This is a genomic window from Ensifer sp. EB106-03-01-XG145, assembly GCF_058792075.1.
In genome coordinates, this window is sequence record NZ_JBYTEC010000005.1 from 1 (window position 1) to 111,266 (window position 111,266).

Sequence of the window (111,266 nt, forward strand, 5' to 3'; positions counted from 1 at the left end):
CTCTGCTTCTTCATTCGTCCGTCCTTTAATGGGCCGGACTCTAATCCAATCTGGAGGAAATTCGCAGTGGCAGGTCAGGCGCCATCAAAGCCGAACTCTCAAACCTGACGTTGACGCTCAATAGCGTAGAGAGCAACGCAGAGTCGAGCGCGATGTAGCGGCCTCTGCTCACGTCCGTCAATTTGCCGCCGATAACGCGCGATGAACGAGGAACTGATGGCAATTTCCGGCTGAACGACGAAGAACCAGGCCACGACCTACACGAAGAAAGCACACCGCAAACAGATGGCGACAGGCGCCATGCACAAGCTCGTGCCGGAACAAGAGTAGGTCGTATTTCGCCCCACACATTTCAAGGTTGGAAAATGCGGGACAAAAACAGAGAAAATCACAATAAAAACAGCATGGTATTCGTGATAGTGGTGCCCCATGCCGAAGCAAAGCAAACGAGCGGCATCAGTGGCTTACCAGTTTGTGAGACACATCAAGCGAGCGCCGTTTTATTATCTTTTCTCTCGCTCATGTCCCACCTAGAAAGGAAATGAACCATCTGGAGTGAAGTGGCAGAACAGCGCTCAAATTGCACTTCATTCTAGCTTTGCATCAGACTCATCTGACTACATGGTGAGGCCGTCAAGATAGGGGCGATTCATGAAGTGCATCTCTGAACTTTTGATGGGATTGGCGGGAGCGACATTGGTCGTCATTAGCGCAGTTCAACCGGCGGAAGCTAACAGTGACAATGGCCAAGACCAATCTTGTGAAATCGTCAACTTAGCATACGCGGCAACCATGAACGCTACCCGGTCGAGCGTGACGGTTTATGCCGAGCAGGACGATGGATCTTTAGTGTTTACCGCCGATTTGCGAACCCAGTCAGGTACTAATTATCTGAAAGATTCAACGCGAAAGCAATGGATCCGGTACCCACAGACAAAGTGGGTTCCAGCGGACCAATCTGGCCCGAAAATAACTGAGTGTGTATTTGAGGGTGATGAGAGTCACCTGGGTCTCGCAGCAAAGCACTATTCAGCTATCCGTCATGAGGTGCCGCAGGTCTCTAAAGTGGATTTTTGGATTACGCATGACGATGGACGAATTGTAAAAATGCGAATTGGGCCGTGGGGAGTCAAGCTTAAGTCCGGACTAGGACTAGTTGAAATCCGGAAGTTCGATGATGAGGCATTGACCCCTCCACTTTGATCCGCAGCCGCAGACTTGCGCTTCCATTCGGACGGTATGTCCGATGATTTTTCGAAACCCTGAACCGGAATTACATGCGCCTATCAGTTCCACACGACGCTGAAACAGCGCTCCAATCGCGCCGTCGTCCAGTTTCCGTGAAAACCTTAAACAACTGCGCCGGCACGTCTGCACTCGCACCGGTTGGCCGCCTAGGCTTCTTCTTGTTCTGTTTAGCGGGCGCTTCCACTGGACCCAGTGAGGAATTGTAAGCAGCGAGATTGTTCCGGGGTGCGAAAATGTGGGGCAAAAACAGCGAAAAAGAACAACAAAAACAATAGCTGTTAGGTGTAGGTGGTGCCCCATGCCGGGGTCGAACCAGCACTCCTTTCGGAACTCGATTTTGAGTCGAGCGCGTCTACCAATTCCGCCAATGGGGCTCAGGGAAGTGCGATATCAGCGGCTCGGATTTACACGAAGGTTTTCACTGCGGTCAACCATCATTTTCAGCATGCCCCGATGACAATCACGAAAGCGTGCGGACCTGTCGCGGCTACCGCGATTTACAGGGCGCGCGATCCTGCCTAAGAAGGCGCCATCCAGTTTGCACTGCGGCATGTGTCGGTTCCGAGCTGCCGCCCGCGAGGTATAGATGATCGACACCGCCACCCAATCCCGCCAGCACCTGCTGATCGCCATTGTCGTGACACTTGGCATGGCGGCAACTGTCGGCGGGGCGCTCGGCTTCGAGCATATCGGTGGCTACATCCCCTGCGCGCTCTGCCTGTTGCAGCGCGATCCCTACTATTGGGGCATCCCGGTCGGCATTCTCGCCATCATCACCAGCGCGCTGAAACTGCCGGTGTGGCTGACCCGCACGCTGCTCGCCATCGTCGGCATCCTGATGCTCGTCGGCGCCGGCATGGGCGTCTACCACTCGGGCGCGGAATGGCACTTCTGGGAAGGCCCCTCCACCTGCGCGACGACGGCACAGGGCGTGTCGTCGAATGTCGGCGATCTGCTTGGAGATCTCGATTCGAAGCACGGTCCGTCCTGCACGGAGGCCGCATTGCGGGTGCTCGGCCTTTCCTTCGCCGGGTGGAACGTGATCGCCAGCCTCATCCTCGCAGCGATCGCCCTGCGCGGCGCTGCAAAGGCGCGCTGATCTCCCTGGGCGGACTCAGGAATGCGGACACTTTCGCGCCGTAACCACCCGACACGGGTTGGCGAAGGCACGCACCTGTCCTGATCCCGCTCTGGGGCTTGATCCGGCAAGAAGGCACGAACAGCGTCAGGGCTGCAGTTCGACGTCCCAGTAGAGATAGTCCATCCAGCTTTCATGCAGATGGTTCGGCGGAAAGAGCCGACCGTTGTTGTGCAGGTCCTGTACCGTCGGCTGGAAGGGCCTCTGGTGCGGGAACATGCCGGCCTGCTTCGGCAGCTTGCTGCCCTTGCGCAGATTGCAGGGGGAGCAGGCTGCGACGACGTTGTCCCAGGTCGTCTGGCCGCCGTGAGCGCGGGGCACCACGTGATCGAAGGTGAGATCGTCGGGCGAACCGCAATACTGGCATTCGAATTTATCGCGCAGGAACACGTTGAACCGGGTGAAGGCCGGGTGGCGCGAGGGCTGCACGTAGCTCTTGAGGCAAACGACGCTCGGCAGTCGCATCGAGAAACTCGGAGACGACACCGAATGTTCGTACTCGGCAAGGATGTTTACACGGTCAAGGAAGACGGCCTTGATCGCGTCCTGCCAGGACCAAAGCGACAAGGGGTAGTAACTAAGCGGCCGATAGTCAGCGTTCAAGACGAGCGCTGGTAAGGCCTGAGGTGAGACTGCAATCGTCAAGCGTATTCTCCTGATCGATTCGGCATCTGCACCTTCTATATTAGGCCCGTTGCAACAGGATTGTGAAGCCGGAAACAAAAATGCATGCGCTGGATTCGCTTTTTCCTTCAAGGTGTCACAGGAACAGCATCTCGGCGCATTTCCTGTGCATAATAGGCCCAGAAGAGCCGCGCAGCGACACTGCGCCAGGGCGACCAGGAGGCGGCAAGCGAATCAATTTCGCGTGCGGTCGGGCGCAATTCGAGGCCCAGCCCGTGGCCGATCGCGTTCTGCAAGGCGACGTCGCCAGAGGGGAAGACATCCGGGTGGCCGGCGCAAAACAGCAGATAGACCTCCGCCGTCCAGCGTCCCACGCCCTTGACCGCCGTCAGGTCCCGGATCGCCTCGGTCGCTTCGACGTCGCAGATCGCATCGAGATCGATCTCGCCGCCCACCACCACATCGGCGACGCGACGCAACGCATCCGCCTTGGCGCGGGAGAGGCCGATGACGCGGCAGTCCTCATCGCTGAGCGAAATCACCCCTGATGCCGTCACCTCGCCGAGCCTCTCTTCCATCCGCCGCCAGATCGCCGCAGCGCTTGCCTTCGAGACCATCTGCGAGACGATGATGCTGGCGAGGCCTCGGTAACCGGGATTGGTTCGGCGGAGCGGCACGGGCCCGGCCCTGGCGACCACGTACTCCAGACGCGCATCGAGCATCACCAGACCGGAAAGCCCGGCTTCGATATCCTCATGTGTCCGGATGATCCGCATGACGCCTCCACAAAGCGGATGATTTTTATACGCCTTCCATGGCAAAGGGAAAGGATGCCAGACACGCCACCCGTTTTCCGCTTTGCCCCCAGCCCGAACGGCCTGCTTCACCTCGGCCATGCGCTTTCCGCGGTGCTGAACCACGACATGGCGAAGGCCGCGAACGGCCGTTTCCTGCTGCGCATCGAGGATATCGACCAGACCCGTTGCCGCCCGGAATTCGAGGCAGCGATCTCCAGGGATCTCGCCTGGCTCGGCTTGGACTGGGAGCGCCCCGTGCGCCGCCAGTCGGACCATTTCGGCGCCTATGCGTCGGCGCTTGAACGGTTGAATGAACTCGGCGTGGTCTACCCCTCGATCATGACCCGCGGCGAGATCAAGGCCGCCGTCGCAGAAGCCGAAGCCGGCGGCCGGACCTGGCCGCGCGATCCGGATGGCAGTCCGCTCTATCCCGGACGCGAGCGCACCTATTCGACCGGTGAGCGAACGGCCATGCTTGAGAGTGGCAGAGCCTATGCCTTGCGGCTCGACATGCAGAAAGCGATCAGCCTCTTCGGCAACGCCCGCCTCACCTGGAGCGAGAGCGGTGCCGGGCCGGCGGGCGAAGCCGGCATCATTGCTGCCAACCCCGCCGCCTGGGGCGACGTCATCCTGTCGCGTTCCGATGCACCGTCAAGCTACCATCTGTCCGTCGTGACAGATGATGCGCTGCAGGGCATTACCCACGTGGTGCGCGGCCGCGATCTCTATCACGCAACCTCCGTGCACCGGCTGCTGCAGCGGCTTCTCGACCTGCCGGAGCCGCTCTATCATCACCACCGGCTAATCCTTGGGCCGGATGGCCGCAAGCTCTCCAAGAGCAACCAGGATACCGGCATTGCGGCATTCCGTGCCGCCGGCCGCACCCCGGAAGAGGTCCGGGCCCTAGTCGTTTAGGTCCTCGTCTTCGCGGCCCGCATCGGTGCCGCTGCGGAACTGGAAGCTGCGCCGCACCATGCGTTTGACCCGGTATTTCAGGATTGCCGCGTTGATCTCGGCGCCGATGATGAAGATCGCCGCGATCATGTAGAGGAACACGAGCACGATCATGATCGACGCCAGGCCCGCATAGGTCGAGACATAGGTGGCGAAGGTCGCGAGATAGGAGGCGAAGGCATAGGCGCCGATCGTCCAGCAGACGAGCGTCAGCACGATGCCGGGGAGCACGTCGACCACCTTGCGGTGACCGTCCGGCAGCCAGAGATGCGACACGAGCAGCCCACCGGTCAACATGATCAGGGCGAGCGGCAGGCTCCAGTTGTCGACTGTCGCCAGCACACCGCCGAGCCACGGCCACCATTCCCCGGTGTAACGCACCGCCAGCGGCACCGCGACCAGCAGGATGCTGAGCGCCGCAAGGATCAGCACGCCGGCGAGCACGAAGCCGAGGCTCGCTAACCGGGTCATGTACCAGTAACGGCTCTCGCTGACGCGATAGGCGCGGTTCAGCGAGACGCGCAGCGCTTCCACGCCGTTGGAGGCAAAATAGGCCGCGGCAAGAACGGAAATGGTCAAAAGCCCGCCGCGCGGGATCGTCAGCACCCGCACGATCTCGTCGGCGACAGGCTTGGCGATCGATTCGGGCCAGGCGTCGAAGATCAGGTGTACGGCCGTTTCGGCAAATTGATCAGCGCCGAGAAAGCTGCCGAGTGCTGTGCCGAAGATTAGAAAGGGAAAGACGGCAAGCAGCGACGACAGAGCCACATGGCTCGCCATCGCCCAACCGTCATCGAGGCTGAAATGCCAGAGCGCATCGAATACGACTTTCCAGGTGATGCGTATGAATGCTGGCATTCCATTCCAATCCTACAGGGCTCCACGACCGCGTACTCCCGCGCTGTCGTCCCGGTGCCGTTTCCTTGGCTTCACACGATCCCAACGGCGACAACGCTGGCGGGTTCCGGCTTGCGCAATTCAATTGTATCCCGCCGATGAATATGGGAAACGGAGGCAGGATTTCTACAGGAATCGATCGGATGACTGATCGCCCCACAATCATTGTCACCGGATGTTCGTCCGGGATCGGCGCCTACTGTGCGCGCGCGCTTCATGCCGACGGCTGGCGTGTCTTTGCCACCGTGCGCCGGGAAGAAGACCGCCAGTCCCTTGAAGCTGAGGGCATCGAGACCTTCCTGATGGACTATACCAAGCCGGAAACCATCGCCGCCCTGGCAGACACGGTGCTGGCGCTTTCCAGCGGACGCATCGACGCGCTGTTCAACAACGGCGCCTATGGCCAGGCCGGTGCCGTCGAGGACCTGCCGACCGAAGCGCTTAGGCTTCAGCTCGAGACCAACGTCATCGGCTGGCATGACCTGACGCGGCGGGTGATTCCGTCGATGCGGGCGCGTGGCAGCGGCCGCATCGTGCAGTGCTCCTCCATCCTCGGCATCGTTCCCTATCGCTGGCGCGGCGCCTACAACGCATCCAAGTTTGCGATCGAGGGCCTGTCGCTCACGCTCAAGATGGAGCTTGCCGGCAGCGGCATCGAGGTGAGCCTCATTGAGCCCGGACCGATCGCGTCCAAGTTCACGACCAATGCCGTTGCCTATATCGAGCGTTTCATCGACCTGAAGAATTCGGTGCACCGTGTCGAATACGAACGACAGATGCGGCGCCTGAAGGGCGAAGGCAAACCCGCGCCCGGCAAGCTCGGCCCGGATGCGGTTTATGCGGTTTTGAAGCACGCGCTGACAGCAAAGAAACCAAAACCGCACTATATTGTAACAAGGCCCGCCAGGCAGGGCGCGCTTCTGAAAAAGCTCCTGCCGGCTGCATTGTTTTATCGCATCATCGGCCGACTTGGCTGAGTAGAAATGCAAGGAAGAATACGATGTCTAGTTTCTTCACCGGCCTGACCCTGTTCGTCATGGGCTTGGTCGCCATTGTTTTGCTCCGCGGCCTCTTGAACATGATGAGGGGCGGCAGCGCCAGCAAATCCAACAAGCTGATGCAGGCCCGCGTGCTGCTGCAAGCGATCGCGATCGTCCTGATCATGGTAACGCTGTGGGTCACCGGCGGCGGCCGCCCGACCTAGATGACGCAATTCCGGACGCAAAGCCGTTCCACACCTTTCCTGGAATTGCCCGACCTAGATGACGCAATTCCGGACGGAAAGCCGTTTCACACCTTTCCTGGAATTGCTCTAGAGGACCGTGACGACAGATGGTGAAGCTCAACAAGATCTACACCCGGACGGGTGACAACGGCACCACCGGGCTTGTTGCAGGTCCGCGCCGCCTCAAGAGCGACCTTCGGGTCGATGCCTATGGCGCGGTGGATGAATCCAACGCCTTCGTCGGCTTGGCGCGGCAGCACACGGCCGACATCCCGGCGCTCGACGACGCGCTGATGCGGATCCAGAACGATCTCTTCGATCTTGGCGCCGATCTCGCGACGCCCGACACCGGCGAACCGCCGCAATACGAACCGCTCCGGATCGTCACAGCGCAGGTAACCTGGCTGGAGACCGAAATCGACCGGCTGAATGCCGAGCTCGAACCCTTGCGCTCCTTCGTGCTTCCAGCCGGCAGTCCTGCCTCAGCGATGTTGCATGTCGCCCGCACCGTCGCGCGGCGGGCCGAGCGGCAGATGGTAGCGCTCGCCAATGTCGAAGGAGAGATCGTCAGCAAAGAGGCGATCGCCTATATCAACCGGCTCTCCGATTTCCTGTTTGTCGCGGCGCGTTCGGCAAATGACAAAGGTCAAGCCGACGTCCTTTGGATTCCCGGAAAAAACAGATAACGTCCGCTTCCGCATCGTTCCCAAGCCGGATTCGGATTGAGGAACCGTGGCATGGAACGACGCTTCGGGAGAGAGCATGTTCATACCGCTTCACGATACGAACACCCTGAAGCACATCAAGGTCCAGTACGTCACGATCAGCCTGATCGTCGTCAACATCGTCGTCTGGCTGATCACCGGGCCGATCGCCTCGGAAGAGTTCGCCAATGCCGCAATCCTCGGCTTCGGCTATATCCCGGCGCTCATCTTCGACTATGCCCAACTCGATCCGTCACTGATCATCGTTCCCGACGGCTTCACCTTCATCACCTATTCCTTCCTGCATGGCGACTTCATGCATCTGGCGATGAACATGCTGTTCCTCTGGGTGTTCGGCGACAATGTCGAAGACGCGCTCGGGCACTTCCGCTACCTCGCCTTCTATCTGCTCTGCGCCGCCGCGGGGGCGCTTGCACATGGGCTTCTCGATCCGGCCTCAGAGGCACCGCTGATCGGCGCATCCGGCGCGATCTCCGGCGTCGTTGCCGCCTACTTCCTGCTGCATCCGAAGGTGCGCGTCTGGGTTCTGGTGTTCTTCCGCATCCCGCTGCCGCTTCCCGCGGCCATTCCGCTGGCCCTCTGGATTGGCCAGCAATTCTTCATGCTGGTCGTCGATCCTGGCAGCGGCGTTTCCTGGAGCGCCCATGTCGGCGGCATCGTCGCCGGCCTCATCCTGGTGGTCATTTTGCGACGCCGCGACGTACCGCTTTTCGACCGCACCATCGTTACGCCGCGCGCCGTCCGCCACAAGGCGGAACCGGTCACGGCCGGGCAGCAGCCGGCTCCGGATGCGACAAAACCGCCGATGCCCTGGGGACGCCAGACCTGAGCGGAGCCCGGCCTTTTCCGCCCAATGAACGCGGATCGGGCGGTTTTTCAAGGACTTGCCTGCCCCCGGCCCCGCATTGACGACCTGTAAAAGACTGGCCTCGGAACCCGCTTGCCATCCGCTTATCTTACGTGTACGTAAACGTCATTCCAATTCTCGGGATTATATCGATTTAGCGCCATGCACAGCGATTGTAATTGGAGAAAAAACGCGTATCGATGTCGCCAACCGACAATCAGGCGGCTCCGTTAAGGCGCATTTTCCTGCGAAAGCTCTTGGAGGGAAGAATCCATGAAAATACTTGTGACGGTGAAGCGGGTGGTTGACTACAACGTCAAAATTCGCGTGAAGGCAGACGGTTCGGGCGTCGAGCTCGCGAACGTGAAGATGTCGATGAACCCCTTCGACGAAATCTCGGTCGAAGAAGCGCTGCGGCTGAAGGAAGCCGGCAAGGCGGAGGAAGTCGTCGTCGTTTCCGTTGGTCCGGCCAAGGCCGAAGAGACGCTACGCACGGCCCTTGCCATGGGCGCCGACCGCGCCATCCTGGTTGAGACCGAAGACCAGGTCGAGCCGCTCACTGTGGCCAAGATCGTCAAGGGCGTCGCCGAAGCCGAACAGCCGGGCCTGATCATCGTCGGCAAGCAGGCGATCGACGACGATTCGAACCAGACCGGCCAGATGCTGTCGGCTCTGCTCGGCTGGGCCCAGGGCACCTTTGCCTCCAAGGTCGAGATCGGCGATGGCAAGGCAACCGTGACCCGCGAAGTCGACGGCGGTCTGCAGACCATCGACATCAAGCTGCCGGCAGTTGTCACCACCGACCTGCGCCTCAACGAACCGCGCTACGCCTCGCTGCCGAACATCATGAAGGCGAAGAAGAAGCCGCTCGACAAGAAGACCCCTGCGGACTTCGGCGTCGACACCGCTGCCCGCCTCAAGGTGCTGAAGACCGAGGAGCCGTCGGGCCGCAAGGCCGGCATCAAGGTCAAGTCGGTCGCCGAGCTCGTCGAAAAGCTCAAGACCGAAGCCGGCGTGCTCTGATTTAAGGAAGGGAGATATCATCATGGCCATTCTTCTTCTGGCTGACCACGACAGCAACCACCTTTCCGACCAGACCGCCAAGGCGCTGACCGCCGCCTCCAAGATCGCCAGTGGGACTGGAGCCGATGTGCATGTGCTGGTCGCCGGTAGCGGCGCCAAGGCAGCGGCCGAACAGGCATCGAAGCTTGCCGGGGTATCCAAGGTGCTCGTCGCCGACGATGCCTCGCTTGCCAACAACCTCGCAGAGCCGCTGGCAGCCCTGATCGTTTCGCTCGCCGGCAACTACGACACCATCGTCGCAGCGGCGACCTCGGTCGGCAAGAACGTCATGCCGCGCGTCGCAGCGCTGCTCGACGTCGCCCAGGTCTCGGAAATCATCGAGGTCGTCTCTTCCGACACCTTCAAGCGCCCGATCTATGCCGGCAACGCCATCCAGACGGTGCAGACGACGGAAGCCAAGCGCGTCATCACCGTGCGCACCGCCTCCTTCGCCTCTGCCGCAGAAGGCGGTTCGGCTGCGATCGAAAGTGTCGCGGCTGCCGCCAACCCGGGTGTCTCCAGCTTCGTCGCCGACGCCCTGTCGTCGTCCGACCGTCCGGAGCTGACCTCGGCCAAGATCATCATCTCCGGTGGTCGTGCGCTCGGTTCCTCGGAGAAGTTCCAGGAAGTCATCCTGCCGGTTGCCGACAAGCTCGGTGCTGCCGTCGGCGCCTCGCGCGCCGCTGTCGATGCCGGCTACGCGCCGAACGACTGGCAGGTCGGTCAGACCGGCAAGGTGGTCGCACCTGATCTCTATATCGCCTGCGGCATCTCCGGTGCCATCCAGCACCTCGCCGGCATGAAGGACTCGAAGGTCATCGTCGCGATCAACAAGGACGAAGAGGCACCGATTTTCCAGGTCGCCGACTACGGCCTGGTTGCCGATCTCTTCGAAGCGCTGCCTGAGTTGCAGAAGGCCCTGTAACCGCGGCAAGAGCCGCCCGCCGCCACCCATGAAAAGGGCTGGCAAAAGCGTGGACTTGGCATTAACAATCTACCGGGCCGGCCAAACCGGCCCGGTTTGCGTGTCTGATGGCGGCCTCACCGCCAAACCTTTGAAGATGGATGTTCGCCGCGATGATCAAGACTGTCGGAATTATTGGTGCCGGGCAAATGGGCTGTGGCATCGCGCATGTTTCGGCAATCGCCGGATACAAGGTGCAGATCTACGATCTTGCCGCTGAACGGATCGAAGCGGGCCTTGCCACCATCAACGGCAACCTCGCCCGCCAGGTATCGTCCGGCAAGATGACCGACGAGGCCCGCAAAGCCGCCTTGGCCCTGATCAAGGGCTCATCCGACATCAACGACCTGTCGCAGGCCGACCTCGTCATCGAAGCCGTCACCGAAGACGAGACGATCAAGCGCAAGATTTACGGCCAGGTTTGTCCGATCCTGAAGCCGGAAGCGATCCTGGCGACCAACACCTCTTCTCTGTCGATCACGCGCCTGGCCTCGGCCACCGATCGTCCCGAGCATTTCATGGGCATCCACTTCATGAACCCGGTTCCGGTCATGAAGCTGGTCGAGCTCGTGCGTGGCATCGCCACTGACGAGCTGACCTTCAAGACCGCCAAGGAGTTCGTTGCGACGCTCGACAAGACCGTAACGGTCGCCGAAGATTTCCCGGCCTTCATCGTCAACCGCATCCTGCTGCCGATGATCAACGAGGCAATCTACACGCTTTACGAAGGCGTCGGCAGCGTCGAGGCCATCGACACGGCCATGAAGCTTGGCGCCAACCATCCGATGGGTCCGCTGCAGCTTGCCGACTTCATCGGCCTCGACACCTGCCTGTCGATCATGCAGGTGCTCTATGACGGCCTGGCGGACTCGAAGTATCGCCCCTGCCCGCTGCTGGTGAAATACGTCGAGGCAGGCTGGCTCGGCCGCAAATCCGGCCGCGGCTTCTACGACTACCGCGGCGAGATTCCGGTTCCGACCCGCTAACTTGTCGTCAAAGGCAAAGAAAAACCCGGCAATCCGCCGGGTTTTTGTTTTGTGCACCTACCGATCCCGCCTCAGCTACCGACTGCCGGGGCGACAGCGGCGCTGATCAACGCCTTGGCATCGTCGCTGTCCCAGGCGGCCGGGCCGTTCATCGAGCCGATGAGGCAGCCCTTGTCGTCGAGCAGCAAGGTCGCCGGCAGTCCGAAGGCAAGGCCTTCCTTCTTCATGTTGTTGAAGACGCCCATGGAGGCGTCGCGGTAGTAGCCAAGCTCATGCACGGCGGTCTCGTCGAGGAAAGCCTTCGGCTTTTCGTCGTCGCCGACGTCGATATTAATCGCCACCACCTCGAACTTGTCGCTGCCGAGCGACTTCTGCAGCGCGTTGAGCGCCGGCATTTCCTCGCGGCAGGGCACGCACCAGGTTGCCCAGAGGTTGACCAGCAGGGTCTTGCCGGCAAAGGCCGAAACATTGGTCGGCTTGCCGTCCGGACCGTTGAAGTCGAGCGCGATCGGCCGCGGCGACGAAGCCGGCGACATGGCGGCGACATGACCCTTCATGAACGGCGTCAGCGACGCGACCTTGGCTGATGTCAGCGGGCAGCTGGTGCTGGCCGTTTCAGTCGCCTCGCCATTGCCAGACCCCGTCTCCTTCACGTATACCGCTGCCGCACCGACGATCACGCCAAACAGGGCGGCGAGCGCGAACAGTTTCACGGCCGGGGGGGATTTCTTCTGGTCGGGCATTTCATTCTCCAAGGCGGGCATTCTTCATGGCTGACGGCAATTCCGAGACGAAATCCTCCAACCAAATGTGGGGCGGTCGCTTTGCCTCGGGTCCGGACGCGATCATGGAGGAGATAAATGCCTCGATCGGCTTCGACAAGAAGCTCTATGCCCAGGACATCCGCGGCTCAATAGCGCATGCGACGATGCTGGCGCATCAAGGCATCATTTCGACTGAAGACAAAGACAAAATCGTTCACGGCCTCAACACGATCCTGTCAGAGATCGAAAGCGGCCAGTTCGAGTTCTCGCGCCGCCTCGAAGACATCCACATGAACATCGAAGCGCGGCTTGCGACGCTGATCGGCCCCTCGGCCGGACGCCTGCACACCGCCCGCTCGCGCAACGACCAGGTGGCGCTCGACTTCCGCCTCTGGGTCAAGGAAGAGCTGCAGCGCACCGAGAAGGCGCTGACGGCGCTGATCGCCGCCTTCCTCGACCGTGCCGAGGAACATGCCGATACCGTCATGCCGGGCTTCACACACCTGCAGACCGCGCAGCCGGTCACCTTCGGCCACCATTGCATGGCCTACGTGGAAATGTTCGGCCGCGACCGTTCGCGCGTGCGCCATGCCATCGAGCATATGGACGAAAGCCCGATTGGTGCTGCCGCACTCGCCGGCACCGGTTTCCCGATCGACCGGCACATGACCGCCAAGGCGCTCGGCTTCGCCGGCCCGACCCGCAACTCGATCGACACCGTGTCCGACCGCGACTTCGCGCTCGAATTCCTGTCGATGGCATCGATCACGGCCACGCACCTGTCGCGCCTCGCCGAAGAGATCGTCATCTGGTCGACGCCGCAATTCGGCTTCATCCGCCTGTCGGATGCGTTTTCGACCGGCTCCTCGATCATGCCGCAGAAGAAGAACCCGGATGCTGCCGAACTGGTGCGCGCCAAGACCGGCCGCATCAACGGTTCGCTGGTCGCACTTCTGACGGTCATGAAGGGCCTGCCGCTCGCCTATTCCAAGGACATGCAGGAAGACAAGGAACAGGTCTTCGACGCCGCCGAGAGCCTCGAGCTGGCGATTGCCGCCATGACCGGCATGGTGCGCGACATGACTGTTCGCACCGACCGCATGAAGGCGGCCGCCGGCTCCGGCTATTCGACCGCGACCGATCTTGCCGATTGGCTGGTGCGCGAGGCGGGCCTGCCCTTCCGCGACGCCCACCACGTCACCGGCCGCGCCGTAGCACTTGCCGAACAGAAGGCCTGCGATCTGGCGGATCTCTCGCTTGCCGACCTGCAATCGATCCATGCCGACATCACCGAGAAGGTCTTCGACGTTCTGACGGTCGAGGCTTCGGTTGCCAGCCGCACCTCCTTCGGTGGCACTGCGCCCAACGAGGTTCGCAAACAGATCGCCTGGTGGCGCGCCCGAAACTAAGGGATGAGCGAAGGTGTGGGCGGCCTCCGCCCGCAAATTCAGGGTGCACAAGCGCCGGAAAAATCGATAAGACATCGCACCAGCATCAGTCCCGCGAAGGAAAATAACGATGACATTCACGAAGGCGGCCCGGCTTGCGCTCCTGCTGGCGATCCCCGGGCTGGTTCTTGTCGGTTGCGGACGCAAGGGCGATCTCGACCGCCCCGGTTCGACGGCGCCGATCAACACCAAGGCGCCCGCCGGAACCGTCGAGCAGAAGGAAAAACCGGACGACCGTCCTTTCCTGCTCGATCCCCTCCTCTAGATCCGCTCATCGTTTCCAACGAAGCATTGAATTGATCTAACTCTTTGAAATTACGCAATTCCGGACGAAAAACCGCTTCATACTCTCCTGGAATTGCGCAAAAGCCGAGCTGCAGCCCGTGAACCACTTCCAGTACCGCGACGGAATCCTCTACGCTGAAGACGTGCCGGTCACCGACATCGCGCGCGCCGTCGGCACGCCTTTCTATTGCTATTCGACCGCCACGCTCGAGCGCCACTACACGGTCTTTTCCAAGGCCTTCGCCGATGTGGACGCGATGGTCTGCTATGCGATGAAGGCCAACTCGAACCAGGCGGTGCTGAAGACGCTCGGTCGCCTGGGCGCCGGCGTCGACGTCGTCTCGGGCGGCGAACTGCGCCGCGCCCTTGCAGCCGGCATTCCCGCAAGCCGGATCATGTTCTCCGGCGTCGGCAAGACGCCGCAGGAAATGGACCTGGCGCTGGACGCCGGCATCTATTGCTTCAACGTCGAGTCCGAGCCGGAACTCGAAGTCTTGAATCAGCGCGCCGTGCGCGCCGGCAAGCGCGCCCATGTCTCCTTCCGCATCAACCCTGACGTCGACGCGAAGACCCACGCCAAGATTTCCACGGGCAAGAAGGAAAACAAGTTCGGCATTTCCTGGGAGCGCGCCCGCGCCGTCTATGCACATGCGGCCACGCTGCCCGGCATCCAGGTCACGGGCATCGATATGCATATCGGCAGCCAGATCACCGAACTGCAGCCCTTCGACGACGCCTTCAAGCTGCTGCGCGAGCTGGTCGACACGCTGCGCTCCGACGGCCACTCGATCGACCACGTCGATATCGGCGGCGGCTTGGGCATTCCCTACAAGGACGACAACAACCCGCCGCCGCTGCCGGATGCCTATGCGGAAATCGTCAAGAGCCAGCTGCAGTCGCTCGGCTGCAAGATCGTCACCGAACCGGGCCGGCTGATCGTCGGCAATGCCGGCATCCTCGTGACCGAAGTGATCTACGTGAAGGATGGTGGCGACAAGACCTTCGTCATCGTCGACGGCGCGATGAACGACCTCATCCGCCCGACGCTTTATGAGGCCTATCACGAGATCCGCCCTGTTCGCATCTCCGCCGCCAACGCGCCGCGCATCCGTGCCGACGTCGTCGGGCCCGTCTGCGAAACCGGCGACTACCTGGCGCTCGATCGCGAGATGGCGATGCCGAAGCCCGGCGATCTCTTCGCCATCAGCTCGGCAGGTGCCTATGGCGCCGTCCAGGCCAGCACCTACAATTCCCGTCTGCTGATCCCTGAAGTTCTGGTCAAGGGCGACCGCTTCCACGTCGTTCGTCCGCGTCAGGACTATGATGCCCTGATCGGCCTCGATTCGGTTCCGGACTGGCTCGCCTGAGGCGATCCGCACCAACGACGACAATATGTGGATCGGCCACCCGGGCGATCACGATTCTGTTTGCGCCCTCGTCTTCGCCACAAACGATGGTATCCTGAAGGCCAGCGGAATAAGCTAAGCTGCGCCGTCTCCGGCCGCATCTCGCTTTACGATATAGGGTCAGCCACGAGCGTAGACGGGCGACCGAAAGGAAACTTGGGCGGATGACGCAATTCCGGCAGGATGAAACGCCACAACCGAAGCCGTTTTCGAGAACCCTGGCACTGAAGAGATGGCTGGCGCGCTGGGTGCTGGTCGCCGAACAGCTTCTGCCGCGCACCCTCCTGCCCGGTTCTATCGTTCTTCTATTTCTCGCCTTCGCTTGGCTCGGCTTCTTCCGCGTGGCACCGTTCTGGCTGCATGCCGCAGCCCTCTTTGCCTTCGCCATCGGTTTTCTCGCATCGCTGTTTCCGCTGACGCGGATCCGTTTGCCCGGAAATGTCGACGCGGACCGCATGCTGGAAGAGCGCAACGCCCTGCCCCACCAGGCGATCCGCGTCCAGGACGATCGGCCGGCAACCGACAATCCACTGGGCGAAGCGCTGTGGCGCGAGCACCAGGCCCGCATGGCACGGATGATCGGCGCGCTCGAGACGGGGCTTCCGCGTCCTGATATCGCCCGACACGATCCTTTTGCCCTGCGTGCCGTACCGGTGCTTCTCGCCTGTGTCGCCTTCGCCTATTCCTACTCCAACCGCGCCGGCCTGCTCAGCGACGCGCTGCGCCTGCCGCAGGCTGCGGTCGAAACGGCCGATATCCGCATCGATGCCTGGGTGACGCCACCCGCCTATACCGGCCGTGCCCCGATTTTCCTCACCGGAAAGCCGGAGGCCGTATCGGCTGCGGAGGACACCGGGGCCATTACCATCCCGCAATTCAGCGACCTGACGGTCCGTGTCACCGGGGCCGGACCGGACCAGATCGTCCGCTATGCGGAAAGCGGCGCGGTCAAGGCAATCGCCATTCCGGCGGCCGGCGAGAAAGCCGGGGAAACGAAGCCCAAGCCGAAGGTGGGCGAAGCCGGGCCCAAGGTCGCCGAAATGGCTGCTTCAGAGCCTGCCCGCAACCCGAATGCCGTGCGCAACCATGTCTACAAGGTCGTCAAGGACGGCGAGCTCGTCGTCGGGGATCGGCGCTGGGCTTTCAAGATCATTCCGGATGGTGTGCCGCAGATCTCCTTCGACGGCATTCCTCGCCCAACCGTCAATGCGGCGCTGGAAATCACCTTCGCTGCAACGGATGATTACGGCATCGCCCAGGCTTGGGCCGAGATCCAGCCACTCGACGAAGCCGGAGAGGGGGCTCGCCCGCTCTATCCGCTGCCGGAATACCGGCTCGATCTGCCGCGCCGCAACGCGCGCGAAGCCAAGGGCACGACCAGCCGAAACCTCAGCGAACACCCGCTCGCCGGCAAGCGCGTGAAGGTCACCCTCGTCGCCCGCGACGCCGCAGGCCAGGAGGGCCGCAGCCCGCCGCATGAAATGATCCTGCCCGCCCGCCAGTTCATCCAGCCGCTCGCCGGCGCGGTCGCCGAGCAACGCCAGGTCTTCGCCCTCAATGCCAACGACCTGCCGCGCGCGCTCGACCTCAACGATGCCGTTGCTTCGCTTGCCGAGGACTGGATCCCCAACCTCACGCATTTCCTGCTGCTGAAATCGGCTCGCACGCGCATGGCCCTTGCCTACAACGAAGACATGCTGCGTGACGCCGCCGGATACCTATGGGAGATCGCGCTCGGCATCGAAGATGGCGACCTGTCACTCGCCGAGCGGCGCCTGCGCGACGCACAGCAGGCGCTCTCGGACGCGCTGGAGCGCAATGCGTCCGACCAGGAAATCGCCAAGCTGATGCAGGAGCTGCGCCAGGCCATGCAGGAGTACATGCAGGCCCTCGCCCAGCAGGCGGCGAAAGACCCGCGCATGGCCGGCAAGATGAACCCGAACAACATCCTGCGCCAGCAGGACCTCGAAAGGATGATGAACCAGATCGAGAACCTGGCGCGCTCCGGCGCGCGCGATCAGGCACGCCAGCTGCTGTCGGAACTGCAGCGGATGATGAACAATCTGCAGGCCGGCCGCGGCCAGCAGCAGATGGGCCAGCAGAACGATGCCATGAGTCAGCAGATCGAGAAGCTCGGCAAATTGCTGCAGGATCAACAAAAGCTCATGGACGAGACCTTCAAGCTCGACCAGGCGCAGCGCGACCGGATGCAGCGCGGCGACCCGTTGCAGGGCGAGGATAACGAGCTCTTCGGTCAGGAGATGCCGCAGGATCCGGAACAGCGCGGCGATCCGAATGGCCAGCCCAACCCGCTCGACGAGATGACCGCCGAACAGCTGAAGGATGCGCTCAAGCAGTTGAAGCAGCAGCAAGACGCGCTTGGCAAGCAGCTCGGAGAACTCAACAAGAGCCTCGAAAACATGGGCATCAAGCCGGGCAAGGGTTTCGGCGAAGCCCAGCGGGAAATGGACGGAGCCTCCGGCGCGCTTGGCAAGGGCCAGGGCGAACAGGCGGTGGGCAATCAAGGCCGTGCGCTACAGGCGCTGCGCCAAGGCGCCCAGGACATGATGAACCAGATGCAGAGCCAGGGTCAGGGCCCCGGCATGGGCGTCCCGCAATTCGGCCAGAACGGCCGCGACCCGCTTGGCAGGCCCCAGAACAACCGCGGTCCGGAATTTGGCGACCACGTGAAGGTGCCCGAGGAATTTGACACGCAACGCGCCCGTCAGATCCTCGAAGAGATCCGCCGCCGGCTCGGGGATAACCTGTCGCCGGAGGCCGAGCGGCAATATCTCGAGCGCCTGCTCGACATGCAATGAGCCCGTAGCTGGTTCGGGCCAGCCGATCCGATATTCCGGTGCTCCCGAGGCGCGGCGTTGCGGCGCGTAGCCTCAAGCCCACGACCTCGGCAGCAATCAGTTGTCGGATTGGGATTCGTCAGGCAGCCAGCGCGAGCGCAACGGCCTTGCGGATATCGGGAAGGGAAAACGGCTTGGAGATGACGTCGACGATCTTGTCGGCCAGATCGTCGGCCCGCTCGCGCTGTTCGGCATAGCCGGTCATCAGCAGGATCTTCATTGCCGGAAAGGCAGCCGACGCCTGATGCGTCAGCTCGATGCCGTCCATGACGGGCATGCGAATGTCGGAAAGCAGGAGATCGAAAGCCTCGCTCTGGAGGCAGGCAAGGCCGTCGGCACCGTCGCCCGCCTCGACCGTCTCATGGCCGTCGAGCTTCAGTGCCCGCGCGACGAAGGAACGCAACGCATCCTCGTCCTCGGTAATCAGGATTTTCGCCATCATGGCCTCCGCGTTTCCGAGGCGCGGCTTTCACGCCGACGCCCGCACCTGATCCAAAAGGTTACAGCGGGCGTCGGTCATCGACCGGACACGACGGCGCTGCAGCACCGCCAATCCGATAGGGAATCACCACGCGGTACATCCCCAACCAACCAGTTTTTCGTTTGTGTTCGGTAAACGCGCGGCGACCGGATTTCAGGGTCGGCGTGCCGTTTTGACACGCCTTACTCGGCATCGCCGGTGACGACACCTACAAAAGGCAGCTCGCGGAAGGCATAGGCGACATCCATGCCATAGCCGACAACGAAGTGATCGGGGCATTCGAAACCGACATAATCGGCTTCGAGCTCGACCTTCCGCTTGACGCGCTTGTCGAGCAGCACGGCGATCGTCACGTTGCGCGCGCCGCGCTCGTACATCAGCTCCTTGGCGAAACGCAGTGTCCGGCCGGATTCGAGAATGTCGTCGATCAAAAGCACGTCACGCCCATGCACGTCGCTGTCGATATCCTTGATGATCTTCACGCCCTGAGAGACCGTACCGAGCCCATAGCTCGACAGCGTGATGAACTCGACTTCCGGTGCAAGGCCGGTGTTGTGCATGGCGCGGATCAGGTCTGCAGCAAAGATGAACGATCCCTTGAGCACCGCGATCACCAGCAGATCCTTGTGCGGACCGTTGACGATCATCCCGGCCAACTCGCTGTTGCGCGCGGCAATCGTTTCGGCCGTGTAGAGAGGTTCGATATTCTTACCGCGAACAACGGGCATCAAGGCTTCTCCAGCGTTTCATCCGGAAGACCAAAGCCTTCCCATCCGCGCCGCTTAGCACAATCAGCGGGCTGAAACACCGTTTTCAGCGAAGGAAACCGTCACATCGGGCATTTTTCCACCTGCATAGGGCAGCCGCGTCCTGAAATGGCGGCTCTCGCCCGGCGCGATTGCCGCGCCTTCGGGCATCACGCGCGTGGTCGTAACCTGGCGCCCGTTGGCTGCCACCCCCACCACGACGAGCGGCAGGCGCTGTTCGACATCGGAGCGGTTGTCGATCGAGCCGTAGACGGAAAGCACCCGCATGCCGCCGGAATAGTCGAGCGAGCTCGTGACCCCTGATATCGCAAGCGGCTGGATATCGGCCTGCCCGTCGCCCGCGAAACCGACGATCACCAGAAAGGATGCGAGTGCGAAACCCGCGACCAGGCCGGCGAAGCGGCGCGCCGGCATGTCGCGCAGCCGCGCTTCGGCGAGGCTCAACAGTCGGCCGGCAAGCGATGTTTCGTCGGCCACGACCGTCAAGGTCGGCCGTTTCTGATTTCCCATCTTGGCGTTGTCGTTGAACACCGGATAGGGCGTTCGGCGCGACGAGGGAGCAATCACCTCGAACTCGGCATCGACATAGTCGACGCGTCGCGGCATCGCGGCTGCCTCACGACCGCCCCGTTCGGGCGGCAGGAAGTCCGCCGAAGCGCCGGCGGTTTTGGTCCGGAATGCATGCATGACCAGTTCCTCCTGTCCCACAGGGGCCCGGTGCGGCCACTCGACCTACCGCCTCGACTGCGAAACCATCGGGCAATGCACGAACCCTTGGCATGCAAGAATCTAGGCATTGCATCAAATCTTTCCGACACGTAAACCGGAATGGTTAATGTTTCGGAAAGACGTCGCGAAAGCGGCACCTTTTCATGAAAAATTAACCGCTGCTTAACCATGATTCCGCTGGCGGTTTTGCCTTTCGAGGCTGGTCGTCCTATGCGCGGAGGACCGGAACCGGCCGTCGGTTGCAGGGCCGTGAGAGAGACTGGGCTGCCGCTTGATTCACTTTGAGAACGTCGGACTGCGCTATGGCATGGGACCGGAAATCCTCCGGGACCTGACCTTCGATATTCCGCGCCGTTCGTTCCAGTTCCTGACCGGTCCGTCGGGCGCCGGCAAGACCACCCTTTTGAGACTGCTGTTCCTCTCGCTGCAGCCGACGCGCGGCCTGATCCGGATGTTCGACCGCAACATCTCGTCGATCCCGCGCGAGGAGTTCCCGATGCTGCGCCGGCGCGTCGGCATCGTCTTCCAGGATTTTCGCCTGCTCGACCATCTCACCACCTATGAGAACGTCGCTCTGCCGCTGCGCGTCCGCGGCAAGGAGGAATCGAGCTATCGCGCCGACGTGCTGGAACTGTTGAAATGGGTCGGCCTCGGCGAGCGCATCAATGTCCTGCCGCCGGTTCTTTCAGGCGGTGAGAAGCAACGCGCGGCGATCGCGCGGGCGCTGATCGACAGGCCGGAGATCCTGCTTGCCGACGAACCGACCGGCAACGTCGATCCGCCGATGGCCAGGCGCCTCCTCAATCTCTTCCTCGAGCTGAACCGGCTCGGCACCGCGGTGGTGATCGCCACCCACGATCTGTCGCTGATGGATCAGGTGGAGGCGCGACGCATGATCCTTTCGCAGGGGCGGCTCGACATCTATGAGTGACAGCCGCACGAAACGCCAGAAGGATGCGCCCGAGCAGGCGTCGGAGCCGCAACAACGCCGGACGGAAATGCGCGTGCGGCCGACCGGCCCGATCGTGCCTTCGACCAATGTCTCCGGGCATGCGCTGATGTGCGTGATCGCCATCATGTCGTTCCTTGCCTGCCTGACACTCGGCGGCGTCAGCATGGTCAGGGCAACGGCCCAGAGCTGGCAGTCGCAGATCTCCCGCGAGATCACCGTCCAGATCAAGCCGGACGATAGCCTCGACATGGAGAAGGCGCTCGCCGATGCCCGCGATCTGGCACTGACCTTCAGCGGCACGACCGATGGCAAGATCGTCGATCGCGCCGCCACCGCGCGCCTCCTGGAACCCTGGCTCGGCGAAGGCCTCGATCTCGACGAGTTACCGGTGCCGCGGCTGATCATCATCACCATCGACGAAAACAACCCGCCCGATTTCGCCGCTATGCGCAAGGCGCTGACCGAGACGATCCCGCAGGCCTTCCTCGACGATCACCGCACCTGGGTCGACCGGCTCGTCGCGATGGCCAATACCACGGCGATGATCGGCACCGGCGTGCTGGCCCTCGTGTTCTCCGCCATGGTGCTGACGGTGATCTTCGCCACCCGCGGCGCCCTTTCCGGCAACCGCCACATCGTCGAGGTGCTGCATTTCGTCGGTGCCGAGGCCGGTTTCGTCGCCTCCGAATTCCAGAAGCATTTTCTGAGAATCAGCCTCAAGGGTGCCGGCACCGGCGGCCTGCTTGCCGCGCTGTCCTTTGCGCTTGCCGGCTTCTGGCAGTCGCAGACATTGGCAACACCGCAGACCGATCAGGCGACCGCCCTCTTCGGAACCTTTACCATTGGCTATGGTGGCTATCTCGGTATCGCCGCCATCATCGTCGTCATCGCCATCCTGACGACCGTGACCGCGCGCCTCACGGTCATGCGCACCATCTACGAGATCGACCTCATCCGTTCGGACCCCGGCCGCACGGATCTCTACCAGAGCTGAACCGCCCGATGTTTCGCCGTGCCTCGATCTATTCCTTGCCGTAATCTGTGGCTATGTGAAGAGAATCATGATGGCGCGAGAATTACGCGGGAACGGGATGGCCGGAGGAGGCAAATGGCAGGGGAAAGCCGACGATGGCCGGCGGCCCCGCAGCCTCTTGCGCAAAATTCTCCGGCGAACCTTCTTCGTCCTCCTGTTACCGCTCGCGCTCCTGATCGGCGCCTTCCTCAATTTCGCCGACACCGTCGCATCGCTGCAGCCGCCCGTGCATCCCAAGGCGGATGCGATCGTCGTCCTGACCGGTGGTTTCCAGCGCATCGATCAGGCGGTCGATCTCTTGAAGGGCGGCGCCGGCAAGCGCCTGCTGATCTCCGGCGTCCACCCGACGACCACCGGCAGCCAGATCCGCCGCAACACCCAGAGCTCCGCCGATCTCTTCAAATGCTGCGTCGATATCGGTCATGAGGCGGTCGATACGATCGGCAACGCCACGGAGACCGCACAATGGATCCGTGATCGCGGCTATACGAGCGTGCTCGTCGTCACCAACAATTACCATATGCCGCGCAGTCTGCTGGAGCTTCGGCGCACCCGCCCGGAGACGGAGTTCATCCCCTACCCGGTGGTCAATTCCGATTTGAAGACGACGAACTGGCTGCGTAACCCGATGGTACTGAAATCGATCCTCCTGGAGTTCGGGAAGTATACGATCGCATCGGTTCGCGAATTCGCCGGCGCTCGGCCGACGAGCGGCCTGCGCACCGATTCCTCACGTGCCACGCCGGCGGAAGAATAGAGGCCTTCGAGAACGGCGCCGGCCTAAAGTGAGAGAGGGCAGTTTTCCTTCGGCACGGTTTCGTGTAGGCAGCGATCAATCGGCCTGACGCCGAGCCCCTTAAGAACTCGCCTACGAGAGCGTGCCTGATGATCGTCTTGCGTTCGATCCTTTTCAACATGGTGTTCTACGCCAATCTGATCGTGCAGATGATCGTGCTGACGCCGATCTATTTCCTGCTGCCGCGCAAGAAGGCCTGGTTCGTTCCCAAGAACTGGGTGCGCAGCAATCACTGGCTGCTCGACAAGGTGGTCGGGACGACCTTTGAGATCGAAGGCTTGGAGAACCTCCCGAAGGTCCCCTACATCTTCGCTCCCAAGCACCAGTCCTTCTGGGATGCCTATGCGCTGCTCCCCTGGCTCGACGATCCCTTCTACATTCTGAAGCGTGAGCTCACCTGGATCCCGCTGTTCGGTTGGTACATCCTCAAGCAGCGCATGGTTCCGGTAAACCGGGCCGCCCGCGGCAAGGCGATGACCAGCGTCATGGACCGTACCAAGCAGGAAATGGCAACGGGCCGCGAACTCATCATCTACCCGGAAGGCACGCGCCGCCCGCCGGGCGCTCCGCCGGAATACAAATACGGGATCGCCCGCCTCTACCGCGACCTCAACGTGCCGGTCGTGCCGGTCGCCATGCATCCCGGCCTCTTCTGGCCGCGCCGCAAGTTCCTGCGCTTTCCCGGCCACTTCAAGGTCCGCATCCTGCCGCCGGTCGAGGCGGGCATGGATCCGGATGCATTCCTTGCCAAGCTCATGGAAGTCACGGAGAAGGCCAGTGACGAACTGCTTGTCGAAACGGTGAAGGACAATCCGCACCTGCCGCTGCCGCCGACCGCCGAGCAAAGGCTGAAGGAACTGAAGGCCGCGGGCAGGGCCTAAGCGGTCAGGCCCGCGCACGCTGGCGTGTCTGCTCGAGCAGGCCCACCACCTCTTCCAGCCAGTGATCGCGGATGCCCATTTCCTTGAGATGGGCAAGCGTGTTGAACACATACTCGCTGTTCGGCCCGGATTTTCCGGTCGAAACGGCGACGATATCGGCCGCCTCACCGGTGCTGAGCGTTCCGGCATACTGGACGTGGTCGCGGTCGATGACATAGGCAAGCGCCGGCACGCGCCGTCCATCGGCAAGCAGCACCGGCATCGTGCGCTCCTTGTAGACATGCGTCACCAGCTCACGCTCGCGCAGATAATCGGTAACACTCTCCCGCTGCCCACGCTCGACGCGAAAAGCCGTGCCAATGCAGGAGCCACCTCGGTCGAGCCCAAGCACCAGTCCCGGCCGCTGTTCGGTGCCGCGGTGAACCCAGGAATGCACGCAGAGCGACCGGCGATAGCCGAATGCGCGTGCCGCCAGCCTCTCCTCGAAGGCAAAGCCCGGGTTCCACATCAGCGACCCGTAGCCAAAGACCCAAAATTCGTCCATATCCACTGTCATTCAACCCGCGCTGTCTGCTCTCACCACCGAATCATCATCGGCTTGTAGGAATGGTCAGCCATGTCGGTTTCTACGGCACAGCATCTCGGCACGAAAGAGACAAGCTCGTCCTCGTGCCCCCGAAGACAAGAATAGTTTTGCGGATCGACGGCGCCAACCGAAAGGCAGCCGCAGTCCAGTTTAGAGTGAGGTATCCGCGCCCATGTCGGCAACCGCAGTTTCCAATCCCTCGCCGGTCAGCCGGAAGTTCCGCTGGCTGACGGCAGGCATCGTGCTTGTCGCCGGCATCTATTCGGCCGGCTGGTTCCTCGCCGCCGATCAGATCGAGAAGCGTCTCACGGCCCGTCTTGCCGATGGACAGGCAGCCGGCCTCGGCGGCGAATGCACAAACATGGACGTGCGCGGCTTTCCGTTCCGCATCGGCCTCTTCTGCGACAAGGTCCACCTCGACGACACCCGCCATGGCACATCCGCCTCCTTCGGGGCGCTGCGCACAGCCGCCCAGGTCTACCAGCCCGGCCACGCCGTGATCGAGCTCGACGGCCCGGCCGAAATCCGGGCGTCGCCCGGCCTCAACGTCTTCGCCGACTGGACGCTGCTGCATGCGAGCGTGCGCGCGACCTTGTCGGGTGTCGACCGCACCTCGCTCACCTATGACAACCTCACCGGCCGGGTGCGCCTGCCGCTTGCGGGCGACGGTCTTGGCTTCGGCGCCAGCCACGGCGAACTGCACCTGCGCCAGAACGGCGCGGACCTTGATGCCGCTTTGAGTGTCGACAAGCTCGATCTTCGTCCGGAGGAAGGCCCGAGCTACGCGCCGCCGGCAACGGTGGCTGCGGACCTGACCTTCACCGACAAGGCCGGGTGGATGGCAACCACGCCGACGCCGGAGATGTTTCGCGGCAGCAAGGGCGAACTCAGACAGCTCACCCTCGATCTCGGCTCCGGCATGAACGCCAAGCTTTCCGGCCCCTTCTCGGTCAACGATCAGGGACTGATTTCCGGCGAGTTCTCGCTGACGATGACGAATATCGAGGCCTGGCGGGCCAATCTGGTCAAGCTGATTCCCGACGACGCCAACCTCGTCGACAACACCGCGAACATGCTGAAGGCGCTCGCCAACGGCAAGGACGAGGCGACCGTGAAGCTCAACGTGCGCGACGGCACGGCGTTTCTCGCCTTCATCCCGATCGGCGTCCTGCCGACGCTCTAGATCGTCGAACACCCGCTTCCGGACGGAAGACCGTTCCTCGGTCTTCCTCGACTTGCTCAGCTTATTTCTGATCCATGGCATGCCGGCCGAAGTCCGGCATCGCCGTATCCTGGCCCGCCTGGATGATCGAGCGGCGGATGGCGCGGGTGCGGGTGAAGAGGTCGAAGAGCTTCTCGCCGTCGCCCCAGCGGATCGCCCGCTGCAGATAGGCGAGATCCTCCGAAAACCGTGCCAGCATCTCCAGGATCGCGTCCTTGTTGTGCAGGCAGACGTCACGCCACATGGTGGGATCGGATGCCGCGAGACGGGTGAAGTCGCGGAAACCCGAGGCCGAATACTTGATGACTTCGGACTCGGTGACGGTCTCGAGATCATCGGCCGTTCCGACGATGTTGTAGGCGATGATGTGCGGCAGATGCGAAACGATCGCCAGCACCTTGTCGTGGTGCTCGGCGTCCATTTCCTCGACCATCGAGCCGAGCGTTTCCCAGAAACGCCGGAGCCGCGCGACCGCTTCCCCATCAGCGCCCTCCGGCGGCGTCAGGATGCACCAGCGGCCGCGGAAGAGGCCGACGAAGCCGGCATCCGGGCCCGAGTGCTCGGTACCGGCGATCGGATGCCCCGGCACGAAATGAACGGTCTCGGGCAGATGCGGCGCCATCTGCGCGATCACCGAGCCTTTGGTCGAGCCGACATCGGTGACGATCGCACCGGGCTTCAGATGCGCGGCAATCTCGGCCGCGACGGCACCGGACGCGCCGACCGGGACCGAGACGATCACGAGGTCGGCGTCGCGAACGGCGTCGGCCGCAGACAGTGTATAGCGATCGCCGAGCCCGAGCTCCTGCGTACGCTTCAGCGTCGCCTCGCTGCGCGTGGAGACGACGAGCGTACCGGCAAGCTGCTTCTCGCGGATATCGCGCGCGATCGACGAGCCGATGAGACCAATGCCGATGAGGGCGATCGTTTCAAACTGCTGAGCCATTATTTCCGTCCCATGAATTCGATCAGCGCCGCGATGACGCCTTCGTTGGCTTCTTCCGAGCCGATGGTCATGCGCAGCGCATTGGGGAAGCCGTAGCTGCGGACCGCCCGCAGGATATAGCCGCGGCTGGTCAGGAAATCATCGGCTTCCTCGGCCCGCTTGCCGTTTTCTTCCGGAAAGTGGATCAGCACGAAATTCGTGACCGAGGGCGTGATGCGCAGCCCGATCGCTTCGAGCGCTTCGCTGACACGCGCAAGCCAGGTGAGATTGTGATCGACTGCCGTTGCCACGAAAGCCTGATCACGGATCGCCGCAGCACCCGCCGCGATAGAGGGCGCACTGAGGTTGAAGGGCCCGCGGACACGGTCGACCGCGTCGATCACCTCCGGCGGTGCATACATCCAGCCGATGCGCAAACCCGCAAGGCCGTAGATCTTCGAGAAGGTGCGGGTCATCACCACATTGCGGCTGGCCGAGACGAGCTCCAGACCGGCGGCATAGTCGTTGCGGCGCACATATTCGGCATAGGCCGCATCGAGCACCAGCAGCACACCCTCGGGCAGCCCCGCATGCAGCCGGCGGACTTCATCGACGGGGATGTAGGTGCCGGTCGGATTGGCCGGGTTCGCCAGGAAGACGACCTTGGTGCGCTCGGTGACCGCCGCGAGAATGGCATCGACATCGACGCGCGCATCCTTCTCCTTGACGGTAATGGGCGTCGCGCCCGCCGCCAGGATCTGGATCTTGTAGACGAGGAAGCCATGCTCGGTGATGATGCCTTCGTCGCCGGGCCCGAGATAGGTGTGGCAGAGAAGCCCGAGCAGCTCGTCCGACCCATTGCCGCACATGATGTTTGCCGGGTTGAGGCCGTGCACAGCACCGATCGCCTCTCGCAGCGCCCGCGCCTGGCCATCCGGATAACGTTCGAGGTTGAAGGCAGCCGACTGGAAGGCCTCGATCGCCTTCGGGCTTGCGCCAAGCGGTGTCTCGTTGGACGAGAGCTTATGCACCTTGGCGACACCCGGCGCGTGCTCCTTGCCCGGCACATAAGCGGCAATATCCAGGATGCCGGAACGCGGCTCAGGGCTCTTCGAAGCAAGGCTCATCGGGTCAGCTTTCTTTGGCCATCAAAGTGCTGCAGCGACCGATACGTGCCTTGGGAGGCGCGCGGCGCTGCAGGCAGGAAAAGAGGTCAAGCCATTAGCGGCGCAAGCGGCTTTTGTCGAGGGTCCGCCGCGGTTCCCAGGCAGGTTAGCGGGTGGGACGCGGCCTCTCGCGCGTGCTCGGCACGCCCTGCGGCGCCAGCACCGGCACGAAGACGCGGCGCGATGCGCGTGCGGCGACCGGCAGCCCCTGGTAAAGCCGCTTCTGCGCCTCGACGACGATGACGCCGGAGAAGACCGGCCAGAGCGAACGGCCGAGCCGCTCGAAGCCCCGACGCAGCCGCAGGATCGCCCTGAGTTTCGACGGCGGGAAGAAGAGCGCATCCGCCGTGGCACCTGGCGTGAAGTTGGTCTCGCGCAGCAGCGCCGTCAGCTGCCCACGCGAATAGGGTCGCCCGGAACCGAAGGGCGTGTGTTCCATGCGCGCCCAGACGCCGCGCCGGTTGGGCACGACGATGATAAGGCGACCGCCTGGCGCCAGCACCCGCCAGATCTCCTTCATGGTCTCCCGCGGGCTTTCGGCGAATTCCAGCGAATGCACCATCAGCACCCGGTCGATCGAGGCGTCGGGCAGCGGCAACTCCTCATCGAACACCAGCGCCGTCGAGGAGAGCTCGGCAACCGGCCAGTTCACCGCCCCCTGCCCCGCCGGCATGAAGGCGAAGGTGCGCTCCGTGTCCTTGCGGAACCGTTCGAGATAGGGAACGGCATAGCCGAGGCCGACCAGCCGCTCGTCCGGGAGCCGCGCCCAGACGGACGAAAGCGCCATGGTGACGGATTGCTCCGCCATCCGGCCGAGCTCGGAGTGATAGAATTCTCGCAGGTCGACGATATCGGTGTGCATTCGCAACATGTTAGCTTCGAAGCGGTAGACTTCAAGGTAAGGCTCGCTACATTCGGCAGCATTCCCTCTCTTCTGACCGGAGGACGTGCCATGGCCGCGCTCGAACTCGACCTCTTCCTCTGCCGCACCGATAATTTCGGCGTGCTGATCCACGATCCCGAAAGCGGCCTGACCGCCTCTATCGACGCGCCGGAAGAGGCGCCCATCCTGGAAGCGCTGGAGCGGCGCGGCTGGAGGCTTACCCACATCCTGACGACCCATCATCACGGCGATCACGTGGCGGCAAATGACGCCCTGAAGGAACGCTTCGGCGTCACGATCATCGGGCCTTTCGGGGAAGCCTCGAAAATTCCGGGGCTCGACAAGGCCGTGCGCCATGGTGAGCGCTTCGATTTTGCTGGTCGTTCCGTCGAGGTGATCGAGACCCCGGGCCACACGGCCGGTCACATCTGCTTCCACTTCCCGCAGGACAGGCTGCTGTTTGCCGCCGACACCCTGTTTGCGCTGGGCTGCGGTCGTCTGTTCGAGGGGACGGCAGCGACCATGTGGCAGTCTCTCAGCCGGCTGATGGCGTTGCCGGATGACACGACGGTCTATTTCGGCCACGAATACACGCTGTCCAACGCCCGCTTCGCGGTCACGGTCGACCCCGAGAATGCCGAGCTCAAGGCGCGCGCCGCCGAGATCGAGGAGACGCGCTGCGACGGCGGCTTCACCGCACCGACGACGATCGGCCTGGAGAAGCGCACGAACCCGTTCCTGCGCGCCACCGACCCGGGCATCCGCGCCCATCTTGGAATGCAGAACGCCGACGATGCCACGGTCTTTGCCGAAATCCGCAAGCGGAAAGATAATTTCTAGTGGCTGAGACGCAATCGGCGGCGGAGATCATCAAGGCACTCGGTTTGGCGCGCCATCCGGAGGGCGGCTGGTACTTCGAGACCTTCCGCGATACGGCTGGTGGCCCACGCGGGCATTCGACGGCAATCTATTATCTGTTGGAGCGCGGCGAGCGCTCGCACTGGCACCGTGTCCGCGACGCGGTCGAGATTTGGCACTATCACGCCGGTGCGCCGCTCGAACTCAGCATCGCCGAAGATGGAAAATCCGCCGAGACGCTGCGGCTCGGGTCCGACATTCTGAGCGGAGAACGACCGCAGGGCGTGGTCCCGGCCGATTGGTGGCAGTCCGCCGCCTCGCTTGGCGAATGGACGCTGGTCGGCTGCACCGTCGCGCCAGCATTTGATTTCGCCGCCTTCGAAATGGCGGCCCCCGACTGGCAGCCGCCCAAGCGATAACAAGCCCGGTTATTCCGCCGGCTGGGCCACCGTCGCACGATTGCGGAAGATCATGTCCTTTGCAGCAAGCACTGCGCCGCCGGTCACGAACAGGCAGGCGAGCGCGATGCGCCAGGACGGCTCGGCAAAACCGAACAGGATCAGGATCAGCGTCGAAAGCACCGGCGCCGCATAACTCGCGACGCCGAGAAGCTGGATATTGCCGTTCTTCACCCCAAAGTCCCAGGCATAGAACGCCGCTCCGACCGGCAGCAGCCCGAGGCCGACGACCGCCAGCCACTCGAAGGTCGTCGCCGGCCAGACGGTCGTTTCGAGCGCCAGATGGCAGACGAAAGACAGGATCGAGGTCGCAAGACAAAATCCTGTCACGACATCCGTCGAGACCGCTTCGAAGCGGCGGGTGATGAGCGAATAGCCCGACCAAGTGAAGGCGCAGAGAAAGGCGGCGCCGTAGCCAAGCAGATAGGCATCGTCGAAGGCAACGCCATTGCGCGCCACGATCAGGATCGTGCCGACGAGGCCGGCGAGTGCGCCGGCGAGATGATACCAGCGCAAGCGCTCGCCCGGCAGCAGCGCCGAGCCGACGACGATCAGCAGCGGCCAGAGATAGGCGATCAACCCGGCTTCCACTGCCGGGGCGTTGCGCAGGGCCGTGAAATAGAGAAAATGATAGCCGAACAAACCGGCGATACCCGTGATCCAGACCTTGGCGGGTTGCTTGAGCAGCGCCAGGCGCTCAGGCCTCATCCCCAGCACCACCAGGCCGGGCAGGCTGCCGATCAGGAAGCAGATCGCCGAAAGCTGGAACGGAGGCATCTTGCCGGATGCTGCAGTGAACAGCGCGAGCAGCGACCACATCAGAATGGCGGAAAAACCGATCAGCGTTGCCTTGAATTTCATAGTCGTCCCCTCGCGCGATTTCTCTCACGGAAACCTGCGCCGATAAAATCTTCGTGCTTCGTGGTATTTAACCTTTTAGTTGCACACGACCGCGCGTCAACCACCAAATCGTGTCGCCGAGACCGTGACCGGTCCGAGCTTGGTGGGGATGCGGACATAGACGGGGGCGTAGACGTTCACGTTGGGCGCCTTGGCAAACCAGATTTCCATCGTCTGCAGACGACGCAGATACTCGACATCCTCGCGGCCCTTCTTGTAGCCGGCCTTCGGCACGAAACGGATACCGCAGACGATCACCTCCCCTTCGAAGCCCTTGGTCTTGAAAGGCTTGGTCCCCTTCGGTGAGAGCTTGATGTCGAGCCGCGACTCGCCGTCAAAGATCGGCAGCGTGTTGGGGCACACGCGCGCCTCGGCGGGAATGATGAGGCCCGAGAGCGGGTCGAGCACGTTGCGCATGTCGCGCGAGGTGACGGGCACCCAGTTCTTCGGCAACGGCGCGCGCTTGGGCGTCATGCTGGCTTGCACCACATTGCCGTTGCGATAGGTGACGTTGATCGCCCTGCTCTTCGATCCACTGCGATAGGACATCGAATAGTGCGAGGCGCGCAGGTAATCCCTGCCGATCACACCCGAAACCTGCGTCTGGCCCGAGGTGTGGCTGAGGATGTCGAGCAGCCCGGCGGATTTCAGCGTTCCGGATATCGTGTAGCGATTCTTCTGAAGCTCGGTATGGAAGGAGGCGCGCGCAACCGGCAGACCGGCGAGCGAGATGCTGTAATCCGTCAGATGTTCGACATCGGCGGCCGACGATGCTGTGGAAAACGAGACCGCGGACAGCAGCGCCGCCACGCGAAAGCCATTTCGCAACTTCATGCCCTGAAAAATCCATCGCTTGAATATCGCCGTAATACCCTGAAATGCAGGCTCTTTGCGGCTTTTCTACGCCCAGTACGCTGCAGCCGGCCGTCGGGCCGGCCCCGTGGCCGCCACCCGTCCTCATGCAAGAAATAACGCATAGCAAAACCGCTTGGAATGGGTCTCGCAAGGCATTATTCTTGCGAGAACTACGCCTCACATCTGAAGAACGGACGGGAAAAACCGCGGGTTTTCCGAGAATGCAAGAGGTTTGGCTTGACGGGCGGGCCGTCTCTGACTATAGAACCGCGACTTTCCAATAATGGCCTAGGAACGCGGCCTGGGCTCTGGGCCCGCTACCGCATTGTCCGGCGGCGATAAAGAGAATAGGTGTACCATGTCCCGTAGTTGCGAATTGACCGGCAAGGGCGTCCAGTCGGGCAACAATGTAAGCCACGCCAACAACAAGACCAAGCGCCGGTTCCTGCCGAACCTGTGCAACGTCACGCTGATTTCCGATGCTCTCGGCCAGCGCTACCGTCTGCGCGTTTCCGCTGCAGCTCTCCGCTCGGTTGAACACCGCGGCGGCCTCGACGCCTTCCTGCTGAAGTCGGACGAGAACGAGCTGAGCATGCGCGCTCGCCTGCTGCGCCGCCAGATCGTCAAGAAGGTTGCTGAAGCCGCCTAATCGGCGCCAGCGTCCTGTCTTTGACACGCGTTTAAAAGGCTTGCGGGTTCATCCAGCAAGCCTTTTTCTCGTGCGCGTGTTTCTGCCTTCATCGGCCGGATGCTCGATCCGGCTTTCATCCCTCTAGCTGGTGGCATCTCCCAGGATAAAAAAATGCTGATCAACCGCACTTTCTTCGTCTATATCGCGCTCATGACCCTCGTGGTCGTGGCTTCGAACATCCTCGTACAGTACCCGCTGCCGGGCTCGATTGCCGGCATGCAGCTTGGCGATCTTCTCACCTGGGGCGCCTTCAGCTATCCCTTCGCTTTCCTGGTGACGGATCTCACCAACCGACAGTTCGGGCCGCGCATCGCGCGCCGCGTGGTGGTCGCAGGCTTCATCGTCGCCATCCTGCTCTCCTTCGTCGCCGCCACGCCGCGGATCGCGATCGCCTCAGGTTCGGCCTTCCTGTTCGGCCAGCTTCTCGACATCTCCGTGTTCAACCGCCTGCGCCGTCAGAGCTGGTGGCATGCGCCGCTCGCAGGTTCGCTGATCGGCTCGGCACTCGACACCGCGATGTTCTTCTCGTTCGCCTTTGCCCCGTTCTTCGTGTTCTTCGGACCGAACGACAGCTTCGCGCTGGAAACCGCGCCCCTTCTCGGCGTGCTCACGGCCGAAGCACCGCGCTGGATCTCCTGGGCGATCGGCGACTTGAGTGTCAAGATCCTCTGCGGCCTCGTCATGCTGCTGCCCTATGGCGCGCTGATGAGCGTCGTCAAGCCGATGCCGGCAGCGGAAGCCAAGGCATCCGCCTAAGCAAGGTCTACCGAAAAGGATCGAGCCGATGATTGCGGTCAAAACGACCGCAATCATCGGCTCTGTCGTTTGAGAGTTTGGATCGCTCGCCCTTTGGGCGAAACAAGCATTGCCTACTGCGTCAACGCGGTCGTGAGGCGGAACTCGAGCATCAGATTGCGCTCGAGGATGGAGTGGTTGTCATCCGAAACGACGATCACCCGAACTTCGCCGTCCGGCCGTATGACGACGTCGAGCCCTTCCATATTGTCGATCTGGTGGCGCATGTCGGCTTCGAAGATGACTTCGCCATCGACCACGGCGCCGGGCTTGATCGTGTCGCCGGCAATACGCCGGATCTGCATGCCGAGACCCGATCCGAACGAGAAGCGCCGCTCCAGGAGCAGCAGGTCGCCGTTCGGCAGGAACGCGCCGTCGGTTACCGCATAGGGATCCTTGCGCACGACGGCAAACGCGCCGCGCTGCGGCCCGTCGAGAATGCCCGCCAGCAGATTATCCGCCTTATCGACGCTGCGCTCCGCAACGGCGATCGTCGCGCCAGCCAGAGGGCCGTCCTTTGGCGCCACTGCGATGGTCTCGATGCCGCCATTGTTGCGCAATTCCTTGATCGGGAACGGCAACGCCAGGCTCCCGATCGGCGTAGATGCAGCAAAGCCCGGGTCCGGGTAGATGTCGATGCGGTGTGCCTGCTCGTAGCTTACGACCACCTGCCCCGACCGCAGCGCCAATCCTTCGGAATCCACCTTCCACTTCGCCAGCCCGACGTCGCCGTTGCGGTCGGCCATCGGCGTGGCGGTAAGGTCCGTAAGACCGGAAAGCCGGCCGTCCGCATCACGGGTCACGGCGCCTTCGAGCCAGTGTCCGGTGTCCATGATCGCGATGAAGGAAGCACCATCCGGTCGAAAACGGATTGCCGACACGGCGCCGAACAGGGAATTCGCAGAGGTCATTTCCAGTCCGCCAACGAACTCCAGCGCGCCGAACCGGGTGGCGCTCGATCCAACCGCGAAACTGCTGATCTGACGACTGCGGATCGGCAGAGTTTCGCCGTTCGAGGCGGCCCATGCCGAGCCGGTCGACGCCAAAAGCAGGAGGGCTAGAAGTCCGCGACCGAGCATGGGGAAGTACCTTCAGGGGAAGAGCATCAGGAATGAAACGGAGTACGACGACGAGATACACCTGCCACGGCGCACTGAGATCATCGCTGCAGCTTGGTAGACTGTAAAATTTTGTCCGTAAATTGACTTCGGCTCAAGGCCGGAACGGGCTGTCGCCGATTGGCGTTCGGAAGCGGCAAACACCACCTCCGAACGAAACAAATTATCCGGCGCGACGAAGACGCGAGGAACCGCGGCGCTGGCTTTCATCCTCGAAGAGCGCGGCCAGCTGCTCGGTCATCGCACCGGCAAGCTCGTCGGCGTCGACAATGGTCACGGCACGACGGTAGTAGCGCGTCACGTCGTGACCGATACCGATCGCCAGAAGCTCGACAGGCGAGCGCGTTTCGATCTGCTCGATGACCGCGCGCAGATGCCGTTCCAGATAGTTTCCGGGATTGACCGACAGCGTCGAGTCGTCAACCGGCGCGCCGTCGGAGATCATCATCAGGATGCGGCGCTGTTCGCGCCGGGCCATCAGTCGCTCATGCGCCCACATCAGCGCTTCGCCGTCGATGTTTTCTTTCAGCAGGCCCTCGCGCATCATCAGGCCGAGATTGCGGCGCGCCCGGCGCCAGGGTGCATCGGCCGACTTGTAGATGATGTGGCGCAGATCGTTGAGCCGGCCCGGCGCCTGCGGCTTGCCGCCGGCGAGCCACTTTTCACGCGATTGCCCGCCCTTCCAGGCCTTGGTGGTGAAGCCGAGGATCTCGACCTTGACGCCGCAGCGCTCCAGCGTGCGCGCCAGAATGTCGGCGCAGGTCGCAGCAACGGTGATCGGACGGCCGCGCATCGAGCCGGAATTGTCGATCAGCAGCGTCACCACCGTGTCGCGGAAGTTGGTGTCCTTCTCGCGCTTGAAGGAAAGCGGCTGCATCGGGTCGATGATGATGCGCTGCAGGCGCGCCGTGTCGAGGTAGCCCTCTTCGAGATCGAACTCCCAGGAGCGGTTCTGCTGCGCCATCAGGCGGCGCTGCAGGCGGTTGGCAAGGCGACCCACAGCACCCTGGAGATGGGAAAGCTGCTTGTCGAGGAAGGCGCGCAACCGGTCGAGTTCGGCCTCGTCGCACAGCTCTTCCGAAGCGATCGTCTCGTCGAACTCGCGGGTGAAGACCGCGTAGTCGACCTTCTCGTTGAAGTCGGCAAAGGGCTGGTTCGGGCGCTTGACCTCGCCGGGCGTCTCGCTGTCCTCGTCGCCCTCGTCCTGGAGATCGTCGTCGGAGATCTCCGCGCCGTCCATCTCGCCTTCTTCCATCTGCTCTTCGGCAGCCTGGTTTTCATCGGCGGGGGCGGCGTCGTCGCCGGCTTCCTCGTCGCTGGCGTTTTCGTCCTGCTCCTGGCTGCGCGGCTGGTCCTCGTCGGTCTCGCTCTCCTGCTCGTCCGGCTCGATGTCGTCGTCGCCGTACTTCTCGGCGACCTCCATCGAGGTCAGCATGTCGCGCACGACCCGGGCAAAGGCCTGCTGGTCGTTGATCGTCGACGACAGGTTCTGGATATCGCCGGCGGCCTTGCCTTCGATGAACTCGCGCCAGAGGTCGAGCACCTTGCCGGCGGAGGCCGGTGGCTTCTCGCCGGTCAACTTCTCGCGCACCAGCAGCGCCACGGCTTCGCCGAGCGGCGCGTCGGCCTGCCGCTCGATCGTGGCAAAATTCGCCTTGGCGTATTTCTCCTCGAGCATGACGTTCAGGTTCTTGGCGACACCCGCCATGCTGAGCGCGCCGATCGCCTCGACGCGCGCCTGCTCGACCGCATCGAAGATCACGCGGGCGTCGGCCCCTTGCGGCGACATCGTCGCGTGGATGCGCGCGTCGTGACAGGCCTTGCGCAGCGCCATGCTGTCACCCAGCCCGCGGGTGACGCTGAGTTCCTGCAGCGTCGGGCGCTTGGAAAGCTCCGGCAGACGAATGCGCTCGCCGGTCATGCCCGGCCGCTCGTTGGCGAAGGCGACTTCCACCTCGGCATCGCCCGCGATCGATCGGATGCAGCCGGAAAGCGCCCGCTTGAACGGTTCGGCAGCATTCTCGCGCGTGGTTGGCTTTGCCTTCGAGTTCGAGCTCACGAGAGTTCCTTCTTCAGCCAGATGCGGTGAAATCCCGGCGGGAAATCATCGAGTTTGCCATAAACGTCATAACCCAGCTTCTGATAGAAGCCGTCGCCCTGGAAACTGAATGTGTCGACATAGATGTAACGGGCACCGCGGCTTGCGGCGACCGCTTCGACACGCGCAACGAGCTCACGCCCGCTGCCCGACCCTCTCAGCGCCTCGTCTACCCAGAGCAGTTCGATGAAGCACCAGTTCCACGCCGTGTAGGCGACGATGCCGCCTACGATCTCGTCGCCGTCGTTACGCACCGAAATGGCGAAGCGCTTGTATTTGGCGCTTCCCGCCTTTTCGAGGTTGAAGGCCTTGAGGCCCTTGAAGACCGCGTTGGCGGTCTTCGTGACGCTCTTCTCCTCAACGAAGCGAAGCGCCTGTGCGCCCTCCGCCTCCGCCATGGCTCAGGCGGTGGCTTCCAACACGATGTTGGCAGCGCTTTCCTTGAGCTCGATCCCGAAGGCGCGCTGGTAGTGCTCGGCGACCAGCGCCCGCTCCAGTTCGTCGCACTTGTTGAGGAAGGTCACACGGAAGGCAAAGGCGATATCGCCGAAGATGTGGGCGTTCTCGGCCCAGGTGATGACCGTACGCGGGCTCATGACGGTCGAAAGATCGCCGTTGATGAAGGCGGCGCGCGTGAGGTCGGCAACACGCACCATCTTGGAGACGGTCTCGCGGCCCTTGTCGGCGGTGAAGCCCTTCACCTTGGCGGCGACGATGTCGACTTCCTTGTCATGCGCCAGGTAGTTCAGCGTCGTGACGATCGACCAACGGTCCATCTGCGCCTGGTTGATCTGCTGCGTGCCGTGGTAGAGGCCGGTGGTGTCGCCGAGGCCGATGGTGTTGGCGGTCGCAAACAGGCGGAAGGCCGGGTGCGGACGGATGACGCGGCTCTGGTCGAGCAGCGTCAGGCGGCCGGAGGATTCGAGAACCCGCTGGATCACGAACATGACGTCCGGACGGCCGGCATCGTATTCGTCGAAGACGAGTGCGACATTGTGCTGGTAGGCCCAGGGCAGGATGCCGTCCTTGAACTCGGTGACCTGCAGGCCGTCCTTGACGACGATCGCGTCCTTGCCGACGAGATCGATACGGCTGACATGGCTATCGAGGTTGACGCGCACGCAAGGCCAGTTGAGGCGGGCAGCGACCTGCTCGATATGGGTGGACTTACCGGTACCGTGATAGCCCGAGACCATCACGCGTCGGTTGTGGGCGAAGCCTGCGAGAATAGCGAGCGTGGTTTCGCGGTCGAAGAGGTAATCCGGGTCGAGGTCCGGCACATAGGCGTCGCCCTTCGAATAGGCAGGAACGCGCAAATCCGTATCAATGCCGAAAACCTCCCGGACCGAGATCGTCGTATCGGGGAGGTTGGAAATGTCGAGGTCAATCTTGCTCATCATGTCTCCAGAGCGGCCACCGGACGGCACCCGCGCATTCGCCTGCAAAAGTGCTTCTGTAATAATCCGCGTTGTTAGCAGAAACCAGCCTGTTTTAACAATTGGTAGGCTTGAATAACCGCGCGAAAACGCTCTTCGGATCCCCTATCTCCGCCATTGGCATCGGGGTGATGCTTCTTGACGAGATCCTTGTAGGCAGCCTTGATATCGGCAGCAGTGGCCGAGGCCCCGAGGCCGAGTGTTTCGAACGCCTTTGCCTCGAGCGTCTTCAACTTGCGCTGGCGCGGCTCCGGGCGACGGGCGCGCGCTTCGCTGACGAAGCCGAAGGGGTCGCGCATCCGGGCCTGGGCGCCGGCCGAGCCCGACCGCGTCTGCGACTGCGTCGGACCGTTCTTCGCATTCTTGTTGACGCCGACGGTCCAGGTCGGTCGGTGGCCGGTCACCGCTTCCTTCTGGTAGCGGGCGACCTCGCTATCGGAAAGGCCGGAGAAGTAGTTGTAGCCCTTGTTGTACTCCTTCACATGCTCGAAGCAGAACATGAAGTACTGGCCCTCGGCATTGCGGCCGACGGGCGCTTTATGCACGCCCTTCTGATCGCAGCCGTCCCACTGACAAACGGGCGCAGCCGGCTCCGCCCGGGGCTCAACCTTGCGCCGGGTGCGAATGCGATCGAAGTATTTTGAATCGAGTCTCATGGTGCTCATTATGGGGCTTGGCTGGGGCCACAACAAGAATTGACAAAACGGAATGTTGCTGGCTTTGTGCGGGCATTTTGCGCCGCCAAGCCAGCGATTACCGGGTACTGCAGATCCGCGAGGGGGCGTCAAGCAACCAAGGAAATGGGACGGAAGAATGTCGCTCACGGACACGATCGAAAAGAAGCTGATCGAGGCCTTCCATCCTGAGAGATTGGCGGTCATCAACGAGAGCCACATGCATGCCGGTCATCAGCCGGGTTTCGATGGCGGCGGCGAAACCCACCTGCGGGTGCGCATCGTTTCCAGCGCCTTTACCGGCATGAGCCGCGTCGCCCGTCACCGCGCCATCAATGATCTCCTGAAACCGGAACTCGATGCCGGCCTGCACGCCCTTGCCGTCGAGCCCGCGGCTCCCGGCGAAGCGACCCGCTGGTAGCAATCAAGACGTCGGAGCGGCACCGTCTTCCGCCGGGCGGATGCGCAGCTTGGTGATCCGGTTCTTCACCCTCTTCATCACGATGAAGCGCTTGCCGTGGAAGGTGAAGGCCTGACGCTCCTCCGGGATGCTCTTGGATTCGTGGATCACCAGACCGGCGACCGTCGTCGCTTCCTCGTCCGGCAGCGACCAGTCCAGCGCACGGTTGAGGTCGCGGATCGGCACCGAACCGTCAACGACGATCGAACCATCCGCCTCCTGGCGTACACCCTGGATATCGAGGTCGTGCTCGTCGGCAATATCGCCGACAATCTCCTCCAGGATGTCTTCCAGCGTCACCAGGCCCTGAACTTGGCCGTATTCGTCAACGACGATCGCCAGATGCAGCTTGCGGCGCAGGAAAGCGTTGAGCTGGTCCTTGAGGTTGGTAGTGTCCGGCACGAACCAGGGCTTCTGCGCGATCTTGACGATATCGAGGTTTTCTGGCTCGACATTGGGCTCCGCCAACGCCCGCAACAGATCCTTGGAGTGCACGACGCCGATGATGTTGTCGGTCGAACCGCGCCAGAGCGGCAGTCGCGTGAACGGGCTTTCGAGGATATCACGAACGCAGGTCTCCGGCGGCTCGTCGGCATTGATCGCCCGCATGGCGGTGCGGTGGATCATGATGTCGGAGACTTCGAGTTCGCCGAGATCGAGCACGCCGCCCAGCCGGTCGCGGTCGGCCTTGATCACCGAACCCTCTCGGTGCAAGAAGTCCACTGCGCCGCGCAGTTCCTCATGCGCCGAAAGCATCGACATATCGGCGGCAAGATTGACGCCGAAGAGATTGAGCAGGCGCCGGACGATCCCGTTGACGACGCTGGAGACCGGCCCGACGATCGCGACGAAGGGCCGAACCAAGGGCGCGACAGCGAGCGCGAAGCGATCGGGCGAAGCAATCGCCCAGCTCTTCGGCAGAACTTCCGAGAAAATAACGAGCAGCACGGTCATGGCGAGCGTCGCGATGGCGACGCCGGAATCGCCGAAGAGACCGATCAAAAGGCTCGTCGTCAACGACGAAGCAAGGATGTTGACCAGACTGTTGCCGATCAAGAGCGTACCGATCAGCCGGTCACGGCGTTCGATCAGCCGGTTGACGATGCCGGCACGCTCCTCGCCGTTGTTTTCGAGCGTGTGCATGCGCGAGCGCGAGGCTGCCGTCAGCGCCGTCTCAGAGCCCGAGAAGAACGCCGACAGCACGAGCAGGCAGAGGACCGAGAGGATCGACAGCCAGTATTCCGCCAGAAAAGCAATAAAGGCTTCGCCTGTCATTGCGGATGTTTTTCCCTCAGGAAGCTCAGGACCTCCGATGCCGGAACGTCATCGGCCACAAAGGATTGTCCGACGCCGTGCGTCAGAATGAAGGTGAGCTTGCCGCCCTTGACCTTCTTGTCCTGGGCGATCGCGTCCATCAGCCTCTCGGCCGGAGGCAAGGTGCCCGGAATTTCCGACATGCGGGTCGGCAGGCCCACAGTCTTCAGATGCGCCTCGACACGAGACGCATCGTCCGGGCTCGCAAGGTTCATGCGTGCCGAGAACTGATGCGCAAGCACCATGCCGATCGAAACGCCCTCGCCGTGCACCAGCCGGGCGCTGTCGTATTCGGTCGCAGCCTCCAGCGCATGGCCGAAGGTGTGGCCGAGATTGAGCAACGCCCGCAGACCGTTCTCGCGCTCGTCCGCTGCCACGACCTCGGCCTTGGCCTGGCAGCTGATCGCGATCGCCTCGATGCGAGCCGCGCCGCCGGCAAAGACCGCCTGCCAGTTCTTTTCGAGCCAGGTGAAGAAGTCCGGCTTGTCGATCAGCCCATACTTCGCGACCTCGGCATAGCCGGCGCGAAACTCGCGTGGACTCAGCGTGTCGAGCACGTCGGTATCGGCGAGCACCAGATCCGGCTGATGGAAGACGCCGATCAGGTTCTTGCCGTGCGGGGAATTGATGCCGGTCTTGCCGCCGACGGAGGAATCGACCTGTGCCAAGAGCGAGGTCGGGATCTGGATGAAACGCGAGCCACGGCGCACGATGCCAGCGGCAAAGCCGGTAAGATCGCCGATGACGCCCCCGCCAAGCGCGATCACCGCATCGTTGCGCTCGATCCGGGCGCCAAGCACGGTTTCACAGACCGGGATCAGTTGCTCGAAGCTCTTGGTCTTCTCGCCGGCGGGAAGCACGAGCGACACTGCGTCGATGTCACGCTCCTTCAGGCTCGCCATCAGGGGCTCGAGGTAGCGCGGCGCTACGTTCTCGTCAGTGATCACGGCCATCTTGCGCCCCTTGAGGCGGGCGGCGATCTCCTGGCCGGCGGCGGCAATCAGCCCGGGACCGATCAGGATATCATAGGAACGATCGCCGAGGTCGACGCGGACCTTGCGTTCGGCAGCGGGCGCAACATGGCTATTCATGGTTCTTCTTGTCCTGGTATTCGATAACGGCGGTGAGAACGTCCTCCACCATCGTCTCTTTCTTCACATCGCGCGACAGCACCGTCAGGTCGGCTTCCGAATAGATCGGGTAGCGCGCGTTCATCAGGTTTTCGAGCGTCTGCTTGGGATTTTCGGTCTTCAGCAGCGGCCGGGTATCGCGCTTGTTGACCCGCTCCCAGAGCACGTCGAGCTCGGCATTGAGCCAGACCGTCAGGCCGCCCTTCCTGATCTGGCGGCGCGAGCGCTCGTTGATGTAGGCGCCGCCGCCGGTCGAGACCACACGCGGACCACTTCTCAGAAGCCGTTTCAGCACCCGCGTTTCCAGTGCGCGGAACTCCTCCTCGCCGTAGCGGGCAAAGAGATCGCTGATCGTCATGCGCGAGACGCGTTCGATCTCGTGGTCGGAATCGACGAAGGGAATTCCGAGCGCCTGGGCGGTCAATCTTCCGATTGCCGACTTGCCGGCGCCCATGAGACCGATGAACACGAGATTGCGTTTACCGAGTACAAGCTTCGCCCGCTCGGCAAGCGTTGCGGAAACCGGTTCGATCACGTCGTTCATTGGACTTCTTATTCCCCATTCCCTTTCGGTATCGACAAATCGGGGTGTAGCGTCAAGTCGTCGCGCGCGTCCGCTCACGGTTCTTGAACTCGGCCGAAGCGGCGTTCATATAGGTCTGGCACCCGCCTTTGTGCCGCGCGTTCATCCGAACGCGCGATCACGCTGGCTGTTTGAACGCCTGCATGCATATCCTTTGGTCCGCTTCGGCCGAAGGCTTCATGCAGAGGAGATTGAAATGCCGACCCTCTTCCGGTTCCTGTTCTTTTGTCTGGTTGTCGCCGGGATAGTCTATGGCACGATGATCTCCCTCGTCACCTTTGTCGAACCGGTTGAGCGCGACGTGACCGTGAAAATCCCGTCCGAGCGGGTGAACAAGCCCCAATGAGCGACCTCTCCGCCGCCCATGTCGAGGCCTTTCTCGAAATGATGAGCGCCGAACGCGGCGCTGCGGTCAACACGCTGCAATCTTACGAGCGCGACCTGGAGGATGCCGCCTCGCACCTGCGCACGCTCGGAACCGGGCTGACGGCGGCAACCCCGGACGACCTTCGCACCTATCTCGCCCATCTCTCGGGCCAGGGCTTCAAGCCCTCCTCGCAGGCACGGCGGCTTTCGGCGCTCCGGCAGTTCTACAAATTCCTCTACGCCGAGGGTATGCGCGGCGACGATCCGACCGGCATTCTCGACGCCCCGAAGAAGGGGCGCAGCCTGCCAAAAACGCTGAGCGTCGAGGACGTCTCGCGGCTGATCGGGCAGGCCGAGAGCGAGGCCGCATCAGGAGGTCCGGACCACCTTGCGAAGTTGCGCATGCATGCGCTGATCGAACTGCTCTACGCCACCGGCATGCGCGTCAGCGAGCTGGTCTCCCTGCCGGCGAGCGTGCTGGCGCAGAACGGCCGCTTCCTCGTGATCCGCGGCAAGGGCAACAAGGACCGGCTCGTGCCGCTCTCGCAAGCGGCAATCCGGGCGATGCGGGCCTATGGCGAGGCGCTCGCCGAGGAAATGGCCAGGGAGGAAGCGGGCAACCGCGAGAGCCCGTGGCTCTTCCCCTCCTCCGGCAAGCAGGGCTTCCTGCCGCGCCAGGTTTTTGCGCGTGATCTGAAATCGCTCGCCGCACGCGCCGGCATAAGGGTCGCCACGATCTCGCCGCACGTACTGCGGCACGCTTTCGCCAGCCACCTGCTCGCCAATGGCGCGGACCTTCGCGCCGTGCAGGAACTGCTCGGCCATTCGGACATTTCAACGACACAAATCTATACACATGTGCTGGAAGAACGGCTGCACAACCTCGTGCAAAACCATCACCCTCTTGCCAAACAGGCGAAAAAACAGGATTAGGACGGCCGGGCACGCTGGTTTCGGCCCGCTGGTCCTTGTCGCAAAATGATCGGAAACGCATCTCATGCACAACTATCTCGATTTCGAAAAGCCCATCTCCGACCTCGAAGGCAAGATTCTCGAATTGAAGAAGCTCGCCGGCGAAGACGAGAGCGTGAACACTTCGGATGAGATCGAACGCCTGGAGACGCGCGTCCGCGACGCGATGATCGAGATCTATTCCAAGCTGACGCCCTGGCAGAAGACCCAGGTCGCCCGTCACCCCTCGCGCCCGCACTTCCTGGATTACGCCGCCGAGCTCTTCACCGAGTTCACGCCGCTTGCGGGCGACCGCAACTATGCCAACGACGATGCAATCCAGGCCGGCCTTGCGCGTTTCCGCGGCATGCCGGTCGCCGTTCTCGGCCAGGAGAAGGGCAACGACACGAAGTCGCGCATCAAGCACAACTTCGGCAGCCCCCGTCCTGAAGGCTACCGCAAGGCGATCCGCGTCATGGAAATGGCCGATCGCTTCGGCCTGCCCCTGATCACGCTGGTCGATACCGCCGGTGCCTATCCGGGCGTCGGCGCAGAAGAACGCGGCCAGGCGGAAGCCATCGCCCGCTCCACTGAGATGTGCCTCAATGTCCGTGTGCCGATCGTCACCGTCGTCATCGGCGAAGGCGGCTCCGGCGGCGCCATCGCGATCGCTACCGGCAACCGCGTCTACATGCTGGAGCATGCGATCTACAGCGTCATCTCGCCGGAAGGAGCTGCCTCGATCCTGTGGCGCGATTCCACCCGCGCCAAGGAAGCCGCCAGCAATATGAAGATCACCTCCGAGGACCTGAAGGCGCTCGGCGTCATCGACGGCATCATTCAGGAGCCGGTCGGCGGCGCACACCGCGACCCGAACGCGGTCATCGGCCGCACCGGAACCGTGATCGCCGACGCGTTGAAGGAATTGTCCGGACGCAATGGCGACCAGTTGCGCACGGATCGCCGACAGAAGTACCTCAATATCGGCCGCAACCTCTAAGCTGGACCGGGATGCGGGCGGAAATCCCACGCCCTCTATCCGATCTGGTCCTGGTGGTTCGCGATTGCGCAAGCGGATTTCGCAACTGCAAAGCGGAGTATGGCCAAATCTTGGCCATATTCATGAGGTCATGAACAGCGCATCGGCAGGGCCACCCTGCAGGGTTAAGAATTCGTGAAGTATAATCGCTTAGTGATTCTCTAAAGAGCCCACCCTCGCGGACTTGGGCTTTCCTGCATAATTCCTTAAATCGGCATCGATTTAAGGGCAAAATTATGCAGCTATCTAAAGAGTCACAGCGTCCTTGGCGCGTCAAAGACGCGCGGCGCTGTAGTCGAGTTGGGTTTGAACGGGCCTCTGCTGATGCGTTTCAGAAACCTTGTAGCTTCCGCCGCCATTGTCGCCGCGCTAGCCGGCTGCACCAATGAAGCGCTGGACACGACGACGTCGGTCGACCTCAAGTCCGTCAAGAACAAGACCGAGTACCAGGTCTCAGCACCCATGGTCAGAAAGATGAGCGAACTCGGGATGCAGAAGCAGGCCCCGATCTCGCTGCGCATCTTCAAGGAAGAAGGCACGCTCGAGGTCTGGAAGGCCAATACGGCCAATCGCTTCCAGCTGCTGAAAACCTATAAGATCTGCGCCTGGTCCGGCAAATTGGGCCCGAAGGTAAAGGAAGGCGATCGTCAGGCGCCGGAGGGCTTCTATCCGCTCTTCCCGCACCAGATGAACCCCAACTCGAATTATTACCTGGCGATCAACACCGGCTATCCCAACACCTACGACAAGGCGAACGGCCGTCAGGGAACGCACCTGATGATCCACGGCGCCTGCTCGTCGTCGGGCTGCTACTCGATGACCGACGAGCAGATGATCGAGATCTTCGCCCTCGCCCGGGATTCCTTCAAGGGCGGCCAGGAAAGTGTTCAGCTCCAGGCCTTCCCCTTCCGCATGACCGCGGAAAACATGGCGCGCCATCGCAACAACCCGAACATCGATTTCTGGAAGATGCTGAAGGTCGGCTACGACCAGTTCGAGATCACCAAGCGTCCGCCTGAAGTGAACGTCTGCGAGAAGAAGTACGTCTTCAACCAGCAGGCCTCCGGCCCGTTCAATCCGAGCGGCCAGTGCCCGGCCATGTCGACCCCGCCGGCGCTGCAAGTGGCGATGGCAGGCTTCGAGAAGACCTACCAGACCGACTACGACAAGGCCATGAAGAAGTATGACGGCATGGTCTGGTACGAGCCGAGCGAAGCCGAGCGCAAGGCGATCGTCGCCAAGCAGCGCGTCGGCCGCGAACTCGCCTATGCGCCAACCGGCAACTCCTTCGACGCCGGCAAGCTGATGAAGGCCAGCGACCTCGAGAAGAAGCTCGCCGACCAGAAGGAAGCGGAAGAGACCAAGCAGGCCGTCGAGATCCAGAAGAAGGAACTCGAAAAGGCGACCGACGGCGGCAAGCACGTCCCGGTTCCAGCCGCCAACCCCGTACCGCAGCCGGTGATGCAGGCAGCCGTCGAGCAGCCGGCGAAGAAATCCTTCTGGAGCCTGTTCTCGAAGAGCGAGCCGGAGGCAGAAGCACCCGCTCCGGCCGTTCAGACACCCGAACAGCAGGCAGCCGTCGCACCGCAGGCGCAGGAACCGGCGAAGACGACCAAGCAGGCACGCACGACGGCGCCAGCTGCGACTGAGCAGCAGACGGCCGCCGTTGCAACGGCACCTGCCCCCGAGGCGGTGACGGAAACGCCTGTGCTCACCGAAGAGCCGCCGAAGAAGCGCCCCTTCTGGAAAATCTGGGGCAATTGATGCCGAGTGAGACCAAGATCGTCTACGACCTCAGGGGGCTTAAATGCCCCCTTCCCGTTTTGAAGACGCGCAAGCGCATGTCCTCACTAGCCCCGGGCGCATTGCTGGAGATCGAGACGACCGATCCTCTGGCAGTGATCGATATCCCGCACTTCTGCAACGAAGACGGCCACACGCTCGAAGAGTCCGCTGCTGCCGACGGCGGCCACCGGTTTCTGATCCGCAAGGGCGCCTGAGACGCCGCGACGGGCCGCGGCATCACAATGCTATCTGAATGATGATTAAAACCGCATGCCGGGAACGGAGAGCGGGTTGTCGGAAAGCGCCTGCGCGTCCGGCCGGTCGATGCGCGGCTGGCCGGTGAAGGCGTCGAACAGGTCGCGGACAAAGTCTTCCGTCAATCCCTTGGTGATCAGCACCATGCGGGTGCGCCGGTCGTTCGGGTCCGGCCATGCCGTCAGACGCTCCGGCGTATGGAAGACATTCTGCACGCCATGCAACACCAGCGGCCGGTCCGGTCTGTCGGCCACCGCTACGATTGCCTTCATCCTGAGCAGCTTCTCGCCATGAGCCGAACGCAGGAGGTCGATGAACATATCGAGTGCCATCGGCTCGATCGGCCGGTCGTGCACAATGCTGAACGAGCGGATGTCGCCGCCATGCCGGTTCACATCATGATGATGATCGTGGTCATGGTGGTGATCATGATCGTGATGGTGGTCACCATGATCGTGGTGATGATGGTTGTGGTCGTGATGGGCTTCATCCTGCAGCCAGCGGCCGACATCGGCGATCTTCGAGGATGGATCATAAAGGCCGCAGGCGAAAAGCGCTGAGCGTCCCGCCTCGTCGCTGTCGCCATCGATGAGCGGCGCACGCGGATTGAGCGCCCGGATACGAACCGTCAGCGCGTCGCGCGTGGAAGCATCGGCTAGACCGGTCTTGCTGACGACGATGCGGTCGGCGAACGCGATCTGCTTCAGGGCTTCCTCGTGGTTGGCGATCGTCTGCAGGCCGTTGACGGCATCGACGACGGTGACGACGCCGTCCAGCCGGAAGTTCTGCGCGATGATGGGATTGCCGATCACCGATTGCAGCACCGGCGCGGGGTCGGCAAGGCCGGTCGTTTCGATGACGATGCGCTTCAGCGGCCTGATCTTGCCGGTCTGCATCCGGTCCATGAGATCGGCGAGCGTGTCGACCAGTTCGCCACGCACCGTGCAGCAAAGGCAGCCGTCGGAAAGCTCGATAACCCCGTCGCTGGAGGCCTCCACCAGCAGGTGGTCGATCGAGACGTCGCCGAATTCGTTGATGATGACGGCCGTGTCCGAGAGATCGGGATCCTTCAGCAACCGGTTGAGCAACGTTGTCTTGCCCGCACCGAGAAAGCCGGTGAGGATGGAGACCGGCACCGCCGGCAAGGGACTAGCCATCATGAACTCCGATCAGAAGGTCGGCCGCGGCACGGGGATCGGCACATTGGCGGCGTCGCCCTGGCCAGCTTGGTCGGCGACGACTTTCGGCGCCTTCTCACCGCTGCCGGCGATAAGACCGGCGAAGGCGAGATTCAGCGGCCGGTTGATTTCGTGGATATAGGGCGAGAGCAGCTTCTGGCGGCCGCCCTCGTCGCGGCCTTCGCTGCGGACCTTGGCCGCTGCCTTCGAGCAGATCTGCTTGCTGACATCGGCCACCATGTCGCGCGTCTCGCCATAGGGCGGGATCTGCACGAGGGAAGGTTTGCCATTGCCGCTCGTCGTCAGCGCCATCTGCATGAGCCGCGCAGATTCGTCGGCACGCGCGCCGAGGCTATCCTCGCCGAGTACGACAGAGACGACGCTACGCCCGTCACGGGTGGCAGACGAAACCTGGTTGAAACCGGAGGCGCAGATGAAGCCGGTCTTCATGCCATCGGCGCCTTCGAAGCGTCCGATCAGCATGTTGTAGTTCGGATAGTTCTTCTTGCCGGTGGTGAAGCCTTCCAGCGAGAAATAGGAGGCATACTGCGGGAACTCGCGCTTGAGCGTAATCGCCAGCACCGCAAGGTCGCGCGCCGTCGTATACTGGCCCGGACCCGGCAGACCGTTGGGATTGATGAAGTTGGACGAGGTCATGCCGATGCGGCGCGCCTCGGCGTTCATCCGCTCGATGAAGGCGGGCTCCGAACCGCCGACCGTCTCGGCGATCGCGACTGCGACGTCGTTCGCGGACTTGACCAGCATCATCTTCAGCGCGCTGTCGAGCGTCATCGCCTGCCCGGGCTTGTAGAACATCTTGCTCGGCGGCTCGGAGGCCGCATTCTTGGTCATGATGACCGGGCTCTCGAGCGTGAGCTGCCCCGACTTGATGGCGCGGAAGGCCGTATAGGCCGTCATCAGCTTGGTCAGCGAAGCCGGATACCATTTCTGGAAGATGTCCTGGTGCTCGTAGACCTTCAGCGAATTGACGTCGACGACGAGCCGCGGATTGGCCGCAGCCGGCAGCGCTGCAAGAAGCGTCGCGCAGGTTGCCACCGTCACTCCCAGCGCCTTCATCTTGCCACGCATGAAAAATCCTGCTGTCACCACAATAGAACCTCGAAATTCCGCTGTTGCCTCGTCTCGTCCGGCTATTTAGCCTATATGGCGAGGAGATGGCAAAGCCCATTCACGGGCACCCCTGCCAATCCACCGCAGATACACAGTGATCGAACAGACCGACAGGACGAACCGATGCCGATACTCAACCGTGCCGCCGAGCTCCAGAACGAAGTCGCCGAATGGCGGCGCCATCTGCACAGGAACCCGGAACTCCTGTTCGCGGTTGAAAATACGGCATCCTTCGTCGAAAAGAAACTCAAGGAGTTCGGCGTTGACGAAGTCGTGACGGGGCTCGGCCGCACCGGCGTCGTCGGCCTGATCCGCGGCAATCTCGGCTCGGGCCGCACCATCGGCCTGCGCGCCGACATGGATGCGCTGCCGATTACCGAGACGAGCGGCAAGCCCTGGGCTTCGCAAACGTCTGGCAAGATGCATGCCTGCGGTCACGACGGCCACACGGCGATGCTTCTCGGCGCGGCCAAATATCTCGCCGAGACCCGCAACTTCGCCGGCAGTGTCGCGGTCATCTTCCAGCCGGCCGAAGAAGGCGGCGGCGGCGGTAACGAGATGGTCAAGGACGGCATGATGGAGCGTTTTGCCATCGAGGAAGTCTATGGCATGCACAACATGCCGGGCATGCCCATTGGCCACTTCGGCAGCCGTGTCGGCCCCATCATGGCTTCGACCGACGAGTTCACCATCACCATCAAGGGCCGCGGCGGCCATGCGGCCCAGCCGCATAAGACGATCGACCCGATCATCGTCGGCACCCAGATTGTCACCGCTCTGCAGACGATCGCCTCGCGCACGGTCGATCCGCTCGCCTCGGTCGTCGTCTCCGTCACAAAGTTCAACGCCGGCTTCGCCCACAATGTCATCCCGGAAGAAGCCGTGCTCGGCGGCACGGTGCGCACTCTCGTGCCCGAGGTACGCGATATCGGCGAGGGCCGCATCCGCACGATCGCCGAAGGAGTGGCGGCCCTATACGGCGCGACCGTCAACGTCGCCTACAATCGCAACTATCCGGTGACCGTGAACCATGCGGAAGAGACCGGCTACGCTTTGAGGGCCGCGGCCGAGATCGCCGGGACAAGCAACGTCAAGCCGTCGCTCGACCCGATGATGGGCGGAGAGGATTTCTCCTACATGCTGATTGCCCGTCCCGGCGCCTTCGTGTTCATGGGTAACGGCGAGACCGCCGGGCTGCATCACCCGGCATACGATTTCAACGACGAGGCAATCCCGCACGGCATCTCCTATTGGGTGAAGCTCGCGGAAACGCGACTTGCCGCCTGAGGCATCGGCGGGAGGCACCATGCATCAGATCGACAAGATTGACCGTAGAATTCTCAACATCCTCCAAGCGGATGGGCGGATCACCAACCTTGAGCTTGCCGATCGCATCGGCCTGTCGCCGACGGCGACCAGCGAGCGGCTGCGCCGGCTGTTGAAGGAAGGCTACGTCTCGGGCTTCGGCGCGCGGCTTGACCCGCACAAGCTCGGCTTCGGCCTGCTGGTTTTCATCGAGGTCATGCTCGACAAGACGACGCCCGACGTCTTCGACCAGTTCGCCGCCGCCGTCAAACAGGCGCCGGCCGTGCTCGAATGTCACATGGTGGCGGGGGGCTTCGACTATCTCGTCAAGACGCGGTTCGAGGACATGGCGGCCTACCGCAACTTCCTCGGCCAGGTGCTCTGGACGCTTCCGGGCGTCAAGGAGACCCGAACTTACGCAGTGATGGAAGAGATCAAGAACGACGGACCGCTGCCGCTCGTTTGAGCCGCAGTCAGAAAAAAGGCCCGGAAACCCCATCGGATTCCGGGCCGTTCCATTTCAGTTTAGGCGGCGTCCTGCAGCGACGCCATGTCGATGACGAAGCGATAGCGCACGTCGCTCTTGACGACGCGTTCATAGGCTTCGTTGATCTGTTGGATCCGGATCGTTTCGATTTCCGAGACGATATTGTGCTCGCCGCAGAAGTCGAGCATCTCCTGGGTTTCCTTGATCGAGCCGATCATCGAACCGGAAATGCTCCGGCGGGCGGGCACCAGCGAGAAGGCGTGTACCGGCACCGCATTCTCAGGAATGCCGACCAGCACGAAATCGCCGTCGACCTTCAGAAGGTTGACGTAGGCATTCCAGTCGATCTCGGCAGCGACGGTGCAGATGATCAGGTCGAATGTGCCTGCCAGTGCCTTGAAGGTCTCCGGATCGTTGGTGGCATAGTAGTGGTCGGCGCCGAGCTTCAGACCGTCTTCCTTCTTGGAAAGCGTCTGGCTGAGAACCGTCACCTCCGCGCCCATGGCGTGCGCCAGCTTGACGCCCATGTGGCCGAGGCCGCCCATGCCGACGATCGCGACCTTCTTGCCGGGACCGGCCTTCCAGTGGCGCAGCGGCGAATAAAGCGTGATGCCGGCGCAAAGCAACGGCGCTGCGGCGTCGAGCGGCAGGTTCTCAGGGATCGACAGCACGTAGCCTTCCTTGACGACGATACTGTCGGAATAGCCGCCCTGGGTCGGCGTCTTGCCGTCGGCTTCCACGCCGTTATAGGTCACGATCAGACCGGGCATGTAATGTTCCAGATCCAAATCGCGCGTGGCGCAGGTGGTGCAGGAATCGACGAAGCAGCCGACGCCGGCGCGGTCACCGACTTTGAACTTGGTGACCTTGGAGCCAACCGCCGCCACGATGCCGACGATCTCGTGGCCGGGAACCATAGGGAAGGCCGAATTGCCCCATTCGTTGCGGGCCTGGTGGATGTCGGAGTGGCAGACGCCGCAATATTTGATCTCGATCACCACGTCGTCGTCGCGCGGTTCGCGGCGCTCGAAGGTGAAGGGTGTCAGCGGCTTCGACGCATCGGTCGCCGCATATCCTCTTGCAATGGCCATCAGTCTGTCCTCATTTTGGGAAAGGGTGCAGGTCCGGAGGGAACCCGGCCTGACGCACCTCGAACTATGGGGGCGCAGACACGGTGAGCGTTAGAGCGATCCTGCAAAATTCTTGCACGATCCTACAAGATTGACAGAGCGGTCCTGGAGATGGCACGTCGATGCCCTATCTGAGCGTTGCCTCACACAATGCTAAGCCGCTGGAAAGACCGCAGATTATGACAGCCACAAGACAGACTGCCCGCCACCAGATGATCGATGTCATTGCCCGGTTTGCCGAGCGGGACGGCGACCATTTGACCGGGATTTCCGGCCTGACCCTGCATCGCCATGGCGGCGACGCTCCGGTCAATTGCTCGGCCTATCGGCCAAGCCTGGCAATCATCGTGCAAGGGGCCAAACGTGTGGTTCTCGGCGACGAGACACTGATCTACGGTGCGTCGGACTATCTGCTGACGTCAATCGACCTGCCCGTTCTCTCCCAGGTCTGCAAGGCCTCCGCAGAAGAACCTTATCTCAGCATGGCCTTCACGCTCGATCCCGGCAAGATCCAGGCGCTGCTTGCGTCCTTGTCGCAATTGCCGCAGCCTGCCGCTTCGGCGCGCGGTATGAGCGTCAGCAAGATCACTGTCGATCTCGAAGACGCGGCCCTGCGCCTGCTGCGCCTGCTCGAACGGCCGGACGATATCCCCGCCCTCTTGCCGCTGATCGAACAGGAGATTCTCTACCGGCTTTTGACCGGCCCGCATGGCCACCGCCTGCGGCAGATGGCGACGACCGACAGCCAGCCGCATCAGGTCGGCCGGGCCGTCGCCTGGCTGAAGGAGCACTATTCGCGGCCACTGCGGATCGACGATCTCGCCAACCGTGTTTCCATGAGCGTCTCGTCTTTGCATCATCACTTCAAGGCGATCACCGCGATGAGCCCGCTGCAATATCAGAAGCAGCTCCGGCTGCAGGAGGCGCGGAGGCTGATGCTGGAGGAGCAGCTCGACGCCGGCGACGCCGGCCATCAGGTGGGCTACGAAAGCCAGTCGCAATTCAGCCGCGAATATGCCCGCCACTTCGGCGAGCCACCGATGCGCGACATCGGCCGGGTGCGCCGCTCGCTGCTCGAACGGCTGGCTCCGCAGGCGGAGATGTTGAGCGAGAGCTGAGGAGCACGCCTCAACTCCGCTCGATATCCCGCCGAAGGACGATCGAGGTCGTCAGGTCCTCGACATTATCCATCGTCGCCACTTCGTTGCGCAGCTCGTTGAGCGCATTGATCGAGCCGACCTCCACCTCGACGACCAGATCGAGCTGGCCGCTGACGGATGACACCTTGCGCACCGACGAAAAGCCGGCGAGCCGATCGAGCACGCCGATCGACGGCGTGCGCTTCAAAGTCACCAGCAGGAAGGCCTGAATCGTGCCCTCCTCCAATTGCCCGATATCGGCGCGATAGCCGCGAATGACACCGGCTTTTTCAAGCCGGCTGACCCGCTCGGTGGTCGCACTTCTGGAGAGGCCGATGCGGCCCGCCAGCGACTTCATCGGGATGCGCGCCTCTTGCGACAGGATGCTGAGGATGGTGCGGTCGATCGCGTCGATGTCCTGCATGTCTGCTCTCCTTGATCGCGCCGACAATATGACGGTTATTATAAACATAGTGCCGGTGCAACCGGCATATTGCCGGATGCATCGCAGCACAGCTCATGTAACTCTCGCTGACAGATGAGGGTCCCCATGAACGATATGCTGACGACGACGCCTGACTTTTCGACCGACGCGGCAGCGGCGCTGCTGAAAGAGCATTACGGCCTCGAAGGCTTGCTCTCGCTGCTCGCCAGCGAGCGCGACCAGAACTTCAAGGTCGAGACCGAAGGAAACGGCACCTACATCCTCAAGATCATCAATGGCGCCGAACCCGAAGTCGAAAGCGATTTCCAGACGGCATTGCTCGGCCATGTCGGCACCCATGCCGCCGATCTGCCGGTGCCGCATATTCGCCCGACGCTCAAAGGTACGAGCCTTGCTTCGACCACGAGCGCGCGCGGCGTCACCCACCGCCTGCGGCTTGTCAGCTGGGTCGAGGGCCTGCCGCTTGCCGAAACCGGACGCAGCGACGCAGCACTTCAGTCGCTCGGGCAGATGCTCGGCCGCTTCGACGCATCGCTTAAAGGTTTCATGCATCGTGGCGCGCTGCGTGATCTCGACTGGGACATCCGCCATGCCGGCCGCTCGGCCGACCGGCTGCACCACGTCGCCTCCGCTGAAGACCGCGCTTTGCTCGAGCGGTTCCTCACCCGCTTCGAAAAACACGTCGCTCCGCGGCTGGCGACCGTTCGCGCCGCTGTCATTCACAACGACGCCAACGACTGGAACGTGCTGGTCGCCAAGGCCGACCACGACCAGATCTCCGGCCTGATCGATTTCGGTGATGCACTGCACGCGCCGGTCATCGCCGAAGTGGCGATCGCCGCCGCCTATGCCGGGCTCGACCATCCCGATCCGATCGGCGCCGCAGCCGCGATCGCCCGCGGGTTCCACCGGGAACATCCGCTGGCGGAGGATGAGATCGACCTTCTATTCGATCTCATCGCCATGCGCCTCGTCACTTCAGTCACCATCTCGGCCTCGCGCCGGGCTCACACCGACGACAACCCCTATCTCGCGATCAGCGAGCGGCCGGCCTGGACGCTGCTGCGCAAGCTCGACCGGATGAACCCGCGTTTCGCCACCGCCATCCTGCGCAAGGCCTGCGGCTTCGAAGCAAGCCCCGGCGCCAGCCGCGTCACCACCTGGATCAACGCCAACCGCAAGACGTTGAAGCCCTTGCTCGCGCGCCCGGCTGCGACCTACCCGGCGGCGCTCGTGCCCTATGGCGACCCCTTACATCCGATGACCGTGAAATCGGCCGGTGAACAGCCGGACGAAGCCCAGGCGATCTGGGAAGTCTATTGCCGCGAGCATGGCGTTGAACTCGGCATCGGTCCCTTCGGCGAGGAGCGCACCGTCTATGCCGGCGAGATGTTCGTCTCGCGCTTCATCGACCACACCCGCCGCACCCGCCATCTCGGCCTCGACCTGTTCATGGCCGCCGGCACCAAACTCTATACCCCCCTTGCCGCCACCGTCGTCAGCGTCGAGATCGAAGAAGATCCGCTGGGCTATGGCTGCCTGATCGCGCTTCGCCACGAGCCCGACGGCTGCCCGCCCTTCGTCACACTCTGGGGTCACCTGGCACATGAAGCGGTGGGACGGATCAGGGCCGGCGACCAGCTTGAGGCCGGGGCGCTCGTCGGCGAAATGGGGGCTCCAAAGGAAAACGGCGGCTGGGCGCCGCATCTGCATCTGCAGCTTTCGACCGACACCAGCCTGACCGCGACCGAGATCCTCGGCGTCGGCGAGCCGCAGTTTCTCGACGTCTGGGCCGAACTGTTTCCGGATGCCCGCACCTTTGCCGGCATCGCGGAAGAGTTCTACGAGAAGAAGGGCCGCTCGCACGAAGAGATCGTCAGGCGGCGCAAGGAACTGCTGCTGCCGAACCTCTCGATCTCCTACGACAAGCCGATCAAGTTCGTGCGCGGCGAAGGCGTCTGGCTGATCGACGACAGCGGCCGCGCCTATCTCGACTGCTTCAACAATGTCTGCCACATCGGCCACGCCCATCCGGCGGTGGTCGAGGCGATGGCGAAGCAGGCGGCGATCCTCAACACCAATACGCGCTACCTGCACGACAACATCGTCGCCTATGCCGAGCGGCTCACCGCGACGCTGCCGAAAGAGTTGACGGTTGCCGGCTTCGTAAACAGCGGCTCGGAGGCGAACAGCCTGGCCCTGCGGCTGATGCGCGCCCATACCGGCCGCGAGAACGCGATCACGCTCGACTGGTCCTATCACGGCACGACACAGGAACTGATCGACATCAGCCCCTACAAGTTCCGCCGCAAGGGCGGCAAGGGTCCGAAGCCGCATGTCCATGTGGCGACCATTCCCGACAGCTACCATGCACCCGCCGACTGGCCGGTCGAGGAACACGGCAAACGTTTTGCCGAAAGCGTCGCCGAACTCATCGCGACGATGAAGGCCAAGGGCGAAGGCCCGGGCTTCTTCATTGCGGAATCGATCCCGAGTGTCGCCGGCCAGGTGTTCCTGCCTGAAGGTTATCTGAAGGAAGTCTATCGGCTCGTGCGCGAGGCGGGCGGCGTCTGCATTGCCGACGAGGTGCAGGTCGGTTTCGGCCGCGTCGGCAGCCATTGGTGGGCCTTCGAGAGTCAAGGGGTCGTGCCCGATATCGTCACCATGGGCAAGCCGATCGGCGACGGTCATCCGCTGGCGGTGGTCGTGACGACCCGCGAAATCACCGACAGCTTCAACAACGGCATGGAGTATTTCAACACCTTCGGCGGCAACCCGGTCTCCTGCGCCGTCGGTCTCGCGGTGCTCGACGTGATCGAGGGTCAGGATCTGCGCGGCAACGCGCTTTCGATCGGCAACTATCTGATCGACGCCTTCCGCGCCATGCAGGCCCGCTACGAGGTGATCGGCGACGTGCGCGGCATGGGCCTCTTCCTTGGCATCGAGCTCGTCTCGGACCGCAAGACCAAGGCACCGGCGACCGAATTCGCCCGAGCCGTTTCCAACGGTGCGCGTCGCCGCGGCGTGCTGATGGGCACCGAAGGTCCGCATGACAACATCCTGAAAATGCGCCCGCCGATGATCTTCTCGAAACGCGATGCCGACCACCTGATCGCCGTGCTCGAAGAGACTTTCGCAGACGTATCGAAACCGCTCGGCTGAGGCCGGGCGCAATACCGCCGAAACCAGAGCCAATCGGCCGGGATGCGACGCGCATCCCGGCGGCGTAGACGCATGCCTACTGCATGTTTCCTTAAATCGCTTCCGATTTAAGGACAAAAACATGCAGCAATTCAAAGTGTTACAGCGACCTTAGCGCGTCATAAAAACGCGCGGCGCTGTAAGAACATCAAAAAGAGGAGAACAGGACAATGAAACTTGGAGTTCTAGCACTGGCGAGCGCGGCGTTCCTTGCCGGCACCGCCGCCAACGCCGGCATGCTCGACGTCATCAAGGAACGCGGCGAGCTTCGCTGCGGCGTCAGCCAGGGCGTGCTCGGCTTTTCCGCCCCCAACGACAAGGGCGAATGGACCGGCTTCGACATCGATTTCTGCCGCGCAGTCGCAGCCGCAGCGCTTGGCAATCCCGACAAGGTGAAATACGTGCCGCTCTCGACCAAGGAGCGCTTCACCGCGCTGCAGTCGGGCGAGGCCGACCTCCTGTCGCGCCAGACCACCTGGACGCTGTCGCGCGACACCGATCTCGGCATGAGCTTCGTCGGCGTCAACTACTATGACGGCCAGGCCTTCATGGTGCGCAACGATCTCGGCGTGAAGAGCGTCAAGGAACTTTCGGGCGCCTCGGTCTGCACCGAGACCGGCACGACGACCGAGCAGAACATGGCCGACTATTTCGGCGCCAACAACATCCAGTACCAGGTGGTCGCCTTCGAAAAGGCCGACCAGACGATCCAAGCGTTCAACACCGCACGCTGCGACGTCTATTCGACCGATGCCTCGGCGCTCTACGCCCAGCGCCTGACGCTCAACGATCCGGATCGTTTCGTCGTGCTGCCAGAAGTGATCTCCAAGGAGCCGCTCGGCCCGGCCGTCCGCCAGGGCGACGATCAGTGGTTCAAGATCGTGCGCTGGACACTGTTTGCGCTGACCGAGGCCGAAGAACTCGGCATCACCAAGGACAATGCCGCCAAGCTGCTCGAAAGCGGCACGACCGCGCAGAAGCGCTTCCTTGGCATCGAGAACGAAGCCGGTAAGTCGCTCGGGCTCGATCCGAAGTGGGCCTACCAGGCGGTTTCGGCGGTCGGCAATTACGGCGAGGTCTTCGAACGCCACCTCGGCAAGGACAGCCCGCTGAAGATCGACCGCGGCCTCAACAAGCTCTGGAGCAACGGCGGCCTGATGTACGCTCCGCCGGCACGCTGATCCGCTCGCCCAGTTCCGGCAAAGTCTCCAGTCCGGAATTGTTCGACAAAGGAAAAGCGCCAACGAGACGCCGCGGCCCTCCCCGCGGCGTTTTCGTTTTGAGAAGGTGCCAGCCAGCCTACCAGCCTTCCTCCAGCACCCGCGCCAGCATGTCAGCGAAAAAGTCGGCGCTCTCGCGGCTGAGGCAGAGCGGCGGCTTGATCTTCAGCACGTTCAGGTGATCGCCCGTCGGCTGCATGATGACACCGAGATCGAGCAGGCGGTCGCAAATCGCCGCCGTCTCCTCCGTCGCCGGCAACAAGCTCTCCCGGTCGCGCACGAATTCGACACCGAGATAGAGCCCCATGCCGTGCACCGCGCCGATCAGCGGAAAGCGTTGCCCCAGCGCTTCGAGCCGCGCCTTCAGATAACCGCCGACGACACGCGCATTCTCCGGCAATCGTTCTTCGGTCAGGATATCGAGCACGGTCTGGCCGACGACCGAGCTGACGGGACTGCCGCCGGCGGATGAGAAGAAATACCCTTCCTTCTCCAGCGCGTCGGCAATCTCGCGCCGTGTGATGACGGCGCCGAGCGGGTGGCCGTTGCCCATACCCTTGGCGACGGTGATGATGTCAGGCACGACACCCTGCTCTTCGAAGCCCCAGAAATAGTCGCCGAGACGGCCATAACCGACCTGCACCTCGTCGGCGATGCAGACACCGCCACGCGACCGCACCATGGCATAGACGGCGTCGAGATAGCCCTTCGGCAAGGGGATGCCGCCGGCATTGCCATAGACTGGTTCGCAAATGAAGCCGGCAAGCTTCTCGTCCGCGGCGTCCAGTTCGGTAAGCTTCTTGACGACGGAGCGGACATAGCTGTCCGCCGTATCGGCGCCACGGAACTCGCCGCGATAGGTGTTGGGCGCCGGCACCGGATGCACCCAGCCAGGGCGGGTCTCCAGCGCCTGCGGATTGTCGGCGATCGAGGTGGAGATCGCGTCACTGGCGACGGTCCAGCCATGATAGGCTTCGAGCAGGGTCACGATATTACGCGCACCGGAATAGGCCCAGGCGAGCCTGAGCGCCAGGTCGTTCGCCTCCGAGCCGCTATTGACCAGGAACACCGTGTCGAGCCCGTCAGGCGCAAGCGCCGCCAGCCGCGTCGAGAACTCGGCGACGGAGGCATAGTGGAAGCGCGAATTGGTGTTGAGCAGCGACCATTGCCGCCCGACGGCGGACGCCAGTCGGGGGTGCCCGTGGCCGAGGATGGTCACGTTGTTGACCATGTCGAGATAGCTGCGGCCCTCGACATCGAAGAGATATTCCTTCCAGCCGCGCTCGATCTGCGGCGGGTGCTTGTAGTAGTTCTTCTGCGGCTTGGCGAAGTGCTGCTGTCGTCGGCTTAGCAACGCTTCGCTGTGCAGTTCCGGCGCATCGCATTCGAAGCCGAGGACGCCGGCCGGTGACGGGCACAGATGCTTCCAGGCCTCTGCCTGATGCGGCATGGCAAAGAGCGGCGGAACGAGGCCATGCTCGCGGCAAAGCTGGACGCGGATCAGGCCATAGGACTGCTGTTCGCCGGAGACGACGCCCAGCACCGCGCCGGCGGCGGCCGTCTCCTCAAGATCGCCGCTGACTTCCACCCCTTCAAGGAAAAGACTCCCCTCGGCTCCCTCCAGAACCAGCAGCCCGTCCTGCCGGATGACGCGCCCCGCAAACGGGGCAACGATCTCGCGGCCCGCTTCCAGGCAGATGTCGACATGCAGCGCCAGCGTCGCGTCGGGCTTCGGCGAACGCAGTTGCGTCTCGGTCATCCGGTACTCGCCGTAGCGCGTGGTCGCGACACCGATCGCGTGCGCCGCGTGCTGCAACAGCGAAATCGGCAGCCCCTGGTGCTGCCAGCGCTCCTCCGGCAACAGCGGGCTCAGGATCGACAGGTCGATCTGGCGCACGTCGGTCGGCCCGAGCCCCTGGATCAGGCTCTCCCCGGTCACCGGCTGCGATGCCGGCGCAAGCCCCGCCGCCGCCAGGATGGCGTGCTCCATCAGCGCCGAAGGGACCGAAGTCGCCACGTCGAAGATCTCCCGCTCATGCGCGGCATTGCCCTCGACGTAAGTGTTGTCAGGTTCGCGCGAAAGCTGGTGCTCTGAGCTTGCGACCAGCACGGCGGCGCGGGCGACGATCAGCGGCCAGAGCGCCTTCAGCTCCACCTCGGTCAGCGGGCACGCGGCGTGAAACGCCTTGACCGCCGGCAGGATGAACCAGGGGTCGCCGTCAGCATGATGCAGCAAAGAGGCGCAGGTCACGGCAAGCTCGGCGACCAGCCACCCCTTGAGGATATCGCCGAAATCGATGACTCCGTCAGGGATCGGCCGGCCGGATGCATCGGGCTGGCTCACCACATTGTCGTCTGTGACATCATGATGGATCGCCTGGATGCGCAGTTCCGCCGTGATGGGCTGCAGACGCCGCATGGCTCCGACCATGATCTCGGCGATCCGCTTCTTGCGCTGCTGGTCCGGCATGTCGGCGAGAAGATGAAGCACGACGGGACCGGCGCGGCGCAGGTCCCATTGCAGTTCCCGTTCAAGCCCGGGATGTTCGAAGTCCTGCAGCGCCGCGGCCAGCCGCCCGGCCAGCGCGCCGAGCGCGGAAACGGCTTCACGCGAGAGATGCTTGCGCCGGGTCAGCGGCTCGCCATCGAGAAAATTCAGCAGGCGAATCCGGTAGTCCTGGTCGCGGACGGCAACGCTCTCGATCGCCTCGCCCTTGAGCGAGGGCACCACTTCCGCAACACGCGCCAAAGTCAGACGCTCGGAAAGATGCCGCAAGGCCGCATTCTGGGCCTCCAGTTCGAGCGCCCCATATTCCGCGCGGCAGATCTTCAGCACATAGCGTCGCTCGCCGGTATCGATGCGATAGTTGCGGTCCTGCTGGCTGCCGAGTTCGCTGATCGTGCCTGAGAGACCGTAGTGCTCCGCCAGCAATGCCTGCGCCTCCTCGGCACTGACATCGGGCCTGGGCAACTCGGTGCGAAGCTTCAGCGCGTCCTCAACCATGGTCTCGTCATCCTCCCACTCGGCGGTCGATCCTCCGAATCGACCGGAATATTGTCGAGATTAGAGCGGGATGAGGAAAAGATGTGCGGTTTTCTGCGGAAGCCCCAATCCCGATCTACTGCGACATGCCCTCAAGGCGATAGCGCGTGCCGGGATAAAGCAGGCGCGCCGTCGTCACATTGGCTGTCTCCGACCAGGTACGGCGTCGGATCATCAGGCAGGGCTCGTTGCGGTCGATGCCGAGCAGCTTGCATTCCCAGGCCTGCGGCGACACCGCCTCGACGATCTGCTCCGTGCGCGTGATTGGCGCGACCGCAGTCAGATAGGCGTTCGGCGTCATCGTCTGGAAATCCTGCTCCATATAACGTGGGCAGATCGCCGGATTGACGAAACGATCTTCGATCTGGATCGGCAGCCCGTTTTCCGAATGCACCATAATCGAATGGAAGACGCGCGCACCGGTCACGAGCCCGAGCGCATAGCCAATGTCCGACGGCGCGACCTCTTCCTGCATCAGCGTCATGCGCGAGGTGTGCGCGTGGCCGCGCTCGCGGATTTCGTCGGCGATATTGCGCACTTCAAGCAGCGCGGTACTGCCCTTGTGAGCCGCAACGAACGACCCTACGCCCTGAACACGGGTGATCGCGCCCTCGCTTGCCAACTCTCGAAGCGCCCGGTTGGCGGTCATGCGGCTGACGCGGAGATCGGCGACGATCTCGTTTTCCGAGGGAATGCGATGGTGAGCCGGCCACTCGCCGCTCTCGATGCGGCTGCGGATGAACTGCTTGACCGCCTCGTAGCGCGGCACCGGTCCGTCTTCGAATGCGGTCATTTCGTTCCTTCTTCCAAGCGCTGTCATCAACTCAAACCCCGCCTTTCCAGGATGCCGAACAAATCATGCGTATTCGACAATGATTCTTTTCGTTCATTTCGCGCTTGCGCGCCACCGTAAAATATCTATAGTTCCATATACAACTACGTACAGGAAAATCGCACCATGGCAACTTTTCCCGTCAACCGGCTCTTCGCCGACCATGCGCTTCTGCCGACAGGCTGGGCGCAGAATGTCGCCATTGCGCTTGACGCATCAGGCGGGATCGTCTCCATCGAGATCGATCAGTCGATCGCCGATGGCGACGAACGCGTCGCTGGTCCGCTGGTTCCCGCCGTCGCCAACCTGCATTCCCACGCCTTCCAGCGCGCCATGGCGGGCCTCGCCGAGGTCGCCGGCAGCGGCGACGACAGCTTCTGGACCTGGCGGGAAGAAATGTACCGTACCGTCGGGCTGGTGAACCCTGATGATGTCGAGGCGATCGCCGCCAAGCTCTACATGGAGATGCTGAAGGGCGGCTTCGGCCACGTCGCCGAGTTCCACTACCTGCACCATCAGGCCGACGGCACGCCCTATGCCGATCCGGCCGAGATGTCGCTGCGTATTCTCGCCGCGGCCCGCACGACCGGCATCGGCCTCACCCATCTGCCGGTTTTCTACGCGCATGCCAATTTCGGCGGCGTTGCGCCGAATGCCGGGCAGCGGCCCTTCCTGCATGATCCGGATCGTTTCCTTTCGCTTCTGCAGCGCCTCGAGCCGCTCTGCCGCGAGGCCGGTAACACGCTCGGCTATGCCATTCATTCGCTGCGTGCGGCGACGCCCGAGGAGATGCGCACGATCCTCGATGCAGCGCCCGTAAGTGGTCCGATCCACATCCATGTCGCCGAACAGACCAAGGAAGTCGACGACAGCCTCGCCTGGAGTGGCCGTCGTCCGGTTCAGTGGCTGCTTGACGAAATGCCCGTCGACGAGCGCTGGTGCGCAATCCACGCCACGCATCTGACCGACGACGAACGGCAGCGTCTGGCGCGCTCCGGTGCGGTCGCCGGTCTCTGCCCCGCGACCGAAGCCAATCTCGGCGACGGCATCTTCCCGGCGGTCGACTTCATGGCCGAAGGCGGCATCTTCGGCGTCGGCACCGATAGCCATGTGGCGACCAGCGTCGCCGAGGAACTGCGCCTTCTCGAATACGGCCAGCGCCTGCGCGACCGCCGCCGCAACCGGCTGGCCTCCGGCCCCGGCGCCTCGATCGGCCGGACCATCTTCGACGCTGCCCACAAGGGCGGCGCCCAGGCGGCCGGCCAGAAGACGTCAGGCATCGCTGTCGGCGCACGCGCCGATTTCGTCGTGCTCGACGGCGACAATCCCTACATCGCCGCCGCCAGCGACAACCAGATCCTCGACCGCTGGCTCTTTGCGCTCGGCGGCGAGAGCGTCCGCGACGTCATGGTCGCGGGCGAGTGGAAGATCCGGAACGGACGCCACGACCGGGAGGACGATATCGACCGCGCCTTCGCGCGGGTGCTGATGAAACTGAAATAGTAACAGAAGCCAAAATCAAAACAGGGAACAGCTTAATGTCGATCAGCAAATTGAAACTCACCCTTGCCGCCACCGGCCTCGTGCTCGCGGCTTCCACCGGCAGCGCCAGCGCCTCCTATTGCGGCGACGGCAAGACCGTCATGTTCGCCGGCATCGACTGGGAAAGCGGCGCCTTCATCACCGAAGTGATGAAGACCATTCTTGCCAAGGGCTACGACTGCCAGGTGGATTCGATCCCCGGCAACTCGGTGACGCTGGAACAGGCGACCGCCAACAACGACGTGCAGATCTTCGCCGAGGAATGGCTCGGCCGTTCGGACGTCTGGAACAAGGCCGTGGAAGAAAAGAAGGTCGTTGCCGTCGGCAAGACCTTCGTCGGCGCCAGCGAAGGCTGGTTCGTGCCGGAATACGTGATCAAGGGCGATGCCTCCCGCAATCTCGAAGCCAAGGCTCCGGACCTGAAGAATGTGTCGCAGCTCTCCGACCCCAAGATCGTCGAGCTCTTCGCCGATCCGGAAGAGCCGACCAAGGGCCGCTTCCTGAACTGCCCGTCGGGCTGGACCTGCGAGGGCGTGAGCTCCGCCAAGCTTGAAGCCTACAAGCTCGGCGAGACCTATGTGAACTTCCGTCCGGGCACCGGCACCGCGCTCGATTCCGCCATCACGTCCGCCTATCTCCAGGGCGAGCCGATCCTCTTCTACTACTGGTCGCCGACCGCGATCATGGGCAAGTTCAAGCTCGTCCAGCTCGAAGAGCCGGCCTATAGCGAAGCCTGCTGGAAGGAGCTTTCGAGCGCCAACGGCAAGCGCGATGAAGGCTGCGCCTTCCCGTCGGTCGACGTCTCCTACGGCGTCAACAGCACCTTCGCTCAGGAAGCGCCGGAGATCGTCGCGATCCTCGAAAAGGCGACCTTCCCGCTCGAAGCCGTCAACGGCAGCCTCGCCTACATGGCCGACAACAAGGTCGACGCGACGGCAGCCGCCGCCGAATTCCTGAAGACCAAGGCCGACGTCTGGGGCAAGTGGGTTTCGGACGAAGCCCGCGGCAAGATCGAAGCCAGCCTGAAGTAATCGCGACCCATCGCCGGCTCGGGCTCGTCGCTGCATCCAATGCGCGCGTGAGCCTGAGCTGGCGGTTGGCCACAATACCCGAGGCAAGCGCCGTCGGCGGCTCACCGTGTCCGCTGGCAGCCCGAGCAAGGAACGCGTCCGATGTTTCCGGATTCTCTCAATCTCTCCATTCGCGGACCCGTGAATGATTTCATCCAGGCGCTGGTCAGCGGCTATGGCTGGGTCTTCAAGGCGATCAGCGCCGTCATTCTGAAAGCCGTTCTGTTCATTGAATGGATCCTGCGCGGCCTGCCCTGGTGGGTCGTCATCCTCATTTTCATGGCGCTCGCCTGGCAGAGCTCCAAGCGCTGGGGCCTGACGGTCGTCGTCGGCGTCCTTCTGTTCTTCGTCGGTGTGCTCGGCCTCTGGGACCTGACGATGCAGACGCTGGCGCTGATGCTGATGGCGACGATCGTCTCGGTCGTCATCGGCATACCCATGGGCATTCTCGTCGCCAAGAGCCGGGTGGTGCGCAACATCACCCTGCCGGTGCTCGACGTCATGCAGACGATGCCGAGCTTCGTCTACCTGATCCCGGCGCTGATGCTCTTCGGCCTCGGCAAGGTTCCGGCGATCCTCGCCACCATCATCTACGCCGTGCCACCGCTCATTCGCCTTACCGATCTCGGCATCCGCCAGGTCGACCATGAGGTGGTGGAAGCGGCAACCGCCTTTGGCGGCAGTCCCAACCAGATCCTCTTTGGCGTCGAGCTGCCGCTCGCCACGCCGACGATCATGGCTGGCCTCAACCAGACGATCATGATGGCGCTGTCGATGGTGGTCGTCGCCTCGATGATCGGCGCCCGCGGCCTCGGCGAGCAGGTGCTGAACGGCATTCAGACGCTCGACGTCGGCAAGGGCCTGGAAGCCGGCATCGGCATCGTCATTCTCGCGATCGTACTCGACCGCATCACACAAGGCTTCGGCAAGAGCCAGACGGAGGATCCCCGCAATGGCTGATATCGAGATCCGCAACGTCTACAAGATCTTCGGACAGGACTCCAAGGCCGCGCTCGCCATGGCCAAGGAAGGGCTCAACAAGTCCGAAATCCTCGCCCGCTCCGGCTGCAGCGTCGGCCTCAACAATGTCAGCCTGACGATCGGCGCCGGCAAGATCTTCGTGATCATGGGGCTTTCCGGCTCCGGTAAGTCGACGCTGGTGCGCCACATCAACCGGCTGATCGAGCCGACCAGCGGCGAAGTGGCGTTCGACGGTAGCAACATCTTGGACCTCGACGCCAAGGCGCTGCGCACCTTCCGCATGCACCGCGTCAGCATGGTGTTCCAGAGTTTTGCGCTGATGCCGCACCGCACGGTGTTGCAGAACGTCGTCTACGGTCAGCGCGTGCGCGGCCTGCCCAAGGCCGAGGCCCGCGATATCGGCATGAAGTGGATCGAGACGGTCGGGCTTGCCGGCTACGACGCCAAGTTCCCACACCAGCTTTCGGGCGGCATGAAACAGCGCGTTGGTCTTGCCCGGGCGCTTGCCGCCGATACCGACGTGATCCTGATGGACGAGGCCTTCTCGGCCCTCGACCCGCTGATCCGCGCCGACATGCAGGACCAACTGCTGCAACTGCAGCAGAACCTGTCGAAGACAATCGTCTTCATCACCCACGATCTCGACGAGGCGCTGCGCATCGGTTCGGAAATCGCCATCCTCAAGGACGGACAGGTGGTGCAGGTCGGCACGCCGGACGATATCTTGGAGCGGCCGGCCAACGACTATGTCGCCCGGTTCGTGCAACGCCGACAGGGACGACCGGAAGCCCATGAGTGAGAGCATAATCCTCGACGCGCCTTTGACCTGGCAGGAAATCGCGGCGGTCGCCAATGGCGCACCGCTCGCGCTTTCCGATGCCGCGCGGCGACGCATCGTCAATGCGCGCCGCATTGTCGACGCGCTGGTCGAGCGCGGCATCCGCGGCTACGGCATCAACACCGGCGTCGGCGCGCTCTGCGATGTCATCATCGACCGCGAAAACCAGCAGGCGCTCTCGCGCAACATCATCCTCAGCCACGCCTGCGGCGTCGGCGAACCGCTCGGCCGACCCGAAGCGCGTGCCGTCATGGCCGCACAGATCGCAAATTTCGCCCACGGCTATTCCGGCGTGCGCGTCGAAACTGTCGAGGCGCTTTTGGGTCTGCTCAACGCCAACCTTATCCCCGACATCCCCTCGCGCGGCTCGGTCGGTTATCTCACCCATGCAGCCGCAATCGGCCTCGTGCTGATCGGCCACGGAACCGTCGACGACGGCAAGGGCAAGATCGGCGGCGCCGAGGCCCTTGCCCGCATCGGTCTCAAGCCGCTCAAGCTCGAAGCCAAGGAGGGTCTGAGCCTCGTCAACGGCACGCCGTGCGCCACCGGTCTCGCGGCGCTGGCGCTTTCCCGCGCCGCACGCCTGTTTGACTGGGCGGATGCGGCTGCCGCCATGACCTACGAAAACCTCGGCAGCCAGGCCAACGCCTTTGCCGCCGTGCCGCTTGCGCTTCGCCGCTCCAAGGGTCTCGAAGCAGTCGGCGCGTCGCTGCGCACCTATCTTGCCGATAGCCCGATGCTTGCGGAAACCGCAGGCACCCGGACGCAGGACCCCTTGAGCCTTCGCGCCGTGCCGCATGTGCATGGCGCTGCCCGCGATGTGTTGAAGCAGGTTGCCGAAGTCGTCGACCGGGAGCTTGCAAGCCTCACCGACAACCCGGCTGTCTCAGGCACGCCTGATGCGCCGGAAGTGCATTCGCAGGCCCATGCGGTTGGTGCTGCCCTCGGCCTTGCCATGGACAGCCTGGCGGTCGCGGTCGCCGAAGTCGCCGCCATCTCCGAGCGCCGCATCGACCGGCTCGTCAATCCGCTGGTGAGCGGCCTCCCGGCCTTCCTCGCCGGCGACAGCGGCGTCTCCTCGGGCTTCATGATCGCGCAGTATACGGCCGCCGCTCTTGCCGCCGAAAACCGACGCCTCGCCGCCCCCGCCAGCCTCGATGGCGGCATCACCTCGGCGCTGCAGGAAGACATCCTCACCCATGCGACGCCGGCCGCCTGGAAGGCGCTGTCGATTGCCGACAACCTTGAGACGATCCTCGCGATCGAACTGCTCGCCGCATCCCAGGCCTATGACCTCCAGCCGCGCGGTCGCGCCACCCGCACCGACGGGCTCTACCGCCGTATCCGCGCGGCGATCCCGACCTATGCCGACGACCGGCCACTGAATGGCGATTTCGCACGCATGCGCGCACTCATGGAAGAGAGCACGCCATGAAGATTCTGCGCGCAGAGAACTACAAGCGCATGCCGTGGAAGAACGGCGGCGGCGAGACGGTGGAGATCGCCATCTTCCCGGAAAACGCCTCGCTCGGCGATTTCGACTGGCGCGTGAGCATGGCGACCGTCGCCAGCGACGGCCCCTTCTCCAGCTTCCCCGGCATCGACCGCACGCTTTCGATCCTTCAGGGCAAAGGCATGCGGCTGACGATCGAAGGGCGCGAGCCCGCCTTGATGACCGGTGAGACGGCACCGCTCCCCTTCCCCGCCGACGTCGCGACCTCGGCAACGCTGGTGGACGGTCCGATCGTCGACCTCAACGTCATGACCCGGCGCGGCAAGCTTATGCATACGGTCCAGCGCCTGACGATCGGCCATCCGCAGACAGTGGACGGCACAGCGGACACGACCATCGTCCTTTGCCATGGCGGTGCTGTGCGCTTGGCAGCGGCAGAGGGACAAGCCGACCTCGCAACAGGCGACACGGCGATCCTCAAAGGCTCAGCCTCTGTCACGATCGAGCCTACGACCTCTGCCGTTGTTTTCCTGATCACCATCGACAGGCCGGCCGCCTGATCGGGCGCCCGCCTGCGCTGATCACCCCCGCAGCAAATGCAACAACGGATACGGACGTCCGGCATCGTCGACCGGCGAACGCCCGACCGTCTCGAAACCCAGGCACTGATAAAACCCCGCCCCGGAGGCATTCTGCTCGTTGACGTCTACCGTCAAGACCGGATGCAGCGTCATCGCATGCTCGACGAGCCGCCGGCCGACGCCACTGCTGCGCGCCTCCGCGTGAACGAAGAGCGAGTCGATCTGCGCCCCGCTCATGCCCATGAAGCCGAGCGCCCTGTCGTTTTCGTCAGCCGCAATCCAGAACTCGGCTGCCGGCAGATACTGGTCGCGAACCATCCCCTCAATGGCAGCGAAGTCCTCCGGCGTCAGGAAGTCGTGCGTGGCGACCACGGCGCCGCGCCAGATCTCGAAGGTGCGCGGATAATCGTCAGGACGGGAGGGGCGAATGGAAATGGTCATGCAACAATCACTTTGAAAAACGAGGCGCCGATGGGATTGCCGCGCTCAGGCCCGGGCCAAAGCAGCGCACAGGACGTCAGATGGTGAAGATGTCCGGTCACGAATCCGGTCCGGCACGACGCGCGCACTCTAGTTGAGGGCGCCCCGATCGCAAGCCGTTCGGCCAGGTGCGCTTTTCAGGCAACGACGATTAAGTTTCCAGTAACCATATCTCATGTTCCCCGGGGAACAGCGCAGCTGACGCCACACGATAGTCTCTATGTCACGGTTTCTACCGACACACGTCAACAAACGCAGGGCTTGGAGGACACGGACATGATCAAAACCGCTTTCGGCGTCAACGTCACCGTACTGGTCTTCTCGATCACCGTGATCGCCATCATGCACTTCGCCCTGTCCCAATATCGGGCGGCCGAAATCGCCGATATCAACCTGCCTGACTACTCGACCATCACTTCGTCGATCCACTACTAAGGCCCTCGTTCCGGCCGCGAAAGTCAGGCAGCGTGTCGAACTGGCTTTCCTCCGTCTGCACCTCCTTCGAGCAAAACGATCTGTAGGCGCTACCATCGATGATGGCGGCGCCTTTTTGCATCGATCAGCCGCCCCATGAACGGCCGGAGAGATTATGATAGGCAACGCCGATCGAGCGAATCGAACGCTCGAAACAGACGTCTATCAATGTTCCCAAAGGGGCCGAGGCAAATATGGCAGATCCGCAAAACGAGCTGAAGCTCAGCACCTTCAAGCTGCACGAACAGGCGGTCCGCGCATCCGTCGGCGGGAAGCAGCTGGCATTGGACGCACTCGAACTCGGCGGCGAAATCCTCGTCGTCCTGACATGGCTGGGCAACTCCGAGAAGGGCCTGCGCAAGCCGGAATATGTCCTGCCCTTGAGCGCGATCATGCACCAGAAGCTGAGCAACGATTCGGACGCGAAGTACAAATGGGCTATCGGTTCACCGCTGCCGCAGTCGCTTTTCGACGGCAGCGCGTCGAGGCAATTCAGAAGGCAGTTCGGTGTCAGAAGCGGGCCGGCACTGACGTTGCCATTGAATCCAACGCGTCATTGAGGGCGGCGTTCCCTCCCTGACAGGGCTCCGTTACATACGAAAACCACTGTATATCGCACCACGTGGCGAATGCCGTGGCCTTGCTTCAACAAGGAGAATAGAAAAGGCGGCAAGCGGCGGCCGCGCCAATCTAGCCCGAAAACTCCGCCACAGGGGGTGCGTTTTCCGCGCTGGGATTACCTATGTCTCAGGTATGGACAATTGGAGAAATGGTAGCGGAGGAGGGATTCGAACCCCCGACACAAGGATTATGATTCCTCTGCTCTAACCTACTGAGCTACTCCGCCGGGTACCGCGTCAGGGCTTCGAAGGAGAAGCCATCTTGACTGGACGGGCGGCTTATACGGCCCGCTTCCGGGCAGTGTCAAGCCAAGTCTCCGGGAAAATGTGAAGTTTTCACAACAGCCCGGAAATCAAGGGCTTCAGGCGGCCGCAGGCGCCGAAAGAAGCACCTTCAACGCCGCTTCGGCACTCGCTTCGCGCTCCGATTTGCGAATGAAACCGCCGCCATAGACGCGTGCATCCTCGCCGACGCCGGAATAGAGCGCGCAGGCCTGGCCGGGCGCGATGCCGGCTTCGCCTTCGGCGAGCTCCACATAGATGCCCTCCTCGTCCATCGCCAGCACGGCAGGCGCCGGCTGGCGGGTGGAGCGCACCTTGGCGAAACAGTCAAAGCCGCGCGCAGCCGCCACTTCGACGTCCTCGTCGCCCAGCCAGTTGACGTCGCGCAGATAGACGCGGCGGGTTTCGAGCGCCTCCTTGGGGCCGACGATGACGCGGCGCGAGCGCGCGTCGAGATAGACCACGTAAAGCGGCTCGCCGGTGGCGATGCCGATGCCGCGGCGCTGGCCGATGGTGAAGTGCAGGATACCTTCGTGCGTGCCGAGCACGCGGCCGTCGAGATGAACGATCTCGCCGGAAAGGGCTGCATTCGGCTTCAGCTTGGAGACGATGTCGCTGTATTTGCCCTGCGGCACGAAACAGATGTCCTGGCTGTCGGCCTTCTGGGCGACGACGAGGCCCATCTCCTCGGCGAACTTGCGCGTTTCGGCCTTGGAATAGCCGCCGAGCGGAAAGCGCAGATAGTCGATCTGTTCCTGGGTCGTGGCAAACAGGAAGTAGCTCTGGTCGCGCTCGGCATCGGTCGGCCGGTAAAGCGCCCGCTGGCCGGCATAGCGCGGGCTTGGGCTCGGGCGCGAGCGGATATAGTGGCCGGTCGCCAGCGCATCGGCGCCGAGCTCCTTGGCGGTCGCAAGCAGGTCGGCGAACTTGACCGTCTGGTTGCAGGCAACGCAGGGGATCGGCGTCTCGCCGGCGATATAGCTTTCGGCAAACGGATTGATCACCGTTTCACGGAAGCGCGCTTCGTAGTCGAGCACATAGTGCGGAATGCCGAGGGTTTCGCAGACGCGGCGGGCATCGTCGATGTCCTGGCCGGCGCAGCAAGAGCCGGCGCGGTGCACGGCAGCGCCGTGATCGTAAAGCTGCAGCGTGATGCCGAGAACGTCGTAGCCCTCGCGTTTGAGCAGGCCAGCAACGACGGAACTGTCGACGCCGCCGGACATGGCGACGACGACACGCGTATCTTCGGGCTTGCGGTCAAAATCGAGACTGTTCACGGGATCCAATCCGGCCTTCGGGCGGCAATCCATGCGCCGGCCCTGTTTCACGCTTCATGCGATGCTTGGCCGAGGAACTCTCGGCTCACGGTATGCTCGGCTTCTACAGCGACCCTTGCGCGTCTGATCAGACGCGCAAGGGTCGCTGTAGCACTTTGTTGCTGCATGTTTTTGTCCTTTAATCGGCTACGATTAAAGGAAACATGCGGTAGGCGCCGCGCGTCCAATGAGACGCGCAAAGGTCGCCGCAGCACTTTCATTTCCGCGACATATAGAAACTTGTCCGTCCGGCGGCAAGGCCGGCCGCCATACCCGACAGCGCCGCGCGTCCATTGGGACGCGTCATGCCAGCTCAGATCAGCTTCAGCCGCATGGCGCGGGCGATCGCCTGCATGCGGTTGACGGCGTCGAGCTTGCGGGTCGCGCTCTTGAAGTAGCTGCTGACGGTGTAGGTCGAGATGCCCAAGATGATGGCGATCTCGTCGCTGCTTTTGCCCGCAGCCGCCCAGCGCAGGCATTCCACCTCGCGGCTCGAGAGCTTCTCGCGCGCCGAATTGCCGGTGTCGAAGGTACGCTCGAGGCATTCGAAAAGCTGGACCAGCGTCAGATAGAGTGTCGCGCATTCGACGCCGACCGGTGCCTCGCGGCGGCCGGACAGCATGGCGATGAAGGGATCACCATTGCTCGTGTGAAGGAGCACGGCGAAATGGCGGGCCATCTCCGGGTGAGCGAGCAGCCGGTGCACCATGGCCTCGTCCACCGGCTTTGCGGCGATATCGAGGAGCTCGGGTCCGCCGGTTACCGGCAGCTTCGTAAACCGCAGCCGCTCGACCAATGTGCTCGACTGGAAGCTTTCGCAGGCGTCGTATTGGCGGACGAGCTCCGACGGCCAGTTGCTGAGCACCAGCCGCTCGGAGAAGCGCTGCTGTTCGGCGAGCGGCATGCGCGCGATCATGAAATGGCCAAAACCATAGCGGGCGATCAGTCGCCGCATGAGATGCAGAAGTTCGTATTCGGTGCGGACGGCAGCCGTATCGACGTCCGAAAAAATATCCGCCGCTTCAGCCTCGCGCAGCAAGGCCGGTTCATTCGATTCCTTCATCTGCGATCACCACATCCCCAGGCGCCACCGCGCCCGGTCGAGAGAATACAAAAAACGCCTCAGATCACCTGAGGCATGAAGTTCACCCCGGCGAACAAATACAGCCGCCGCTCCCGGCCTGTCCGCGCAAGAAACGCGTCCGGTTGTGAAAACTATGACGATGCACCAAGAATGATTGCGGGAGCGCGCATACGACGCTCATCCTTATTTCGGCGCCTCGTTACCAAGAATTTTAGTTAAAGTGAAATGTGGTAATTGCATGGCTCCCATGACAATTCCGGGATAATCCAGGCTCTTCTCAAAGCAATTCACAAGCATAGGGCGCGCAGCCCCATGAATTGAGTGGGGCGGGCGGTCGAAATGGCGCCCCGCCGAAGTGTCTCAAATTATGAGTAAATTGTTACTTCCTGCTTAGGCAAATGTTAAATGTGGCAGGCTAAGGTCACGGTCATATGGTCTTGAGTTTGTGTAGAGAGTCCCATGACCGAAATGATGCGACCACGTGTAAAATATGTCATCGGCCCCGATGGCAGCCCTCTGACGATTGCGGATCTGCCGCCGGCGAATACCCGGCGCTGGGTGATACGCCGCAAGGCAGAGGTTGTTGCCGCCGTGCGCGGTGGCCTTTTGAGCCTTGAGGAGGCGTGCGAACGCTATACCCTCACGGTCGAAGAATTCCTGTCCTGGCAGTCCTCGATCAACGATCATGGTCTTGCCGGCCTGCGCACCACTCGCATCCAGCAGTATCGCCACTAGTTCGCCCATTACAGGGCCATAGGTCGAGCGGCGGCTTCGGGTTCCCCGGAGCCGCCGCCGTCGTTTCGGCCTCGCGGCGAAAGGCGGATTGGTGCTGTTTCGGGAACAGTCTGTGTACCGGCGACGGCGGTTTGGTGGATTTCGATTTCCGGATTTCTGCGCTAGCTTTCGGACAAGGAAAACCGGTTCGCCAAGGAAGGCTGTCATGGAAATCGTACACGAGGAAACTGGATCGCACGGCCGCTACTCGACCGTTGTCGAGGGGCATACCGGGGAAATGACCTATTCGCGCACGTCGCCGCAATTGATCATCGTCGATCACACCCTTGTTCCAGATGCCTTGCGCGGCAAGGGCGTCGGCCAGGCGCTCGCCAAACACGCTATCGAGGAAGCCCGCAAAGGCGGCTGGAAGATCATTCCGCTCTGCCCTTTCATGAAGGCGCAGACGATGCGGCACCCCGAATGGCAGGATGTCATCCAGGCATGAGACACGGCTGCGCGCCGGCAAGCCTCTCCTGATCTCAACAGACTTGCGCTGATCTCAAAATGAGAAGACCCGCCCGAACGCCAAGGCATCGGGCGGGTCTCTTCGTCTTGTCACGATCGTGCCGGATCGGGTCATGCCAGACGCATGCCCCGACAAGGCTGGAAATATCTGCCCCGAAACGGGCTACCTGCCTGACCAGCGCACAAATTCCCCGGACCGGAATCGACCTGGAGATCAAATCGTCCGCTAGATCAAAGGCTTGCGGTTCGGCTGCGCCCGATCGGGGCGCAAGAGCCGCAGCTTATGCCCGCAGGCGGGTCGATGTGTCCCGCTCTTCGAGGGCCGCCGCCTTCGCGTATTCAGCCTGCACTTCTTCGAGCGCGAGCTCGGCAGCATCCTGCTGCGCCTTCAGTTCGCGAATGGAAACCTGAAGATTGTCGGCTCTCTGACGTGCGGCCTTGGCGAAGGTGGGATAGGCGAAGTGCTGGGGATCGGAGATGCCCGACTTCTTTTCCTCGAAAATAATCTGATTTTCCAGATCCTTGGTCATCCGTTCGAACTCAGCCATCATCATCTGAAGCTGGTTCAGTTGACGCTGCTTCTCGCGGACCTGAAATTCCTTCAGGCGGACAAGGCTCTCACGTGCTTTCATACGCAATACTCCCGTGGATAACGAGACCCCGGTTACTGATTTGCCCGCGAGCCGGCCCGAACGGGGCCGGAAACGAAAAATCTTCAGCGATATTAACAAAAGCCTACCGCTGGTAACCTTTCGTTTACGGGCATCGTTAATCATAGGCGTGATGATTTAAGGCTCCGTAAATGCTGAGGCACGAAATGTGACCGCCCTGGCATTAACGAGTCGGAAGAGTCAGATAGTGGCATTTCCTCATGTTTCACATGAGATTAGCCGTTCTGGATTCACGTTTGAAATCAGGAGACTGGTAAAAATATTTAACAAACTCGATACACCTTGCCAGAGGGAATCAGAATTTGTTAACCATTTGGTGGCAGCCTCCAAATCAGGCAACGACTGGATCCGTATCGCGTAAGGGTGCCACGACGACCTTGGGCGGCGGAAAAGGGGAAGAATATGCGGGTTCTATTAATCGAAGACGATAGTGCAACGGCTCAGAGCATTGAGCTGATGCTCAAGTCCGAGAGTTTCAATGTCTACACCACCGACCTCGGTGAAGAAGGCGTCGATCTCGGCAAACTTTATGACTATGACATCATCCTTCTCGACCTCAACCTGCCGGATATGTCCGGCTATGAAGTCTTGAGAACGCTGCGTCTTTCCAAGGTGAAGACCCCGATCCTGATTCTCTCGGGTATGGCCGGCATCGAAGACAAGGTCCGCGGCCTGGGCTTCGGCGCCGACGACTACATGACCAAGCCCTTCCACAAGGATGAGCTGGTCGCCCGTATTCACGCCATCGTCCGTCGTTCCAAGGGTCATGCCCAGTCGGTCATTTCCACCGGCGAGCTGATCGTCAACCTGGATGCCAAGACGGTCGAAGTCGGCGGACAGCGTGTCCACCTGACCGGCAAGGAATACCAGATGCTCGAGCTGCTTTCGCTGCGCAAGGGCACGACGCTGACCAAGGAAATGTTCCTGAACCACCTTTATGGCGGCATGGACGAGCCGGAACTGAAGATCATCGACGTCTTCATCTGCAAGCTGCGCAAGAAGCTTGCAAACGCTGCCGGCGGCGCCAACTACATCGAGACCGTCTGGGGCCGCGGCTACGTGCTGCGCGAGCCGGATGGCGCCGAGTACGCCGAAACCGCCTGATACCCGCAAGGGCCTGCATGACCCCCGCATGATGCGGGCCCAGAGTGTTCACAAAACCCGCCACGAGCGGGTTTTGTCGTTTCTACAGCGCCGCGCGTCTTATCAGGCGCGCAAAGGTCGCTGTAGCACTTAAATTTGCATATCTCACGCCGCTTCCCCTCAATAGGCGCAACGGCCGGCGGCAAACACGCAAAAGCCGCGGCAGTGGCCACGGCTTTCATCTCATCCGGAATATGTGCGCGTGACGGCTCAGGCCGCCATCGACTGGCTGGCGAAAACGCTGGTCAGGATCTTGCGGTCGAAAGGCTTCAGCAGGAAGTCGTCGGCGCCGGCCCGCTTGCCAGCCATCATCTTCTTCAGATCCGCCTCGACGACGCAGTAATAGATCCGCACCGAAGGGCCGTTCGGGAGCCGCCGGATGTTGCCGATGAGTTCGAGCGCGCCTTCCAGCCCGGCGTCGATGACCAGGATGTTCGGGAGTTCAGCTTCGCAGCGGACAAGCGCCTCGAGGCTGTTCGATGCCTCGTAAACCATGAAGCCCATGCCGGACAGGATACGTTTCCCAACTTTCCGGACGACATCCGAGCCGTCGGCAATCATCAAGCGCCGCATGTCCAACTCCCTTCGCAACTTACCTATACGCGTACTCGCAGGCTTGGAACAACTCTATACAAATTTGGGAAAGAATTCGTTACGGAGTTTGCTTAATAGCGCCTTTCTTCGCCGCATCAACCATCTGAAAACATTAAGTTTTCCAGAAATGGACGCAAGCAGAAAGAAAACAGGACGCACATGTGCGGCCCCGCGCCAGGGCGCGGAACCGCACATTTTAAGGACTTTGAATAGAATGATTGCAGCCGGAGAATGAAACCTCAGGCTGCAACGCGGGTGGTGAAGATGATCTCTTCACCGGTCGATGCAACCTCGATCGTCATGCCGGCTTCCTCGCCGAGCAGCACCGTGTAGTACGGCTGGATCGAATGCGCGTCGACCGCTTCCTCCGGCGTACCGGACAGCAATTCCGTCAGCCTCGGCGGTACGCGCATCATGCGGCCCTTGGCGACCAGGGTGAAGACGGCGTCGAATTCCGGGTTCTCCAGCGTGACGTCGATCGAACCGCCGCGCGGGATCGCCCCATAGGCGATGAGGAAGAGGTTCAGGAGCAGCTTGACCCGGTTCTTGGCGATGATCGCGCGCGGGCCGTGCCAGTTGACCTCGGTCTTCTTTTCGGCAGCCGCGAAATCCTTGGCCGCCTTCTCCGCTTCGCCGGTGTCGATCGAGGCACCGACCGAGCCGGATGCGCCGAAAGCGAGACGGGCGAATTTCAGGCGGACCGAGGCGTTGAGTGCGCTCGTCCGGATCAGGTCCATCGCGTCGGCGTCGGCGCCGCCCTCATCCAGCAGTTCCAGGCCGTTGTTGATGGCACCGACCGGCGAGATGATGTCGTGGCAGACCCGGCTGCACAGAAGCGCAGCCAGATCGGGTCCCGTCAATGTCAGGTTCGGATTCGTTGCCATCGTGTATCCTTGTTGGTTCCGCCGGCCCGCCGCTTGGGGGCACGCGCCATCGTGACGCCGGTAAAGCCTCACGCGAAAAGACGCAAGTCATGGGCTGCCCGGCGCAGCCGTTCATCAGTGGATCATAATGACACCACATTTGGTAAACCGATTGTTAAGACCATCGGTTCAAATTGCATGGAAATGGTCCAGCCCCCTCACTGGTCGCACAGTGGTCTGACTGGCGGCCGCTGCAAACCCGCAAGCGAGCAATTTTCGCGCCTGACGGAGGAAACGATGCATCAGATCATGAAGGCAGCCACACAGGCCTGCCGTGTTGTCCTGGCCACGCTGTTCCTGGTCGCTGCTGCCCAAACGACGGCGCATGCCCAGTCTGCGAACAACAGCCAATACACGATGCAGGAAATCGTCGATGCCGGTCACGGTTTCTTCGGCGAAACTTCGGGCGGCTTGGCGAAGGTCGTCGAACGCGCCTTCGAGCGCTACGGCCTGCCGAACGGCTACATTCTCGGCCAGGAAGGCTCCGGCGCATTCATCGCCGGTCTCACCTATGGCGAAGGCGAACTCAACACCAAGAACGCCGGCCAGCACAGCGTCTTCTGGCAGGGTCCGTCACTCGGCATCGACTGGGGCGGCCAGGGCAGCCGCGCCATGATGCTCGTCTACAATCTGCCGAGCGTGCCGGCACTCTACAAGCGCTTCGGCGGCGTCTCCGGTTCGGCCTACGTCGTCGCTGGCGTCGGCATGACGGTGCTGACCGACGAACAGATCGTCGTCGTTCCGATCCGCACCGGCATCGGCGCGCGGCTCGGCGTCAATGTCGGCTACCTCAAGATGACCCAAACACCCACCTGGAACCCCTTCTGAGGTCAGCTGCATTATTCCTTAAATCGGCATCGATATAAGGGCAAAATTATGCAGCAGATCTAAAATGCTACAGCGACCTTCGCGCGTCTAAAGAGCGCGCGAAGGTCGCTGTAGTCGGGTCGGCGCAGGCAAAATCCCGCGCCGGAGACTTGCAGCGCACGAAACGTCATGTTTAGTGCAAGAATGCGGAATTAAGGAGTGCCTGCCGCACCGCGAGGTCCGGCAGCCACTCCGGTTCCGGTACAGTTTTGAAACGGCCAGCTCGTGATCCAATTCGCGCTTCTCTTTGCCCTGGGCTTTCTGACGGCGATCATCATCGGTCTGCTGGTCGCACCGGCGATCCACCGCCGCATCGTGCGCTTTGCCGAAGACCGACTGAAGGCGACCATGCCGCTCAGCCCGCAGGAGGTGCGCGCACAGAAGGACGCTGCCCGGGCCGCTTACGCCGCTGAAAACGCCCGCACGCAGCAAGCCCTGAAGCGCGAGCGCGACAAGGGCGTGTCGCTGATGCTTACCAACGAGAAGAGTTTGCACGAGGCGCGGCGCCTTGGCGGCGAGAATGCCGACCTGCATGCGCAGCTTGCCGACATGAACGTCGAAGCGGCGGACATGCGCTCTGCCATCCGGCAATTCGAGCAGCGCCTGGAACGGATGAAGGCAACGCTCGACAGCGTCGAGCGCGACAATGCCGGAAAATCCGACGAGATACAGAAGCTCGGCGTCCACCTCGCCCAGCATGCCGCCGAAATCGACAATCTCAGGATCACCCTGGTGGCGCGCGAGACCGAGGTCGAGCATCTGAAGAGCCGGATAGCCACGCTGCGCGACGAGCGCGAAGCCCTGCGTGGCGATCTCAAGGCCGAGACGACCCATGCCAAGGAAATGGAGATTCGCCTCTCTCGCGACGAAACGCGGCTACACCGGCTGGAAGACAAGCTGGCGCGCGAGATGGCAACCAGCGCCGACCGCGAAAGCGCACTCGAGCGGCGCGCGGGAGAAATCGAACGGTTGAAGACCAAGGTGAAGGATACCAATCAGGAAATGCGCGATGCAGCCAAGGCCCTGCGCGCCGCGGGCATCGCCTTCCCGCTGAGGAAGGAACGCCGGCCGGCCACCGAACAGGCTGCCAACGGTTCCGTATCCCCGCCCGATCAGCCGGCCAGCGAGATTGCTGGTTCTGCAGCCGCCGATGATCTGCGCAACCGCGCCACCGCGCTTTCGGAACGCCTGACCAATTCGAAATCCGCCGCCCATGACGACGCTCTGCGCGACGAGGTTGCGGCAATTGCCGCCGGCATGGTTGCGTTGACGGCGACGAACGAAGGCCCCTCCTCCCCCATCCTCAATCTGCTGGCAGGTGAAGAGCAAGAGCAAGGCGCAGCCAAGCGGGAGAGTTTGGCGAAGCGGGCGAAGGACATTCTGCCGCGCGAATAGAGCCGTTGGCCGGGCAGACCATTGACGCCTTTGGCGCACGCGCCGGTCACCAGGTCACGGGATCGAGCCATTTCCTGCTGTCACCGGAAAGCCTGGGAACCTTGAGTGTCAGATGCGGCCGTTGATCAGCGCCACCTGGTGCAGGGCAATGCCGGCCGCCGTCGAGACGTTGAGGCTATCGAGGCCCGGACGCTGGCGGATTCGCGCCGTGCGGATCGAGGTCAGCACGGATTGCGGTAACCCCTCCCCTTCGGTTCCCATGAGAAGCGCCGTGCGCGCCGCAGGGGGGATCGCACCAAGATCGGTTTCGCCGGCGGGCGAGAGCCCCCAGATAGCAAAGCCCGCCTGCTGCAGCCGCTCCAGCATCGCGGCCACCGAGCCTTCGCGCACAAAGGGCACCGTCAGCACCGAGCCGACTGAGACGCGGATCGCCTTGCGATACATCGGGTCGCAGCTCGTCTCGTCCATCACCACGGCATCGACCCCGAAGGCCGCAGCGTTGCGGAAAAGCGCTCCCATGTTGTCGTGATTGGAGATGCCGCAGGCCGCCAGCACGAGGCTCGACGCCGGCAGCGACGCGATCAAGGCGTCGCGGCCGGGCGCGCCTTCGCGGCGCCCAAGCGCGAGCACGCCCCGGTGCATGTTGAAGCCGGCGATTGCATCGAACACCTGCGCGTTCGCCACATAGACGGGCACCGTCGACGGAAATCGTTCGAGAATATCCTGAACGCCGGCAAAACGGTTTTCGAGCAGCAGGATCGCCTCTGCGGCAAAGCCGCGCCCGGCTTCGTGTGCCGCCGCCAGCATGCGCAGCACGACCGTGCCTTCGGCGATGAAGCGGCCCTGCCGTCCCGTCAGGTCGCGCTCCTTGATCGAAACGAAGCCGGCAATCCTGGGATCGGCGGCGTCGTCGATGCGCTGGACGGGCGGGAGGGCGCTCGCCATGCCGTCAGTTGGTCCTGACGGTGATGTCGGCGACGATGCGGCCGGCGCCGATATCGAACACGATGGCGCGCGGCTCCGATCCCGGCAGGTTGCCGTAGAAGAGCACCTGGGAGCCGGAGAGCGCCACGTTCGTGACGGTGAAGCCGGCGGGCAGTGCTGCGACCGCATTGACCGGCGCTTCGCTCGGAACGACGGCAGTGGCGGCCTGAACGGGCGCCTTCGCGTCCGTGCGCGTCAGCTTGTAGACAATCGTCCCAAGGACGGCCATAAGCATGACCAACATGACGCCGGCCGAGACGAGCTGAAGCTTCACCATCTTGCGGCGGACATTTTCCATGGCCGGATCTAGCGGCTTGTCTTCCTGGTCATCGGGCTCGATTGCGGTCATGGTTGGCCTTTTTTCGGATTTGAACGGAATGAACGACCCCTTTAAACAAGCGACGGCCAATAGGAAAGTCCTGACGGCGGGCGAGGATGCCGCGGGACGCCTGGATTCCTTCCTGACGGACGCACTTTCGGGTGAATTCTCCCGCAACCGGATCAAGGGCCTGATCGCACAGGGAGCGGTGTCGATCAACGGCAAGGCGGTGACCGAAGCGAAGAAGAAGGTCCATCCCGGCGATGTCTTCGAGATCGACCTGCCCGAACCGGAAGATCCGGAGCCGAAGGGCGAAGACATCCCGCTCGACGTGCTCTACGAAGACGACGACCTGATCGTGCTTTGCAAGCCAGCCGGCCTCGTCGTTCATCCCGGCGCCGGCAACTGGACCGGTACGCTGGTCAATGCGCTCATCCATCATTGCGGCAGCAGCCTGTCGGGCATCGGCGGCGTCAAGCGCCCGGGCATCGTCCATCGCCTCGACAAGGAGACGAGCGGCGTCATGGTTGTCGCCAAGAACGATGCCGCGCACCGCCACCTCTCGGAGCAGTTTGCCGACCACGGCCGCACCGGCCCGCTCGAACGCGCCTATCGGGCCGTCGTCTGGGGCCGCCCGCGGCAGCTGAAGGGAACGATCGACGCCCCACTCGGGCGTGCCGTCGACCGGACGAAACGCGCGGTCAAGCGCGAAGACAGCGACGACGCCCGCGAAGCCATCACCCACTACGAGGTCGTCGAGCGTTATCTCGAAAAGCCCGATGGCACCTGCCTGGCGTCGACGGTGGAATGCCACCTCGAAACGGGGCGCACGCACCAGATCCGCGTGCACATGGCCCATATCGGCCATCCGCTGATCGGCGATCCGGAATACGGCGCCGCCTTCCGCACCAAGGCGAACTTGTTGCCGGATGCGGCCAGGGCCGTCGTCAATCAGTTCCACCGCCAGGCCCTGCACGCCTTCATGCTGCAGTTCGAACATCCGGCGACCGGCGAGACCATGCATTTCGAAGCACCGGTGCCTGTCGACATGGAGCAACTGATCGAGGCCCTGCGGAGCGAAGAGTGATCGTGCCCTTGAATTCCGGTGTCGGGATTCCAATTTAAGGCTCAGTCTTTGTTCGTGACATTTCTGTCGCCCGGCGTCACAGATTGGTGAAACCGGACTCCTTGAATCATGCTTTCGCCGTACTTATTTTCTAGGCTCGTGGGGTCTTGACGAAGACCCACATGCCCGGCTTGCCGACCGGAGGCCGGAGACGACAAAGGGGGTGCTTCATATGGCCCGAAACAATTTGCCGACCATTGCCGCTGGAGAAGGCGGCCTCAATCGCTATCTCGACGAAATCCGCAAGTTTCCGATGCTGGAACCGCAGGAAGAGTACATGCTCGCCAAGCGGTACCAGGAGCATGACGACCGCAAAGCAGCGCACAAGCTGGTCACCAGCCACCTTCGCCTCGTCGCCAAGATCGCGATGGGCTATCGCGGCTACGGCCTGCCGATCGGCGAAGTCGTATCCGAAGGCAATGTCGGCTTGATGCAGGCCGTCAAGAAGTTCGAACCCGATCGCGGCTTCCGCCTTGCCACCTACGCGATGTGGTGGATCAAGGCGGCGATCCAGGAATATATCCTGCGCTCGTGGTCGCTGGTGAAAATGGGCACGACCGCCAACCAGAAGCGGCTGTTCTTCAACCTGCGTCGCCTCAAGGGCAAGATCCAGGCGCTCGACGAGGGCGATCTGAAGCCCGAACAAGTCAAGGAAATCGCCACCACGCTCAAGGTGAGCGAGGATGAAGTGGTTTCGATGAACCGCCGCCTCTCCGGCGACGCTTCGCTCAACGCGCCCATCAAGGCGAGCGAAGGCGACTCCGGCCAATGGCAGGATTGGCTTGTCGACGATCACGACAACCAGGAAGAAATCCTGATCGAACAGGACGAGCTTGAAAACCGCAGGGCGTTGCTCGCCAATGCGATGAAAGTGCTGAACGACCGCGAGCGCCGCATCTTCGAGGCACGCCGCCTGACCGAAGAGCCGCTGACGCTCGAGGATCTTTCGGCCGAGTTCGACATCAGCCGCGAGCGCGTGCGGCAGATCGAGGTCCGTGCCTTCGAGAAGGTCCAGGACGCCGTGCGCAAGGCCGCTCTCGAGCGCGCCAATGCATTGCGGGTCGTCGAGGGCGCATAATAAACGCTCTTCGCGGTTTCCGGGCGCTACGGTTGCCCGTCATCGATAAAAGCCAAATGAAAAACCCGGCGGATCGCTCCTGCCGGGTTTTCTTTGTCCTGTCCGACCGCGCTTGCTTACTGGCTGTTGGTCGCCGCGTCCGTTGCCGGTGCGGCCGTCCAAGCGCGCATCGCCTGGTTGAAGGCGTCGGTTCCGCTCGGCCCCTTCTCCAGCGTCAGCAGTGCGCGGCGCCCGTTCCTGTAGGTCAGCGGAATGTCGATCCAACTCCGGCTGCGCAGCAGTTCGGTGTTGTTGCCGATCGCGTCCTTCGAATCGTTGAGCGCGATCATATGGAAATCGTCGGTGATCTTGGCCGGAACCGCAATCAGCGCATCGCCGCGATCCTGCTCCGTACGCTTCATCGAAACGCGCTGAACGCTGTCGATCGCGCCGCCTTCGAAGTTCGGCGGCAGCGAGAAGACGAATTCGACGACATGGCTGGCCGGCAAGGACTCGTCGGCGTTGCGCTTGATCGTCATCAACGCGGTCAGACCCCGGTCCGGAATGGTGATCTGCGCCTGGATGGCCGGTTCAGGCTTGGCGTCGCCACCAGGCGATTCTTCCTTTACCGACCACGCAACGGTTCCCGGAATGGCCGTCGGCGAAGACTGGCCGAGACGCTCTTCGTAGAGGAACATCTTCTCGCCATTGGCGATCGCAATCTCCGGCGTCGTCGGCTGACCACCGGTCTGCTGGCCCGCAGGCGGCGTGCCTGCAGCCTGTCCGGCCGTTCCACCTTGGGCAGTGGCCGTTTCGACGGGCTTGCTCGCCTCTGTCTGCTGTGCCACGGACTTGCCTTCCTGCGCGGCGCTCTCGCCGCTTGCGGTGGCAGGTCCATTGTCGACTTCCGAGCCGTCACCAAGAAGGCGTTGGGTGAACTTGGTCGAGCTGTTGTCCGGGACCGCCGTGTCGTCGTGCCGTGCCGGTTCCTGCTGCGTCGATTCTCCCTGGGTTTCCGCCGGCGGAGCGCCCTCTTGTGCCGGCGATCCACCGATGTTTGAAATGGCCGAGGTGACCGATGCCACGATGCCCGAAAGCCAGGCATTGCCGGCTTCCCGGTTCTGCCAGTAGGCGAAGCCGCCGCCACCAAGCGCCAGCAAAATGACTGCAGCGACGGCGAGGCGCTTGATGCTGAAGCGCGATGGCTTCGGGGTGGCCCGGTAAGATGCCGGCCGCGATGCCGCGGGCGCCGGTGCCTCAGCGCCACGCTCCGGCTCACGCGCAGCCGTCGATGCTGCTGCACCCGCCGTCGCCGCAGCAGTGGCACCTTCGAAACCGAGCAGGTCGTCGATGTGATCCCAAGCCGTGCCTGCACGATCTTGCTGGCTCTGAGGGGTATCGGTCGAGGCCGTCTGTCCGGTCTTCTCGACCGGCCAGGACCAATCGGCAATCTCCGGCTCAGCGCTCTTTTCGGTTCGCCGTTCCTCCAAAGGCGCAAAGGGATCGTTGTCGTCGAACGACCAGTTGCGCGCAGTGTCAACCTTGGGAAGCTCTGCTTCGGCCCTCGGGGTCTCCGCCGGCGCATGCTGCTGCAGCTCTTCCACCGGATGCATGCCAAGAAGCTCGGGGGTATGGGCCGGCTCTTCTTCGCCGACCTGCTGGTCCGTGGGAGCGGCGTGCTTTGCTACGGGAGAGGCGGTCTCCCATTCCGGCAGCTCCCATTCCGAGGCGGCCGACTTTTCTTCGGCGGCCACTGCCGGAACATCATCCCATGTCGGTTCTTCGACAGACCGGGCTTCCTCGTCTATCGACGGGGGAGCGACGGTCTCTTCATAGCTCTCGACCGGAGCTGGCTCCGAATATTCCGCAGCCTCGTAAACCGGGGCATCCGCCTGCGGCTCTTCGACGACGGGGGCGCTCGGCTCCTCTACCGGAGCCTCGGTCGCTTCGACATGTTCGGCAACCGGCTCTTCCGCAACCCGCTCTGCCGGCGCTACCTCTGCGGCTTCGACGTAGTGTTCCGTATACGGTGCCGGTACTTCGTGAACCGCAGCATCGTGGTCAGGTGCCGCAGTGCTTTCCGCCTCCGGAGCCGCTTCCTCGGCAACCGCAATCGGCTGGCTTTCACCAACCGGCTCGGGCTGCGCTTCGGGCTCAGAAACGACGTCCTCGACAGGCGACTCGGCGGCTACGGCTTCGGTCGCTTCCTCCACCACCTCCGTCTCTTCGAGCGCGGGCAAGGCTTCGGCATATTCGCTGTCGACCTCGACGATGGCGTTTTCGAGTTTCGCCAACTGGCGATTGATCATGTCGTCCGACGGACGCGGGTTCATGTTTTCGAGTTGGCGGCGCACGGCCGCGCGCGCCTTCTCGTATACCCTGTCCCGCATTTCAGGGGTGTTTTCCGACAGGCCGTCAACGGTCCTGCGAATAACTGCAACAAAATCCGCCATTAGTACTTTCTCATACGCCCAGGTATGTCGTTGCGATCGCGACGCAATGTCATTTCGCCGACACTAGTCCTCAAAGGGGTCCGTCACAAGTATTGTGTCGTCCCGCTCGGGGCTGGTCGAAAGAAGAGCAACCGGCGCACCGATCAGTTCTTCCACCTGGCGAACGTATTTGATCGCTTGCGCCGGAAGCTCCGCCCAGCTGCGTGCGCCGACCGTCGATTCCTTCCAGCCTTCGAGTGTAATATAGACTGGCTTTGCCGAAGCTTGCTGCGCTTGGCTTGCCGGCAGATGGTCGATCTGCTGTCCGTCCAGAGTATAACCGACGCAGATCTTCAGTTCGTCGAGACCATCGAGCACGTCGAGCTTGGTGAGCGCGATGCCGGTGATGCCATTGGCGGCAACGGACTGGCGCACCAGCGCCGCGTCGAACCAGCCGCAGCGGCGCTTGCGGCCCGTGACCGTGCCGAACTCATGGCCCTTTTCGCCGAGGAACTGGCCGATTTCATCGGTGAGTTCGGTCGGGAACGGGCCCTCACCGACGCGCGTCGTATAGGCCTTGGTGATGCCGAGGATATAGCCGAGAGAACCCGGGCCCATTCCCGAGCCGGCAGCAGCCTGGCCGGCAACCGTGTTCGACGAGGTGACGAACGGATAGGTGCCGTGGTCGATGTCGAGCAGCGTGCCCTGCGCGCCTTCGAACAGGATTCGCGCGCCCTTGCGGCGGGCCTTGTCGAGCAGCACCCAGACGGTGTCCATGAACGGCAGCACCTTGGCGGCAACAGAAGAAAGCTCCTGCATGATCGCCTCGTGGCTGATCTCCGCTTCACCGAGACCACGGCGCAGCGCATTGTGGTGGGTCAGCAGGCGATCGACCTTGGCCGGCAGGGTATCGAGATCGGCGAGGTCCATCACACGGATCGCGCGGCGGCCGACCTTGTCTTCGTAGGCCGGGCCGATGCCGCGGCGCGTGGTGCCGATCTTCGTGCCGCTGTTGGAGGCCGCATCTTCGCGGATGCCATCGAGCTCGCGGTGCAGCGACAGGATCAGCGTGGCATTGTCGGCGATGCGCAGGTTGTCCGGCGTGATCGCGATGCCCTGCTTGCCGAGCTTGTCGATTTCGGCGATCAGCGCGTGCGGGTCGATGACGACGCCATTGCCGATGACGGCGAGCTTGCCGGGACGCACGACGCCGGAAGGCAGGAGCGACAGCTTGTAGCTGACGCCGTCGATTACCAGCGTATGGCCGGCATTGTGTCCGCCCTGAAAGCGCACGACGATATCCGCGCGCTCGGAGAGCCAATCCACAATCTTGCCTTTGCCTTCGTCACCCCATTGGGAGCCGACCACTACGACATTCGTCATAATTCTCTTCCTGTGCAGGCGCGCAAACGAAGCTGCGCTGTTCTCAAACCCGCGCATCTATACTGTGTTGTCATCTGGAAAGCGACCCCGTTATATCCGGCGTTCCGCCCTTTTTGCATGACAAGGGCGGGATTTAGCGCCTATATCTTCGTCTCTCCCGCCATCGCGGCAACAGGTCGCCCATCCCCGCACAGGTCTGAGCATCGTGAATTCCAGGGCCTACTTCTATCTCTGCGTCACCGCACTCTTCTGGGGCGGCAATTCCGTCGCCGGCAAGATGGCGGTCGGACACGTAAGCCCGATGATGCTGACGACCTTGCGCTGGGTCTTCGCGCTGGTCGTCATCCTGGTGCTGATGACGCCGCAGATCCGACGCGACTGGGACAAGATCCGCAAGCACTGGCTGCAGCTTCTCGCCTACGGCGCGATCGGCTTCACCACCTTCAACGCGCTGCTCTATTCGGCGCTGAAATATACGAGTGCCATCAACGCCGTTATTCTCCAGGCCGGCATTCCGATGTTGATCTTCCTGTTCAACTTCGTGCTGTTTCGCACGCGGGCGTCGATCGCCCAGGTGATCGGCTTTACCGTCACCCTGATCGGCGTATTGGTAACTGCAGCCCATGGCGACATTTCGAGCCTGTTGACGCTCGAGTTCAATTTCGGCGACGCGTTGATGATCATCGCCTGCGTCGTCTATGCCGGCTATACCGTCGCACTGCGCTACAAGCCGACGATGCACTGGCAAAGCTTCATCGCGGCGCCTGCCTTCGGCGCGCTTCTAAGCGCCCTGCCGCTGCTCTTCTGGGAAATCGGCACCGGCACGGCGATCGCGCCGGATCCCACCGGCTGGATCATCGTTCTCTATGCGGCGATCTTCCCCTCGCTGATGTCGCAGGTGCTCTATGTCCGCGGCGTCGAGATGATCGGCGCCAACCGCGCCGGCCTGTTCATCAATGCCATTCCGGTCTTCGGGACGCTCCTTTCGGTGCTCCTGATCGGCGAGACCTTCCATCTCTTCCATCTCGTCGCGCTCCTGCTGGTGCTTGGCGGCATCGCGATCGCCGAAAGGGGCCGTCCGCGCTGACGACCCCTCGCGTCTGCCGAGCAGGCGTCGCGCAAAGATATCTCTTTTCATTGAAGGCTCGCTGGGGAGGCTTGGCGCCACCCAAAACCTCGCTCATTCCTGTGCTCGTCACAGGAATCTCTAGCAGTTCCGCTGGACCTGCGGCATCAGCCCAAGTCCTTGGACCCGACGGACGTCGGGTTGCTGGATTCCCGCCACAAGGGCGAGGATGAGGGGGAACGGGACACCCCTCGCGGCAGAAAGCCATCTTTAGGGTTTGTCAGCAGCCTGAATGGCGCCGTTTCCGGCGCCATTTTCATTTATCAGGCAAGAAGCCGCTCCATATAGAGCGCTTCCTCGCCGTAGCTTGAGAGCTTCAGTGCCAGCCGCTCGTCCATCCGGACTTCAAAACCCTGCCTCTCCCAGAAACTGCGGGATCCGTTGACGGAGACGAGCGACATCGACCGCAACGCTTCCGTTCTGGCGGCATCCTCCAGAACAGGAAGAATTCCGCCGCCCGCTCCGGAACCACGCATCTCGGGCAGAAGGGCGAGATCGTGGATGTACCAGGTGTCGGCGGCATCAGGAATTTCGCCAAGCATGCTGTTCAGCGACGGCGGCGCGCCACGAAGCCAAGGATGGCTCAACACGTAGCCACGCGACTGCCCGGCCGCGTCCAGCATGAAGCACCCGGCAGGGCTCAAGGCGATGCGGTCAGCAAGTACGGCATCGTCCTCGGGAAAGGCCTGGTGAACCACAAGCTGGATCTCCGATACGGAGGCGAGATCGGGCAGGCTTGCCTCGCGCCAGCGGAATGTCATTTCGGTCATTTCTCGTCACATGCGTTCGAAACAGGAAAACGCACCGGCGGCCACCGGTGCGTCTTCGATATGTCCCGTGATTGGGTCGGCACAGCGGCGGATCACACCGCCGCTTGCAGTGCCGGCGTCAATCGATGTTGAAGACCAGCGGCTTTGCCTGGCGGATTGCCTGATTGGCCCGCAGCTTGTCAAGAACAGCCTCGGAAACGGCGCCGTCAACGTAAAGCAGCGCAATCGCGTCGCCGCCTTCCTTCTCGCGGCCGAGCTGGAAGTTGGCGATGTTGACGCCGGCGTCACCGAGCGTCATGCCGATGAAGCCGATCATGCCGGGAACGTCGGTGTTGGTGATGTAGACCATGTGGCTGCCGACATCCGCATCAAGGTTGATGCCCTTGATCTGGATGAAGCGCGGCTTGCCGTCCGAAAACACCGTGCCGGCCACAGAGCGGGTCTGGTTGGCGGTCTTCACCGTCAGCTTGATGTAGCCGTCGAAGACGCCGGTCTTGTCGCGCTTGACCTCGGACAGGATGATGCCCTTTTCCTTGATCATCACCGGCGCCGAAACCATGTTGACGTCGGCGACCTGCGGCCGGATCAGACCGGCGAGAACCGCGCTTGTCAGCGCCTTGGTGTTCATGCCGGCGGTCGAGCCGTCATAGAGGATCTCGATTTCCTTGATCGCGCTTTCGGTCACCTGGCCGACAAAGGCGCCGAGAACGTCGGCAAGCCGGATGAACGGCTTCAGGATCGGCGCTTCCTCAGCAGTGATCGACGGCATGTTGATGGCGTTGGAGACGGCACCCTTGACCAGGTAGTCCGACATCTGCTCGGCCACTTGCAGCGCGACGTTCTCCTGGGCTTCCGTGGTCGACGCGCCGAGATGCGGCGTGCAGACGACATTCGGCAGGCCGAAGAGCGGGCTTTCGGTGGCGGGCTCGACCTCGAAGACGTCGAAGCCGGCGCCGGCAACATGGCCGGACTTGATCGCTTCGGCGAGCGCTTTCTCGTCGACGAGGCCGCCACGAGCGCAGTTGACGATGCGCACGCCCGGCTTCGTCTTGGCCAGCGCTTCGGCACTCAGGATGTTGCGGGTCTTGTCGGTCAGCGGCACGTGCAGGGTGATGAAGTCGGCCTGCGCGAGCAGTTCGTCGAGTTCGACCTTGGTGACGCCCATTTCCTCGGCGCGCTCCTTGGAGAGGAACGGGTCGTAGGCGAGAACGTGCATCTTCAGGCCGATGGCGCGCGAGCAGACGATCGAGCCGATGTTGCCGGCACCGATGACGCCGAGCGTCTTGCCGGTGATCTCGACACCCATGAAGCGCGACTTCTCCCACTTGCCGGCCTGCGTCGAGTTATCGGCGGCCGGAAGCTGGCGGGCAACGGCGAAGAGCAGCGCGATCGCGTGTTCGGCGGTCGTGATCGAGTTGCCGAAGGGCGTGTTCATCACGATGATACCGCGGCGCGACGCAGCCGGGATATCGACATTGTCGACGCCGATGCCGGCGCGGCCGATGACCTTGAGATTGGTCGCAGCTGCAATCAGCTTTTCCGTCGCCTTGGTGGCCGAGCGGATGGCAAGGCCGTCATAGTTGCCGATGATCTCGGCGAGCTTGTCCTTGTCCTTGCCGAGCTTCGGCTGGAAATCGACTTCGACGCCGCGGTCGCGGAAGATCTGGACGGCGGTTTCCGACAGTTCGTCGGATACGAGAACGCGAGGTGCCATGAGAGGCCTCCTTAAAGATCAGGTCTGAATGGGAATGCGGTTAGCCAAGCCTCGCTCCCATGGGGAGCGAAGCGGATCACTCAAATCGGTGTGAGATGCGGGCGAAGTCCATTGTTCCTCACCCCTTGTCTGATCAGGCCGCGGCCTGCGTCAGCGTTGCCTTCTGGGTCTCGAAGGCCCAGGTCAGCCACGGCATCAGCGCCTTCATGTCGGCGGTCTCGATCGTGGCGCCGGCCCAGATGCGAAGACCCGATGGTGCATCGCGGTAGTGGCCGATGTCGAAGGCAACGCCTTCCTTTTCGAGAAGCGCAACCACGCCCTTGGCGAAGGCCGCCTGTCCGTCGGCGTCGAGCGCCAGGACGTCCCTGTCGACGATCTTCAGGCAGACCGAGGTGTTGGAGCGGGTCTCGTCCTTGACCGCCAGGTTGGCAATCCAGTCATTGGCGGCGACGAAATCGAAGATCGCCTGCGCATTGGCGTCGGCACGGGCCATCAGGCCCTTGAGCCCGCCGACCTGCTGCGCCCAGAGGAGCGCATCGATATAGTCCTCGACGCAGAGCATCGACGGCGTGTTGATCGTCTCGCCGGTAAAGATGCCCTCGATCAGCTTGCCGCCCGAGGTCATGCGGAAGATCTTCGGCAGCGGCCAGGCCGGAACGTAGGTCAAGAGACGCTCGACCGCACGCGGCGACAGGATGATGACGCCGTGGGCGCCCTCACCGCCGAGAACCTTCTGCCAGGAGAAGGTGACGACGTCGAGCTTGGCGAAATCGAGATTCTGCGCGAAAGCGGCAGAGGTCGCGTCGCAGATCGTCAGACCCTTGCGGTCGGCCGGGATGAAGTCGGCGTTCGGGACGCGCACGCCGGAGGTCGTACCGTTCCAGGTGAAGACCACGTCGCGGTCGAAATCGACCTTGGCAAGATCAGGCAGTTCGCCGTAGCCGGCTTCGAACTTGCGCACGTCGGCAAGCTTCAGCTGCTTGACCACATCGGTCACCCAGCCGGCGCCAAAGCTTTCCCAGGCGACCATGTCGACGCCACGCTGACCGAGCAGCGACCACAGCGCCATTTCGACGGCGCCGGTATCGGAAGCGGGCACGATACCGATGCGATAATCGGCCGGCACTTCAAGAATGTCACGGGTAAGATCGATGGCCTGCTTCAGCTTCGTCTTGCCGATCTTGGCGCGGTGCGAACGACCGAGCGGAGCATCGGAGAGAGCGTCGAGCGTCCAACCGGGGCGCTTCGAGCAAGGACCAGAAGAGAAATGGGTATTGTTCGGACGGAGGTCCGGCTGTGCAGGCTTTGCCATGTGCTATCCTTCCAGATAGATAGCCCTTCGTTGGGGAAGGGTGTCCCGCCGTCGTCGATATTGTGGACGGGACCGGAAGTCAAGCGCTTTGTCGCAATCGAGAAAATTTATGGCGCCGCGGGCAATATCTGCAAAAGCAGAACGATGCCTGCCGACTGATTGTTGCCGGCTGGCACTTTCGTCCTGGCAATAGGCTGAGGCGATCGGCGGAACGATATGACCCGGTTGTCGCCGAAACTGTGGCGCTTCAAGGCATTAGAAGGAGAAGCGCAGGCCTGCGCGGATCTCGTGACGGGACAGTCCGTCGTCGAAGCCCTTGTCGCCGGCAGCCCCCACCAGCGCCTCGGCGCCGAAGCCGAACATCTCGCCATCGGCGATATGGGAATAGCGATAGCCGACATCGAGCTTCAGCTGCTCGCTAAGGTCATAGGAGATGCCCGCCATCAGCGCATAGGTGAAACGCCAGCTGTCGCGCCCCTCATAGGACGTCGAGGTGGGCGAACCGCCACAAGCACCGCCGCCGGCCACGCAAGTGGCGCGTTCGATTGCCGTGTCCCAGTTGAGGCGCGTCGCGCCGATGCCGCCGCCGACATAGGGCGTGAAGCCGGCAAGCGTACCGAAATCCACATAGGCGTTCGCCATCAGTCCAAGGGCCGAGTAATCGGCTCCGGTCGAGAAGGCGCAGGACGTGCCCGCCCCTTGCCCGACGCAAGGACTAGCAGACGAGGACGACCCGCTGAACCGACCCTCAAAGTAGTCGGCCGTCAGATCGGCGCGGAATGTATCGGTAAACTGATAACCGACGCCGAGCGAACCGGAGAAGGGCTTATCAAAGCGGGCATTGTCGAAGGGAACGCTGTCATAGGTCAGCGTTCCCGCATCAAAGGTCCGGTAATAGGGATCGCCCTCGCCGCGCCAGGGCGCATAGCCGATATCGCCACGCAGATAGATCGCGCTTGTGCCGACAGTTTCTTTCTCGATGGTGATCTCCGGGGCATTCAGGAGATCCTCGTCGGCCGCCAGCGCGGCGCCAGAGAGAAGCAGGCCGGCACCAAAAGCGGCTCCGCAGAACCCGTTTCGCCAATCCATGCCATGCCCTTTCACCGCTGCTATCCGTGCGGGATGGAGCCATGCCGTCGCCGCTTCGTTCAGCGTTAACTATTGCAGCGACTGGTTAACCCACGGTTAACCATGCCTGTTAGCAAACAGGCAAAGATTGGCGGCAACGAAAAAGGCCACCCGAAGGTGGCCTTGGTATGTGTCGGATACTGTCCGATTACTTGTAGACGATCGGCGGCGGCTCGTAAGGCACTTCGCAGGTATTGCCGAAGGAGTAGCGCAGACCAGCGCGCGCCTCGTGGATATAGAAGCCATCGTCGAAGCCCGGACCGCCGCCGTTGGCGTAGCCGAACATGTCGCCATCATCGACCTGGCGGAAGCGATAGCCGATGTCGGCCTTCAGGTTGCAGGTCAGGTCGATCGCGGTGCCGGCCATGAGGGCGTAGGTGAAGCGCCAGCTGTCCTTGCCGCCATGATTGGTCGTCGGGTCGCAGGCTGTCGGATCGCTGACACTGCAGCTGGTGTTCCGGAGTCCGTCCCAGCTCACGCGCGTCGCACCGACACCGGCACCGACATAAGGGGTGAAGGCGCCGTACGTGCCGATGTCCACATAGGCGTTGGCCATGAGGCTCCAGGCGGAAACCGAGCTTATGTCACGCGACACGCAAGGGCCTGCAACCGTCCCGCAGCCGCCGCTGGTCGAGCCGGTGAAGTCGCCATTGCCCCAGTAGTCGGCCGTGATGTCGGCGCGCAGGTAATTGTTGAACTGATAACCGACACCGCCGCCGATTACCCAGGAATCATCGATATCAGCGGAATCGAAATCCGCGATCGAGCCGCTCGGCCCACCCTGGTAGAAATTTGCGCCGCGCAGATGGTTCCAGGCGTAACCGACGTCGCCGCGCAGGTACCAGCCGCTGGTCTGGATGACCTCGACGGGCTGCTCCGGCACCGGCTCCATAGGCGGTTGGTAGACATCCGCAGCGAAAGCTGCCGTGCAGCTGAGCAACACAGCAACAACGCCACTCAAAATTCTCTTCATGGCCCACTCCAATACATTCCGTTGCTTGGTTCACCATGAAACCGGTGCCCAAATCCCGATGTTGGTTATGGATAATGAGGAGGAAAGGTTAAGTTCCGATTAACTACAATCGTTTACCGCGATTCTTAAGAAAGCAACCTATTCTTGCGGTTGCTGTTCCGCTTTACTGTCAGCCTACTGTTCCCATAAGGTGCAGCTAAATAGAGCGTCAGGACAACGCACTAGGTTGCCTCCGAAAGCCAGCAACGCTTTCAGATCGGAATTCCGATGGTGGAACGATCTCGTCCCGAGCACCGCTTTCAAGCCACAGCAGGACAAAAAAAGAGGCCGATGCGTCGCACCGGCCCTGGAGGGAAATCAGTCGCTGGGTGTCTCAGGCGGCGTTGCGAACGCTGCCGATGACATTGATCAGCTCGTCGACGATGCGCTCGACCTGGCCGCGATCGTCGCCTTCCGCCATCACGCGAATGAGCGGCTCGGTGCCGGAGGGCCGGATCAGCAGGCGGCCGGACTTGGCGAGCTCTGCTTCGGCATCAGCGATCGCCTGGCGCACAGCGGCATCTTCGAGCGGCTTGCCGGCGGAAACACGAACGTTCTTCAGCACCTGCGGCACCGGCTCGAAGCGGTGGCACACCTCGCTCACCGCCTTGCCCTGACGCTTGATCACCGCGAGGATCTGCAGAGCAGCGACAAGGCCATCACCCGTCGTGCCGAAATCGGAGAGCACAATGTGGCCGGACTGTTCGCCGCCAACGTTCAGTCCGTCCTGGCGCATCTGCTCGACGACATAACGGTCGCCGACCTTCGTGCGCCGCAGATCGATGCCGCGTCCCTTGAGATAGCGCTCGAGGCCGAGGTTTGACATGACGGTGGCGGCAACAGCACCCCCGCGCAGCATGCCGTCTTCGGCCCAGCTGTCGGCGATCACAGCCATCAGCTGGTCGCCATCGATGACTGTGCCGTTCTCATCGACGATCAGCACACGGTCGGCATCACCATCGAGCGCAATGCCGATGTCGGCGCGCACTTCGTGGACCTTTTTCGACAATGTGGCGGGATGGGTGGAGCCGCAATCGAGATTAATGTTGAGACCGTTCGGTTCGGTGCCGATGGTGACGACTTCCGCACCAAGCTCCCAAAGCGCCGTCGGCGCCACCTTGTAGGCGGCACCATTGGCGCAGTCGACGGCGATCCTGAGACCTTGAAGCGTGACGTCGCGTGGCAGCGTGCGCTTTGCGTGTTCCAGATAGCGATAGATGTCGCCATCGACGCGCTTCGCGCGACCGATGTCTTCCGACTTCGCCAGCTGCCCCGAGAGGTCCTGGTCGAGCAACGCCTCGATCTTCGCTTCGATATCGTCGGAAAGCTTGTAGCCGTCGGGGCCGAAAAGCTTGATGCCGTTGTCCTGGAAGGGATTGTGCGAGGCAGAGATCATCACGCCGATATCGGCGCGCAGCGAGCGAGTGAGCATGGCAACGCCCGGCGTCGGGATCGGCCCGAGCAGGAAGACGTCAAGACCAGCGGCCGTAAAGCCCGCCACCATGGCGTTCTCGAGCATATAGCCCGAAAGGCGCGTATCCTTGCCGATCACCACACGGTGGCGATGAGCGCCGTTGCGAAAGATCGTACCGACCGCAATGCCAACCCGCATCGCCAGATCCGGTGTCATCGGAAACAAGTTGGACTGGCCGCGGATACCGTCGGTGCCGAAATACTTTCGCTTCATAAGAACTCCATCGTTCTGCCGGGTCAGGGCTGGCTTGGCCACCTCCGCCTGTCTGCGTTTTCCGCGACTGGGTTTCATTGACCGGACCTCATTCATACTTCTTGGATGCCGTCTGCCTGGCGATCAGCATTCCGTTCAAGGACAGCCATCGCAAACACGTCATGTCTTCTTTGACACAAAAGCGCAGCAAACGGCAGCGAGCCTAACATCAGAAATCGTTACATCCCGTTACCAAATGCCAGAGGCCGCGTGGCAACGAAAAGCCGCCGCTCCACTTGAGGAGCGGCGGCTCGGATATACTGCCAACCGTGGCAATTATTGCGGCTGCGGCTCGAACCCACCTTCGGATTCTTCGCCCTTGCCCGCCGGACCTTCCTTCTTGGAACCTGCCGAAGGAACGGCCGAGCCGCGATGCGGCGGCGTGTCGTCGCCAAGGTCGCGCGCCGGCTTTTCGCCGCGGATCAGCGCCTTGATCTCTTCGCCCGTCAAGGTTTCGTATTCCAGCAGCCCTTCCGCCAGCGCCACGAATTCGTGGTTCTTCTCGGTGAGGATCTTGCGGGCGGTCTCGTAGGCCTCATCGATCAGACGACGGATTTCGTTGTCGATCTTCTGCGCGGTCGCCTCAGAAACGTTCTTCTGCTGCGCAACGGAGTGGCCAAGGAAGACTTCCTGCTGGTTCTCACCATAGGAAACCTGGCCGAGCTGGTCGGAGAAGCCCCACTGCGTCACCATCGCACGGGCAAGCTTGGTTGCCTGCTCGATATCCGACGATGCGCCCGAGGTGATGTTCTCCTTGCCGAAGGTCAGTTCCTCGGCAACGCGTCCGCCCATCATGATGGCAAGGCGCGAGACCATCCACTTGTAGCTCATCGAATAGCGGTCGCCTTCCGGCAGCTGCATGACCATGCCAAGCGCCCGTCCACGCGGAATGATCGTCGCCTTGTGCAGCGGATCGGCCGAGGGAACGTTGAGCGCCAGGATCGCGTGACCGGCTTCGTGATAGGCGGTCAGCTTCTTCTCGGCTTCGGTCATCGCCGACGAGCGACGCTCCGCACCCATCATGATCTTGTCCTTGGCATCCTCGAATTCGAGCATGGTGACAAGGCGCTTGTTGCGGCGGGCGGCCATCAGCGCCGCCTCGTTGACGAGGTTCATGAGGTCAGCACCGGAGAAGCCGGGCGTACCACGTGCGAGCACCTTGAGGTCGACGTTCGGCGCCAGCGGCACGTTGCGCACGTGCACCTTGAGGATACGTTCGCGGCCGTTGATATCCGGGTTCGGCACGACGACCTGGCGGTCGAAGCGGCCCGGACGCAGCAGTGCCGGATCGAGAACATCAGGGCGGTTGGTCGCCGCGATCAGGATGATGCCTTCGTTTGCCTCGAAGCCGTCCATCTCGACCAGCAACTGGTTGAGCGTCTGTTCGCGCTCGTCATTGCCGCCGCCGAGACCGGCGCCACGATGGCGACCGACAGCGTCGATTTCGTCGATGAAGATGATGCAGGGCGCATTCTTCTTTGCCTGCTCGAACATGTCACGCACACGGCTGGCACCGACGCCGACGAACATTTCGACGAAGTCGGAACCGGAGATCGTGAAGAACGGCACGTTGGCTTCGCCGGCTACGGAGCGTGCAAGCAGCGTCTTACCGGTACCGGGAGGGCCGACGAGCAGCACGCCGCGCGGAATGCGTCCGCCAAGGCGCTGGAACTTCTGCGGGTCACGTAGGAATTCGACGATTTCTTCGAGGTCCTGCTTGGCTTCGTCTACGCCGGCGACGTCGTCAAAGGTGACGCGGCCATGCGCTTCCGTCAGAAGCTTGGCCTTGGACTTGCCAAAGCCCATGGCGCCGCGCGAACCGCCCTGCATCTGGCGCATGAAGAACAGCCAGACGCCGAGGATCAGAAGCATCGGAAGAAGCGTGCCGATGTAGCTCAAGAAGCCGGACGAGCCGTCGGTTTCCGGGCGAACCGTGACCGTCACGTCCTTGGCTTCAAGGCGCTCGGTGAGCGCCGTATCGACGGATGGCGCATAGGTCTGGAACGTTGCGCCGCTTTCAGAATAGCTGCCGATCACTTTCGAGCCGGTGATCACGACTTCCTTGACGCGGCTCGCATCCACGTCCTTGAGGAATTGCGAGAACGGAATCTCGCGCGAGCCGGTGCGCTCCGTCGGCTGCTGGAACATGCTGAACAACGCGATCAGCAGAAGCGCTATGATTGCCCAAAGGGCAAGATTACGAAAATTAGGGTTCATCGAACTCCCCGGAACCTGTCACGGCCCGCGCATTTCGCCGGGCCGCTGTCTTGCTCCCTAACATAGGGTTCTGGCGACGCATTGCCAAGGCAAACCGGCTTCTACCGTTCCATTTCTGTCAATAGATCGTGAACCGGTGGCGGAAGATAACGCTCTCGTCCGAACAATCCGGCGATCCTGTCTGCCATGATCCTGTCGAAACTCGGCAAAAAGGTGTCGTAGAGGCCGATCCTCGGCTCGATTGTGGCAGATGCGACATTTTTGACGTCGTCGGACACGATGCGGGGCGCCGACAACGACACACGACCGGCAACGCCCGGTGGCAGGCCTGCGGCAATAAGTCTCTGCTGTTGTGGTCCGCGACCGCCTTCCACCGTCAGCGCAAGAGGACCGTCGCCACCATTGCGGATCAGAAAGCGGTCATCCCAGACGCCGGTTTGCCCAGCCTGCACCGTCAGATCCTCGATACCGCGCGCCTCCCGATAGAGATAGAGCCCGGTCGAGCGCCGGTCGAAGACGACGCGTCCCGCGGTCAGCCGCCCCGGTGTCCCCTGCTCCAGGAAATTTGCCAGCCGTTCCACCGTCTCGGCCGCAGGCAGATGTGCACGGCCGCCGAGGACGGTCGCCAGCGCAAGCAGCGCCCGTTGCCAATCGATGTCGCGGCATTGGCCGGTCATCGAAGAAGGGATTTCCGCGACCAACCCCGCATGCACCCGCACGTGCCGTTCGAGCAGAGCGGCGGCAGCTGCCGACGATCGCGCCCGAGACCGGGCGTCCCAGGCACCGGCACCGGTCTCCGGCAAAGATGCCAACGAGGCCCGCGCACGTACCCGCTCGAAGCGCGTGTTCAGGTTGCTCGGATCATCGAACCAGCCGACTTTGCGGTCGGTGAGAAAGGCGCGAATGGCTGCGCGGTCGACCGTGAGGAACGGTCGCAACACCCAGATGCGCCGGTCATAGAGCGTGGCCTCCGCCATGCCGGCGGCACCGGGTCCCTCCCCCCGCCGTGCGCGCATCAGGATCGTCTCTCGCTGGTCGTCGAGCGTGTGACCGGTGATGATTGAGGACGCTTCGAAGCGCTGCGCAGCGTCGGCCAGCAATGCATAGCGCGCCTCGCGCGCCGCTGCCTGAATGCCGGTCCTGGGCTTCGGCCCGTCCCATCGGGTTATGATATGCGGTACGCCCAGGCTCTCGCAAAAGGCCGCGACACCGCGCGCCTCATCGGCCGATTCCGGCCTCAGCGCATGATCGACCGTGCAGGCGGCCAGGGAAAACTGTGTGGGCTTGGTTGCCTCGATCGCCTCGTTGAGAACGAGAAGCAGTCCTTTCGAGTCGCTCCCGCCGGAGACGGCCACGAGAATACGTGCTGGTCTATCGAAGGAGGCAAGAAATCGTTTTGCCGTTTCGACAACGGCCAGTGGCGGGTGGGCCTCAGCAGCCAAAACGGCTCTGCTCGCTCGTCACCTTTGCCTTTACCGCCGGCGAAGCCTTCGGGTAGCGCTTGTTGACCTCGCGCAGCGTCGCGCAGGCAGTTTCCTTGTTGTCGAGCGCACCGAGCGACATGCCGAGCTTCAGCAGCATTTCCGGCGCCTTCGGCGACTTGCCGTGGGCCTGGTGCGCGTTCAGGAAGGTCTTGGCCGCGTCACTGTACTTGCCCTGCGAATATTGCGCCTCGCCCAGCCAGAAGCTGGCATCGGCCGCCTTGTCGCCCTGCGGGAACGCGGCCAGATAGTCGCCGAATTCCTGTTCCGCCGTGCTGTAGTCGCCGGAGAGAACGTGGCCGTAGGCCGACTGGTAGAGATCGCCGGGATTGTCGAGCGAGGCGGTCTGCTGATTGCCCGGGTTAGCGTTCAGGCCACCATCGTCGGCGGGCAGACCCGCACCGGCTTCGACACCCGGAGGCGTAGCGTTCGCGCCGGGTTGAGCATCGGTTGTCGCCGAAACCGGATTGCCGCTCTGGTCGAAGACGATCTGGCCAAGCGTGGTCGGCGCAGCCGCGCCATTGGAACCCTGGCTACCAGCCGAAGGAAGACCGGAGGCAGCCATGTCGCTGCCGCCGCCTGCCGGTGCCATCGTCTGGCTATCCGTCACCCCGGGGGTGACGGACGCCTGATCGCTGGTCTTCGGCGTCTGCAATGCGCCGCTCTTCTTCGGGGAGGCCTTGCCGCTTTCCAGGTCCTGGAAGCGGAACTCGTTGTCCTCCTGGAACTTCCGGATCTGCTCCTGCATCTGCAGCAGCTGGAAGCTCATTTCTTCGATACGCCCGTTGAGCGAGCGGATCTGTTCCTCAAGCTGGCCAAGCCGTGCGGTCTCGGCCGACTGCACCTTCACCACGGGCAGGTTCTGCGCGCCGGCTTGAGTTTCAGTCGTTCGGGCCAGCAGCCCTGAAAGCGGCATGGCGTTCGCCGTCTGGCCCAGGCCCGCAAGGGCCGCAAGACCGATCAGCCCCGCCACGACAAATTTCTTCATTTCATTTGTCCTGTTCGAATACCGGTTGTCCCACCCTTGACCAGGGGCCCGCAATACATCTCGCCGAGTCAACTGGGTGATTGCCGCACAGTTTTCCAATTGCCCTGAAAAAGCAACGGAGTTCGGCCAAAGTGTGGTAAAAAAGCAAAGGGCGGCTGAGAGCCGCCCTTTTAATTTAGAAGTCTGTGATCTTAGGAACACGGTGTGTTCCCTGGAACACGGGCATTCCCCCGAACACGTCATGCTACCCGACCGAGCCAGGCTCGGCCGTGAGATTACATGCCAGCGCCACCGAGGACGGTAACCGCGCGGCGGTTCTGCGACCAGCACGAGATGTCGTCGCAGACGGCAACCGGCTTTTCCTTGCCGTAGGAGATCGTCTTCATGCGGTTTGCCGGAACGCCCTGGCTAACGAGGTAGTCGCGGGTGGAGGCCGCACGGCGGGCGCCGAGCGCAAGGTTGTATTCGCGCGTGCCGCGTTCGTCGGCATGGCCTTCGATCGTGATTGCGTAGTTCGGGTACTTGGCGAGCCACTGAGCCTGGCGGGCGAGCGTCTGCTGCGCGTCGGCACGGATCGAGGTGGAGTCGGTGTCGAAGAAGATGCGGTCGCCGACGTTGACGGTGAAGTCCTGCTGCGAACCCGGCGTTGCGGCGCCCGCGCCGCCGAGGCCGAGCTCGTTGGCATTGTTCGGCATGTTCTTCTTCGATGCACAACCAGCGATAGCAAGCGTCATGACCAGGGCGATCATGACCGGGTTGCGAGCGATGGTCTGCATGCGGCCTACGGCCGGGGTGTCAATTCGGCTCATGCGCCGGTCTCCTTGGGAAGTGTCTGAATTCACGGTTGCCAGACTGTAACCGGAAGCGGTTAATCGCTTTTCAACAGTTATGGTTAATAAATCGATAATTTTAGCTCGGGGCCTGCTAGACCAGCACTTTGCGGCGAGAAAGCGGCATCGTTGCCACATTTTCCCGCCGCAAAACGGGTCAGGCCGGAGCGGGATGAGGAAAACTGTGTGCGGTTTTCCGCCCGTATCCCGCTCCTCACCGTGATCTACTCGAGCAGCGGCGACCAGGCCGGGTCGGATGCGAAGCCCTGCGTCTGGATCGGCTGCTCGTTGTAGCCGGAAATATCGATCGAATAGAGCTGCGGTCCGCCGGCACCGGCGCCCTGACGGAAGAACATCAGCACGCGGCCGTTCGGCGCCCAGGTCGGGCCCTCGTTGTGGAAGCCCGTGGTCAGGATGCGTTCGCCCGAACCGTCGGTCTTCATCACGCCGATCGAGAACTTGCCGCCCGACTGCTTGGTGAAGGCGATGAGGTCGCCGCGCGGAGACCAGACCGGCGTCGAATAGCGACCGTCTCCGAAGGAGATGCGACGCTGGCCGGAGCCGTCGGCACCCATGACGTAAATCTGCTGGCCGCCGCCACGGTCGCTTTCAAAGGCGATCTGGCTGCCGTCAGGCGAATAGGACGGTGCCGTGTCGATCGCGGCCGTGTTGGTGAGGCGTGTCGTCGTGCGCGAGCGCAGGTCCATCGTATAGATGTTGGCGTTACCGTCCTGCTGCAGGCTCATGATCACGCGCTGGCCATCAGGCGAGAAGCGCGGCGAAAACGTCATGCCGGGGAAGTTGCCGACGACTTCGCGCTGTCCGGTCTCGAGCTGCAGCAGGTAGACGCGCGGCTGCTGGTTTTCGAACGACATGTAGGTGACTTCCTGGCGGTTCGGCGAGAAGCGCGGCGTGAGCACGATGTCGTTGGAATTGGTGAGCGCACGGGCGTTGAAGCCGTCCTGGTCCATGATCGCCAGCTGACGCTTGCGCGCCGTCTTCGGGCCGCTTTCGGCGACATAGACGATGCGCGTGTCGAAATAGCCCTTTTCACCGGTGACGCTCTCATAGATGGCGTCGGCGATGATGTGGGCGACGCGGCGCCAGTTTTCCGGTTGGGTGAAGAACTGCTGGCCGGTCATCTGCTTGCTACCGAACGTATCCCACAGGCGGAACTCCGCCTTCAGCCTGCCGTCGCCTTCCTGCGTCACGCGGCCGGTGACAAGCGCCTGCGCATTGATGACCTTCCAGTCCTCGAAGCGCGGCGTGGCGTCAGGATTGCTGATTTTCTCGATGAAGGCGCCCTTGTTGATCGGTGCGAATAGGCCGGACCGCTTGAGGTCCGCTGCGACCACGTCGGAGATCTTCTGGCCGAGTTCACCCTGAAGGAAGTCGGTAACAGCGATCGGCAGGGGCTCGACCTTGCCCTTGTTGATGTCGATGACAACTTCCGCGTTTGCGGGCGCTGCCGCCACGACGGCGACCAACATGCCCGCGGCCACCATCAGGGCACGGAAAAGAGAGACCTTGATCATAGAGACAAGCCTTTCAGCTTAGTATGAAGGGTTTGCAGGGTTGGTTTGCTATCCGGCATGGGTTCCAATCCCGGCAGCGTTAAAGCGCGAATTCCGAGGGGTCGAAATTCAGCACGAGGGTATTCCATCCTTTTTCGCCTTCATATTTTTCAGGCGGCAGGTTTTGTAGCGGAGCTGAGCGGCGGAGCGCGCGCATGGTGCTGCTTTCAACAGCGCGGCGCGTACCCTCAGGCCCGCCAGTTGCAGTGACCTCAGGCTCGCCGACGATGTTGCCGGCCGGATCCAGCTGTACGCGGATCGTGACGCGAACCTCCGCGACACCAGTCAAGCCGGCGGTCAGCGCCCAATTGCTCTGGATCTGGCCCTTCACGCCGTCGATCTCGTTGGCGCTGAGGCCCACGCCGACGGTCTTCTTGCCGCCGAGCGCCGCCTCTTGCGTCGAGCGCTTGGCGCCACCGGCGGACGGATCCTGCCGGTTGAGCAGCGCTGCAATCTCGTCGGCATTGAACTTGCTTTCCTCGGTGGAGGCTGCCTTCTTCTGTTCCTTCGGCGTTGCCTCGTTCTTGCGCTCAGGCGTCTTGGCGCTCTGGGCCGGCTTTTCGACCTTGGGCTTTGCGGCCGGCGTCGGCACCTTTTCGGGCAACGCTTCGGCTTCCGGGTTCTCCGCCGGCTTTTCTTCGGCTGGCGCCGGTTCCGGCTTGGTTTCCGGTTTCACTTCCTGCTTCGGTTCCGGCAATGCCGCAACTTCGGTCGCAGGCTCGGAGGCGGGCTTCGTCTCCTCGACCTTCTTGATTTCCTGTTCGATCGGATCGGGCGTCGGCTCGGGCTTTTCGTTCTTTTCGGGCGACGCCGTGGCTTCGCTCTTCGACGGCTTGGCGTTCGGCGTCGGCGGCGTCTTCAGGTCCGTGTCGTTGTCGCCGACATTCTCGGCAGGCTGGTTCGTTTCCGGACGCTTGGTCGGAACCGGCGACGACGTCTCCTTCTTCGGCGCCTTCTTGTCGCCCTGCTGAACCTGCGTCATTTCCGAGTAGGGAACGATGTCGACAGGCAGAGCCTCGACGTCGGCGACCTGAAAGTCAGCCGGGCTGCCGAGCGACACCATCGCCCAGGTCAGAACCAGGGCGTGGAGGACAGCAGATGTAGCGAGACTGCCCTTCATCGTGGACGATCACTTTTCCTGTTCTTGCAGCGTCACGAGGCCGAGGTTCTTGAAACCGGCGGCCGAGATGCGAGCCATGACCTTCATGACCGTGCCGTAGTCGGCATTGGTGTCGCCACGAACATAGATGCGCTCGTTGTAACCGGTGGTGGCAATCGCCTCGAGCTTCGGCACGACCTCTTCGATCGCGATCGGCGTTTCCTGCAGGAAGATTTCGCCGGCCGGATTGACCGAAACGGTGATCGGCTGCGTATCGGAATTGAGCGCCTTGGCCTGCGTTTCCGGCAGGTCGATCGGCACGCCGACCGTCATCATCGGTGCTGCCACCATGAAGATGATGAGCAGCACCAGCATCACGTCCACGAAGGGCGTGACGTTGATTTCGCTCATGATCGCTTTCTTGCCGCCGCGGCGACGACGACCGCCGCCCGAACCCTTGGCTCCGCCAACCGACATACCCATCAGCGTGGTCTCCGTATTCTCTGGCGATTATTGCGCGGCCTGGCGCGGGCTCTGCAGCTTCTCGTCGATCTGCCGCGACAGGATGGCGGAGAACTCGTCGGCAAAAGCTTCCATGCGCGCCGAGAGCTTGCCGGCGTCGGCCGAAAACTTGTTGTAGGCGATAACCGCCGGGATAGCGGCGAGAAGGCCGATTGCGGTGGCGAGCAGCGCTTCGGCGATACCGGGCGCCACGACCGCAAGGTTGGTCGACTTCGAACCGGCGATCGCCTGGAACGAGGTCATGATACCGACGACAGTACCGAAGAGGCCGATGAAGGGTGCGGCCGAACCGATCGTCGCGAGCGAGCCGAGCCGGGCTTCGAGCGATTCCGATTCCCGTGAAAGCGTCACATCCATGGCGCGGTCGATACGCATCTGCAGGCCGATCGGCGAGCGGGCGCCGCGTTCGAAGCTCTTCTTCCATTCGCGCATGGCGGAAACGAAGATCGCCCCCATGCCGGCGGTCTGCCGGTCGGCGAGTGTCCGGTAGAGCTCTTCCAGCGACTGTCCGGACCAGAACACCTGCTCGAAACTGTCGAGCTGACGGCGCACACGGCCGTAGTTCAGCGTCTTGTCGACGACGATCGCCCAGGTCCAGACCGAGGCGGCAATCAGCCCCAGCATGACCAGCTTCACGACAAAGCCCGCCTGCATGAACAGCGACCAGAGGGTCACATCGTGCGTCGCAGCGGCCAATCCAACCTGTTCCATCGTCTTCAGTCCCCGAATCCAAACACCCGGCAAGAGCTGCTCATGCTCGTGACCGGGTAGCCCAAACGTCCTGTTTGCAAGAATGCCCGGCACCGCCGTAGATCGCACCATCGCGACCTTTATTAGCTTTAGGTTGCCTTCTTGCCGTCAATTTTGGTCAAAGGATGACGTGCACTGCACAAATCCTGATGCAGTGATTAAGACACCATTATGGTTAAGCAACCGTTACCGAACTGTGTCTTTGCAGTATCACCTGGCCGCCGGAACTTACGTTCGCCGGGCACGTTTCTTCGCCATGGCTCAGCAGACGACACGACAGCGCGACAAACGGCCCTCCTCACCGCATTTTGATCCACGGGACCGGCTGATCCTGGCGCTTTACGCCCAACTCAAGGCCGAGCGCGAAACCCGCGCGGCGTTGGAGGACGCGCTTGCCCACGGCGTTCTGTCGTCCGATGTCCTTCAGGCAATCATCTCCGATCCAGTTCCGGTTGTCACAAGCGAGGATATCGCCCACATCGAACGGGCGCTCGCCCACGAGACCCGACCGGCTGAATCCCCTGATGGGACGCCAACCCTCCGACGATTGAGTGGAGGCGGGTAATGGCTGCACGCCGTGATCCGCTCGCCGAATACAACAAGCGCCGCGATTTCAGCGAGACCCGCGAGCCCAAAGGCAGCCGCAGCCGCAGCCGGTCGAACCGCAAGCGCTTCCTGGTGCAGAAACATGACGCGACGCGCCTGCATTACGATTTCCGCCTGGAATGGGACGGCGTGCTGAAAAGCTGGGCCGTCACCCGCGGGCCCAGCCTCAACCCGCAGGACAAACGTCTCGCCGTTCGAACTGAAGACCATCCGCTTGCCTACGGCGACTTCGAAGGAACGATCCCCGAGAAGCAATACGGCGGCGGCACCGTCATGTTGTGGGACACCGGCTGGTGGGAGCCGGAAAACGATCCGGATGAAGGATTGCGCGAAGGCAAGCTGACGTTTCATCTGCACGGTGAGCGCCTGCAAGGTAGTTGGGCGCTGGTCCGCATGCGGCCACGTCCGGGCGAGAAGCGCGAAAACTGGCTGCTCATCAAGGAAAGTGACGACATCGCCACCGAAGATGGCGAAATTCTCTTGGAGGATCATCAGACGAGCGTCACCACCGGCCGGACCATGGACGAGATCGCCGCGGGAGAAGGCGAACGGAAGAAACATGTCTGGGCTTCCAACAGGAGCACATCAGAGAACCTCAGGGCCGGCGCAGTCGATCCGCCGTCGACGAAACAGAGCAAATCGCCCACACTCTCGACCAGGACGATTTCCGAGGGGCAACGGAAGCGCAAGGAGGCAAGTGCCGTGACACCCGAAACGCCGAAACCGGCAACGAAGTCCGGGGGCAAATCCCAGGTGAAAGCCGCGAAGGCGTCGAGCACGAAAGGCAGCTCGAGCGCAGCAGAGGAAACGGTCCTCGGCGTGCGGATCACCCATCCGGAGCGGATCCTGTTCGAAGGTCAGAGCATCAGCAAACTTGATCTCGCCCGCTACTATGCCGTCGTCGCGGATCGGATGTTGCCATACGCCGCCGAGCATCTGCTGTCGCTTGTCCGCGCCCCGCAAGGCGTCAAGGGACCACGTTTTTACCAGAAGCATGCGAGTGAAGGCTTCCCGGACGAGATCAAGGAAGTTCCCGTCACGGAGAGCTCCGGCGAGACCGAGAACTACATGTATGTGCGCGACGCCAAAGGAGTGGTCGCTGCCGTGCAGATGGGCACGCTGGAGTTCCACATCTGGGGCTCGCGCTTCGACAAGCTTGAGACCCCCGATCGGCTGATCTTCGACCTCGACCCCGATGAAGGCCTCGACTTCGCGGTGGTCAAGACGGCGGCCGTGGCGCTGCACGACGCGCTCGACGAGATCGGGCTGAAATCGATACCGATGGTCACGGGCGGCAAGGGCGTCCATGTCATCGTGCCATTGGTAGCGCGGGCCACCTGGCCAGAAGCCAAGGGCTTCGCCAAGACCTTTGCCCAGGGTTTTGCCGAGCGCGAACCGGACAATTTCGTCGCCACCATGTCGAAGGAGAAGCGCAAGGGCCGCATCTTCATCGACTGGCTGAGGAACGAGCGCGGCGCGACCGCGATCGCCCCCTATTCCACGAGAGCACGATCCGGCGGACCGGTGGCAACACCCATCAGCTGGGACGAGCTTTCCGCGCTTGAAGCCGCCAACGGCTTCCGGATCCCCGACATTCTCGAACGGATTGAAAGCGGCATAGATCCCTGGCGGGACCTGGCGAAGGTCAGGCAATCCCTGACCAGGAAGATCCTGGACAAGCTCGGAGTCGAGGACGTCGACTAAACCGTGTTTGTCGAGGACGTGCCGGGCTGGCCGGCGCTCTCCTTGGCGTGATGGAACTTGTAGGCTAGCGCCTCCGGCAGCCGCCGCGGCCGGCCCTGGCCGTTGATGACGGCGATGATCACCTTGGAGGCGATCAGCAGTTGCTCGCCGCGACGGATTTCCTGCAGCAGCACCATCTTGGCGCCGCCGGCCTTCTCCGTGACCGTGGTGATCGTCAGGATATCGTCCATACGCGCAGGCAGCTTGAAGTCGATTTCCATGCGGTGGACGACGAAGACCAGACCTTCGCTGTCACCTTCGATCGCGAGCGTCGCCTGTTCGACGCCGAGCAGGCGCAGGAAATCGGTGCGGGCGCGCTCCATGAAGTGCAGGTAGCGGGCGTGATAGACGACGCCGGAAAAATCGGTGTCTTCGTAATAGACGCGCTGGATCAGCCGATGGCCGTTTTCGGTCAGTTCGCCTGCAAGCGAAATCAGGGACATGCTTTTCTCCGCAAGTACATCCCGTTTCCTGTGCAGGAACAAAAAGCCATTTGCAAGCATTGCAGCGTTGTCACAATCCTATCCTATCACGTGACGGACTTCCTTCCCTCGATCAGGAGAACGTGCATGAAGATTGCGATTCTCGGTGGCGACGGTTTCGTCGGCTGGCCTACGGCTCTTCACCTGTCCGATACGGGCCACGACGTCCATATCCTCGACAATCTCTCCCGCCGCTGGATCGATACGGAACTCGGCGTACAATCGCTGACGCCGATGGATTCGATCCAGGAACGTACCCGCATCTGGCATGCAGAAACCGGCCGGCGCATCCATTTCAATCTCATCGATCTTGCCCGCGATTACGAACTCCTCAAGAATTGGCTCGCCGAGCATCGCCCTGATGCGATCGTGCATTTCGCCGAGCAGCGTGCCGCGCCCTATTCGATGAAGAGCGACCGCCACAAGAACTACACGGTCAACAACAACGTCAACGCCACGCACAATCTCCTGAACGCGCTGGTCGAACTCGGGCTCGACGCCCATCTCGTGCATCTCGGCACCATGGGCGTCTATGGCTATTCGACCATTGGTGCTGCGATCCCCGAAGGCTATCTGCCTGTCGGTATCGAAACGATGGGCGGCGAGACCGTCAGCCAGGAAATTCTCTATCCGTCCAATCCCGGCTCGATCTACCACATGACCAAGTGCCTGGATCAGTTGCTCTTCCAGTTCTACGCCAAGAACGACGGCCTCAGGATTACCGACCTGCACCAGGGCATCGTCTGGGGCACCCATACCGAGCAGACGCGCCGCCACGCCCAGCTCATCAACCGCTTCGACTATGACGGCGACTATGGCACCGTCTTGAACCGTTTCCTCATTCAGGCGGCGATCGGATATCCGCTGACGGTACATGGCACCGGCGGCCAGACGCGCGCCTTCATCCACATCCAGGATTCTGTCCGCTGCATCGAGCTGGCGCTGAAGAACCCGCCCGCCCGCGGCAGCCGCGTCGAGATATTCAACCAGATGACCGAGACCCACCGGGTGCGCGACCTCGCCGAGATGATCGCAGCGATTTCAGGATCGCAGATCGCCTGGCTGCCGAACCCGCGCAAGGAAGCGGCCGAGAACGAACTCGTCGTGCACAATGAGAAGTTCTTAGGCCTCGGCCTCAACCCGACGCGGCTGCAGGACGGGCTGCTGTCGGAAATCGTCGATGTCGCGAAGAAATTCGCCTATCGTGTCGATAGAACGCGCGTGCCTGCCGTCTCCGCCTGGACCAAGGACATCGCGCCGCTGATCAACCACGACCCAGAGGGCAAGCGGCTGAAATCCGTTTCATGACATCAAACGACCCTTCGGAGGGGCTGCGCCCCTCCTCGCCACCCTTGGCCGATCATGCCTTCGTGACGCTCGTCACTAATGCCGACTATGCGCTCGGTGCCCGCGCGCTCGCACGCTCCATCCGGCTCACGAGCACCAAGGCGGATATCGTCGTGCTCCATACGGGCGGCGTAGCGCTCGAAGCACTGGCGCCGCTGGCCGAGTTCGGCTGTCGCCTGATCGAGACCGATCTCTTGCCGCTTTCCGATGCCTTCAACGAGCGTCATCAGCGCCGGAACGTGCATGAGAAGGCACCCTTCACCAAGGGCCGCAAACCGGCCTTCCACTCGCCGCTCGACAACTTCTGCAAGCTCAGGCTCTGGCAATTAACCGAATACTGCCGCTGCGTCTTCATTGATGCCGACGCGGTTGTGCTCCGCAACATCGACCGGCTGTATGCCTATCCGGAATTCTCCGCGGCCCCGAATGTCTATGAAAGCCTCGCCGACTTTCACCGGCTGAATTCCGGCGTCTTCGTCGCCGAACCGTCGTTGGCGACATTCGACAGGATGCTCGACCGGCTCGACGCACCCGATGCCTTCTGGCCACGCACCGACCAGACCTTCCTACAAAGCTTCTTCCCGGATTGGCACGGCCTGCCGGTGACGATGAACATGCTGCAATATGTCTGGTTCAACATGCCCGCGCTCTGGGACTGGCGCTCGATCGGCGTGCTGCACTACCAGTATGAAAAGCCCTGGGAAAAAGACCATCCGCGTGCCGGGGCCCTGCGGCCACTGATCGACCTCTGGTTCGCCTACCTGACCGGGGACGACATTCCGGAGATCGCCTCCCTCCCCAATCCGGCGCACCGATGAGCAGGGTGCTGGTCTCCGGCGGCACCGGCTTCGTCGGCCGCTTCATCGTCGAGCATTTGATCGCCCATCGCTACGAGGTGATCGTTAGCGGCCGCCATCCCCCCGATAACAGCTTTTTCTCGCGCAACCTCCCCTTCGTTCCGCTCGTCCTCGATCTGGATCGCGATCAGTCCGCCGCGTTCGATGGCATTGACGGCTTTGTTCATGCCGCCTTCGACCATGTCGAGGGCAAATATCGCGGCGGTGAAGGCGATGATCCGGAGAGCTTTCGCCGTGCGAACATCGATGGCTCGATCCGCCTGTTCGAGACCGCTCGCGCTGCCGGCGTCAAACGCTGCGTCTTCCTGTCGAGCCGCGCCGTCTACGGCAGCAGGCGCCCAGGCCCCATCGACGAGACATTCGCACCCGATCCGGACACGCTCTATGGCGCGGTGAAGGTCGCCGTGGAAGATCACCTACGCCTGCTTGCGACCGAGGATTTCAGCGTGGCAAGCCTGCGCGTCACCGGCGTTTACGGCGCGGCCGCTCCTGGCAGGCAGCACAAATGGGCCGAGCTGTTTGCGAACTATCTTGATGGAAAACCGATCCAGCCTCGGATCGGCACCGAAGTTCACGGCGACGACGTCGGCGCCGCAGTACGGCTCATGCTGGAAGCGGATAGCGACACCGTGCGCGGTGAGGTCTTCAACGTTTCGGACCTGCTGCTCGATGTCAGGCAAATCCTGTCGGTGGTGCAGACGCTGACCGGGTCTCGGCACCCATTGCCGGAGGCCGCTTCAGCGGATGGCTATCTCGTCATGTCGACCGAAAAGTTGCGCCGGCTTGGCTGGCAACCCGGCGGATCCGAGCTGTTGGCGACGACGATCAGGGAGTTGGTCACAGACAGCAAGTCGGCGTAAAACCCCCGACGCCTGACCGGGCTAACCGAGGTCGATGACGACGATCTCCGGCGGCACGCCGAAACGGACCGGTGCAAGCGAGCAGCCGAGACCGCCGGAGACGATCAGGTTGCGGTCGTCCTCGACCATGTGCCCATAGGCATAGCGATCGCCGAAACGCGAAGGCACCACGGGCGCGAAGCCGAGAAGCCGCACCTGCCCGCCATGGGTATGACCCGACAGTGTCAATGCGACCCGTGGGGGAACGCTCGGGAAGATGTCCGGCTCATGTGCCAGCAGAACGACCGGATCACCGTCATTCACCTGTGCGAGCGTGCCGTCGAGATCGTCGAGACCCGCCATGCGCTGGCGCTGCCACTTCTTGCCCGGCACCAATGCAAGCTGGTCTTCGAGACCGGCGATCCAGAAGCCCTGCCCGTCCTTTTCCAGCCGGATTGCCCGGTTGCTGTAAACGTTGATGCCGACATCCTGCAGCGCCTTGTGCCCGAAGGTCGGACCGCCGCCATTTTTCTGCGCGGTCTTGTCCTCCCACCAGTCGTGATTGCCCATGACGGCATGCACGCCGAGCGGCGCCGAGAGGGTCGCAAGCGCCTTCGCCCATTCGCTGGAATGCACGTAGCGGGTCACGAAGTTCATGCCGGCCGCATAATCCCCGAGCAGCACCGTCACGTCGCCGCCCAGCGCGTTGGCCTGACGGCAGATCGAAGCGATGCGACCTGCCGGCATCCAGGGCTCGCAG

The 111,266-nt window shown here is 62.5% G+C and carries 108 protein-coding genes and 2 tRNA genes (1 of these 110 running past the window's edge); 55 read left to right on the forward strand and 55 right to left on the reverse strand.

What is annotated here, in order from left to right:
- The first annotated feature begins 651 nt into the window (after positions 1–651).
- Positions 652–1,203: a hypothetical protein gene (locus AC3WWH_RS14345; protein WP_082641063.1), complete on the forward strand. Its 552-nt coding sequence runs from the start codon at positions 652–654 to the stop codon at positions 1,201–1,203.
- 334 nt (positions 1,204–1,537) lie between these two features.
- Here AC3WWH_RS14345 and AC3WWH_RS14350 read toward each other — a convergent pair.
- Positions 1,538–1,622, reverse strand: a tRNA-Leu gene (locus tag AC3WWH_RS14350).
- A 212-nt stretch (positions 1,623–1,834) separates the two neighbouring features.
- Here AC3WWH_RS14350 and AC3WWH_RS14355 point away from each other — a divergent pair.
- The gene (locus tag AC3WWH_RS14355; RefSeq protein ID WP_058323913.1) at positions 1,835–2,347 is read left to right on the forward strand and encodes a disulfide bond formation protein B; all 513 of its coding nucleotides are present in this window, start codon (positions 1,835–1,837) and stop codon (positions 2,345–2,347) included.
- A 126-nt stretch (positions 2,348–2,473) separates the two neighbouring features.
- Here the strand turns inward: AC3WWH_RS14355 and AC3WWH_RS14360 are convergent, their stop codons facing one another.
- Both AC3WWH_RS14360 and AC3WWH_RS14365 read right to left on the reverse strand, forming a co-directional pair.
- Positions 2,474–3,031, reverse strand: coding sequence for an HNH endonuclease (locus AC3WWH_RS14360; RefSeq protein WP_034797858.1), 558 nt, complete (start codon positions 3,029–3,031; stop codon positions 2,474–2,476).
- 107 nt (positions 3,032–3,138) lie between these two features.
- Positions 3,139–3,786, reverse strand: a complete 648-nt coding sequence (locus tag AC3WWH_RS14365) for a DNA-3-methyladenine glycosylase family protein (RefSeq protein ID WP_058323912.1) — start codon at positions 3,784–3,786, stop codon at positions 3,139–3,141.
- A 54-nt stretch (positions 3,787–3,840) separates the two neighbouring features.
- On the opposite strand from AC3WWH_RS14365, the gene gluQRS reads away from it, so the two are divergent.
- Entirely contained in the window at positions 3,841–4,722 is an 882-nt protein-coding gene (gene gluQRS / locus AC3WWH_RS14370) for a tRNA glutamyl-Q(34) synthetase GluQRS (RefSeq protein WP_057254779.1), read from the forward strand.
- Here the strand turns inward: gluQRS and AC3WWH_RS14375 are convergent.
- Entirely contained in the window at positions 4,711–5,619 is a 909-nt protein-coding gene (locus AC3WWH_RS14375; RefSeq protein WP_057254778.1) for a YihY/virulence factor BrkB family protein, read from the reverse strand. The two genes, gluQRS and AC3WWH_RS14375, sit on opposite strands and share 12 nt — an antisense overlap.
- 182 nt (positions 5,620–5,801) lie before the next feature.
- On the opposite strand from AC3WWH_RS14375, the gene AC3WWH_RS14380 reads away from it, so the two are divergent.
- From AC3WWH_RS14380 to AC3WWH_RS14410, 7 genes are all read left to right on the forward strand, one after another.
- Entirely contained in the window at positions 5,802–6,635 is an 834-nt protein-coding gene (locus AC3WWH_RS14380; RefSeq protein ID WP_057254777.1) for an SDR family oxidoreductase, read from the forward strand.
- A 23-nt stretch (positions 6,636–6,658) separates the two neighbouring features.
- Positions 6,659–6,862: a twin transmembrane helix small protein gene (locus AC3WWH_RS14385; protein WP_057254776.1), complete on the forward strand. Its 204-nt coding sequence runs from the start codon at positions 6,659–6,661 to the stop codon at positions 6,860–6,862.
- A 128-nt stretch (positions 6,863–6,990) separates the two neighbouring features.
- Positions 6,991–7,569 (forward strand): cob(I)yrinic acid a,c-diamide adenosyltransferase, encoded by a 579-nt coding sequence (locus tag AC3WWH_RS14390; protein WP_058323911.1) that lies wholly within the window; start codon positions 6,991–6,993, stop codon positions 7,567–7,569.
- Positions 7,570–7,645: 76 nt separating this feature from the next.
- Positions 7,646–8,437, forward strand: a complete 792-nt coding sequence (locus AC3WWH_RS14395; RefSeq protein WP_057254774.1) for a rhomboid family intramembrane serine protease — start codon at positions 7,646–7,648, stop codon at positions 8,435–8,437.
- A 291-nt stretch (positions 8,438–8,728) separates the two neighbouring features.
- Positions 8,729–9,478: an electron transfer flavoprotein subunit beta/FixA family protein gene (locus AC3WWH_RS14400; RefSeq protein ID WP_057254773.1), complete on the forward strand. Its 750-nt coding sequence runs from the start codon at positions 8,729–8,731 to the stop codon at positions 9,476–9,478.
- A gap of 22 nt (positions 9,479–9,500) precedes the next feature.
- Positions 9,501–10,442, forward strand: a complete 942-nt coding sequence (locus tag AC3WWH_RS14405; RefSeq protein ID WP_492377110.1) for an electron transfer flavoprotein subunit alpha/FixB family protein — start codon at positions 9,501–9,503, stop codon at positions 10,440–10,442.
- Positions 10,443–10,594: 152 nt separating this feature from the next.
- Positions 10,595–11,467 carry a 3-hydroxybutyryl-CoA dehydrogenase gene (locus tag AC3WWH_RS14410; RefSeq protein WP_057254841.1) on the forward strand — a complete coding sequence of 291 codons (873 nt, stop codon included), beginning with the start codon at positions 10,595–10,597 and terminating at the stop codon, positions 11,465–11,467.
- A gap of 71 nt (positions 11,468–11,538) precedes the next feature.
- Here the strand turns inward: AC3WWH_RS14410 and tlpA are convergent, their stop codons facing one another.
- Complete coding sequence (tlpA, locus tag AC3WWH_RS14415; RefSeq protein ID WP_057254771.1) at positions 11,539–12,210, reverse strand: thiol:disulfide interchange protein TlpA; 672 nt, start codon at positions 12,208–12,210, stop codon at positions 11,539–11,541.
- A 26-nt stretch (positions 12,211–12,236) separates the two neighbouring features.
- Here tlpA and argH point away from each other — a divergent pair, with 26 nt between their 5' ends.
- From argH to AC3WWH_RS14435, 4 genes are all read left to right on the forward strand, one after another.
- Positions 12,237–13,640, forward strand: a complete 1,404-nt coding sequence (gene argH / locus AC3WWH_RS14420) for an argininosuccinate lyase (RefSeq protein WP_057254770.1) — start codon at positions 12,237–12,239, stop codon at positions 13,638–13,640.
- 109 nt (positions 13,641–13,749) lie between these two features.
- Complete coding sequence (lptM, locus tag AC3WWH_RS14425; protein ID WP_057254769.1) at positions 13,750–13,944, forward strand: LPS translocon maturation chaperone LptM; 195 nt, start codon at positions 13,750–13,752, stop codon at positions 13,942–13,944.
- A 118-nt stretch (positions 13,945–14,062) separates the two neighbouring features.
- A complete protein-coding gene (gene lysA / locus AC3WWH_RS14430) occupies positions 14,063–15,331 on the forward strand; it encodes a diaminopimelate decarboxylase (RefSeq protein ID WP_057254768.1) in 1,269 nt (422 codons plus the stop codon).
- A gap of 203 nt (positions 15,332–15,534) precedes the next feature.
- A complete protein-coding gene (locus AC3WWH_RS14435; RefSeq protein WP_058321088.1) occupies positions 15,535–18,189 on the forward strand; it encodes a TIGR02302 family protein in 2,655 nt (884 codons plus the stop codon).
- A 118-nt stretch (positions 18,190–18,307) separates the two neighbouring features.
- Here the strand turns inward: AC3WWH_RS14435 and AC3WWH_RS14440 are convergent, their stop codons facing one another.
- The 3 genes from AC3WWH_RS14440 to AC3WWH_RS14450 all read right to left on the reverse strand — a co-directional run bounded on the left by AC3WWH_RS14440 (position 18,308) and on the right by AC3WWH_RS14450 (position 20,163).
- The gene (locus AC3WWH_RS14440; RefSeq protein WP_057254840.1) at positions 18,308–18,667 is read right to left on the reverse strand and encodes a response regulator; all 360 of its coding nucleotides are present in this window, start codon (positions 18,665–18,667) and stop codon (positions 18,308–18,310) included.
- Between the two features lie 224 nt (positions 18,668–18,891).
- On the reverse strand, positions 18,892–19,437 hold the full coding sequence (gene hpt / locus AC3WWH_RS14445; protein ID WP_057254766.1) for a hypoxanthine phosphoribosyltransferase: 546 nt from the start codon (positions 19,435–19,437) through the stop codon (positions 18,892–18,894).
- A gap of 63 nt (positions 19,438–19,500) precedes the next feature.
- Positions 19,501–20,163 (reverse strand): hypothetical protein, encoded by a 663-nt coding sequence (locus AC3WWH_RS14450; RefSeq protein ID WP_057254765.1) that lies wholly within the window; start codon positions 20,161–20,163, stop codon positions 19,501–19,503.
- Between the two features lie 313 nt (positions 20,164–20,476).
- On the opposite strand from AC3WWH_RS14450, the gene ftsE reads away from it, so the two are divergent.
- From ftsE to AC3WWH_RS14470, 4 genes are all read left to right on the forward strand, one after another.
- Positions 20,477–21,136 carry a cell division ATP-binding protein FtsE gene (gene ftsE / locus AC3WWH_RS14455; RefSeq protein ID WP_057254764.1) on the forward strand — a complete coding sequence of 220 codons (660 nt, stop codon included), beginning with the start codon at positions 20,477–20,479 and terminating at the stop codon, positions 21,134–21,136.
- Positions 21,129–22,151 (forward strand): cell division protein FtsX, encoded by a 1,023-nt coding sequence (locus tag AC3WWH_RS14460; RefSeq protein WP_058321087.1) that lies wholly within the window; start codon positions 21,129–21,131, stop codon positions 22,149–22,151. The genes ftsE and AC3WWH_RS14460 overlap by 8 nt, the downstream gene beginning before the upstream one ends.
- A 97-nt stretch (positions 22,152–22,248) precedes the next feature.
- Positions 22,249–22,947 (forward strand): YdcF family protein, encoded by a 699-nt coding sequence (locus AC3WWH_RS14465; protein WP_058321086.1) that lies wholly within the window; start codon positions 22,249–22,251, stop codon positions 22,945–22,947.
- A 128-nt stretch (positions 22,948–23,075) separates the two neighbouring features.
- Complete coding sequence (locus AC3WWH_RS14470) at positions 23,076–23,867, forward strand: lysophospholipid acyltransferase family protein (RefSeq protein ID WP_058321085.1); 792 nt, start codon at positions 23,076–23,078, stop codon at positions 23,865–23,867.
- A gap of 4 nt (positions 23,868–23,871) precedes the next feature.
- On the opposite strand, the gene AC3WWH_RS14475 is transcribed toward AC3WWH_RS14470, so the two are convergent.
- Entirely contained in the window at positions 23,872–24,423 is a 552-nt protein-coding gene (locus AC3WWH_RS14475) for a gamma-glutamylcyclotransferase (RefSeq protein WP_058321084.1), read from the reverse strand.
- A gap of 202 nt (positions 24,424–24,625) precedes the next feature.
- On the opposite strand from AC3WWH_RS14475, the gene AC3WWH_RS14480 reads away from it, so the two are divergent.
- Positions 24,626–25,636, forward strand: a complete 1,011-nt coding sequence (locus tag AC3WWH_RS14480) for a DUF2125 domain-containing protein (protein WP_058321083.1) — start codon at positions 24,626–24,628, stop codon at positions 25,634–25,636.
- Positions 25,637–25,697: 61 nt separating this feature from the next.
- Here AC3WWH_RS14480 and AC3WWH_RS14485 read toward each other — a convergent pair whose 3' ends face one another.
- The 3 genes from AC3WWH_RS14485 to AC3WWH_RS14495 form a co-directional block, all read right to left on the reverse strand.
- Positions 25,698–26,621, reverse strand: a complete 924-nt coding sequence (locus AC3WWH_RS14485; protein WP_057254758.1) for a prephenate/arogenate dehydrogenase family protein — start codon at positions 26,619–26,621, stop codon at positions 25,698–25,700.
- Entirely contained in the window at positions 26,621–27,727 is a 1,107-nt protein-coding gene (gene hisC / locus AC3WWH_RS14490) for a histidinol-phosphate transaminase (protein ID WP_058321082.1), read from the reverse strand. The genes AC3WWH_RS14485 and hisC overlap by 1 nt, the downstream gene beginning before the upstream one ends.
- 145 nt (positions 27,728–27,872) lie before the next feature.
- Complete coding sequence (locus tag AC3WWH_RS14495; protein ID WP_093233941.1) at positions 27,873–28,637, reverse strand: class I SAM-dependent methyltransferase; 765 nt, start codon at positions 28,635–28,637, stop codon at positions 27,873–27,875.
- Between the two features lie 81 nt (positions 28,638–28,718).
- Here AC3WWH_RS14495 and gloB point away from each other — a divergent pair, with 81 nt between their 5' ends.
- Together gloB and AC3WWH_RS14505 are read left to right on the forward strand one after the other, a co-directional pair.
- Complete coding sequence (gloB, locus tag AC3WWH_RS14500) at positions 28,719–29,489, forward strand: hydroxyacylglutathione hydrolase (protein ID WP_057254755.1); 771 nt, start codon at positions 28,719–28,721, stop codon at positions 29,487–29,489.
- Positions 29,489–29,926, forward strand: coding sequence for a cupin domain-containing protein (locus AC3WWH_RS14505; RefSeq protein ID WP_058321081.1), 438 nt, complete (start codon positions 29,489–29,491; stop codon positions 29,924–29,926). Before gloB ends, AC3WWH_RS14505 begins: the two co-directional genes overlap by 1 nt.
- 9 nt (positions 29,927–29,935) lie before the next feature.
- Here the strand turns inward: AC3WWH_RS14505 and yddG are convergent, their stop codons facing one another.
- Complete coding sequence (gene yddG / locus AC3WWH_RS14510; protein ID WP_058321080.1) at positions 29,936–30,826, reverse strand: aromatic amino acid exporter YddG; 891 nt, start codon at positions 30,824–30,826, stop codon at positions 29,936–29,938.
- 96 nt (positions 30,827–30,922) lie between these two features.
- Positions 30,923–31,699 carry a DUF3108 domain-containing protein gene (locus AC3WWH_RS14515; RefSeq protein WP_058321079.1) on the reverse strand — a complete coding sequence of 259 codons (777 nt, stop codon included), beginning with the start codon at positions 31,697–31,699 and terminating at the stop codon, positions 30,923–30,925.
- Positions 31,700–32,078: 379 nt separating this feature from the next.
- On the opposite strand from AC3WWH_RS14515, the gene rpmB reads away from it, so the two are divergent.
- Positions 32,079–32,369 carry a 50S ribosomal protein L28 gene (gene rpmB, locus AC3WWH_RS14520; protein WP_034806568.1) on the forward strand — a complete coding sequence of 97 codons (291 nt, stop codon included), beginning with the start codon at positions 32,079–32,081 and terminating at the stop codon, positions 32,367–32,369.
- A 153-nt stretch (positions 32,370–32,522) separates the two neighbouring features.
- Positions 32,523–33,167: a queuosine precursor transporter gene (locus AC3WWH_RS14525; protein WP_057254752.1), complete on the forward strand. Its 645-nt coding sequence runs from the start codon at positions 32,523–32,525 to the stop codon at positions 33,165–33,167.
- A 113-nt stretch (positions 33,168–33,280) separates the two neighbouring features.
- Here the strand turns inward: AC3WWH_RS14525 and AC3WWH_RS14530 are convergent, their stop codons facing one another.
- The 5 genes from AC3WWH_RS14530 to AC3WWH_RS14550 all read right to left on the reverse strand — a co-directional run bounded on the left by AC3WWH_RS14530 (position 33,281) and on the right by AC3WWH_RS14550 (position 38,523).
- Positions 33,281–34,285: an esterase-like activity of phytase family protein gene (locus tag AC3WWH_RS14530; RefSeq protein ID WP_058321078.1), complete on the reverse strand. Its 1,005-nt coding sequence runs from the start codon at positions 34,283–34,285 to the stop codon at positions 33,281–33,283.
- 202 nt (positions 34,286–34,487) lie between these two features.
- Entirely contained in the window at positions 34,488–36,383 is a 1,896-nt protein-coding gene (gene cobT / locus AC3WWH_RS14535) for a cobaltochelatase subunit CobT (RefSeq protein ID WP_058321077.1), read from the reverse strand.
- Positions 36,380–36,820, reverse strand: coding sequence for a GNAT family N-acetyltransferase (locus AC3WWH_RS14540; protein ID WP_058321076.1), 441 nt, complete (start codon positions 36,818–36,820; stop codon positions 36,380–36,382). Before AC3WWH_RS14540 ends, cobT begins: the two co-directional genes overlap by 4 nt.
- Positions 36,821–36,823: 3 nt before the next feature.
- The gene (cobS, locus tag AC3WWH_RS14545) at positions 36,824–37,819 is read right to left on the reverse strand and encodes a cobaltochelatase subunit CobS (protein ID WP_058321093.1); all 996 of its coding nucleotides are present in this window, start codon (positions 37,817–37,819) and stop codon (positions 36,824–36,826) included.
- A gap of 74 nt (positions 37,820–37,893) precedes the next feature.
- Positions 37,894–38,523 carry a J domain-containing protein gene (locus AC3WWH_RS14550; RefSeq protein WP_057254748.1) on the reverse strand — a complete coding sequence of 210 codons (630 nt, stop codon included), beginning with the start codon at positions 38,521–38,523 and terminating at the stop codon, positions 37,894–37,896.
- A gap of 148 nt (positions 38,524–38,671) precedes the next feature.
- Here AC3WWH_RS14550 and AC3WWH_RS14555 point away from each other — a divergent pair, with 148 nt between their 5' ends.
- The gene (locus tag AC3WWH_RS14555) at positions 38,672–38,953 is read left to right on the forward strand and encodes a BolA family protein (RefSeq protein WP_057254747.1); all 282 of its coding nucleotides are present in this window, start codon (positions 38,672–38,674) and stop codon (positions 38,951–38,953) included.
- A gap of 3 nt (positions 38,954–38,956) precedes the next feature.
- Here AC3WWH_RS14555 and AC3WWH_RS14560 read toward each other — a convergent pair whose 3' ends face one another.
- From AC3WWH_RS14560 to AC3WWH_RS14570, 3 genes are read right to left on the reverse strand one after another with little or no spacing between them, the layout of a single operon-like run.
- On the reverse strand, positions 38,957–40,267 hold the full coding sequence (locus AC3WWH_RS14560; protein WP_058321075.1) for an HlyC/CorC family transporter: 1,311 nt from the start codon (positions 40,265–40,267) through the stop codon (positions 38,957–38,959).
- Positions 40,264–41,397, reverse strand: a complete 1,134-nt coding sequence (gene aroB, locus AC3WWH_RS14565) for a 3-dehydroquinate synthase (RefSeq protein ID WP_058321074.1) — start codon at positions 41,395–41,397, stop codon at positions 40,264–40,266. Before aroB ends, AC3WWH_RS14560 begins: the two co-directional genes overlap by 4 nt.
- Positions 41,390–41,980: a shikimate kinase gene (locus tag AC3WWH_RS14570; protein ID WP_057254744.1), complete on the reverse strand. Its 591-nt coding sequence runs from the start codon at positions 41,978–41,980 to the stop codon at positions 41,390–41,392. Before AC3WWH_RS14570 ends, aroB begins: the two co-directional genes overlap by 8 nt.
- A 235-nt stretch (positions 41,981–42,215) precedes the next feature.
- Between AC3WWH_RS14570 and AC3WWH_RS14575 the strand changes: the two genes are divergently transcribed.
- The 5 genes from AC3WWH_RS14575 to AC3WWH_RS14595 all read left to right on the forward strand — a co-directional run bounded on the left by AC3WWH_RS14575 (position 42,216) and on the right by AC3WWH_RS14595 (position 46,375).
- Complete coding sequence (locus tag AC3WWH_RS14575) at positions 42,216–42,365, forward strand: hypothetical protein (protein WP_113399023.1); 150 nt, start codon at positions 42,216–42,218, stop codon at positions 42,363–42,365.
- Complete coding sequence (gene xerD / locus AC3WWH_RS14580; RefSeq protein WP_058321072.1) at positions 42,362–43,318, forward strand: site-specific tyrosine recombinase XerD; 957 nt, start codon at positions 42,362–42,364, stop codon at positions 43,316–43,318. Before AC3WWH_RS14575 ends, xerD begins: the two co-directional genes overlap by 4 nt.
- 64 nt (positions 43,319–43,382) lie before the next feature.
- Positions 43,383–44,336 (forward strand): acetyl-CoA carboxylase carboxyltransferase subunit alpha, encoded by a 954-nt coding sequence (locus AC3WWH_RS14585; protein ID WP_057254742.1) that lies wholly within the window; start codon positions 43,383–43,385, stop codon positions 44,334–44,336.
- A gap of 363 nt (positions 44,337–44,699) precedes the next feature.
- A complete protein-coding gene (locus AC3WWH_RS14590) occupies positions 44,700–46,139 on the forward strand; it encodes a L,D-transpeptidase family protein (protein WP_058321071.1) in 1,440 nt (479 codons plus the stop codon).
- Complete coding sequence (locus AC3WWH_RS14595) at positions 46,139–46,375, forward strand: sulfurtransferase TusA family protein (RefSeq protein ID WP_057254740.1); 237 nt, start codon at positions 46,139–46,141, stop codon at positions 46,373–46,375. The genes AC3WWH_RS14590 and AC3WWH_RS14595 overlap by 1 nt, the downstream gene beginning before the upstream one ends.
- A 45-nt stretch (positions 46,376–46,420) precedes the next feature.
- On the opposite strand, the gene AC3WWH_RS14600 is transcribed toward AC3WWH_RS14595, so the two are convergent.
- Both AC3WWH_RS14600 and AC3WWH_RS14605 read right to left on the reverse strand, forming a co-directional pair.
- Positions 46,421–47,572 (reverse strand): CobW family GTP-binding protein, encoded by a 1,152-nt coding sequence (locus tag AC3WWH_RS14600; RefSeq protein WP_058321070.1) that lies wholly within the window; start codon positions 47,570–47,572, stop codon positions 46,421–46,423.
- Positions 47,573–47,584: 12 nt separating this feature from the next.
- Positions 47,585–48,682, reverse strand: coding sequence for a D-alanyl-D-alanine carboxypeptidase family protein (locus tag AC3WWH_RS14605; RefSeq protein ID WP_113399022.1), 1,098 nt, complete (start codon positions 48,680–48,682; stop codon positions 47,585–47,587).
- A 165-nt stretch (positions 48,683–48,847) separates the two neighbouring features.
- Between AC3WWH_RS14605 and AC3WWH_RS14610 the strand changes: the two genes are divergently transcribed.
- Both AC3WWH_RS14610 and AC3WWH_RS14615 read left to right on the forward strand, forming a co-directional pair.
- Complete coding sequence (locus AC3WWH_RS14610) at positions 48,848–50,011, forward strand: M20 aminoacylase family protein (protein WP_057254737.1); 1,164 nt, start codon at positions 48,848–48,850, stop codon at positions 50,009–50,011.
- Between the two features lie 19 nt (positions 50,012–50,030).
- The gene (locus AC3WWH_RS14615) at positions 50,031–50,495 is read left to right on the forward strand and encodes an Lrp/AsnC ligand binding domain-containing protein (RefSeq protein WP_057254736.1); all 465 of its coding nucleotides are present in this window, start codon (positions 50,031–50,033) and stop codon (positions 50,493–50,495) included.
- 59 nt (positions 50,496–50,554) lie between these two features.
- On the opposite strand, the gene AC3WWH_RS14620 is transcribed toward AC3WWH_RS14615, so the two are convergent.
- A complete protein-coding gene (locus AC3WWH_RS14620; protein WP_058321069.1) occupies positions 50,555–51,607 on the reverse strand; it encodes an NAD(P)-dependent alcohol dehydrogenase in 1,053 nt (350 codons plus the stop codon).
- 218 nt (positions 51,608–51,825) lie between these two features.
- Here AC3WWH_RS14620 and AC3WWH_RS14625 point away from each other — a divergent pair, with 218 nt between their 5' ends.
- Positions 51,826–52,764, forward strand: a complete 939-nt coding sequence (locus AC3WWH_RS14625) for an AraC family transcriptional regulator (protein WP_058321092.1) — start codon at positions 51,826–51,828, stop codon at positions 52,762–52,764.
- 10 nt (positions 52,765–52,774) lie between these two features.
- Here the strand turns inward: AC3WWH_RS14625 and AC3WWH_RS14630 are convergent, their stop codons facing one another.
- Positions 52,775–53,257: an Lrp/AsnC family transcriptional regulator gene (locus tag AC3WWH_RS14630; RefSeq protein ID WP_058321068.1), complete on the reverse strand. Its 483-nt coding sequence runs from the start codon at positions 53,255–53,257 to the stop codon at positions 52,775–52,777.
- Between the two features lie 78 nt (positions 53,258–53,335).
- Here AC3WWH_RS14630 and AC3WWH_RS14635 point away from each other — a divergent pair, with 78 nt between their 5' ends.
- Complete coding sequence (locus tag AC3WWH_RS14635; protein WP_058321067.1) at positions 53,336–56,392, forward strand: aminotransferase class III-fold pyridoxal phosphate-dependent enzyme; 3,057 nt, start codon at positions 53,336–53,338, stop codon at positions 56,390–56,392.
- Between the two features lie 209 nt (positions 56,393–56,601).
- Positions 56,602–57,612, forward strand: coding sequence for an amino acid ABC transporter substrate-binding protein (locus AC3WWH_RS14640; RefSeq protein WP_058321066.1), 1,011 nt, complete (start codon positions 56,602–56,604; stop codon positions 57,610–57,612).
- A gap of 118 nt (positions 57,613–57,730) precedes the next feature.
- Here AC3WWH_RS14640 and AC3WWH_RS14645 read toward each other — a convergent pair whose 3' ends face one another.
- Both AC3WWH_RS14645 and hutC read right to left on the reverse strand, forming a co-directional pair.
- Positions 57,731–60,655, reverse strand: coding sequence for an aminotransferase (locus AC3WWH_RS14645; RefSeq protein ID WP_058321065.1), 2,925 nt, complete (start codon positions 60,653–60,655; stop codon positions 57,731–57,733).
- 115 nt (positions 60,656–60,770) lie between these two features.
- Complete coding sequence (hutC, locus tag AC3WWH_RS14650; protein WP_058321064.1) at positions 60,771–61,514, reverse strand: histidine utilization transcriptional repressor HutC; 744 nt, start codon at positions 61,512–61,514, stop codon at positions 60,771–60,773.
- 138 nt (positions 61,515–61,652) lie between these two features.
- On the opposite strand from hutC, the gene hutF reads away from it, so the two are divergent.
- From hutF to AC3WWH_RS14680, 6 genes are all read left to right on the forward strand, one after another.
- Positions 61,653–63,029 carry a formimidoylglutamate deiminase gene (gene hutF / locus AC3WWH_RS14655; protein ID WP_058321063.1) on the forward strand — a complete coding sequence of 459 codons (1,377 nt, stop codon included), beginning with the start codon at positions 61,653–61,655 and terminating at the stop codon, positions 63,027–63,029.
- A 35-nt stretch (positions 63,030–63,064) separates the two neighbouring features.
- Positions 63,065–64,099, forward strand: a complete 1,035-nt coding sequence (locus tag AC3WWH_RS14660; RefSeq protein ID WP_058321062.1) for an ABC transporter substrate-binding protein — start codon at positions 63,065–63,067, stop codon at positions 64,097–64,099.
- A 141-nt stretch (positions 64,100–64,240) separates the two neighbouring features.
- Complete coding sequence (locus AC3WWH_RS14665; RefSeq protein WP_058321061.1) at positions 64,241–65,098, forward strand: ABC transporter permease; 858 nt, start codon at positions 64,241–64,243, stop codon at positions 65,096–65,098.
- Positions 65,091–65,918: a quaternary amine ABC transporter ATP-binding protein gene (locus tag AC3WWH_RS14670; RefSeq protein ID WP_058321060.1), complete on the forward strand. Its 828-nt coding sequence runs from the start codon at positions 65,091–65,093 to the stop codon at positions 65,916–65,918. The genes AC3WWH_RS14665 and AC3WWH_RS14670 overlap by 8 nt, the downstream gene beginning before the upstream one ends.
- Positions 65,911–67,392, forward strand: a complete 1,482-nt coding sequence (locus tag AC3WWH_RS14675; protein WP_058321059.1) for an HAL/PAL/TAL family ammonia-lyase — start codon at positions 65,911–65,913, stop codon at positions 67,390–67,392. Before AC3WWH_RS14670 ends, AC3WWH_RS14675 begins: the two co-directional genes overlap by 8 nt.
- Positions 67,389–67,970, forward strand: coding sequence for a HutD/Ves family protein (locus AC3WWH_RS14680; protein ID WP_058321058.1), 582 nt, complete (start codon positions 67,389–67,391; stop codon positions 67,968–67,970). The genes AC3WWH_RS14675 and AC3WWH_RS14680 overlap by 4 nt, the downstream gene beginning before the upstream one ends.
- A gap of 21 nt (positions 67,971–67,991) precedes the next feature.
- Here AC3WWH_RS14680 and AC3WWH_RS14685 read toward each other — a convergent pair whose 3' ends face one another.
- Positions 67,992–68,432, reverse strand: a complete 441-nt coding sequence (locus AC3WWH_RS14685; RefSeq protein ID WP_058321057.1) for an acetyltransferase — start codon at positions 68,430–68,432, stop codon at positions 67,992–67,994.
- A gap of 315 nt (positions 68,433–68,747) precedes the next feature.
- On the opposite strand from AC3WWH_RS14685, the gene AC3WWH_RS14690 reads away from it, so the two are divergent.
- A complete protein-coding gene (locus tag AC3WWH_RS14690) occupies positions 68,748–68,906 on the forward strand; it encodes a hypothetical protein (RefSeq protein ID WP_156414732.1) in 159 nt (52 codons plus the stop codon).
- Between the two features lie 233 nt (positions 68,907–69,139).
- Entirely contained in the window at positions 69,140–69,505 is a 366-nt protein-coding gene (locus AC3WWH_RS14695; protein ID WP_057254721.1) for a hypothetical protein, read from the forward strand.
- 210 nt (positions 69,506–69,715) lie between these two features.
- On the opposite strand, the gene AC3WWH_RS14700 is transcribed toward AC3WWH_RS14695, so the two are convergent.
- From AC3WWH_RS14700 to AC3WWH_RS14710, 3 genes are all read right to left on the reverse strand, one after another.
- A tRNA-Met gene (locus AC3WWH_RS14700) sits at positions 69,716–69,792 on the reverse strand.
- Positions 69,793–69,927: 135 nt separating this feature from the next.
- Complete coding sequence (mnmA, locus tag AC3WWH_RS14705; RefSeq protein ID WP_058321056.1) at positions 69,928–71,157, reverse strand: tRNA 2-thiouridine(34) synthase MnmA; 1,230 nt, start codon at positions 71,155–71,157, stop codon at positions 69,928–69,930.
- Between the two features lie 319 nt (positions 71,158–71,476).
- Complete coding sequence (locus AC3WWH_RS14710; RefSeq protein ID WP_057254719.1) at positions 71,477–72,226, reverse strand: helix-turn-helix transcriptional regulator; 750 nt, start codon at positions 72,224–72,226, stop codon at positions 71,477–71,479.
- Positions 72,227–72,706: 480 nt separating this feature from the next.
- Between AC3WWH_RS14710 and sciP the strand changes: the two genes are divergently transcribed.
- Together sciP and AC3WWH_RS14720 are read left to right on the forward strand one after the other, a co-directional pair.
- The gene (gene sciP, locus AC3WWH_RS14715; RefSeq protein WP_003527546.1) at positions 72,707–72,982 is read left to right on the forward strand and encodes a CtrA inhibitor SciP; all 276 of its coding nucleotides are present in this window, start codon (positions 72,707–72,709) and stop codon (positions 72,980–72,982) included.
- Between the two features lie 205 nt (positions 72,983–73,187).
- Positions 73,188–73,469, forward strand: coding sequence for a GNAT family N-acetyltransferase (locus tag AC3WWH_RS14720; RefSeq protein WP_058321055.1), 282 nt, complete (start codon positions 73,188–73,190; stop codon positions 73,467–73,469).
- A 301-nt stretch (positions 73,470–73,770) separates the two neighbouring features.
- Here AC3WWH_RS14720 and AC3WWH_RS14725 read toward each other — a convergent pair whose 3' ends face one another.
- Positions 73,771–74,121: a flagellin family protein gene (locus AC3WWH_RS14725; protein WP_057254717.1), complete on the reverse strand. Its 351-nt coding sequence runs from the start codon at positions 74,119–74,121 to the stop codon at positions 73,771–73,773.
- A gap of 441 nt (positions 74,122–74,562) precedes the next feature.
- Between AC3WWH_RS14725 and ctrA the strand changes: the two genes are divergently transcribed.
- Complete coding sequence (ctrA, locus tag AC3WWH_RS14730; RefSeq protein WP_025424706.1) at positions 74,563–75,264, forward strand: response regulator transcription factor CtrA; 702 nt, start codon at positions 74,563–74,565, stop codon at positions 75,262–75,264.
- A 249-nt stretch (positions 75,265–75,513) separates the two neighbouring features.
- Here the strand turns inward: ctrA and AC3WWH_RS14735 are convergent, their stop codons facing one another.
- Positions 75,514–75,876, reverse strand: a complete 363-nt coding sequence (locus tag AC3WWH_RS14735) for a response regulator (protein ID WP_057254716.1) — start codon at positions 75,874–75,876, stop codon at positions 75,514–75,516.
- Positions 75,877–76,136: 260 nt separating this feature from the next.
- Positions 76,137–76,781, reverse strand: a complete 645-nt coding sequence (gene chpT, locus AC3WWH_RS14740; protein ID WP_057254715.1) for a histidine phosphotransferase ChpT — start codon at positions 76,779–76,781, stop codon at positions 76,137–76,139.
- A 276-nt stretch (positions 76,782–77,057) separates the two neighbouring features.
- Here chpT and AC3WWH_RS14745 point away from each other — a divergent pair, with 276 nt between their 5' ends.
- Positions 77,058–77,648 carry a DUF1134 domain-containing protein gene (locus AC3WWH_RS14745; protein WP_057254714.1) on the forward strand — a complete coding sequence of 197 codons (591 nt, stop codon included), beginning with the start codon at positions 77,058–77,060 and terminating at the stop codon, positions 77,646–77,648.
- A 264-nt stretch (positions 77,649–77,912) separates the two neighbouring features.
- Positions 77,913–79,082 (forward strand): coiled-coil domain-containing protein, encoded by a 1,170-nt coding sequence (locus tag AC3WWH_RS14750; protein ID WP_058321054.1) that lies wholly within the window; start codon positions 77,913–77,915, stop codon positions 79,080–79,082.
- Between the two features lie 108 nt (positions 79,083–79,190).
- Here the strand turns inward: AC3WWH_RS14750 and AC3WWH_RS14755 are convergent, their stop codons facing one another.
- A complete protein-coding gene (locus AC3WWH_RS14755; protein ID WP_058321053.1) occupies positions 79,191–80,027 on the reverse strand; it encodes a TrmH family RNA methyltransferase in 837 nt (278 codons plus the stop codon).
- Positions 80,028–80,031: 4 nt separating this feature from the next.
- A complete protein-coding gene (locus AC3WWH_RS14760) occupies positions 80,032–80,415 on the reverse strand; it encodes a hypothetical protein (protein WP_057254711.1) in 384 nt (127 codons plus the stop codon).
- A gap of 28 nt (positions 80,416–80,443) precedes the next feature.
- On the opposite strand from AC3WWH_RS14760, the gene AC3WWH_RS14765 reads away from it, so the two are divergent.
- Both AC3WWH_RS14765 and rpoH read left to right on the forward strand, forming a co-directional pair.
- Entirely contained in the window at positions 80,444–81,472 is a 1,029-nt protein-coding gene (locus tag AC3WWH_RS14765; protein WP_113399024.1) for an RluA family pseudouridine synthase, read from the forward strand.
- A 211-nt stretch (positions 81,473–81,683) separates the two neighbouring features.
- On the forward strand, positions 81,684–82,589 hold the full coding sequence (gene rpoH, locus AC3WWH_RS14770) for an RNA polymerase sigma factor RpoH (RefSeq protein WP_057254710.1): 906 nt from the start codon (positions 81,684–81,686) through the stop codon (positions 82,587–82,589).
- Between the two features lie 116 nt (positions 82,590–82,705).
- On the opposite strand, the gene AC3WWH_RS14775 is transcribed toward rpoH, so the two are convergent.
- Both AC3WWH_RS14775 and AC3WWH_RS14780 read right to left on the reverse strand, forming a co-directional pair.
- On the reverse strand, positions 82,706–85,021 hold the full coding sequence (locus AC3WWH_RS14775) for a hypothetical protein (RefSeq protein WP_058321052.1): 2,316 nt from the start codon (positions 85,019–85,021) through the stop codon (positions 82,706–82,708).
- A 63-nt stretch (positions 85,022–85,084) separates the two neighbouring features.
- On the reverse strand, positions 85,085–86,383 hold the full coding sequence (locus AC3WWH_RS14780) for an adenylosuccinate synthase (RefSeq protein WP_057254708.1): 1,299 nt from the start codon (positions 86,381–86,383) through the stop codon (positions 85,085–85,087).
- A 205-nt stretch (positions 86,384–86,588) separates the two neighbouring features.
- Between AC3WWH_RS14780 and AC3WWH_RS14785 the strand changes: the two genes are divergently transcribed.
- Complete coding sequence (locus tag AC3WWH_RS14785; protein WP_057254707.1) at positions 86,589–87,470, forward strand: DMT family transporter; 882 nt, start codon at positions 86,589–86,591, stop codon at positions 87,468–87,470.
- 302 nt (positions 87,471–87,772) lie between these two features.
- On the opposite strand, the gene AC3WWH_RS14790 is transcribed toward AC3WWH_RS14785, so the two are convergent.
- The 14 genes from AC3WWH_RS14790 to tolQ all read right to left on the reverse strand — a co-directional run bounded on the left by AC3WWH_RS14790 (position 87,773) and on the right by tolQ (position 104,593).
- A complete protein-coding gene (locus AC3WWH_RS14790) occupies positions 87,773–88,279 on the reverse strand; it encodes a GNAT family N-acetyltransferase (protein ID WP_057254706.1) in 507 nt (168 codons plus the stop codon).
- 118 nt (positions 88,280–88,397) lie between these two features.
- A complete protein-coding gene (gene serA / locus AC3WWH_RS14795; RefSeq protein WP_058321051.1) occupies positions 88,398–89,993 on the reverse strand; it encodes a phosphoglycerate dehydrogenase in 1,596 nt (531 codons plus the stop codon).
- 133 nt (positions 89,994–90,126) lie between these two features.
- On the reverse strand, positions 90,127–91,305 hold the full coding sequence (locus AC3WWH_RS14800) for a phosphoserine transaminase (protein WP_058321050.1): 1,179 nt from the start codon (positions 91,303–91,305) through the stop codon (positions 90,127–90,129).
- A 255-nt stretch (positions 91,306–91,560) separates the two neighbouring features.
- Positions 91,561–92,394 carry an outer membrane protein gene (locus tag AC3WWH_RS14805; protein WP_058321049.1) on the reverse strand — a complete coding sequence of 278 codons (834 nt, stop codon included), beginning with the start codon at positions 92,392–92,394 and terminating at the stop codon, positions 91,561–91,563.
- 187 nt (positions 92,395–92,581) lie between these two features.
- A complete protein-coding gene (locus AC3WWH_RS14810; protein WP_058321048.1) occupies positions 92,582–93,406 on the reverse strand; it encodes an outer membrane protein in 825 nt (274 codons plus the stop codon).
- Positions 93,407–93,779: 373 nt separating this feature from the next.
- The gene (glmM, locus tag AC3WWH_RS14815) at positions 93,780–95,132 is read right to left on the reverse strand and encodes a phosphoglucosamine mutase (RefSeq protein ID WP_058321047.1); all 1,353 of its coding nucleotides are present in this window, start codon (positions 95,130–95,132) and stop codon (positions 93,780–93,782) included.
- Positions 95,133–95,447: 315 nt separating this feature from the next.
- On the reverse strand, positions 95,448–97,388 hold the full coding sequence (ftsH, locus tag AC3WWH_RS14820; RefSeq protein WP_057254700.1) for an ATP-dependent zinc metalloprotease FtsH: 1,941 nt from the start codon (positions 97,386–97,388) through the stop codon (positions 95,448–95,450).
- Between the two features lie 101 nt (positions 97,389–97,489).
- On the reverse strand, positions 97,490–98,830 hold the full coding sequence (gene tilS / locus AC3WWH_RS14825; protein WP_058321046.1) for a tRNA lysidine(34) synthetase TilS: 1,341 nt from the start codon (positions 98,828–98,830) through the stop codon (positions 97,490–97,492).
- A complete protein-coding gene (gene ybgF, locus AC3WWH_RS14830; RefSeq protein WP_058321045.1) occupies positions 98,820–99,857 on the reverse strand; it encodes a tol-pal system protein YbgF in 1,038 nt (345 codons plus the stop codon). The genes tilS and ybgF overlap by 11 nt, the downstream gene beginning before the upstream one ends.
- Before the next feature lie 275 nt (positions 99,858–100,132).
- Positions 100,133–100,666 carry a peptidoglycan-associated lipoprotein Pal gene (gene pal, locus AC3WWH_RS14835; RefSeq protein ID WP_057254697.1) on the reverse strand — a complete coding sequence of 178 codons (534 nt, stop codon included), beginning with the start codon at positions 100,664–100,666 and terminating at the stop codon, positions 100,133–100,135.
- A 245-nt stretch (positions 100,667–100,911) separates the two neighbouring features.
- Complete coding sequence (gene tolB / locus AC3WWH_RS14840) at positions 100,912–102,222, reverse strand: Tol-Pal system beta propeller repeat protein TolB (RefSeq protein WP_058321044.1); 1,311 nt, start codon at positions 102,220–102,222, stop codon at positions 100,912–100,914.
- Between the two features lie 79 nt (positions 102,223–102,301).
- Positions 102,302–103,381 carry a cell envelope integrity protein TolA gene (gene tolA, locus AC3WWH_RS14845; protein WP_058321043.1) on the reverse strand — a complete coding sequence of 360 codons (1,080 nt, stop codon included), beginning with the start codon at positions 103,379–103,381 and terminating at the stop codon, positions 102,302–102,304.
- 9 nt (positions 103,382–103,390) lie between these two features.
- Positions 103,391–103,843: a protein TolR gene (gene tolR / locus AC3WWH_RS14850; RefSeq protein WP_025424730.1), complete on the reverse strand. Its 453-nt coding sequence runs from the start codon at positions 103,841–103,843 to the stop codon at positions 103,391–103,393.
- Between the two features lie 27 nt (positions 103,844–103,870).
- Positions 103,871–104,593: a protein TolQ gene (gene tolQ / locus AC3WWH_RS14855; RefSeq protein WP_057254694.1), complete on the reverse strand. Its 723-nt coding sequence runs from the start codon at positions 104,591–104,593 to the stop codon at positions 103,871–103,873.
- Between the two features lie 295 nt (positions 104,594–104,888).
- On the opposite strand from tolQ, the gene AC3WWH_RS14860 reads away from it, so the two are divergent.
- Together AC3WWH_RS14860 and ligD are read left to right on the forward strand one after the other, a co-directional pair.
- Positions 104,889–105,197, forward strand: a complete 309-nt coding sequence (locus AC3WWH_RS14860) for a hypothetical protein (RefSeq protein WP_058321042.1) — start codon at positions 104,889–104,891, stop codon at positions 105,195–105,197.
- Positions 105,197–106,942 carry a non-homologous end-joining DNA ligase gene (ligD, locus tag AC3WWH_RS14865; protein ID WP_058321041.1) on the forward strand — a complete coding sequence of 582 codons (1,746 nt, stop codon included), beginning with the start codon at positions 105,197–105,199 and terminating at the stop codon, positions 106,940–106,942. Before AC3WWH_RS14860 ends, ligD begins: the two co-directional genes overlap by 1 nt.
- Here the strand turns inward: ligD and ybgC are convergent.
- A complete protein-coding gene (ybgC, locus tag AC3WWH_RS14870; protein WP_058321040.1) occupies positions 106,939–107,424 on the reverse strand; it encodes a tol-pal system-associated acyl-CoA thioesterase in 486 nt (161 codons plus the stop codon). The two genes, ligD and ybgC, sit on opposite strands and share 4 nt — an antisense overlap.
- 126 nt (positions 107,425–107,550) lie before the next feature.
- Between ybgC and AC3WWH_RS14875 the strand changes: the two genes are divergently transcribed.
- The 3 genes from AC3WWH_RS14875 to AC3WWH_RS14885 are packed head-to-tail and all read left to right on the forward strand — an operon-like array spanning position 107,551 to position 110,527.
- Positions 107,551–108,771: an NAD-dependent epimerase/dehydratase family protein gene (locus AC3WWH_RS14875; RefSeq protein ID WP_058321039.1), complete on the forward strand. Its 1,221-nt coding sequence runs from the start codon at positions 107,551–107,553 to the stop codon at positions 108,769–108,771.
- Positions 108,768–109,628 carry a glycosyltransferase gene (locus tag AC3WWH_RS14880; RefSeq protein WP_058321038.1) on the forward strand — a complete coding sequence of 287 codons (861 nt, stop codon included), beginning with the start codon at positions 108,768–108,770 and terminating at the stop codon, positions 109,626–109,628. Before AC3WWH_RS14875 ends, AC3WWH_RS14880 begins: the two co-directional genes overlap by 4 nt.
- Positions 109,625–110,527, forward strand: coding sequence for an NAD-dependent epimerase/dehydratase family protein (locus AC3WWH_RS14885; protein WP_058321037.1), 903 nt, complete (start codon positions 109,625–109,627; stop codon positions 110,525–110,527). Before AC3WWH_RS14880 ends, AC3WWH_RS14885 begins: the two co-directional genes overlap by 4 nt.
- A gap of 21 nt (positions 110,528–110,548) precedes the next feature.
- Here AC3WWH_RS14885 and AC3WWH_RS14890 read toward each other — a convergent pair whose 3' ends face one another.
- A protein-coding gene (locus tag AC3WWH_RS14890) for a metallophosphoesterase (protein WP_057254687.1) crosses the window boundary here: on the reverse strand, positions 110,549–111,266 show its 3' portion. 185 nt of this gene lie beyond the right edge of the window; only the last 718 of its 903 coding nucleotides appear in the window; the start codon falls outside the window, past its right edge; it ends in the stop codon at positions 110,549–110,551.

Excerpts from the sequence above, each read along its gene's own strand:
- AC3WWH_RS14345 (WP_082641063.1), top strand. The coding sequence starts at position 652 with ATGAAGTGCATCTCTGAACTTTTGATGGGATTGGCGGGAGCGACATTG.
- AC3WWH_RS14355 (WP_058323913.1), top strand. The coding sequence starts at position 1,835 with ATGATCGACACCGCCACCCAATCCCGCCAGCACCTGCTGATCGCCATT.
- AC3WWH_RS14365 (WP_058323912.1), bottom strand. The coding sequence starts at position 3,786 with ATGCGGATCATCCGGACACATGAGGATATCGAAGCCGGGCTTTCCGGT.
- gluQRS (WP_057254779.1), top strand. The coding sequence starts at position 3,841 with ATGCCAGACACGCCACCCGTTTTCCGCTTTGCCCCCAGCCCGAACGGC.
- AC3WWH_RS14375 (WP_057254778.1), bottom strand. The coding sequence starts at position 5,619 with ATGCCAGCATTCATACGCATCACCTGGAAAGTCGTATTCGATGCGCTC.
- AC3WWH_RS14380 (WP_057254777.1), top strand. The coding sequence starts at position 5,802 with ATGACTGATCGCCCCACAATCATTGTCACCGGATGTTCGTCCGGGATC.
- AC3WWH_RS14385 (WP_057254776.1), top strand. The coding sequence starts at position 6,659 with ATGTCTAGTTTCTTCACCGGCCTGACCCTGTTCGTCATGGGCTTGGTC.
- AC3WWH_RS14390 (WP_058323911.1), top strand. The coding sequence starts at position 6,991 with ATGGTGAAGCTCAACAAGATCTACACCCGGACGGGTGACAACGGCACC.
- AC3WWH_RS14395 (WP_057254774.1), top strand. The coding sequence starts at position 7,646 with ATGTTCATACCGCTTCACGATACGAACACCCTGAAGCACATCAAGGTC.
- AC3WWH_RS14400 (WP_057254773.1), top strand. The coding sequence starts at position 8,729 with ATGAAAATACTTGTGACGGTGAAGCGGGTGGTTGACTACAACGTCAAA.
- AC3WWH_RS14405 (WP_492377110.1), top strand. The coding sequence starts at position 9,501 with ATGGCCATTCTTCTTCTGGCTGACCACGACAGCAACCACCTTTCCGAC.
- AC3WWH_RS14410 (WP_057254841.1), top strand. The coding sequence starts at position 10,595 with ATGATCAAGACTGTCGGAATTATTGGTGCCGGGCAAATGGGCTGTGGC.
- tlpA (WP_057254771.1), bottom strand. The coding sequence starts at position 12,210 with ATGCCCGACCAGAAGAAATCCCCCCCGGCCGTGAAACTGTTCGCGCTC.
- argH (WP_057254770.1), top strand. The coding sequence starts at position 12,237 with ATGGCTGACGGCAATTCCGAGACGAAATCCTCCAACCAAATGTGGGGC.
- lptM (WP_057254769.1), top strand. The coding sequence starts at position 13,750 with ATGACATTCACGAAGGCGGCCCGGCTTGCGCTCCTGCTGGCGATCCCC.
- AC3WWH_RS14435 (WP_058321088.1), top strand. The coding sequence starts at position 15,535 with ATGACGCAATTCCGGCAGGATGAAACGCCACAACCGAAGCCGTTTTCG.
- AC3WWH_RS14440 (WP_057254840.1), bottom strand. The coding sequence starts at position 18,667 with ATGGCGAAAATCCTGATTACCGAGGACGAGGATGCGTTGCGTTCCTTC.
- hpt (WP_057254766.1), bottom strand. The coding sequence starts at position 19,437 with ATGCCCGTTGTTCGCGGTAAGAATATCGAACCTCTCTACACGGCCGAA.
- AC3WWH_RS14450 (WP_057254765.1), bottom strand. The coding sequence starts at position 20,163 with ATGCATGCATTCCGGACCAAAACCGCCGGCGCTTCGGCGGACTTCCTG.
- AC3WWH_RS14460 (WP_058321087.1), top strand. The coding sequence starts at position 21,129 with ATGAGTGACAGCCGCACGAAACGCCAGAAGGATGCGCCCGAGCAGGCG.
- AC3WWH_RS14465 (WP_058321086.1), top strand. The coding sequence starts at position 22,249 with ATGGCCGGAGGAGGCAAATGGCAGGGGAAAGCCGACGATGGCCGGCGG.
- AC3WWH_RS14470 (WP_058321085.1), top strand. The coding sequence starts at position 23,076 with ATGATCGTCTTGCGTTCGATCCTTTTCAACATGGTGTTCTACGCCAAT.
- AC3WWH_RS14475 (WP_058321084.1), bottom strand. The coding sequence starts at position 24,423 with ATGACAGTGGATATGGACGAATTTTGGGTCTTTGGCTACGGGTCGCTG.
- AC3WWH_RS14480 (WP_058321083.1), top strand. The coding sequence starts at position 24,626 with ATGTCGGCAACCGCAGTTTCCAATCCCTCGCCGGTCAGCCGGAAGTTC.
- AC3WWH_RS14485 (WP_057254758.1), bottom strand. The coding sequence starts at position 26,621 with ATGGCTCAGCAGTTTGAAACGATCGCCCTCATCGGCATTGGTCTCATC.
- hisC (WP_058321082.1), bottom strand. The coding sequence starts at position 27,727 with ATGAGCCTTGCTTCGAAGAGCCCTGAGCCGCGTTCCGGCATCCTGGAT.
- AC3WWH_RS14495 (WP_093233941.1), bottom strand. The coding sequence starts at position 28,637 with ATGTTGCGAATGCACACCGATATCGTCGACCTGCGAGAATTCTATCAC.
- gloB (WP_057254755.1), top strand. The coding sequence starts at position 28,719 with ATGGCCGCGCTCGAACTCGACCTCTTCCTCTGCCGCACCGATAATTTC.
- yddG (WP_058321080.1), bottom strand. The coding sequence starts at position 30,826 with ATGAAATTCAAGGCAACGCTGATCGGTTTTTCCGCCATTCTGATGTGG.
- AC3WWH_RS14515 (WP_058321079.1), bottom strand. The coding sequence starts at position 31,699 with ATGAAGTTGCGAAATGGCTTTCGCGTGGCGGCGCTGCTGTCCGCGGTC.
- rpmB (WP_034806568.1), top strand. The coding sequence starts at position 32,079 with ATGTCCCGTAGTTGCGAATTGACCGGCAAGGGCGTCCAGTCGGGCAAC.
- AC3WWH_RS14525 (WP_057254752.1), top strand. The coding sequence starts at position 32,523 with ATGCTGATCAACCGCACTTTCTTCGTCTATATCGCGCTCATGACCCTC.
- AC3WWH_RS14530 (WP_058321078.1), bottom strand. The coding sequence starts at position 34,285 with ATGCTCGGTCGCGGACTTCTAGCCCTCCTGCTTTTGGCGTCGACCGGC.
- AC3WWH_RS14540 (WP_058321076.1), bottom strand. The coding sequence starts at position 36,820 with ATGGCGGAGGCGGAGGGCGCACAGGCGCTTCGCTTCGTTGAGGAGAAG.
- cobS (WP_058321093.1), bottom strand. The coding sequence starts at position 37,819 with ATGAGCAAGATTGACCTCGACATTTCCAACCTCCCCGATACGACGATC.
- AC3WWH_RS14550 (WP_057254748.1), bottom strand. The coding sequence starts at position 38,523 with ATGAGCACCATGAGACTCGATTCAAAATACTTCGATCGCATTCGCACC.
- AC3WWH_RS14555 (WP_057254747.1), top strand. The coding sequence starts at position 38,672 with ATGTCGCTCACGGACACGATCGAAAAGAAGCTGATCGAGGCCTTCCAT.
- AC3WWH_RS14560 (WP_058321075.1), bottom strand. The coding sequence starts at position 40,267 with ATGACAGGCGAAGCCTTTATTGCTTTTCTGGCGGAATACTGGCTGTCG.
- aroB (WP_058321074.1), bottom strand. The coding sequence starts at position 41,397 with ATGAATAGCCATGTTGCGCCCGCTGCCGAACGCAAGGTCCGCGTCGAC.
- AC3WWH_RS14570 (WP_057254744.1), bottom strand. The coding sequence starts at position 41,980 with ATGAACGACGTGATCGAACCGGTTTCCGCAACGCTTGCCGAGCGGGCG.
- AC3WWH_RS14575 (WP_113399023.1), top strand. The coding sequence starts at position 42,216 with ATGCCGACCCTCTTCCGGTTCCTGTTCTTTTGTCTGGTTGTCGCCGGG.
- xerD (WP_058321072.1), top strand. The coding sequence starts at position 42,362 with ATGAGCGACCTCTCCGCCGCCCATGTCGAGGCCTTTCTCGAAATGATG.
- AC3WWH_RS14585 (WP_057254742.1), top strand. The coding sequence starts at position 43,383 with ATGCACAACTATCTCGATTTCGAAAAGCCCATCTCCGACCTCGAAGGC.
- AC3WWH_RS14590 (WP_058321071.1), top strand. The coding sequence starts at position 44,700 with ATGCGTTTCAGAAACCTTGTAGCTTCCGCCGCCATTGTCGCCGCGCTA.
- AC3WWH_RS14595 (WP_057254740.1), top strand. The coding sequence starts at position 46,139 with ATGCCGAGTGAGACCAAGATCGTCTACGACCTCAGGGGGCTTAAATGC.
- AC3WWH_RS14600 (WP_058321070.1), bottom strand. The coding sequence starts at position 47,572 with ATGGCTAGTCCCTTGCCGGCGGTGCCGGTCTCCATCCTCACCGGCTTT.
- AC3WWH_RS14605 (WP_113399022.1), bottom strand. The coding sequence starts at position 48,682 with ATGCGTGGCAAGATGAAGGCGCTGGGAGTGACGGTGGCAACCTGCGCG.
- AC3WWH_RS14610 (WP_057254737.1), top strand. The coding sequence starts at position 48,848 with ATGCCGATACTCAACCGTGCCGCCGAGCTCCAGAACGAAGTCGCCGAA.
- AC3WWH_RS14615 (WP_057254736.1), top strand. The coding sequence starts at position 50,031 with ATGCATCAGATCGACAAGATTGACCGTAGAATTCTCAACATCCTCCAA.
- AC3WWH_RS14620 (WP_058321069.1), bottom strand. The coding sequence starts at position 51,607 with ATGGCCATTGCAAGAGGATATGCGGCGACCGATGCGTCGAAGCCGCTG.
- AC3WWH_RS14625 (WP_058321092.1), top strand. The coding sequence starts at position 51,826 with ATGACAGCCACAAGACAGACTGCCCGCCACCAGATGATCGATGTCATT.
- AC3WWH_RS14630 (WP_058321068.1), bottom strand. The coding sequence starts at position 53,257 with ATGTTTATAATAACCGTCATATTGTCGGCGCGATCAAGGAGAGCAGAC.
- AC3WWH_RS14635 (WP_058321067.1), top strand. The coding sequence starts at position 53,336 with ATGAACGATATGCTGACGACGACGCCTGACTTTTCGACCGACGCGGCA.
- AC3WWH_RS14640 (WP_058321066.1), top strand. The coding sequence starts at position 56,602 with ATGAAACTTGGAGTTCTAGCACTGGCGAGCGCGGCGTTCCTTGCCGGC.
- AC3WWH_RS14645 (WP_058321065.1), bottom strand. The coding sequence starts at position 60,655 with ATGGTTGAGGACGCGCTGAAGCTTCGCACCGAGTTGCCCAGGCCCGAT.
- hutC (WP_058321064.1), bottom strand. The coding sequence starts at position 61,514 with ATGACAGCGCTTGGAAGAAGGAACGAAATGACCGCATTCGAAGACGGA.
- hutF (WP_058321063.1), top strand. The coding sequence starts at position 61,653 with ATGGCAACTTTTCCCGTCAACCGGCTCTTCGCCGACCATGCGCTTCTG.
- AC3WWH_RS14660 (WP_058321062.1), top strand. The coding sequence starts at position 63,065 with ATGTCGATCAGCAAATTGAAACTCACCCTTGCCGCCACCGGCCTCGTG.
- AC3WWH_RS14665 (WP_058321061.1), top strand. The coding sequence starts at position 64,241 with ATGTTTCCGGATTCTCTCAATCTCTCCATTCGCGGACCCGTGAATGAT.
- AC3WWH_RS14670 (WP_058321060.1), top strand. The coding sequence starts at position 65,091 with ATGGCTGATATCGAGATCCGCAACGTCTACAAGATCTTCGGACAGGAC.
- AC3WWH_RS14675 (WP_058321059.1), top strand. The coding sequence starts at position 65,911 with ATGAGTGAGAGCATAATCCTCGACGCGCCTTTGACCTGGCAGGAAATC.
- AC3WWH_RS14680 (WP_058321058.1), top strand. The coding sequence starts at position 67,389 with ATGAAGATTCTGCGCGCAGAGAACTACAAGCGCATGCCGTGGAAGAAC.
- AC3WWH_RS14685 (WP_058321057.1), bottom strand. The coding sequence starts at position 68,432 with ATGACCATTTCCATTCGCCCCTCCCGTCCTGACGATTATCCGCGCACC.
- AC3WWH_RS14690 (WP_156414732.1), top strand. The coding sequence starts at position 68,748 with ATGATCAAAACCGCTTTCGGCGTCAACGTCACCGTACTGGTCTTCTCG.
- AC3WWH_RS14695 (WP_057254721.1), top strand. The coding sequence starts at position 69,140 with ATGGCAGATCCGCAAAACGAGCTGAAGCTCAGCACCTTCAAGCTGCAC.
- mnmA (WP_058321056.1), bottom strand. The coding sequence starts at position 71,157 with ATGGATTGCCGCCCGAAGGCCGGATTGGATCCCGTGAACAGTCTCGAT.
- AC3WWH_RS14710 (WP_057254719.1), bottom strand. The coding sequence starts at position 72,226 with ATGAAGGAATCGAATGAACCGGCCTTGCTGCGCGAGGCTGAAGCGGCG.
- sciP (WP_003527546.1), top strand. The coding sequence starts at position 72,707 with ATGACCGAAATGATGCGACCACGTGTAAAATATGTCATCGGCCCCGAT.
- AC3WWH_RS14720 (WP_058321055.1), top strand. The coding sequence starts at position 73,188 with ATGGAAATCGTACACGAGGAAACTGGATCGCACGGCCGCTACTCGACC.
- AC3WWH_RS14725 (WP_057254717.1), bottom strand. The coding sequence starts at position 74,121 with ATGAAAGCACGTGAGAGCCTTGTCCGCCTGAAGGAATTTCAGGTCCGC.
- ctrA (WP_025424706.1), top strand. The coding sequence starts at position 74,563 with ATGCGGGTTCTATTAATCGAAGACGATAGTGCAACGGCTCAGAGCATT.
- AC3WWH_RS14735 (WP_057254716.1), bottom strand. The coding sequence starts at position 75,876 with ATGCGGCGCTTGATGATTGCCGACGGCTCGGATGTCGTCCGGAAAGTT.
- chpT (WP_057254715.1), bottom strand. The coding sequence starts at position 76,781 with ATGGCAACGAATCCGAACCTGACATTGACGGGACCCGATCTGGCTGCG.
- AC3WWH_RS14745 (WP_057254714.1), top strand. The coding sequence starts at position 77,058 with ATGCATCAGATCATGAAGGCAGCCACACAGGCCTGCCGTGTTGTCCTG.
- AC3WWH_RS14755 (WP_058321053.1), bottom strand. The coding sequence starts at position 80,027 with ATGGCGAGCGCCCTCCCGCCCGTCCAGCGCATCGACGACGCCGCCGAT.
- AC3WWH_RS14760 (WP_057254711.1), bottom strand. The coding sequence starts at position 80,415 with ATGACCGCAATCGAGCCCGATGACCAGGAAGACAAGCCGCTAGATCCG.
- AC3WWH_RS14765 (WP_113399024.1), top strand. The coding sequence starts at position 80,444 with ATGAACGACCCCTTTAAACAAGCGACGGCCAATAGGAAAGTCCTGACG.
- rpoH (WP_057254710.1), top strand. The coding sequence starts at position 81,684 with ATGGCCCGAAACAATTTGCCGACCATTGCCGCTGGAGAAGGCGGCCTC.
- AC3WWH_RS14775 (WP_058321052.1), bottom strand. The coding sequence starts at position 85,021 with ATGGCGGATTTTGTTGCAGTTATTCGCAGGACCGTTGACGGCCTGTCG.
- AC3WWH_RS14780 (WP_057254708.1), bottom strand. The coding sequence starts at position 86,383 with ATGACGAATGTCGTAGTGGTCGGCTCCCAATGGGGTGACGAAGGCAAA.
- AC3WWH_RS14790 (WP_057254706.1), bottom strand. The coding sequence starts at position 88,279 with ATGACCGAAATGACATTCCGCTGGCGCGAGGCAAGCCTGCCCGATCTC.
- serA (WP_058321051.1), bottom strand. The coding sequence starts at position 89,993 with ATGGCACCTCGCGTTCTCGTATCCGACGAACTGTCGGAAACCGCCGTC.
- AC3WWH_RS14800 (WP_058321050.1), bottom strand. The coding sequence starts at position 91,305 with ATGGCAAAGCCTGCACAGCCGGACCTCCGTCCGAACAATACCCATTTC.
- AC3WWH_RS14805 (WP_058321049.1), bottom strand. The coding sequence starts at position 92,394 with ATGGATTGGCGAAACGGGTTCTGCGGAGCCGCTTTTGGTGCCGGCCTG.
- AC3WWH_RS14810 (WP_058321048.1), bottom strand. The coding sequence starts at position 93,406 with ATGAAGAGAATTTTGAGTGGCGTTGTTGCTGTGTTGCTCAGCTGCACG.
- glmM (WP_058321047.1), bottom strand. The coding sequence starts at position 95,132 with ATGAAGCGAAAGTATTTCGGCACCGACGGTATCCGCGGCCAGTCCAAC.
- ftsH (WP_057254700.1), bottom strand. The coding sequence starts at position 97,388 with ATGAACCCTAATTTTCGTAATCTTGCCCTTTGGGCAATCATAGCGCTT.
- ybgF (WP_058321045.1), bottom strand. The coding sequence starts at position 99,857 with ATGAAGAAATTTGTCGTGGCGGGGCTGATCGGTCTTGCGGCCCTTGCG.
- pal (WP_057254697.1), bottom strand. The coding sequence starts at position 100,666 with ATGAGCCGAATTGACACCCCGGCCGTAGGCCGCATGCAGACCATCGCT.
- tolB (WP_058321044.1), bottom strand. The coding sequence starts at position 102,222 with ATGATCAAGGTCTCTCTTTTCCGTGCCCTGATGGTGGCCGCGGGCATG.
- tolA (WP_058321043.1), bottom strand. The coding sequence starts at position 103,381 with ATGAAGGGCAGTCTCGCTACATCTGCTGTCCTCCACGCCCTGGTTCTG.
- tolR (WP_025424730.1), bottom strand. The coding sequence starts at position 103,843 with ATGGGTATGTCGGTTGGCGGAGCCAAGGGTTCGGGCGGCGGTCGTCGT.
- tolQ (WP_057254694.1), bottom strand. The coding sequence starts at position 104,593 with ATGGAACAGGTTGGATTGGCCGCTGCGACGCACGATGTGACCCTCTGG.
- AC3WWH_RS14860 (WP_058321042.1), top strand. The coding sequence starts at position 104,889 with ATGGCTCAGCAGACGACACGACAGCGCGACAAACGGCCCTCCTCACCG.
- ligD (WP_058321041.1), top strand. The coding sequence starts at position 105,197 with ATGGCTGCACGCCGTGATCCGCTCGCCGAATACAACAAGCGCCGCGAT.
- ybgC (WP_058321040.1), bottom strand. The coding sequence starts at position 107,424 with ATGTCCCTGATTTCGCTTGCAGGCGAACTGACCGAAAACGGCCATCGG.
- AC3WWH_RS14875 (WP_058321039.1), top strand. The coding sequence starts at position 107,551 with ATGAAGATTGCGATTCTCGGTGGCGACGGTTTCGTCGGCTGGCCTACG.
- AC3WWH_RS14880 (WP_058321038.1), top strand. The coding sequence starts at position 108,768 with ATGACATCAAACGACCCTTCGGAGGGGCTGCGCCCCTCCTCGCCACCC.
- AC3WWH_RS14885 (WP_058321037.1), top strand. The coding sequence starts at position 109,625 with ATGAGCAGGGTGCTGGTCTCCGGCGGCACCGGCTTCGTCGGCCGCTTC.